The organism is Nocardia colli, from assembly GCF_008704205.1.
Lineage (GTDB): Bacteria > Actinomycetota > Actinomycetes > Mycobacteriales > Mycobacteriaceae > Nocardia > Nocardia colli.
Genome location: NZ_VXLC01000027.1, coordinates 56,744 through 172,086, shown reverse-complemented (window position 1 = coordinate 172,086; position 115,343 = coordinate 56,744). Strand labels below are relative to the sequence as shown.

The following is a 115,343-nucleotide window of genomic DNA, read 5'->3' as shown; positions in this document are numbered from 1 at the left end:
CTGGTCGGGCCTCTACAACCTCGAGGTGCTCGGCAACCAGTTGACCACCGTCGCCGACCGCGCCGAGTTCGCCGCGACCCTGGCCGACGCCCGCCCGACCGTGTTCGGCGCGGTCCCCCAGGTGTGGCAGAAGCTCAAGGGCGGCATCGAGGCAAAGGTCGCCGAGGCGACGGGAGTCAAAGCGGCCCTGGCGAAGTGGGCGCTGACCGTCGGCCGGACCGCGTCCGACGCGCGCCTCGACGGCAGGCCGGTCCCGGCGTTCCTCGCCCTCCAGGAGCGCCTGGCCGACGCGCTGGTCCTGTCGAAGCTGCGCGCCGCGGTCGGCCTCGCCGACGTCCGCCTCGCCCTCTCCGGCGCCGCCCCCATCGCGTCGGACGTGCTGCGCTTCTTCAACGGCGTCGGCATCGCCGCCTCCGACGCCTGGGGCATGTCCGAGCTGTCCGGCATGGCCACCATGAGCCCGCCCGGGCGGGTTCGCCTCGGCACCGTCGGAAAGATCGTGCCCGGCAACGAGATCCGGATCGCCGAGGACGGCGAGGTGCTGGTGCGCGGCCCGATCGTGATGAAGGGCTACCTGAACAAGCCCGAGCAGACCGCCGAGGCGATCGACGCCGACGGCTGGGTGCACAGCGGTGACATCGGCGCCCTCGACGCGGACGGTTTCCTGACGATCGTCGACCGCAAGAAGGAACTCATCATCAACGCGGGCGGAAAGAACATGTCGCCCAGCAACATCGAGAACTGGATCAAGGCGTTCGCGCCGCTGATCGGCCAGGCCGTGGCCATCGGCGACAACCGCAAATACAACGTCGCGCTCATCGCGCTCGACCCCGACGCGGCCGCGGCGTACGCGGACAAGGCGGGGGTCGCGGCCGACGCCGCCGTGCTGGCCAAGGATCCCGGCATCCAGCAGATCGTGGCCGACGCTGTCGCCCAGGCGAATTCGAAGCTGTCCCGGGTCGAGCAGATCAAGAAGTTCACCATCGTGCCGGACTTCTGGCAGCCGGGCAGCGAGGTGCTGACCCCGACCATGAAGCTGCGCCGCAAACCGATCAACGCGCGCTACGCCGCCGACATCGACGACCTCTATTCCTGAACCGTGCCGCCGGCCACATCGTGGCTACTCGTATGCTCTGTGCGCAGTCGCGACGAGGGAGATGGAGGATCCATGGCGGATCGGGAAGTACTGACCTGGGATTTGTTCGGTTCGGCGAGTCGGGAGCTGGCGACCACGATCGCGGACGACGGGTTCGAGCCCGATCTGATCCTGTCGATCGCCCGCGGCGGGTTGTTCGTGGCGGGCGCGCTCGGCTACGCGCTGGACGTGAAGAACCTGCACGTGATGAACGTCGAGTTCTACACCGGCATCGACCAGCGCCTGGACCTGCCGGTCATGTTGCCGCCGGTGCCGCAGGCGGTCGACCTGGCCGGCGCGACCGTGCTGGTCGCCGACGACGTGGCCGACACCGGCGCCACCCTCAAGCTGGTCCGCGACTTCTGCAAGGACCACGTCGCCGAGGTCCGCTGCGCGGTGATCTATCAGAAGCCGCGCTCCGAGGTCGAGTGCGAGTACGTGTGGAAGCACACCGACCGCTGGATCAACTTCCCCTGGTCCACCGAGCCGCCGGTGGTGCAGCGACAGGTCAAGGTGCTCGACGCGTAAGCCGCGCTCAGTGTTCCTTGCGCGCGCAGGAGATCGCGTCGAGGCGCTCGCCGAGCGCGTTGACCTGATCGCGCAACGCGATCAGGTCGTCGAGCGGGTAGCCGACCGAGGCCATCACCGACTCGATCATCTCCTTCGCCTGGCGCTGCAAGGCCAGTCCGGCTTCGGTCGCGCGGAGTTCGACCGAGCGCCGGTCGTGCGCGCTGCGCACGCTCTCCACGAAACCGTGCGACTGTAGTCGCTGGATCAGCGGCGAGACGGTGCCGTAGTCCAGGCTGAGTTGTTCGCCGAGCTCCTTCATCGTCATCCCGGGCCGTTCCCACAGCGCCAGCAAGGCCAGGTACTGCGGGTAGGTGATCTCCATTGCCTCGAGGAACGGCCGATAGGCGGCGGTCATCGAGCGCGAGGTGGAGTACAGGGCGAAACACAACTGGTTCGCCAGCGACAGCAGGTCGTGATCGGAATCCCCGGCGGTTGCGGTGGTGCCCGGCGCTGCGGCCGGTTCGACACGCACCGCGGAACTGGGATGCGCTACTTCGGGCATTCAATCACCTTACGCCAGCAAGTTTGCCGCTGCTCATGTGCTATTCCGGTGTCTGCGAGACGGTTCGAGCGGCGCTGCCGGAGCGGTTGCTCGCCGGACACCGGGGGTGGTCTAGAGCGAGATCGACGCGGCGCTCCCGGCCCGGTGGGGTCGGTGGGCATCCCCGCGCCCGATCCTGGCCACACATCCGTCAGCACTCCCGAAAACCACTGCTAGGCAGCATTTCTGGGCGGTGCTGCCGAGTTAGGATCTCGCTGACGCAATCAGTGGATCACCCCTTACCCCTTGTCTACAGTGACGCAGACATCCGATGAATTGGGGGGTTAGTGCGGTCGCGTTGGTACCGATTCTCGAGCGATCGCTGGAGCATGTTCGGCCTCATCGTGGTCGCGTTCTTCGTCCTGGTCGCGGCTTTCGCGCCGCTGATCAACGGTCTCCTCGACATCGACCCGTACACATTTCACTCCGAGACCCTCGATGCGCAGAGCGTGCCGTCCGGCAGTTTCGGCGGCGCGAGCGCCGCGCATCCGCTGGGGGTCGAGCCGCTGACCGGCCGGGATCTCTTGGCGGTCATCGTCGCCGGAACCCGGACGTCGCTGTTCATCGCGCTCGGCGCGCTGGCGATCTCGACGCTGCTCGGCCTGGTGATCGGCGTTACCGCAGGCTTCATCGGCGGCTGGGTGGATCGGATCCTGTCCGGAGCGATCAATGTGCTCTTCGGATTTCCGTCCCTGCTCTTCATGATCGCGCTCAGCGCGGTCCTGCCCGCGACGTTCCCGCGCCCGGTGCTGGTGGTCTTCATCGTGGGCATCTTCGGGTGGCCCGGCATGGCGAGAGTGATTCGGGCGCAGGCCTTGTCGCTGCGCAACCGGAATTTCGTCCGGGCCGCGCTGGTGATCGGCGTTTCGCCGCTGCATGCCCTGGTCCGCGAGGTGCTGCCGAATCTGCGTGCGCTGGTGGTGGTTTTCGCGACCACGAGCATGCCGGGGCTCATCGCGACCGAGGCTTCGCTGTCGTTTCTCGGCGTGGGTGTCCCCGCACCGACTCCGTCGTGGGGCAGGTCGATCGGCGACGCGGTGGCGTGGGTGCAGACCGACCCGTGGTTCCTGATCTTCCCCGGAATCGCCTTGGTGCTACTGACATTGGGGTTCAACCTCGTGGGTGACGGTCTACGGAATGCGTTCAACGCGACATGAGGTGGACAATCGTGCGCCGTCGGCTGTCGTCGTCGGCGGTGAAGCTGCTGGTCGCGCTCGGCGTGCTGCTCATCGTCGCGTTCCTGACCTATGCGGTGTTCTATCTGCTGCCCGCCGATCCGGCGCAGCTGGCGTGCGGAAAGCCGTGTACGCCGGACAATCTGCTCAAGGCGCAGCTGTACATGGGCCTCGACCATCCGTGGTATCAGCAGTTCTTCGACTTCGTCGCCGGTGTCCTCGTCGGTCGCAGCTATGGGTCGGGTTTGGCGACGATCCAGTGCGCCGCACCGTGTTTCGGCTACTCATTCCAGCAGAACGAATCGGTGGCGTCGCTGATCTTCGAGCGCTTCCCGATCACGTTGTCCATCGCGGTCGGCGCGGGGGTGTTGTGGCTGATCCTCGGTGTCGGCGCCGGATTGGTCGCGGCACGGCGGCAGGGCAAGCTGACCGATCGGGCCGTCACCTCGTTGGCCGCGCTCGGATTGTCCACCCCGACATATCTGCTCGGGCTCCTCGTGGTGCTGCTGTTCGGGTTCACGCTCAATGTCATTCCGGTGAGCGGCTATGTGCCGTTGAGTTCAGGTGTGGTCCAGTGGGCCTGGCATCTGGTCGCGGCGTGGGTCGTGCTCGCCTTGGTGAATGCCGCTATGTACGCACGCATTTCGCGCAATCAGCTGATCGAGATCTTCCGCGAGGACTTCATTCGCACCGCGCGGGCCAACGGCCTGACCGAGCGGCGCATCGTCTTCGGTCACGCGGTACGCAACATCCTCGCGCCGATCCTGACGTTGTTCGCGGTCGACCTCGGCGCCTTGCTGGGCGGAGCGGTGATCACCGAACAGGTCTTCGGCGTGCCCGGCCTCGGCCGGCTCCTCATCGACGCGGTGCACACCGTCGATCTCCCGGTAATCGTCGGAGTCACCATCTTCTCCGCCGCGATCGTTCTGGTCGCCAATTTCCTCATAGACGCGGTTCTCGGACTGCTCGATCCCAGGGTGAAGTGATGAAGAAACAATCCAAGACGGCACTCGCCGCCGCCGCGCTGGCGCTGGCGTTGTCGATGACGTCCTGCAACGCCAATCCCACTGACGGCGGCAAGAACACCACCCAGTCGGTCCCGCCGCAGAAGGGCGGGACGTTGCGAATCCTGTCGTCCAACACCGACTTCAACTTCGATCCGGCCAAGTCGACGAACCTGGCCATCACCTCACTCAGCTTCATCGCGCGCCGGCTCACCACCTGGCAGGCCGAACCGGGCAAAGAGATGACGCCGATCCCGGATCTCGCCACCGATACCGGAACCACCACCGACGGCGGGCGCACCTGGAAGTACACGCTCAAGGACGACCTGAAATTCCAGGACGGTTCGCCGATCACCTCGGCGGACATCAAGTACGGCCTGGAACGTTCGTTCGCGCCGTTGCTGTCGGGCGGCTTCACCTACCACCGCACGCTGCTGCAAGGCGGCGAGGCGTATGACGGCCCGTACAACGGCAAGTCGCTCGACTCCATCGAGACGCCCGATGCGAAGACGGTGATCTTCCACCTCAACAAGCCGTTCGGCGACTTCCCCTGGATCGCCTCGCAACCCGCGTTCACGCCGGTGCCCAAGGCGAAGGACAACCCGGCGACCTACTTCCAGTCCCCCGTCGCGTCCGGGCCCTACCAGGTGGAGAAGTTCGACAAGGCCTCCGAGGTTGTCCTGGTGCGCAATCCGAACTGGGATCCGAAGACCGATACCGCGCGCACGGCCGGTCCTGATCGGGTGATCTTCCAGCTCGGGATGCAGCAGACGACGATCAGCCAGGAGCTGATCGCCGACACCGGTACGGCCAAGGCGGCGTTCTCCGCCTCGTTCGTGCCCGCCTCGCAGCTGCCGCTGGTCCGGTCGAATCCTTCGGCGAAGAACCGGATCGCCGAGGCCGGTGGCGGATCGCTCTATCAGCTGCAACTGAACGTCAGCAAGTCACCGCTCAACGATCCGAAGGTCCGTCAGGCCATCGTCTACGCGACGGACAAGCAGGCGTTTCGCACCTCGCTCGGCGGTGAGTCCCGCGGCGACTACGCGACCACCAACATTCCGCCGGCCATCCCCGGCTACCAGAAGTTCGACGCCTTCCCGACCCAGCCGACCGGTGACGTGGAGAAGGCGAAGCAACTCCTCACCGAATCCGGGCACCCCAACGGCATCGACCTGGTACTGGTGACCAAGAACGACGCGACCAACTCCGCAGGCGGTCAGGCCATCGAGGCCGGGCTGCGCCGCGCGGGGATCCGGGTCACCATCCAGGCCCTCGACAACGCCAGCTATGACGACATCACTCAGCACAAAGACGGCTCCGGCTACGACCTGGCGCTGGCCAGCTGGCAGGCCGACTTCCCGAGTGCGGCGTCGATGCTGCAGCCCAGCTTCGGCAGCTCGGAGATCGGCAACGGCGGCTTCAACATCTCGCGCTACAGCAACCCTCGGGTCGATGACCTGATCGCCAAGGCGACCGCCGAGGTCGACCCGAAGCGGGCCGGTGAACTGTGGCTCGAGGTCGACCGGATCGTCACCGGCGACGCCGCGAACGTTCCCCTGGTCAACTCGGTGAACACGTTCATCTTCGGCAGCGATGTCCGCAACTTCTACGTGCCGCCGTTCCCCGCCTACCCGGTGTACTTCAAAGTCTCCCTGGCGCAATGACCACACCGCCGGTCCTGGCCGTCCACGATCTCGGCATCGCGATCAATGACCAGACCATCGTGCGCGACCTCGGTTTCACCATCGAGCGCGGCAAAACCCTTGCGCTGGTGGGGGAATCCGGGTCCGGCAAATCGCTCACCGCGCTGTCGGTGCTCGGCTTGCTGCCGCCGGGTTCGACCACGACCGGCACCGTGACCCTGTCCGGCAAGAGCCTGTCCGGGATGCGGCCCGAGGCGCTCCGGCAGGTGCGCAGGAGCGATATCGGGGTCGTGTTCCAGGACCCGGCAGCGGCGTTCGATCCGGTGTACCGGATCGGGCGGCAACTGCGCGAGGTGATCCGCACCGATCGCACATACTCGAAGCAGCAGGCCGATTCGCTGGTGCTGGAGCTTTTCGAGCGCGTCAAGATCAACGATCCGGAGCGGGTGGCGGCCAGCTATCCGCACGAGATCTCCGGTGGGCAGTTGCAGCGCGCGATGATCGCCATGGCGATTTCCCGTGCGCCGCAACTGATCATCGCCGACGAACCGACCACCGCCCTCGATGCGAACGTGCAGGCCGAGGTGCTCCAGCTCTTTCGAGAGTTGCAGCAGGACAGCGCCATTGCCATTCTGTTGATCACGCACGACATGGGCGTGGTCGCCGACCTGGCCGATGATGTGGTCGTGTTGCGCAACGGCAGTCCGGTCGAGTCGGGGCCGGCCGAGCAGGTACTGATCGCTCCGCGGCAGGACTATACGAAAACGCTACTCGCGGCCGTGCTGCAACTCGAGCCGCCGACGTCGAGTTCTGTTGCCGAACAAGCCAAGCCGGTTATCGAGGTCGAGAACCTGACCGTCGACTACCGCAAGGCGGGTGCCACATTCACCGCCTTGCGGGAGGCGAATCTCGTTGTCCGCGAGCATCAAATCGTGGCGCTCGTCGGTGAATCCGGTGCCGGGAAGTCGACACTGGGTCGTGCGTTGTGCGGACTGGTCACCCCCGCCGCGGGCCGGGTCACGCTCAACGGCGAGCCGATTGCGGTGTTGCAGAAGCGAAGCCGCCGAGCACTCGGCAAGCAGCTCGGCGTGGTGTTCCAAGACCCGATGTCCTCGCTGAATCCGCAGCACACCGTGTTGCAATCGATCGAACTCCCGCTGCGCGTACACACCGCGCTCGACGGCACGCAACGACGCGAACGAGTCGAGGAACTCCTCGACGAGGTATCGCTCGACCCCGACTTGATCACGCGCTACCCGCGCCAGCTCTCCGGTGGACAGCGCCAGCGGGTGGCCATCGCCCGCGCGCTGGCCGTCCAACCCGATGTCCTGGTGCTGGACGAGCCGACGAGCGCCCTGGACGCGGCCGTCCAGGCGTCGGTGCTGGCGCTGATCCGGCGGCTGCAATCCAAACTCGGATTCGCGGCGGTGTTCATCACTCACGACTTCGCCATCGTCCAGCAACTCGCCGACCACGTGGTCGTCCTGCGCGACGGCGCCATCGTCGAACAGGGTCCCACCGCACAGGTGCTGACCGAACCTCGATCGCCCTACACCCAGCGCCTGCTGCTGGCGGTGCCGGTTGCCGAGCCCGAGGCCCAGCAACGTCGTCGTGCGCTGTGGGCACAGACGCAATCCGCCGTACTGGTCAACTCACTCGATTGATGATTTGCTGTGAGTTGTCTGATGTCGTTATCTCCCGGACTGAGCAGGAAGGGACCACGATGAGCACACAACTTTCCGAGGCCGCGGCGATCTCGCCCCCGTCGGCGCGCGTCCGGGCGATGCCGGCGGTCAGCCGGGACAGCGAGGCCGGTCGCGCGGCCCGAGCGCGTGCGCCCCGGCGATCAGCGGGTGAATGGGATCCGAGCGGTCGTTCGATGTCGGCGCTGGGCAGGTTGCAAGCTCAGGAAGCGGTGCGCGACGCCGAGTTGCTGCCGTTGCGGTACGCGAGGATGGCGTCGTCGGCGTGGGCGTATCTGCGCGGGGCGGCGGCGGTGATGGCCGCGGACCTGGCGGCGCGCGAGCATTCCGGATTGACGGTGCAGATGTGCGGGGACGCGCACATCCTCAATTTCGGGTTATGGGCCTCGCCGGAGCGGCAATTGCTGTTCGACGCGCGCGACTTCGACGAGACCCTGCCCGGGCCGTTCGAGTGGGATATCAAGCGGCTCTGCACGAGCGTGTATGTGCTCGCCGCGACCGAGGGGATCGAGACATCGACGGCGGAAGCGGCGGCCACGGCGGCGATCGACGGTTATCGCTCGGCGATGCGCCGTTATGCCGGAGCAGGCGAACTGGACGTGTGGTATGACCGGATCACCGCGGATGTGCCGTTGCGAAACCTCGACTCGCAGTTCGCCAAACACGCCAAACGGACGATCGGCAAGCAGAGCAAGAAGCGCTCGCAGGAGGGGACGGCGCGCCAGCTGGTCACCGTCGAGGACGGGCGGCGGCGCATCGCCGACGATCCGATCAAACGCCGCCACGTCGACCTCAGCGATCTGGATGAGATCAGGGTGTACGAGCAGATCTTCGACACCTACCTCGCGTCGATTCCGCCGCACCTGGTCCGGCTGGTCGGGCGGTTCTCCCGATTGGACACGGTCCAGCAGGTGGTCGGAGTCGGGAGCGTCGGCATGCGGGTCTACTTGCATCTCATGGAGGGCGACAGCGGCGAGCTGGTGTTCTTCCAGATGAAGCAGGCGACCGCCTCGGTCTACGAGGAGTTCCTCGCCCCGAGCGAGTGCGGCAACCACGGCGAGCGGGTCTGCGTCGGTCAGCGGTTGATGCAATCGGCGAGCGACATCTTTCTCGGTTCGGTGCGCGTGGACGGGATCGACTACTACACAAGGCAATTCCGCGACATGAAGATCATCCCCAGCGGCCGCCAGATCGCCGGCTACCTGCCGCAATTCGCCGAGACGTGCGGCACGGCGCTGGCAAAATCTCACGCCCGCAGCGGCGAACCCGAAGCGATCGACGCGTACATCGGGAAAGGCGCGGCGTTCACCTCGGGAATTCTCGATTTCGCCCGCGGATACGCCGCCCAGACACACACCGATCACGCCGCGCTGGTTGCGGCGATCGAGTCGGGCGAGGTGAAAGCGGCGGACCGCGGCTGGTAATTCAGTCCGTGCCCTGCCACCCGGCCGGGTCGACGCCGCCGGGGATGGGGCCGGCGGGCTCGTAGGGTGCGCGGGTGAATACGTAGCTCACCAGTTCCAGGCGTGTGGCGGTGCCGTCCGGGCCGTGCACGAACGCCATGCGTTCGCCGGCGTAGTAGCCGTCGAGTCCGGTCCAGGAGCCGTCCGGCTCGGGGCGGAACCGGGACTGCCGGCCGCCGTGTGCGAGCGCTTTGAGTTGGAGCAGGCCGTCGGCGCGCAGGTGCAGGGCGATCGAGGCGGTGCCCCAGTACCAAGTTCCGGTGAGCGCCAACAGGTTCGGGTCCACGGCGGGCCCGGGCAGCCATTCCTCGGGCAACGCCGGCTCGTGCTCGGCCAGGATGTCCAGCAGCGCGAGGTCCAGCTTGCCCCGGATGCCGCCGTAGGTGGTGTTGGACAGGAACAGCACGCCGGTGCGATCTTTGGGGTCGGCCCAGACGTTGGCGATGAAGCCGGGCATGGCTCCGCTGTGGCCGGCCAGCCGGCGGCCCTGGTGGCGCCGCAACTGGAAGCCGAGCCCGTACCCCGTGGTCCACTCGTCGCCGTCGTCGACCGTGGCCGGATCACGCATCTCCGCCAGGGTGTCGGCCGCGAGCACATCGCCGGTGTCGCCGCCGACGAACGCCGCCCAGCGGGCGAGATCGCGCACCGTGGACCAGAGCTGGCCGGCCGCACCCATCGCGCCGTGATCGTGTGCGGGCTCGGCGAGGACCACGTCCGCCCAGGGATGCACCGCGCAACCGGTGGCGTGCGGGACCGCGGGCGATACCGTTGTGCGCGTCATGCCCAGCGGGACAAGCACTTCGGCGTGCAGCGCTTCGTGCCAGCTGTGCCCGCGGAGCCGGGCGACCAACTCGCCGAGCGCGGCGAAGCCGACGTTGGAATAGTGGAACCGGCGCCCCGCCCGGTGCAATAGTGCCTGGCTCCCCGCATCACCGTCCAGGCTGTCGGCGAGCGCGGTCCAATCACCGCCCTCGGTGCGCTCCCACCACTGGCCGGGCGACTCCGCGCGCAGGCCGGCGGTGTGCGAGAGCAGCTGGGCAACCGTCCGATCCCCCAGCGGTGCCCCGGGCACATGCTTGGCCACCGGGTCGGCCAGGTCGAGTTTGCCCTCGTCGCGCAGCCGCAGCACCAGGGTGGCCACCATCGACTTGGTGATCGATCCGATGCGGTACTGCGTATCCGTGGTCGGCTGATGCCCGTCGACCCGGCCCCTGGCGCCCGACCACACCAGCTGACCGTCGCGCACCACGGCGGCGATCAGCGACGGCACGCGGTATTCCGCCTGCTCGACGGCGACCCGATGCAGCAACGCCCGCTCGGTCGACGGCAACAGCATTCTGCGACTTCCCTTCGCTCACCCGGCAACACGTACCCGGCACCCGGGTACGTCGCCTCAGGGTAGTGCCGGTCCCGGAGCGCCTGACCGCGGCCGGAATCGGCGGACCGCCCGCCTCCGCCGTCACTCGACGGCGGCGGCGGGTACCGGTCATCGATGGCGGGTGATCACCACCGGCTTGATCTCGGTGGGGACGTTGGCGAAGGCGGAGACCGGGATCCCGAAGGACGCGGCGAGGACCTCCCGGGGCAGGGAGTTGAGCGTGCCGACGATGCCGATGTCGTCGTTGGGTTCCCCCGCGCTGGTGTTGAACATGACGAGCACGTCCAAAGGCGTATCGGCACTGGCATTTTCGAAGTAGTGGAAGTACCCCTGCGGGGCGAAGACCAGATCGCCCTGCCCGGCTTCGAACACGTCGTTGTGGTAGGTCCCGTCCGGGTGCGTGCCCAGAATGGACCACTTCGCCCGGCCCGCGATGATGAAGTTCAGCTCCCAGGCCGAGGGATGCCAGTGCGGCTCACGGATGCCGCCGCCGTCGAGGTGGACGAAGTACACGGATCCCTTCTGCCCCTTCAGGACCGGGAAATTGTCTTCGTTGGCGCCTTGCAGGTAACCGCCGTCGTGGTTGGCGCGCTCCGATGCGGTCAGCTTGAACAGATGCGGCGCATTGTTGAGGTTGCTGTCGAGCGCGCCCTCGTTCCCGAGTCCGTCCGGCGCTGCGGGACTCGCCGCGGCCGCTCCGATCAGGCCGCCGCCCAGTGCCGCCGCTCCCACCGCGACCACCCCGGTGCCGATCAGCGCCCGGCGGCCGATCGCGCCATTATCGTTGTCCTGCTTCACATTCACGTCGTCAGACATGTCGCCATCTCTCCCGAAGCATCAGTAACACACGGATTTAGTTAGCACCTCTAAAGTTCAAGCTAACCCCGTCACGCATACCAAGCCAGGTGACACCCGCCACAGTCGCACACACCGCTGCCAACTGTCCGCCCACACGCCGCGTTTTGCGCAAATCCGTTGCGCTTCAATCACTCCCGCCGTCAGGACAACCCGGCCGCAACGTCAGGGTTAGCGCCATTCCGGTTCACAGCACCCGGAGGAGACCGGTGCCAGCCGGTCCGTCAGTCCGAATCCGTATCGGTACCAGCAGTTTTCGACCGCGTGAGCTTGGTCAGTAGCCGACCGAGCTGGCGCCGCTCCCCCGGATCGAGGTCGGCGACCGACGACCGGGTGAGCATGGCCGCGCCGAGTTGCTGCCGGACTTCGCGGCCACGCTCGGTCAGGGTCACGATCTTGGCCCGCCGGTTCGCCGGATCGATCTCGCGGGTGATCAGCCCCTTCTCCTGGAGACGGTCGGCGAGGAAGGTCACCGTGGACGGGTCACAGCCCAGGGCGGCGGCGAGCTGCCGCATCGACGGGGTCGCGGACGGTTCGATCTGCCACAGCGTCTTGGCCATGACGGCCGTCAGCCCCACGTCGCCGACGGTGTCGGCGAGCAGCGCATTGATCTGCTCGGCCGCGATGAAGATCAGGTCCAATACGTCGTAGACCAGCGCTTCTTCCGTGCTGCGGCGTTCAACCATACCTACACATTACTTGGAAACTCAAACACTTGACAACTCCAAGTATCGACGTGTCAGACTATCGACACTTGGATGCTCCAAGTGTTTGATCCAGGAGACTTCGGATGACCACGGGTACGCGCAATCAGCTGTCCGACAACATCTATTCCGGTGCCGGCCCATCGTCGAGCGCCGGGCGACCACCTGACCGACTGCGCTATCTGTGGCTCGGCGCCGGCACGATCCTGTCGCTGTTCGCGGTCAACGGCCGCTGGGATATCCCGGTGGCGGCATGGCTGTTCTCGATTCTGCTGCTGCGGTTTTCGCGATCCGGTCGCGCGGTTACCGGGATCGGCCTGGTCTGGCTGGCCGGGGTTGTGGCCTCGATGTTCTTCCTGTGGCATGTGGCGGTTCCGCTGACCGGGATGACCGCGCTGGGCGGCATGGCCTTCGGCACCGTGCTCACTCTCCCCTACCTGGTGGACCGCCTGCTCGCGCCACGACTGGGCAGGATCGCGGGCCTGCTGTTGTTTCCGATGGCGTTGGCGGCGTGCGAGTTCCTGCTCGGGGTGTTCGGTCCGTTCGGCACCGCGTACGGTCTGCTCGCCGACACTCAGTACACCAATCCTGGACTGCTGCAAGTGATCTCGATATTCGGACCGTACTCCGTCGGGTTCCTCATCGGTGGACTCGCCACAGTCGTCAACGATCTGTGGGAGCGTCCGCCGTCCTGGCGCGCCGCTCGAGCACTCGGCGTCTACGTCGGCGTGCTCGGCATCGTAATCGTCGGCGGCAGTGCGCGATTGGCGTTCTTCCCGGTATCGACCGCCCAGACCGTGCGGATCGCCGGTATCAACCCGAGCATGGCGGCGATGGATGCGCAGATGAAGGCGCTGGGGCAGCCCGGACTCGACCCGATGGCCATACCGCGGTTCGACCCGGACACGGTCGCGCGGGAATCGAAGGCGGTCATCGACGGACTGTTCGACGACACCCGGCGAGCCGCCGAGGCGGGCGCGAAAATCGTTCTGTGGTCGGAGAACGCGGCCAGAATCTCGGTGCCGGGCGAGCCGGCTTTCCGTACCGCCGCGCAGAACCTGGCCCGGCAGGAGCAGATCTATCTGAACGTCGCGGTGCACGTCTACCTGCCGACCGCACCCTACGGCCGCGATGAGACCCATTTCCTCGCCCCGGACGGCACGCTCCTGTGGACCTACCAGAAGGCCCACCCGATTCCGGGCCTCGAGACCTACACCCCCGGTGATGGAAAGGCGCCCGTGGCAGACACGCCCTACGGTCGAATCGCGAACGTAATCTGTTACGACGCAGACTTTCCCGCCATGATGGACGCCGACGCCGACATCATGCTGGTGCCGGGCGGCGACTGGCCGGAGATCGGCCGCCTGCACACCCAAATGTCCAGCCTGCGCGCGATCGAGAACGGCTACTCGCTGGTCCGGCAGGATTTCAACGGCTGGTCGGCCGCCTTCGACTATCACGGCCGGCCCATCGCCACCCAGGACACCACCGTCGATCACGACCCGTGGATCGTCGACGTACCGATCCACGGCACCACGACGCTCTACCGGCTCACCGGCGACCTCTTCGCCTGGCTGTGCCTGGCCGGCACCTTCGTCCTGATCGCTGCCGGAATCGGACTGCGCCCCAAGCGCTTACGGCCGAAGTCCGATAGCCGGGCGCCGTCCGGAGATCAGGGGGTCCAAGCGTCCGCGTAGGCACGGTAGGTGCCGAACGGGAGGGTCGCCTCGTAGACCAGTTCGCCGGTCGGGGAGAACTCCGAGATGCGGGGCACGACGCCCCAGCCGACCAGCGTGTTCCCGTTCGGCAGACCCTGCGCGTTGCCCATCGCGACCGTGACCAGACCACTCGGATGAGTTTGGTTGCGCACCAGGGTCGCTCGCCGGGTCGCGAGGTCGAGGTGGATCCATTGCACGCTGGACGGACCGAGCGTGCTCGGCCCGCTGGAATTGTTGTTGAACAGTCGCAGCGTAGCCGGATCGGTGAATTCGGCGTCGTGTTGAAATCCGAACTGCACACCCGGCCCGAGTTCGAAGCTGGAGTTCTTGCCGCCCAGCTGCCAGTTGATCTCGCCGGTGTGCGCATCGATGCCGTATACGGCCGAGGTGTTGCGCATAGAGACGACCAGATTGCCCGACGGGTCCAGCGCGATCGAATTCATATGGTACGGGTCATAACTCGTGTTGCCGGGGATCAGACCCGGCACCTGGGTGTCGGTCAGCGGGATGTGCGCCGCGGCGCTCCACCGGAACAGCACCTCGTTCGTCGCGATGTCGACCACCGAGGCGATGCAGTCGAACATCGTGCCGTCCTTCGGGCCACCGATCGCGCTGAGGTCGGCGGGGACCTCCTGGTATGCGGTGATCAGGGCGTGACCGTCCGGGGTGAGCCGGAATTCGTGGACATCGGAGCTGAGCCCCGGACCGGGCGTGACGGTCGCGATGATCCGGTAGTGGTCGTCGGCGAGGTAATCGACGCCGGAACCGTGCCCGCCGACGGTGCTGCCCTGCCACCAGGTCAACACCGGTTTGCCCTGATAGGTCTGGGTGCGGAAATTCGCCACCCCGTGGCCGGGAGGTGGTGTGTAGCGCCAGATCTCGCGGCCGGACCGATCCGCGATCACGTTGGCGGGCGCACCGCCGGGCAGCCCGGACAACGCCGCACCGACCGCGGGGACCAGTGCGGCCGCGCTCACACCGGCGGTATAGAAGATGTACGCCGGAGTGTTGCCCGATCGATCCACCTCGACCGTGTACGACGGCGTTCCGATCGGCAGGCTCGGCAGGAAGGGCGAGGCCGATGCCGCGGGCATCGCCGCACCGACCGACAGCGAAAAGGTGGCCACCACAATAAGAAGGAATCGGCCCGGCCCTGAACGATTCATCTTCCTGGCGCCTCTGTGCGATCGATCAGTTTTAAGCAGAGCAACGGTGACACTGTCCGCGAGCGGCAAATGTCCCGTGAACGTAGTACTTTACCGCGTCACGGCGGCGACCGCGTCGGGTTGCCGTGAAGTCGCCCACGGCCGTCCAGCGCGCCGGTTTCAGGATGCGCCGGGCGGATCCGCGAGCGCGTAGGCGAGCAGGGCTTGTGCTGTGCGGCAGAGGGTTTCGGCGGCCTCGGCGCGGGCCAGTCCGGCGACGTCGACGAGCCAGATGTAGGACTCGATACCGGTCGCCGAGCGGATGGCGACGGCGAGCCGGTGGACATCGATGCCGGGATGGTGGTCACGCAGCGGCGCCAGGGCATGCTCCAGCCAGCCGATGGCGCGTCCGCGGCGCAGCAGTGTGGTGTCGGTGGCGCCGGGTTCGAGCGAGAGTCGCAGTGACGTACGCAGTTCCGGCTCCCACTCCTGGGCGATGCGGACGCACTCGCGCATGACCAGGTCGAGGCGGGCGCACGGGTCGGCGGGCGCGGGGTCGGGCAGCAGATCGTCCCGCTCGATTTCCGGCCGCACCGCGACCAGCAGCGCTCGCTGATTGGCGAAGTATCGGTACGCGGTGGTGCGGGAGATGTCAGCGGCCTGGGCGGCGTCCTCGACGGTCGGGATCGTTCCCTGCGCCAGCAGGGTGCGCGTCGCGGACACCAACGCGGAACGGGTGCGAGCCTTCTGGCTGCGCCGGCCGCCCTCCTCATATGGTACTGACATGCCCATCATGGTACTGTAGTTCCATATCGTCTCGGAGGTGTCGCAATGAACACTGACCCCCGCTGTCGTCAATCCGGCCCTGTACCGGGTGATCTTCGAGAACGAGCGGGTGCGCGTCCTCGAATACCGCGATCGGCCCGGCGACCGGACGCAACCGCACAATCACCCCGACAGCGTGCTGTATCCGTTGAATTCGTTTCGCCGCCGGATCACCGCCAACGGGCAGCAGGTGGAAGTCGCGCTCGCGCAGGGGCAGGTGCGCTGGGTCGGTGCGCAGGAACATTCCGGCGAGAACATCGGCGACACCGAAACGCACGCGCTGTTCATCGAATTGAAGGAATTGCCGCCCACCGGGACCGGCTCGGTGCTGGGTCCGAGTTCCGCCTGACGCTGCCGCCGGACGGCGGTGCCGAGCAGCGGTCAACGCCCCCAGAGGAGTTCGTCGATCGGGCCGGTGCCCAGGTCGGCGACGAAGTCGGTGGCGATCCGGTCGACCAGCGTGCGATCGATTCCGCCGCTGCGATTCACCGAGACGTGGATGCGGTCGTACGCCTCGACGACGTTGAAGGCGAGGAAGTTCGGTCCCGGCGGGGCGATCGAGACCGTGATCTGCGGTGGCGACACGCCTGCGGGTGGTGGAGCGGACGGCCACCTGGTTCCGTAGGACATCATCAGGCGGACGGCGCCACTACCCCGTGCCGGTGGCCGGCCGGAACCGTGAATCATCGAGCGCTGCATGGCTTGACCGAAGATGAGTAGCGGCAGCCCGCTGTCGAGGATGCCGCCGATCCGCGCGCTCAGCTCGGTCGGGGTGTCCGAGTTCAGGATCGGCAAGGACTTCGACCAGCTGAAATTGCCGGCGACCGTCCCCCCGGCGGCGAGATAGCGCCGCAGGTCGACCATGAACACCACGGTGTCGTCGACTTTCAGCCCGTGATGACGGCACAGCAGCAGTGCCCGCAGGGTCATGATCGACATGACCGACGCGGGCGATCCCCGCACCGCGCGAAACCTCCGAGCCCCCTGGACAAACGAGTCGGAACTGGCGACTGTCGTCGTCGCGAAGGACGGCGCACCGGCGACGTGCATCGCCTGCTCGACGCCCTTGGTACGCAGGTGACGTATTTCCCGTTGGATCGAGACCGCCTGCGGCAGCTTGGATTTGGGGCGGCAGAACGTCGTCAGTAATCCGCGGGTAAGCGGGCCGTTGGCGCACCGCTCGGAGCCGAAGCCGGGCCGATTGTCCTGCGCCAGCAGCCATCCCAGGAAATCCCAGCTGGCGGTGCCGTCACCCAGTGCGTGCGAATAGCCGAACCGCGCCCACTCGCTGCCGAGGGTGAGCCGGAACGGTAATCCGCCCAATTCGCGCACGTCCGGAGCCGACGAGCGGTCCGCCGGACAGCCTGCCGCGGCGGTCTCGACCAGTGACCGCAGGAACGCGGCTTCCCAGCCGGGCGCCGGGCGCCCGGTCCGGCCGCGCTCGACATCCAACAGCCGCACTCGGGCGTCGGCAGGGTGGGCGGCGCTCCACTCGGCGAGCCGAGCGCGCACCACCTCGGCCTCGGGCACGACGATCGACCGGACCACCTTGAGCACCGGCACACCGCACCACAGCCGATCGCGCTGCCGGAGCGGACGGATATCCACCGCCGGCCAGCCGGCGATAATTCCGGTGCCGGCGGCTCGCCCGGATCGAAAATCCAAGCGACCGTGCAAATTCACAACTCATAGCATGACGATGCCGACCGGTTCCGGCCGCGAAATCCGCTCTCCGGCAAACTTTTAGCTTATTCTATCGGTTCTTACCGCGCCGCGCTGACGACCGCCGCCGTTGCCGCGGGGTCGCCCACGGTGATCCGGATTCCGGTAGTGCAGTGTTTCACTTGGATACCGTCGCGGGTGAAAACCGTGCGGAGCCGATCCAGTTCGGCGGGGGCGCAGCCGGCGAGGTAGACGAAGTTCGCGGCGCTGGCCGGGACGCGGTAGCCCAGATCGCGCAGACCGGAAGCGAGTCTGGCACATTCCTGGGTGATGGTTTCGGTGCGTAGCGCGAGTTCGTCCTCCGCGGCGTAGCAGGCGCGGACCCCGGCCTCGGCCAGAGCGGTCATGCCGAAAGGCAACTGCCAGCGCCGGATTCGGGTGATTATCGGAGCCGAGCCGAAGGCGTAGCCGACGCGCAGGGCGGCCAGACCGTAGGCCTTGGAGAAGGTGCGCATCACCACCAGATTGGGATGTCGTTCGACCAGCATGGCGGTGTCCACGCGGTCGCCGGGTGGCACGAAATCGATATACGCCTCGTCGAAGACGACGGTGACCGACGGGTCGGTGCGTTCGAGGAACTCGGCGAACGCGCCGTGCCCGACGCAGGTTCCGGTGGGGTTGTGCGGGCTGCACAGCACGACCACCGCCGTGCGCTGGTCGACCGCGGCCGACATCGCCGCCAGATCCTGATGCCCGTCCCGCGTCAACGGCACCTCCACGACCCGGCCGCCCACCGTGTCGGTGAGCAGCGGATAACCGTCGAAGGTCGGCGTCGCCATCACCACCCCGGCGCCGGGCGTGACGAACTCTTGCAGGATGTGCATGATCACGCCGGTCGCGCCCGCGCCGACCACGACGCGCTCCGGCGGGTAACCGAGCCGTTCCGCGATCAGCCCCGGCAGCCGGCGCGGCAGGAACTCCGGATAGCGGTTCGCGGCGACCAGCGCGCCGGTCAACGCGGCGCGCACCGAAGGCAGTGGTCCGTAAGGGTTCTCGTTGAGCGCGAGCTGATGACCGAGTTGCACAGTCGGCACGCCCCTCAGCGTCCGCCCCAGCGCACCGCGGCGGCCGCGGCGAAGTCCCCGGCGTGCGCGAAGCCGGCGAACATGACCAGCGATCCGGCCGGCACCCGGCCCGCCTGCACCGCCTGGTCGAAGGTGACGGGAATGCCTGCGGCGAACAGGTTTCCGCACTCGTCGAAGGTGTCGGGATGCTTCTCCACCGGCAGTTGCAGAGCATCCCGCCAGTTGCGCAGGAACGCGCGGTTCGGCTGATTGGTCACCAGCAGATCCAGTTCGTCCGAGCGCACACCGATGCGGCCGCACACCGCGTGCGCCGCCTCGGGGACGATACGGTTGCCGCGCGCAAGGACTTTCGCGATCTTCGACTCGGTGAAGCCGACGTGAATCTGGCCTTCGCCGGCCTCCCAATACTTACGCGGCGGATCGGCGACCACCGTCATCTGCCCGGCGAATTCCGGGAGGTGCCGGGTCTCGATATCGAGAATCGGCGAGTCGTCCGACTTCACGAGCAGCCCGACGCCCGCGCCGTCGCCCGGAATGGCGGCCTGCGGCTTGCCCCGCACCTGCTCCTGGGTGAATACCTGTCCCGCGGCATTCTGCACGGTCACGATCAGCGCGGAGCGTGCGTCGCTGTTCACCAAGAGCTGACCGGCCAACTTCATGGCGTGGATGAACGCGGCGCATCCGCCGTTGTGCAGATCGATCAGCCACTCCGGGGTGATCCCGAGCCGAGCCGCGATCTCTCCCCCGTTGCCCACGATGAAGGTCTCCGGCATCTGCGTGTGCACGATGAGAATGTCCACCTCGTCCAGCAATTGGTGGCCCCGCCGCTCCAGCATCGGGGCGATGGCCTGCTCGGCCATGTCGGCCGGGGTCTCCCCAGGTGCAAGATGCCTGCGGAACGGCGGCGCCTTGAACATGGCGCTCGAGATGGCGTCGTCGGGATCGGCATAGCGCACGAAATAGTCCGCGGCGACACGATTTTTCGGCAGGTAGCTGGAGACGTCGGCGAGGCTGACGGTGCCGGTGTTCATCAGCTCATCCATTCCGGCTTGATCGGCAGGCTCTTGGCATGACGGTGTTCGCAGATCTTCTTGAGGTTGGCCAGCTCCATCCGATGGCCCGCGTAGAAGATGTTCCAGAAATCGCCGACCCAGACCGGGCGCTCCGGCGGCGCGGTGTCGGGATAGCCGTTCTCGTCGTAGAACGGGTGATGGCAATTGGTCCACAGGACAACCGATCCCGGCTTGTTCAGCACCACCTGCGCGTCGGCGACTCGCATCATGTAGATCATCCAGAGGTGCTCGGGCTGATCCCAGGCGCAGTGGTAATCGACGGTGCGGGCGGCGGCGTTGGCGACGGTACGGGTGTAGATGCGGGTGTTGTCGCCGATCCGGTCATCGGACACCCACAGGTCCGGCTCGCCGGTCCGCTCGAAACCCCGCATGCTGTATGTCCATTCGCACAGACTTCTGGTGTCGGCGAGGTAGTCGAACACCTCGTCCGGCGGCGCCGCGACGTACTCGTGCACCGTGCAGAACTGCCCGTACACGTCGTCGTGCGGGTACACGGCGCGGGTCATGTCGAGGACGATCGGCATGGCTTGTTTCAGCGGAAGGTCCTCGACCCGGTACACGCCGGGCACATCGATGTCCGGAGCCTCGATCGGCTCGGCCTTGATCGCGGTCGGTGCGGTGTCGGTCATGCGGAGAGCTCCTTCAGAAATGGTGCGAACGGAGGTATTTCGTCTGGGTCGCAGAGGATCTCGATGAAGACCGGTCCGGTGGCGCTACGGGTCTCGTCGAGCGCGGCCTCGAAGGAAGCGCGAGTATCGGTGGAGTAGGCCGGGATATGCGGGAACATCGCGGCGACCGCCGCGCCGATGCGCGCGGGGCCGAACCTGTTGTAGGTGTAATCGCCGGAGTAGTAGAGCTGTTCGCGGGTCACGCACATCGCGTGCGCGTTGTTGTTGAAGATCACGAAGGTCACCGGCACGTGATGCTCTACGGCTGTGTGGACTTCGTGACCGTGCATGAAATAGGCGCCGTCCCCGGCGATGACGAAGGTCCGGCGGCGACGGCCGAGCGCACTGCCGATGCCCGCGCCGAACGCGTAGCCCATGCCGCCCATGCCGAGTGCGATGACGAAGCGACTATCGGCAGGCACCGGCAAGTGGTGCACCGCCGCCGCGCCGGTATTGCCCGCGTCGACAACCACATCCGTGCCGGGCGTCAGCCTGGCGTTGATCGCTTCCACCGCGTCGCGGTAGCGCACGCCCGGTCCGGATGAGGGCGGAACCTTCAGCGCGGGTGGAAGATTCAGCCGCGCCGGTTCGAATTCCGAGTCCGACGGCACCGCCGACGCCACCTCCCGCAGTCGAGATCCCAGCGGCCCGCGCAGCCGGGCATGGGTCTGCACGAACGCCGGGTCGGTGCCCATGTGCAGCACTCGCGGGCAATTCGCCAGGGCCGCTTCGAGACCCGCCCGGGCCAGCACCGGCATCGGGGTGCCCACCAGCACGCACAGCGCGGCATCGCCGATCAGCTCGGCCACCCGTGGATGACCCATGCTGCCGGCGATGCCGGCGAACAGCGGATGGTCGTTCGGGAAGGCGTCTTTGGCGTCCGGCGTCACCGTCACCACGGCACGCAACGCCCGTGCCATGACGATCAGTTCGGCTCGGACATCCGCGCGAGCCACCTCCGGTCCCGCGATGATCACCGTGAGACCGCTACTGGCGGCGGAGCGGACGAGGGCGAGCGCCTCGTCATACGCTTCCGGCTGGTCGTATGCCTCGACGTCACCGCGGGCAAGGCCGACATCCAGGCGGCGGCCATCCAGCACAACAGGGTCCGGCAGCGCGTGCGCCTGAATATCCTTCGGCAGCAACAACACCGCGGGTCCGCCGTCCATGGCGACCCGCATCGCCTCCGCGAGGGCGGCGGTGACATCCTCGGCCCTGGTCACCTTGACACAGAATCGCGAGACCGAGCCGAACAGTCGCTCCGCATCGATCCGCCCGACTCCGCCGCTCGTGTCCTGGAACGCCCCGCGCCCTTCGAGTGCGCGCGGCGGCTGACCGATCAAGGCCAGTACCGGAACTCGCGAATCGAACGATTCACCGAGCGCGGCAACCAGATTCAGCGCACCCCCGCCGGACGTAGCAGCGACGACACCGAGCCGGTTGGTGGTGCGCGCATAACCGTCGGCCATGGTCGCGGCACCGAACTCATGCTTGGCCACGATCCCGGTGATCGGCGCGGCACTGCGCTGCAACGCGTCATAGAGGTCTTCGATATTCGCGCCGCCGACGCCGAAGACGTGGTCAGTGCGCTCGGCCAGCAGGTCGACAATGCGGTCTGCGACGGTGATTCGGGATTTGACGGCAGTTTCGCTCGCCGTTCCTAGAATTGATCGCGTGCGATTCATCGCCCACAATGTATCTGGGACAGTTGCGATACGACAATGTGACGTACGTCATAGTTGTCGGGAAAAAGATTGCTGCACAACAACTTTGAACAAGCGACCAGTTGTTGGTCGGATGACCAAACGAATCAGGCGGCCGCACAACCGAACCCGGCTCAACGAGTCCAACTCCGTCGAGCCGGTGACCAAATGCCCTACCGGCTCAGCCGATCACCGAGTTCATGATCGTGCCCGCGCTGGTTGCCACCGCGCCGCCCGCCATCGCGCTGGCGATCATCTTCGGCGACTGCAAACCGCCGCCGTTCCACTTCTCCCACGCGAACCGGCCGCCGCCGTAGGTGATGGCCGTGATGCCGGAGAGTTGGACCAGCCAGGTGAAGTAGCGGCCCATTTGCATCAGTTTATCTGCGAGCGGTGGCGCCTCCGGTGTCGGATTGCCGACCTCCGCAAGAACGGTGTCGTGTAACGCAGCCAGAATCATGCTCACGTTCGTGCTCCTTTTCGCAGGCTGAGGTGGGTCCGGACACGAGGAATCGCGGTGTAGCTCGCAAGACTCGAATATCGAAGAAAAACTCGTGACCTGGGCAATTCAACCTCATCAAGATCACGTATGCCCCGCGACACACCGCATAAACGACATACCGCCCATTCAAGCGACCGACCGGTTTGTCGTCAGCGTACGGCCGCTCCTGCAGCCGGTCCCGGAAATGATCATGGAAACCGGTGGGACGCCCGTAAACCCACCTATAAACCGCTGAAGCACCGCATGCCGGACGTTCGCTGGAATATCCTTGGCGAGCACAATTCGCAGTAGCAGTCGCCAGCCATGGGCGACTCGGCGGCCACCGGAACCGACGCTTCCGGACCGCCCCAGGAGGGAATCACCATGCCGGACAGTCAGTCACCGACCGCCAACGGATTACCGACCAGGATCGACACCAGCGTCGCGCACGAAGCGCGCGTCTACGATTACTGGCTAGGTGGGCGAGACAATTATCCGGCTGATCGCGCGCTGGCCGACACCATCGCCAACCACATCCCCGCCATCCGCACCATGGCTCGCGCCAACCGGGCGTTCCTCGGCCGCGCGGTCGACTACCTGACCCGCGAGGCGGGGATCACCCAGTTCCTCGACATCGGTACCGGCATTCCCACGGCGGGCAACACGCATGAAGTGGCCCAGCGGCTGAACCCGGCCGCCCGCGTGGTCTACGTGGACAACGATCCGATCGTGCTCGCGCACGCCCGCGCCCTGATGTCGAGCAACCCGCAGGGCAAGACCGCGTTCATCCACGCCGACCTGCACGACCCGAACGGCATCCTGCGCGACGAGTCCCTCGGCACCACCCTCGATCTCACCCAACCGGTCGCCATCATGCTGGTCGCGATCATGATGTATTTCCGCGACGAAGACGACCCGCACGGCATCATCGAGAACCTCCTGGACGTGGCACCCTCCGGCAGCTACCTGGTGATCAGCCACCCCACCGCCGATTTCGACGAACACGCCATGTCCCGTGTGGTCGGCTCAGCCGAACAGGCGGGCATCACCTTCTACCCGCGCACCCACGCCGAAACCGAGAGCCTCTTCGCCGGCACCGAACTCGTCGAGCCGGGTGTCGTCCCGGTGGTCACCTGGCACCCGACACCCGGCGACGAGCCTGCCGACCCCGAATCCGCCTGGTACTGGGCGGGCATCGGCCGCAAGCCCTAGTCGGCGACCTTCACCACGACCTTGCCGAAGTTGCGGCCCTCGAGCATGCCGAAGAATGCGTCGGGGGCATTGTCCAGGCCCTCGGTGACGTCCTCGAGGTAGTTGACGCTGCCGTCGGCGATCCAGCCGGCCATATCCCGCAGGAAATCCGGGTAGAGCTCGCGGACGAACTCGGTCTGGATGAAGCCGCGGATGGTGAGGCTCTTGATCAGGATCCGGCCGTAGAAGGCGGGCAGCTGATCCGGGCCGTCGGCGGCGCCGGCGGAGTTGTAGTTGGCGATGAGACCGCAGACCGGGACACGCGCATAGGTATTGAGCAGCGGATACACCGCCTCGGCGACCGGGCCGGAGACGTTTTCGAAGTAGACGTCGATGCCGTCGGGCACCGCGGCCTTCAACTGTTCGGCGAAATCGGGGGCGCGGTGGTCGATCGCGGCGTCGAAGCCGAATTCATCGATCAGGTACGCGCACTTCTTCGGACCACCCGCGATGCCGACCGCGCGGGCGCCCTTGACCTTGGCGATCTGCCCGACCGCCGAACCGACCGGCCCGGTGGCGGCGGCGACCACGACGGTCTCCCCCGCCTTCGGCTGGCCGATCTTCAGCAGACCGGAGTACGCGGTGAACCCGGGCATGCCGAGCACACCGAGCGCGGTCGACACCGGCGCGGTGCCGGGATCGAGCTTGCGCAGATACGACGCGTCCGCCACGTCGTGGGTCTGCCACCCCGAATACCCCAGCACCACATCACCTTTGGCGAAACCCGGGGCGCGCGAATCGACCACCTCGGCGACCGTCCCGCCGACCATCACAGCGCCGATCTCGACCGGCTTCGCATACGACTCGGCCGTACTCATCCGCCCGCGCATGTACGGATCGAGGGACAGATACAACGTTCGCAACAGCACCTGCCCCTCGTCGAGCGGCGGCAGCTCGGCCGTCTCGGTGCGGAAATTCGCCGCGGTGGGAGCACCCTCCGGGCGCGAAGCAAGCACGATTCTCGTCGTCTCGACCATGAACGCGAGCCTAGTCCCGGAGCCGCCGGGCTAACGGTGACGGTGACGCGACCGATAGGCGGGTGTCGGATAGCACGACACAGCTGCATCGCGCCCAAGTAGCTGAACCGACCGTTTCGCCTACGACGACCACTTGCATAGGGAGTTTCTCTTGGCACGCCTAAGTCGCACCCGAGCCGCCTTGACCATGACCACCGCCGGGCTGGCGGTCCTGCTCGCCGCGGGCACCGCGGACGGACGGCCGATCGGCCCCTTCGATGTCGGCGGGGCGATCGAGGTCGAGTACGACCAGGCCGGCGGCGGCGCGCTCTTCGGTGACCCGGTCAACCCGGAGTCGGACGCCGGCCGCGGCGGCAAGTACCAGGCCTTCGAACGCAACGCGTCCATCTACTGGCATCCCGCCACCGGCGCGCACCAGGTCGGCGGCGCGATCCGCGACAAATGGGGCAACCTGGGCTTCGAGAACGGCTTCCTCGGCTACCCCGTCACCCGGGAGCAGTCCACTCCGGCGAAGGCCGGCCGCTACAACCACTTCCAGGGCGGCTCGATCTACTGGTCCCTCGGCACCGCCGCACATCAGGTCGGCGGCGCGATCCGGGAGAAGTGGGGCGCCTACGGCTGGGAGAACAGCCCGCTCGGCTTCCCGATCACCGATGAGGCCGCCGCCAAGAGCAACGGCCGCTACAACCTGTTCGACGACGGCGCCATCTACTGGTCCCCCGCGACCGGCGCGCACGTGATCTGGGGCGCGATCCGCACGACCTGGGAGGCCAGGGCGGGCGTCAACGGCGGCTACGGCTACCCGACCAGCGACGAATACGACTACCAGAACGGCAAGGCCCAGGACTTCCAGGGCGGCCGCATCACCTGGCAACCCTGACCCGCTCGGCGCGTCGGTCGATGGCGCATGCCATCATCGCCTACCAACGCTCCGCCCTGTCTTGTCACCGTGTAAGCCTGACTGAGGAGTCCTCTTGGCCCGCCTTCGTACCCACCGCTCCAGCAACGCGACGCTGGCCACGGCAACCGTCGCCCTCGCGGTGCTGCTCGCCGCGGGCACCGCGACCGCACGCCCGATCGGCCCGTTCGAGGTCGGCGGCGCGATCGAGGCCGAATACGACGCGGCCGGCGGCGGCGCGCTCGGCGACCCGACCGCCCCCGAGGCCGACGCCGCCAATGGCGGCAAGTTCCAGACCTTCGCGAACAACGCCGCGATCTACTGGCACCCCGACACCGGCGCGCACGAGCTCGGCGGCCCGATCCTGGACAAGTGGCGCGGCCTCGGCGCGGAGACCGGCGGCCTGCGCTACCCCGTCACCAGCGAGCAGTCGACTCCGTCGAAGCCCGGCCGGTTCAGCCACTTCCAGGGCGGCTCGATCTACTGGTCCGTCGGCACCGCCGCCCATCAGGTCAGCGGCGTGATCCGGGACAAGTGGTACGCGCTCGGCGCGGAGAACAGCCCGCTCGGCTTCCCGGTCACCGATGAGGCCCCGGCCAAGGGCGGCGGCCGCTACAACCTGTTCAACGACGGCACGATCTACTGGTCGCAGAAGACCGGCGCGCACGCCGTCTGGGGATCCATCCGCACCAGCTGGGAGGCCAGGGCCGGCGCGGACGGCGTCTACGGCTACCCCACCGGCGACGAATACGACTACGAGGGCGGCAAGGCCCAGGACTTCCAGGGCGGCCGAATCACCTGGCGCCCCTGACGGATTCGACGGATCAGACCTTTTTGCCGACCGCCCCGTAGAGCGATATCCGCTTGTCGTAGCTCTGCGGGGGGTCGATGCCCTCGTTGCGCCAGCGGTGGATCACCTCGACGCCGGGCTCTACGAGTTCGAGTCCGTCGAAGAATTGGGCGACTTCGGCGCGGGAGCGTGGGCGCACCGGGATCCCGCGGTTGGCGTAGACCTTCAACAGCCGCGCCATGCCCTGCGGGTCCTTGTCACCTTCGTCGAAATCCGTTGTGACATGCGACATTGCCAGGTAGGAGCCGGGTGCCAGCGGCTCGAGCAACGTCTTGACCATCTGATAGACGTCGCCGGGCACGAAATGCATCACCGCCATGAGGGATACCGCGACCGGCTGCGAAAGATCCAGGGTCGCAGCCAGTTCCGGTGCGCCGAGGATGGCCTCCGGTTCCGCGGCATCGGCCTGGATGTAGGCGGTGCGACCCTCGGGCGAACTCACCAGCAGCGCCCGCGCGTGCACGAGCACCATCGGGTCGTTGTCGACATAGACGACCCGCGACTCCGGCGCCTGCTCCTGGGCGACCTGGTGCAGGTTCGGCGCGGTCGGGATGCCGGTGCCGATGTCGAGGAACTGCCGGATGCCCTGCTCGGTGAGATAGCGAGTGGCGTGCCGCATGAACTCGCGATTGGTGCGAGCGGTCAGCTGGACGTGCGGAAAGTCTTGTAGCGCCTGCTCAGCGGCCACCCGGTCGGCATCGTAGGAGTCCTTGCCGCCGAGGAAATAGTCGTACATCCGAGCCGGATGCGCGATATCGGTATGCAGATCGATCGGGCCATCGGACACGCCGAAGTCTCCTTGCGCGTTGGGGTCTGTACTACGAGGTATACCGCATCCGGGCAAGCGCCCAGCAGAGAAACCCCACTCCCATCCAGATCCGCAACCTCGAACCCACTAGTTGCAAAGCAACTAGTTATCTGGATACTATGACTCCGGACAAGGTCAACGGATCGGGAGCACGAAATGAGCAAGGCAAAAACGGCATTGGTGATCGGCGGCGGGGTCGCCGGGTCGGTGATCGCGCTGGCACTCGGCAAGGCCGGCATCGACGCGACCGTCTACGAGCGCTATCCGGTCGCCGCTGACGGCATCGGCGCAGGCTTGAGCCTCGCGCCCAACGGGCAGCAGGCGTTGCGGGCCATCGGCGCAGGCGCGGCCATCGACTCGATCGGGCTGGACATCCCCGGTTCGATCTTCGGCGACGCCAACGGCAACATCTTCACCGAGTTCGCCGGCTTCCCGGAGCTGCCCGCCACGAAAGTCATGCCCCGCGCCCAGCTTTTCCGGGCCCTGGCCGATTACGCGGCCGCGAACGGAGTGCGGTTCGAGTACGGCAAGCAGCTGGTTTCGGTCGCCGAAACCGCGGACGCGGTCACCGCAACCTTCACCGACGGCAGCATCGCGACCGCCGACATCCTGATCGGCGCGGACGGAATCCGTTCCACCGTACGGAATCTCATCGACGCCGACGCACCGGGACCCGAGTACGGCGGCGTCCTCAGCTTCGGCGGCCTCGCTCGCGGCAGCGGTGTGCCGACCAAGGACGGAATGATGTATTTCGCCTTCGGCCGTGCCTTTCTCGGCTACTACAGCGTCCCGGCCGGTGCGGATGTCGGTGTCGGCCGTGGTGGGCCAGTCGACTCGGACGCCACCGGCAACGACATCGTCTGGTTCGCCGGCCTACCGAGCACCGAACCGCTGACCAGTGCCGAAACCACCGCGACCACCCCGGCCGAGTGGCTGGCCCGCCTGCGCGAGTTGTACGCCGGACATGTCCCCGGCGAAACCTTGCTCGCGCACACCGTGCCCGAGGACGTGACCGTGGTCGGTCCGATGGAATTGATGCCGTCCGTGCCGATTTGGCACCGCGGACGGGTCGTGCTGGTCGGTGATTCCGCGCACGCACCGTCGTCGAGCTCAGGCCAGGGGGCCTCGCTGGCCATCGAAAGCGCCGTCGAACTCGCCCGCTGCCTGCGCGATCTTCCCATCGCCGAGGCCTTCGCCGCCTACGAAGGCCTGCGCCGGCCGCGGGTGGAAGCCATCGCTGACGGTGCCCGCGGTGCGAACAAGGCCAAGGCCCAGGGCAAGCCGGCCGGGCAGCCTGCCCTGCCCGCTCCGGAAGACATGTTCCGCCATACTCATTGCCACACGATCGACTGGGATCAGCCCGTCACCGCGTAGCCCTGCGCCGGAAGATCAAGCGGGCTGGCCCATTTCGCTGGGGTACTCGGGACGGCCGTCGGTGGCGGGCAGGGTCGGGTAGGCGGCGCGGAGCCGTTCGTGGGCGGCGGGAGTCGCGCCGAGGTGATCGAGGCCGAGCAGGGCGGCGCCGAGAACCGGTGGGGCGACGACGATTCGGGGTTCGGCGAGGGGGGCCGCGGCGGCGAGCCTGCGCGTCACGTTGTCGATCAGCAGCGGCTGCCGGGCCGCGAGGACGCCGCCGCCGAGGATGACCGGGGTCGGCTCGTCGAGCATGTCCAGTTTGCGCAGGACGACGAAGGCGAGCCGGGTGATCTCGTCGGCCTGGCGATCGATCAGACGCAGGGCCGTCGGGTCGCCCTCCTCGGCCGTGGTGAACAGGACGCGGACCAGCTCGTGTAGTCGCTTCTCCGGAAGCTCGCCGAGGTGGATCGCCTCGGCCACCGCATTGGCGCCGGCCAGGCCGAAGTACTCGCCGATCGCCGCGGACAACGCGGTCGGCTCGCCCCGCCCGTCCTCGGCGCGCGCGGCGTGCCACATCGCCTCCGCCGCCATCCCGCCGCCGCCACCCCAATCCCCGGTCAGCACACCGAGAGCCGGGAAACGGGCGGTGCGGCCGTCCGGCAGCAGACCGACACAGTTGATCCCCGCGCCGCAGACCACCGCCACGCCGCGCGGGCCGTCGGTGCCGGCGCGGAGCAGACCGAAGGTGTCGTTGACGACGCCCACGGTCAGACCCCACGGCCGGGCCGCGATGGCGGCATGGATCCGCTGCTCCTCGATCGGCAGGTCGACATTGGCCATGCAGGCGCTGACCCGGGTGGTAAGGATCCCGCCGCGGGTCAGCCCGGCCTGCCGGGCAACCGACTCGACCAGCGGGCTGAGTCCCTCGATCGCCTTGCGCGCGCCGGTCCGGTGCGGCTGATAGCCGCCGCCGCGCGCGGTCGCGAGGATCGAACCGTCGCGCCCGACCAGGGTCACATCGGTCTTGCTGTTGCCTGCGTCAATGGCCAGGACGCCCGGAACCTGTTCATTCTGTGGGAGTTTCATCAGACGCTTCCCCCGCCAACAGTGCACGGTGTTTGTCGGCATGATCACACCCAGCTCAGGTAAGCGCGGTTATGGGCGATCAGCCGGTCGGTCAGCTGATCGGCCAGTTCGTTCTGGCCGACCAGCGGGTGAGCTAGTAGCGCGTCGAAAACGCGGTCGCGACTACCGTCGAGCGCGGCCCGCAACGCGAGCTGCTCGTAGGCGGTGACGTGGGCGATCAGGCCCGCGTAAAGGGGTTCGACCGGTGGTTGCGGTAGTGGGCGCACCCCTGCGGCGCCCACCTCCGCCGGCACTTCGACGACCGCGTCGTCGGGCAGGAACGGCAGGGTGCCGTCGTTGCGGGTGTTCACCACCTGGATGCCGGTGTCGCCGGTGCCGAGCAGGGCGGCGAGCAGATGCACGGCGGCCTCGGAATAGAAAGCGCCGCCGCGGGTTCCGAGCAATTCGGGCTTGGTGTCCAAGGTCGGGTCGGCGTACATCGTCAGCAGCTGCTGCTCGATGGCCGCGACCTCGGCGGCGCGCGAGCCCTTCGTCGCGAGTTCCTCGACCACCACGTCGTGCTGATAGAAGTAGCGCAGGTAGTACGACGGGACGACGCCGAGCCGCTGGATCAACGGAAGCGGCAGCCGTACATCGGCGGCGATCTCCTCGCCGAAGCCGGCGAGGAGCTTGGGTAACGCCTCGTGGCCGGTGCCCGCGCCCGGATAGTCGAGCACGGTGACGCCGCGGACCCAGGTGAGGTGATTGAGGCCGACATGGTCGAGCCGGATACACTCCGGATCAACCCCCAAGTGCGCGGCGAACTTTCGCTGGAATCCGATGGCGACGTTGCACAGTCCCACCGCCTTGTGCCCCGCCGCTTGCAGTGCGCGGGTGACGATCCCGACCGGGTTGGTGAAGTCGATAATCCAGGCATCGGGGTTGGCCCGGCGGACCTGCTCGGCGATCTCCAGCACGACCGGAACGGTGCGCAGCGCCTTCGCCAGTCCCCCGGCGCCCGTCGTTTCCTGTCCGACACAACCACATTCGAGCGGCCAGGTCTCGTCCTCGTTGCGCGCGGCCTGCCCGCCGATGCGCAGCTGGAGCAGCACCGCATCGGCCCCGTCGACCCCGTCCGCGACCGAAGCGGCCGTGCTGACTCGCGCAGTGTGTCCTTGTTTCGCGAAGATCCGGCGCGCGAGACCCGCGATCAACTCCAGCCGGTCCGCGGCCGGGTCGACGAGAACCACCTCATCGATCGGCAAACTCGCACGGAGACGGGCGAATCCGTCGATCAATTCCGGCGTATAGGTGGAACCACCACCGACTATGGCTATCTTGAGTGCGCCCATCAGCCTTTGACCCCTGTCAGTGTCACGCCTTCGATGAAGGCTTTCTGTGCGAAGAAGAACAGGATGATCACCGGCGCCATCACCAGCAGGGTGGCGGCCATGGTGAGGTTCCAGTTGGTGTGGTGCGCGCTCTTGAACGACTCCAGGCCGTAGCTCAACGTCCACGCGCCCGGGTTCTCGCTCGCATAGATCTGCGGGCCGAAATAGTCGTTCCAGCAATAGAAGAACTGGAACAGCGCGACCGCCGCGATGGCCGGCTTGGCCATCGGCAGCACGATCCGCAACAGAATGCGCAGCTCGCCGCAGCCGTCGATGCGTGCGGCCTCCAGGTAGTCGTTCGGGATGGTCAGCAGGAACTGGCGCAGCAGGAAGATGGAGAAGGCGTCGCCGAAGGCCAGCGGGATGATCAGCGGCCACAGCGAGCCGGTGAGGTGAAACTGCTTGGCCCAGATCAGATACATCGGGATGACGGTCACCTGCGGCGGCAGCATCATCATCGAAACCACCGCCATCAGCGCCAGGTTACGGCCGCGGAAGCGAAACTTGGCCAGCGCGTAGGCGACCGGAATGCTGGACAGCAACGTCAGCGCGGTGCCGGCCACCGCGTACACCAGCGTGTTGCGCCACCAGGTGAGGAATCCCGGTGTGTCCCAGACCTTTACGTAGTTTCCCCAGTGCCACTCGGCGGGCCACAGGTCGGAGGTGAGCGCCTGCCGGTCCGACATCACCGAGGTGAAGAAGACGAACACGAACGGCATCAGGAACAGCAGCGCCGCGGCGATCGCGAACGCGTGCACGGCGACCCAGTTCAACAGGTCCTTCCGGCGCGCCCCCTTGGCCTCGGCAGTCGGGACAGCGACCGGCGCCGGCAGCGTGGTGGTCATGGTCATCGCGCTGTGCCTACCTCGCATGAGTGGGGGCCCTCCGTGGTTACGCGGGCTGCCGCCTCCGGGCCTGACCCACTCATGCGTCCTCCTGCAAGAAGCCGGATTTGCGCCGCAGCAGCAATGCGGTGAACGCCATCGACAGGGCGAACAGGATCACCGCGACGACACACGCGGACCCGAGATCGAAGCGCTGGAAGCCGAGGTTGTAGACCATCTGCGGCAGCGTCCAGGTCGAGCCGTGCGGGTAGCCGGCCTCGAACGCCTCGCCCGAGTTGCCCGCCTTGCCGCTGGCGACCTTCCCCGCGACCATCGCCTGGGTGTAGTACTGCATCGTCTGGATCACGCCGGTCACCACCGCGAACAGCACGATGGGCGTGATGTTCGGCAGGGTGACATACCGGAATCGCTGCCAGGCGCCCGCGCCGTCCAGCTCGGCCGCCTCGTACTGCTCCCGCGACACATCCAGCAGCGCCGCGGTGAAGATGACCATCAGATCGCCGATGCCCCACAGCGCCAGCATGGTCAGCGCGGGCTTCGACCATTCCGGATCGGTGAACCAACCCGGTTGCGGCAGACCGAGATTGCCGAGCAGGTGGTTGACCGGCCCGGTCCCCGGGTTCAGCAGGAAGGCGAAGGCGATGGTGGCCGCTACCGGCGGCGCGAGGAACGGCAGATAGAACACCGTGCGGAAGAACCCGAGCCCGGTCTTGATCTTGGTGACCAGCAGCCCGATGCCCAGTCCGAAGACCACACGCAGCGTCACCATGATCAGCACCAGCCACAGCGTGTTGCCCAGCCCCTGCCAGAAGAACGGGTACTTGTCCAGGACGTAGTCCCAGTTCTTCAGGCCGGTGAAGGTGGGCGCGGCGAACCCGTCGTACTTCATGAAGGAGAAGTAGAGGGTGGACAGCAGCGGGTAGGCGAAGAAGAAGCCGAACCCGATCAGCCACGGCGACAGGAACGCCAGGGTGCGCAGATTCGCCCGGCGGCGCTTGCGTTTCAGCGCCGCCGGGACGGTCGCGGTCATCGATGCCATCGCTACATCACTTCGCCTGGACGATCGCCTCGTCGATTTCCTTCGCGGTCGCGGCCAGGCCCGCCGCGAGCTCGGTCTTGCCCGCCTCGTAGTCGTAGCCGAAGTTGCGCAGCGAAAGCTGGTACGCGCCACCGTTGATGCTCGACGGCGTGGTGGAGGAATGCGGGTTCTTCGCGATGTCGATGAAGGTCTTGAAGTTCGGATCGGCGGTCAGCTTCGGCGAATTCAGCGCCGCGTTGGTGCTCGGCACGTTGTGGATGGCGTTGGCGAAGCTCACCACCGCGTCGGTGTCGGTGGTCAGGTACTTCACCAATTGCCAAGCGGCGGTCTGCTTTTGGCTGGAGTTGGCGATGCCGATGATGGTGCCGGTCTGGTAGCCGCGGCCATAGGTGGCGGCCTGGTCGTCCGGCACCGGGAACGGCGCGGTGGCCCAGTCGAAGCTCACCGGGTTCTCCGCGATCGAGGCGGTGCGCCACTCGCCGTCCAGGGACATGGCCACCTGGCCAGTGTGGAACGGATTCTTGGCGCTGAACTCCTCCCCGAAGGTGGTGCGGTACTTCTCCAGCTTGTCGTACCCGCCGAGCTTGGCGATCAGGTCCTTCTGCCAGGCGAACATCGCGGCGACCTTGGGATCGGTGGCGATGTTCGACTTCCCGTCCGCGGCGAAGTAGTCGGCGCCGTACTGGGCCAGGTAGCGCGTGGCGGCCGTCTCGTAGCCGTGGTAGTTCGGCAGGAAGCCGAGCTGTTTGAAGCTGTCGCCCTCGGCGATGGTCAGCTTCAGCGCCGCCGCCTCGAACTCACTGAATGTCTTTGGTGGCGAAGCGATTCCGGCCGCCGCGAACGCGGTCTTGTTGTAATACAGGCCATACGAGTCGCCCAGCAGCGGCAGCGCGCACTGATTTCCCTCGAACTGGCTGTACTTCAACATCCCGGCCGGGAATGTCGTGGCCGGGTCGATGCCGTCCTTCTTCAGGAACGGCGCGAGATCCGCCCAGACCTTGGCGGCGCAGAACTTGCCGACATTGTCGGTGGTGAACGAGGACACCACGTCCGGGGCGTCGCGCCCGCCGCCGCGCAGCGCCTGCTCGAGCTTGTCGTCGGCGATATTGCCGACCGGCTTGACGTGGATGTTCGGGTGCAGCTTCTCGAACGCGGCGATGTTGTCCTCGATCGCCTTGACCTCGGTGTCCTGGCTCCAGCCGTGCCAGAAGGTGATGGTGACGTCCTTGCCCTCGGCCGATCCGTCGTCACCGCCGGTGGAACTCTGGCCGGTACAGGCGGTGAGCAACAGCGCGGTAGTCGCGCATGCGGTGAGGGCGGCGAGGGTGCGGCGGGTTGTTCTGCGCATGTGCGGTTCTCCTGGGTACTGCTGTTGTGCGGCGGATCAATGGGTCGAGAACACGGAGTCCCGCGTCGTGGCCAAGGCGCGTTCCAGCGCGCCGTGCAATACCGGCGAGCCCGGCAGGGTGCTCGAACGCACCTCGGGACGCGGAAAGGTGAGTTCGGTCAACGCCTCTTCGACCAGCGCCCGCAGCCGTTCGCCGCCGGCGCTCGGCACGTCGCCGGCCAGGATCAGCAGCTCGGGGTCGACCACCGAGACGATCGAGGCCAGTCCGAGCGCGAGCCGGTCGGCGAACTCGACCAGGAACGCGTCGCCCGAGCCGGGCGTCTCCAATGCCTCGGCCACCACCCGGGCGGCCGTCGGCGCGGACAGACCGTGCTGCTTGGCGAGCGCCAAAACCGCCGGCGCACCGGCCAATTGCTGGAAGCCGCCGGAGTTCTTCCGGCGCACGTCGTGCACGATCGGCGCGCCGGGCAGCGGCATGTAGCCGACTTCGCCTGCGCCGCTGTGGAAACCGCGATGCAAGCGGCCGGCGATCACGATCGCCGCGCCGACCCCGACGCCGGTCCAGAGCAGCACGAAGTCCTCGCACCCTTGCGCCGCCCCGTGCGCCTGTTCGGCGATGGCGGCGAGATTGACGTCGTTCTCGATCGACACCGAGCAGCCGATCGCTGCCTCCAGCTCGGCGATCAGGCGCGGCGAGTGCCAGCCGGGCAAATGCGTCGCATAGCGAAGTTTGCCGGTCGCGGGATCGAGCGCGCCGCCGATGCCGATGACCACCTCGCAGCAGATGCCCTCGGCGAGCCCGGCCAGTTCGACCGCCTCGCCGACCGCCTCGCCCACCCGGGTGATGGTTTCGGCGGCGGGCCAGCCTTTGGTGGACACCTCGTGTTCGGCGAGGGTGCGACCGGTGATGTCCGCGACCGCGATTCGGATCCGGGAGGCCGTCACGTCGAGTCCGGCGACATACCCGGCGGCCGGATTCACTTGGTACAGCTGAGCATTCGGCCCCGGGCCGCCGGCCATGGTGCCGACCGGGACGACCAGGCCGGCGGCCTCCAAGCGACCGAGCAGCTGGGAGGCGGTCGGCTTGGAAAGGCCGGTGAGCGTGCCGATTTGGGTCCGGGACAGCGGTCCGTTGGCGAGCAGCAGCTCCAGCGCGGCGCGATCGTTGATCGCGCGCAGCAGGCTGGGTGTGCCGGCGAGGGTCGGTCGCGTGGTCACGTGACACCCCCTCCTCTCACCCCACATCGGGTGAACTATTAGGAAAGTTTCCAATTACTTTGAGGAGGGACTGTATGTCCGGTTCGACGGCCTGTCAATCGCTGTCCGCATGGCGGATACCCAAACGTCATGCGGCACAACGGGGCGTTTGACCTCAACCGCTGTTGAGGATCTAGCCTCGGAGCCGACCGCAGGAAACCGAAGGGGCCGTCATGAAGATTCACGAAGTAGCCATCAGCACAACGGATCTCGGCACGGCGGCGGATTTCTACCGTGACGTGCTCGAACTACCGGTCGTGGTCGACGGCGATCATGTGACGGTGGAAATCGGCCTCAGCACGCTCGTGTTGACCCGCGGCGAAAGTTTCACGGGCGCGCATCATCTGGCGTTCGGGATTTCCCCAGACGATTTCGGGCTTGCGCGGAAGTGGTTGAGGCGTCGGGTGGCTCTGATCGCGGCGAACGGCTCCGAGGTCATCGAGGGTCCGCCCGGCTGGGATTCGCGCTCGGTCTACTTCCGCGGGCCGGATGGGATCGTGCTGGAGCTCATCGCACGAGCCGCCGACGCCGGGGTTCCGGCCAGTATCGGCGAGACGCCTCGGCTGCTCTCGATCAGCGAGGTCGGCATCGGCGTGCCCGACGTTCAGCAAGCGGTCGGCGAACTCGCCGAGGCGTATGGTCTCGACGCCTTCACGCCGCGGCTGCCCGATTTCACCCCGGTCGGCGATCACGATGGATTGATCATTCTGGTTGACCGGGAACGGATTTGGTTCCCGACCGAGGCCGACCTGCCCGCCCGCGCGTCGGTGGCCGTTCGCATCGATGCGCCCAAGGGCGGCGGAACCCTCGCACTCAGCGAGGTGGCCCGTATCGACGGGTGACGCGGATCAGCTACGCGTGCCGCGTCGTTTGTCGTAGACCGCACGGAGATTCGAGCTGACCTTCTTGGCCGTGTCCTGCGCCTGCTGTCCGCGTTCGGAATTGAGCAACTGCCTGGCCGCCGCGCCGGTGTGGCGGCCGGCGTCCTGCCCGATCCGGCGCAGCTGTGCGGCCTGGTTCGATTCGCGCAGCTGCCGGAGCCGTTCGTCCTCGGCGAGGTGCTGCGCCTTTTCCTGCATGGCGCTGGTGACCGCACGCATCCGTTCGGCGCCCACCTGCGCGCGCTGGGCTCCGCGCTCGACGATGGCCGCGTCTCTGGCTGCCTGCCAAGACTTTTGGTACAGCCCGGCGCGAACGACCGTCGTCCCCGCGAGGCGATCGATCACCGTTCGACCGCCTGCCAACGGGACCGCGTTGAAAACCAGCGCCACCACGGCGGCAACCCAAAGAACAAGAGAGAGCACGAACTTGCCCGCGAGCAGCGCGATGCAGGCAGCGGAATACAGTCCGACATCCACCAGCGTGCTCGCGACCGCCCGCCGGGCCGACTGCCACTTGCTCAGGACGCCCTGCGGATCCGTGAGCGAATGAACCCGAATGTCCAGCAAGAACTTTCCGAGCGTGCGCCCCTTCCAGGCCAGCGCCGCGAACTGGTAGGCGAACACGATCAAGACCAGGGCGACGAACGCCTCGGCGACGAGGAGCAGGATCTCACCGAAGACGTCCCACCCGAACGCTTTTCCCGCGCCGCCCCAATCCCCGTTCGCGCGGAAGAGATTCCAGCCGCCCTCCTCCGCGAGCCCGGGCCAGTTGGAGAGGTAGTCGGCGATCCGGTAATGGGTCACCGAGCCGAGCAGCACCGCCACACAGAGGATGAGACCGAAATCGACCGCCCATGCGGCGATTCGCCGATTCGCCGGAGCCCGGTCGGGCGGCGGAATGTGCTCGGCCATCGTGTGCACCTCTTCGCAGTGCCGGAACCCGGCGCTCTGTCTTTGCTCTAACAGAGTCCTCGCTGCGACGAGGCCGCACCATCGGCCGAACAACCGACACGACAGCGGGGAGAGAAGAGGTTTCGCGGCTCGAGGCGAGCCGGACGGACTAGGCGGATACGCGCGGGGAGTTCGCGGCGTGCACGTCCACGGCGACGGCCCGCCGACGCGGGGCCGGCCGGCGCTGCGCGAGATGCGCGGCGACCACCACACCATGCGTCGCGATCACGACGGCTGACGCAGTACCGATTCCCACCAGTAGCAAACCCACGACAGATACCGATCCTTCCAAAGCACAGTTTTCGCCGGCGCGCTGTGCGCCGTCGGGCGGTATGCCCCGGCCCCGGATCCTCAAACAGTATGTGACCCAGAACACAGCAGCGCGCTGACCGGCCACCGTCACGGCCGTAGGCTGACCTGGTGATCACCTGTGTTGTGGAGTACGTGATCGATCCCGCCAAGATCGAGGCATTCGAACAGTTCGGCCGCCGGTGGATGGAGCTGGTGCAGCGGCACGGCGGCGTCCATCACGGCTACTTCCTGCCCGGCGAAGGGGCCAGCGACAAGGCCATGGCGCTGTTCAGTTTCGACAGTCTCAGCGCCTACGAACAGTATCGAAAGCTGTTCGGCGTCGATCCCGATTTCATCGCGGCGGATCGCATCCGGGACGAGAGCGGGTGCGTGCTGCGCTACGACCGCACATTCATGCGGCCCATGCTTCCGGACCAGGACTAGCTCAGTCGCGGACGTGCACCGGCACGTCGTCGGCCCACGGCTGGCGGGTCACCATGTCCGCGACGTAGACGAATCCGCGTTCGAACTCGCCCGTGGCGGCATCGACCAGTCGATATTCCTGCGTGTCCTGATGGATCGGCTGGGCGTCGAGCAGCACGATGCGCACCTCGCCGGGTTCGAACCGGCAGCGCTCCTGCAGCGCGGCGATCAGTTGCTCGTTGTGCATGTGGCCGTCGCCGAAGTTCCAGCCGACGGCGGTACTACAGATGCGTTCGCCGTCGGTGATGGTGTATTCGTCCTCGCGACCGGCGGGCATGGCGCGATGGACGAGGGTGAACAGGGCGCGGCCGTGGGTGTTCATGGCGCGGAAGGCGTAGCCCATGAACATCGGGATCACCGCGCGGTCCTTGCCGTAGAACCGCTCCAGCTGCGCCTGCGGCATGCTGGCGATCGCGACGATCCCCTGCCCGATCTTGGCCGCCGCCGACGGCTTCACGCACCACATCGTGGTATCCCAGTTGCCCGCGTAGTAGCGCATGCCGGGCAGGAAGGAGATCTTGCGCGGGAACAGGTTTCCGGCGATCACGATGCCCGCGATCACCGCGAACAACACCGCCACCAGCGCCGGGTTGTGCAGGTCACGCAGTCCGAGGTCGGCGTGCGCGACGAACAGCACCAGCACGCCGAAGATCATGAAGACGTTCCACTCCAGCGGCACGCCCATCGGCACGGCGGTCAGGATGCCCAGGTGGAAGCCGACCATCACGATCGCGGCGATCGCGGTCACCGGACCGCCGTGCGAGAAGAACAACACCAGCGGAACCAGCATTTCGACGGCCGTCGCACTGTGCGCGAAGATTCGGGACAGCCGACCGGGGCGCAGATCATCGGGGAAGTTCTCGAAGAACTTGCGTTTCAATGACTTTCGCCGGAAGACCGGACTGTTGGACATCATGGTGGACACCACGAACGGGAAGTGCTTGTTCAACTTGGAGGTCGCCGCGCCCATCCAGATCACCAGGAAGACCACCTTGGCGGCGACGATCATGTCGGTGCCGGTGAACAGGAAGGTGACCGCGAGGGTGGCGTACACCTCGCCGCGGGCGGCCAGGAAGATCACCTTGTCGCGCAACCCGATCAGTGCGAGCAGGCCGAGCACCGCCACGATCTGCCACATCGGCAGCAGCCCCACCGTCGTATCCAGCTCGCTCACCGGGCCGGTTCCGTCGGACAGCAACGCGACCACCGTCATCACCAGCAACGCCCCGTACAGCGCGACATCCACCGCCGTGCGAGTGTCGCCCTTGGTCAACGGAATTCGCCCCGGCCATGGCGGCAGCCGAATGGTCTTGGGCCGCAACCAATACAGGATCGAGCCGAACGGCGGAAAGAACCGGTTGTTCAGGGGGCCGAACCCGCAGCCGAGCCCGACCACCTCGAACAGCAGCGTGTACAGCACCGCCTTCTGGAAGACGATCGGCTCCGACCACCAGTCACCCACGTCGGTGAACCCATCGATGCCCTTGGTGGCCAACACGATCAGCCAGCCGCCGAGCACGTAGAGGCAGATCTTGCCGACGTAGAACAGGTGGAGCACGACCGGCGTCCCGAATCCCACCTCGGCCCAGTGCCGGGCCATCGGCCGGATTCGCTCGCCGCGGGTGCCCTTGCTCCACTCCGCCATATCGACCACCGGCAGTTCGGGTTGCAGAAAGCCCATAGCGCACGCTCCGACTCGACGACACCGAGGCGCCCAGCCGAATCCGGAACCTCGCGGTCCCTCGAACATTCGCAGGAACTGCAACGTGTGTCAATTCTGACCGACGGATTCGCCGGACGCGGACCTGGGTCGTCGGGATAATCGAGTGGGGGTGCCCGATGCGGCACGCCGGTCGAGAGGAGACCACTGTGTCGGACTCGCACAATTCCCGGTCGTTCGCGGTGGGCACCATGGCCGGTGTCAATCCGCCGCTGAGCGCCTCCCGCTTCCTGGTGCGGCTGGCCAAGCTCGGACGGCTGGATTCCATTCTGGCGCCGGATCATTTGATCAGCGTGTTCCCCCGGGCCATCTGGGATGCCGACTTCACCCCGCAGGCGAAGGTGGTCCGCAGCCCGGACGAACAGTTCGATTACGCTCCGCTGCTGGCGAATCTGGCCGCCGGGGCCGGACGGGTGCAGCTGGGCGTCGGGGTCACCGATCCGATCCGCAGGCATCCGGTGCTGCTCGCGCAGACGTTTCTCACGCTGGCGCACATGACGAAGTCGCCGCCGATCCTCGGGCTCGGTTGCGGCGAGCGGGAGAACCTCGATCCGTATGGATTCACCTGGGATCGCCCGGTCTCCAGGCTGGAGGAGGCCCTCCAGGTGGTGCGCACGGCACTGACCTCGACGGAATCGTTCGACTTCGCCGGCAAGTACTACCGGATCGACAGCGCGCCAATGGATTTGACCGCCCCGGCGGATCGGATGCCGCAGATCTGGCTCGGCGCGCACGGGCCGCGCATGCTGGAACTGACCGGGCGCTACGCCGACGGCTGGTATCCGTGGGAGGCCATGTCGCCCGACGAGTACGGGCGGCGACTGAACGTGGTGCACAACGCCGCTCGCGCCGCAGGCCGCGATCCCGAGGCGATCGTCCCCGCCACCATGATCTCGATGCTCACCGCGCGCACCCCCGCGGGCATCCGGCAACTGATGCGGCACCCCGGCATCCGCTACATGGCGCTGCTCGCGCCGGACGCGGTGTGGGCGCGTTGCGGTGCGAAACATCCGTTCGGCGAGGGATTCCGGGGGCTGATCGATCTCATGCCGCATCGGTTGACCAAAGCCGAAGTGCAGGAGGCCATTGCGGAGGTGCCGGACGAGGTGCTGCACGAGTGGCTCATGATCGGCACTCCCCCAGAGGTTCTCGCCCGGATTCGCGCGCTGGCCGACGCGGGCCTGCGGCATGCCGTCGTGTTCCCGACGGCCGCGCTGGTATCGAGCGCCGACGCGGCATTCGGTTACGGAGTCGTGCTCTGGCTGGCCGCGCGGTTGCGGCGACAGGCAGGCACTCCTGCCGCGTAGGTAGGGAACGAGCCACAGAAAGGCTTCGACGGATACCGCCGCCACTCCCCGTATGTCGCGGTTCGACTACCAACCCGCTGACATTACTGCTGTTCAGCGGTCATTTTTCGCGATGCTATTGAGGTAGACCGATCATGCTACTACTGTGCATATAACTGTTACCCACAGTTATATGCAGCTGATCGACCACCACCGTCCGCGGGCAGCGGATTCTCGGAGCGGAGATGACATGACCTCTGGTGTGCACGGTTCTTCCTGGGACGCGATTGTGATCGGGGCAGGGCTCGGCGGCCTGTCCGCGGCTTCCTATCTGGCCGCATCGGGGCTGAAAGTGACACTGCTGGAGCAGTATTCGGTGCTGGGCGGTTCGTCCCACGTCTTCCGCCGGAAACGCAAGTGGGAGTTCGATGTCGGCGTGCACTACATCGGTGACTGCGGGCCGAACGGAAACGTGCCGACCCTGCTGCGCGGTATCGGTCTCGACGATCGAGTGCAGTGGCTGCCGCTGGATACCGATGGCTTCGACACGATCATCGCCCCCGATTTCGAGTTGCGGATCCCGGTCGGCTGGGACAACTACCTGGAGAACCTGATCCAGGCATTCCCGGGCGAGGAGCGCGGGCTGCGCCGATATGTCTCGATCGTGCGCGCCATCGGCGAATCACTCGATCGCACAGCGACTTCCGCGAACGATCTGCGGCGGGCCGTCATGCGGGCGGGCACCGCCGCGGCATGGGCGCCGGTGCCGCACGCCGCGCTCCTCGCCGCTTGCCGGTTGAAGCCGCGGACCATGCTGGCGTTGTCGGTCCAAGACGGTGCGGCCGCGACGCCACCCCACCGAGCGCCCGTCGCCGTCGCCGCGGCGTTCCTGGAGAACTTCGTCGGCCGCGGCGCCTGGTTCCCGCGCGGCGGCGGCCAGGTGCTGGCGGCCGGCTTCGCCGAGGTGATCCGCGGGCACGGCGGGCAGATCCGCACCCGCACCGAGGTCGACCGCATTCTCGTGGAGTCGGGACGGGTCACCGGGGTGCGGCTGCGCGACGGCGAGATCCTGACCGCGCCGGTGGTGGTGTCCGCCGCCGATATCAAGCGCACCTATCGCGATCTGATCGGCTACGAGCAGCTGCCGAGGTGGGCGGTCATGCGCAACGAGCACTACAAGATGGCCCTGCCGCTGATCAACGGCTACTTCGGCATCGAGATCGACCTTGCCGGGACACCGAATACCAACTACTACACGATCCCGGCCACGACCTGGAAAGCGGCCGATTCGCTGTGGTCGCTGTCGCGGATGTCGTCGCAACTACTGACCGGAGCCGGTCGCCGGGATCCCCGGCAGTGGGCCGAGGACTTCGCGCTCCGGCAGCCGACCTACGTGCAGTCCTCCACCCGCCGCGATCCGGCGAATCACTTCAGCGCCCCGCCCGGGCACGCCGCCATCGAGGCGCAGACCTTGGCGCCGTGGAATCCGGCGCTGTGGGGCGTGAGCGCGGATGAGGTTGCCACGCAGAGCTATCGGAGCAACAGCGCCTATCGCGACATCAAGGAGATCATCGCCGGCGGGCTGCTGGCTCGGGTGGATCAAGCGTTCCCCGGCGCCGCCGCGAAGGTCCAGTGGAGCGAGCTGGCCACACCGGCCACGCAGGAGCGCTACACCCGGACCACCAACGGCACCTCCTACGGTCTCGAACCGCGGATCACTCAGCTCGGGCCGTTGCGTCCCGGCGCGCGGACGCCGATCCGGGGGTTGTTCCTCGCCGGCACCAGCACCTCGACGGGGCCCGCTACCGAAGGCGCGATGCTCAGCGGGGTGCAGGCGGCGTCGGCGATCGTCGGCCGCGATCTGCTGGCGGAGGTCCGCGCCGGGGCGGTGCTCGCCGATCCGACTCGAATTGCACCGTGGGGAGCCGATTTCGACCCGCTCGCCGCATGCCGCGGAGGGCGTGCGGCAACCGATGACGATGCGGCACCGCTCATTCGGATCTGAACGGCCGAACCCATGGCGTTCGAGTCGAATCCGCAGCGCATCGCGATGGGCGCAGAGCCAGGACGAGTCCTGCGTCTGCGCCGGGCTGTGTTCTTCGCGCGCGGTTTCGAGGTGTGGGCCGCTGACCTTCTGCCACTGGACCTTATCCGCGGAGATTTCCACGGCGACTCGACAGCCGACGAAGGGCCGACGGGGTCGGCAACTGGGTGAGGTTCTGGGACAGCGGCGGGCGGGTCGGGAATGATGGGGTCTTATGGTGGATTACGCGACGATATTCGAGCGGGTTCGGGGATCCCTGCTGGGTGGGGCGGTCGGCGACGCACTGGGGTGGCCTATCGAGTTCTTGAAGTTGGAGCAGATTCGGGGGCGGCACGGGGAAAGGGGGGTGACCGGATTTGTGCCGCAGGCGAATCAGGGTGCGCCGCAGGAGATTACCGACGATACGCAGATGACTCTGTTTACCGCGGAAGGTTTGTTGCGATCCGCTGCGGGCGCGGATCCGACGCCGGCGTTGCGACGGGCTTATCTGCGCTGGTTACAGACTCAGCAAGGGAGCGGGCCCGCGGACCACAGCGATGGATGGTTGGCGAGTTTGCCGTTTTTGTATGCGGCGCGGGCGCCGGGTAACGCGTGTATGTCCGGGCTCGCCCGGCAGTCGCGCGAATATCAGCCGCCGGGGCCGTTCGGCGAGCAAGGAGCGGTGAATCCGCATTCGAAAGGGTGCGGGACCGTGATGCGTTCCGCGCCTTTCGGATTGGCGGGAATGGGTGCTGAGCAGGCGTTTGTCACGGCCGCACGGGCCGCGCAGCTGACGCACGGACATCCGACGGGATATATCGCGGCGGGTGCGTTCGCGGCGATTCTCGATCGGGTGGTCAGCGGGGTCGAGTTACCGATCGCGGTACAGGAGACAATCGTTCAGCTCGGGCAGATTCCGTCGAGCGAGGAGACGGTGACGGCGTTGACCCGCGCCGTCGAGCTGGCCGAGGAGCCGCCCACCGCCGAACAGGTGGAGCACGTCGGCGCGGGCTGGATCGCCGAGGAATGCCTGGCCATCGCGGTGTATTGTGCGCTGCACTCGGCGAAGGGCGGGGACACGCGGGCAGCATTGCTGCTCTCGGTGAACCACTCCGGCGATTCCGACTCGACCGGCGCGGTCGCGGGCAACCTGATCGGCGCCGTCCACGGCGTCTCCGCGCTACCGATGGACCTGGTGTCCACGGTCGAGGGACGCGATGTCCTGATTCAGGTCGCCGACGACCTGGTCATGCACTTCGGCGTCGGCGACCGATCCGGGCTCGACGCGCGCTACCCGGTCGACGCGTAGCCGGCACCACGAAAACGGCTGTCGCACCGCAGGCTTTCAGCAGCCCAATGCTTCGGCCAGCTCGACGAAGCTAGTGACGGACAGATCGCTGACCGTGTCCTCGGCACGGTCGGCTTTCTGTTGCGGCCCTTTCTCGCCCGGCCGTTCGAGAAACGCGGTGCGCAACCCTGCGGCACTCGCGCCATCGATATCCCAGCTGTGTGCCGCGACCATCAGCACCTGCTCCGGTTCGACGTCGAGCAGCCCGGCGGCGGTTCGATAGACCTGTGCCGCAGGCTTGTACGTCTGCGCGAGCTCGGCGGACAGGATGCAGTCGAAGGGCAGATCAGCGGCCTTCACCAGCCGGGTGAGCAGCGCGAAACCACCATTGGACAACGCGGCCAAGGTGTATCGATTCCGCAGGCGCGCAAGACCTTCCACGGCGTCCGGCCAGGCGGGCAGCAGATGCCAAGCGCGGACCAGCCGCCGACGGGCCGTCTCGTCGAGCGCCGCGCCGATCCCGTGCCGCTGCAGGAGCTCGTCGAGCGACTCCCGATGCAGGGTGTCGAGGTACACCCAGGCTCGCTCACCGTCCCGGACCCGTTGCATGGCAGGCAGATACATGTCGCGCCATTCGTCGGCGAAGACCTCGGCGTCGAGATCGACACCGGCCGTGCGGAAGACGTCGGCGGCCTGCTCGGACACCCCGGTGTACCAGTCCACGGTGGTGCCGAAGATGTCGCAAGTCAGCACCCGGATATCCGCTGGATCGAACCCGGACATCGGTTCTCCCTTCCTCTGGTCACCCCACACCAACATGGCACACATCGAAAGGCGGCGCGACGCCCTCCGCACCTACCAGTCGACGACGCCGAGCTCGTGCAGCTTGCGGAAGACCAGCATCGAGCCGGGCGCGACGTGATCCATCGCGGCGTACTCGCTCACCGTGAAGTAGCGCAGCTCGGCGATCTCACTGGTCGGCTGCGGTTCGCCGTCCAGTTCGGCGGTGAAACAGGTCATGTGCAGCTGGGTGCCGGGTGCGTACCCGACCGCTTGGGCGGTGAAAACGCCCAGTTCATCGTAGGAAACGACGCCGACGCCGAGTTCCTCGCGGACCTCGCGATGCAGTGCTCCCGCGGGCGTCTCGCCGGGGTCGATCTTCCCGCCCGCCATGTAGAAGATGTCCTTGCCGATCGATCGCGTCTGCAGCAGACGACGATCCCTGATGTGGGCCAACGCGGCTGTGCGAATCACCGGCCCACCCTACTTTTCCGGTTCGGGCCGGGGTCAAGGGAGTATTCGCCGCCGCCCGACCCGGCGGTACTGGACGTGTACTCGACCCGGTCAGCGTCACCAAACCGGTTCGGCAACCACTATCGTGACGGAGCGAAACTGTTGAATTGGCGAGAGGCACGGGGGAATACACGTGAACACCACGCAGGGTGACTGGTCCACCCTCCCATCGGAGCCGGAGCGCGAGGCGCACAATCGCAAGGTGCTGGCCGCCCTGATCGCGGGCGGCGTGCTCTTCGCCCTCGTCGCGGCGGTCTGCGTCGGGATCGTCGCGCGCGACCTCACCAAGGACGTCATCGGCACGCCGAAACCGGTCCAGAGCGCCAGCCCGCTGCCGATGGCCGAGCAGTTGCCCGCCACCCCTGCGGGCGTGACCGACAACGGCGCGGTCCGGATCGGCGACCCGGCCGCGAAGGTCGTCGTCCGCGTCGTCGCCGACCTGCAATGCCCGGCCTGCCAGATGTTCGAGAAGGCCAACGCCAAGGTGCTCGAAGACGCCGTGACCAGCGGTTCGGCCATCGTCGAATACAACGTCATCTCGTTCCTGGACCGTGCGTCGACCACCCAGTACTCGTCGCGAGCAGGCAACGCCTCCTACTGCGTCGCCGAAGCGGACCCGTCGAAGTACCAGAGCTGGCTGGCCGCGATGTTCCAGAACCAGCCCGCCGAGGGCGGTGACGGCCTGCCCGACGACCGGCTGCTGGAGATCGCCAGGGACGCCGGCTACCCGGATCCGGCAGTGGCCCAATGCATTACCGACCGCAAGTACGACTCCTACCTGCGCACGAAGACCAAGGAACTGCTCGCCGGCGGCATCAAGTCCACCCCCTCGGTCTTCGTCAACGGCCAACAGGTCACCGAGGCCAAGCCCCTCTTCGGCCCCGAAGGCCTCACCCCACTGATCACCGCTGCGCGATAGTGAGCGGATTGCCGCTTTAGTGAACTTGATTCGGCATTATCGGCTAGTTTGCACGCTATGAATTCACGCTGGGGCGCTGCGCTCGCCATCTCCGTCCTATCGTTGTCCGGCCTGGTCGCGGGCACCGTCCCGGCCTCGGCCGGACCGCCCGTCGTGCCGTGCAGCTTCACGCCGACCGCGCCGGACAACGCCGCGGCCCGTCCGGTGGTGTCGCCGCCGCCGGTCGCGCTGGCCGTCGGCACCATGGACGTGACCTTCCAGTTCAACTACGGGCCGGTGACCGTGCGACTGAACCGGGCCGGTGCCGCACCGTGCGCCGCGCAGAACATGGCAAGCCTGGTGCTGCAACGCTTTTACGATCAGAGCCAGTGCTGGCGGCTGACCGACAGCGCACGCCTCGGCGTCTTGCAGTGCGGCGACATCTACGAGGTGGAGAAGGGCGGCCCCGGCTACCAGTTCCCCGATGAGGTCGACGGCACCGAGACCTACGAGCGCGGCACCGTGGCGATGGGCAATCAGGGGCCCGGCACCAACGGCAGCGAATTCTTCATCGTGCACTCGTTCGCGCATATCCCGGCGAACTATTCGGTGCTCGGCCAGGTCGTGAGCGGAATGGACGTGCTCGATCGGATGGTCGCCGCAGGCATCACGCCGACCGAACGCGGTGAACGCGACGGGCTGCCGGCCCAGCCGGTCGTGATCAATAACGCCCGATTGGGTTAGTCGCACCGATCGGCGAATTCCGCGAGACCCCAGAGTTGGGGTGTACTGCGGGACAAACGGTTTCACTGCACGGTGCGGTAGCTTCGTACGAATGAGTACATCCAATGACAGCGTGCAGTGGAAACGTGGAATCAGCAGTGTCCTGGTAGCCGGTGGCGTGGTCGCCGGTGTACTGGCCGGATCGGCGACGGCGTCGGCGGAGAGCGGGCAGCTCGCCGGCCGTGAAATCGGGACGTCCGCGGTGGCGGATGACGGGTGCACCTTCTCCTCGGTCGGTGGTTCGTGCTCCGATCCGGGGCCGGTCGGTAATGCGTTGATCAACTTTCGTAATTGGCTGAAGAGCATGGGCTACGGGACCGGAAGTTCTTCGGGCACCGCGTACTTCTTCTGATCGTCGAGAATTCGTCGAACTGATGCCGGAGATTCCCGAGTGGTCGAAGCAACTTCCGTGGGGAGTGCGAATCGACTGGGGTTTGGCGGGTGCGCGGGCGTTAGGGCCCGATAGCGCGGCGGTCGTCGTGGTCGACGTGCTGTCCTTCACGACATCGGTGTCGGTCGCGGTCGACGCGGGCACGCGGGTATTTCCCTATCCGTGGCGAAACGAGAGCGCCGCGGCGTTCGCGGCCGACCAGGACGCCCGGCTGGCCGTCGGGCGCAAGGCGGTGTCCGAGCAGCAGCCGTGGTCGCTATCGCCCGCGGCGCTGCGCCGGGCGCCTGCCCCGGCCCGCCTGGTGTTGCCGTCGCCGAACGGATCGGCGATTTCGGCCGCGGTCACCGGAGTGCCGGTGATCGCGGCCTGCCTGCGGAACGCGTCCGCGGTCGCCCGCTGGATCGTCCGGCAAGGCTGGGGCACGGTCGAGCGGCCGATCGCGGTGATCGCCGCGGGGGAACATTGGCCAGGTCAGGACGTATTGCGTCCCGCGATCGAGGACTGGTTCGGGGCGGCCGCGGTCATCTCGGCGCTCGCCGCGAACGGCGCCGGACCACTGTCGCCGGAAGCCTCGGCCGCACAAACCGTTCATGACGCGACCGCCGACGTGCCGTCGCTGATCTCCCACTGCGCCTCCGGCCGCGAGCTGGCCGCTATCGGATTCGCCGATGATGTCGCCGTCGCGATCGAAATCGACGCGAGCCGGACCGTTCCGCTGCTGGTAGACGGGGCATTCATCGACGCGGCACACTGAGTGGCGGACAATGATGACCGAAGTGTGACGTCCGGCCACGCGGGGACTTTCCCACCTGGAGCCCGGGTTATACGTGGGGCCGATATGAGGAGGTCATGTGGCACCGGAATACAACAGGAATCCCGCGGCCGTCGCCGCCCTGTCCCCTGAGCAGTACCACGTCACCCAGGAGAACGGGACCGAGCGCGCATTCACGGGCGAATACTGGGACAATCACGAGCCTGGCATCTACGTCGATGTGGTGTCGGGTGAGCCGTTGTTCGCCTCGGTCGACAAGTTCGAGAGCGGATCGGGCTGGCCGAGTTTCACCAAGCCGATCGACGCCGCGAATGTGGTCGAGAAGCGAGACTTCAGCCATCTGATGATTCGCACCGAGGCGCGTTCGGCGCACGGCGGCAGCCATCTCGGGCACGTTTTCACCGACGGGCCGAAGGCCGAAGGCGGCCTGCGGTACTGCATCAATTCGGCGGCACTGCGTTTCGTCCACCTCGACGACCTCGAGGCGGAAGGGTATGCGCAGTACCGGACTCTGTTCACGAAGGAGGACGCGTGACCGACACGCGCAAGGCGATTTTGGCCGGCGGATGTTTCTGGGGCATGGAGGACTTGATCCGTAAGCAGCCGGGGGTGTTGTCGACGCGAGTCGGTTACACCGGCGGCAGCAACGATCACCCCACCTACCGCAACCACCCGGGTCACGCGGAGGCCGTGGAGATCATCTACGACCCCGCGCAGACCGACTACCGTGCGCTGCTGGAGTTCCTGTTCCAGATCCACGATCCGACCACCAAGGATCGTCAGGGCAACGACATCGGCAGCAGCTACCGTTCGGCCATCTTCTACCTCGACGAGGATCAGAAGCAGGTCGCGCTGGACACCATCGCCGACGTGGACGCCTCCGGCCTGTGGCCGGGCAAGGTGGTCACCGAGGTGACGCCGGCGAGTGAGTTCTGGCAGGCCGAGGCCGAGCACCAGGACTATTTGCTGAAGTACCCGGACGGCTACACCTGCCACTTCCCGCGACCGGGCTGGAAGCTGCCCAAGCGGGAGAACGCCGCGCAGTAATGCGTTGAAAACCAACTGCGTCACCTGATTTCAGGTGGCGCAGTTGTCGTTTGCGGGCTCACGATCACCGTTGAACCGCCACGCGTGTAACCACGTGCTCTACCTAGTAGAGAGCGTGGTCACTCCGGCTCAGAAGGTGAGCATCGTGGGACGAACGGGAGCCGGGCCGGCGCGGGAGCAACCCGGGGCCGACCGGGAGTTGCGGCTGGTCTCCGACGACGGCTATCCCGATTGGGAGGCCGTGTACCGGGACAACGTCTCCTGGGTGTTCGCGCTGATGTTCGCCAAGGTCGGGAATCGGCCGGACGCCGAGGATCTGACCGCGGAGGTGTTCATGGCCGCGCTGCGGCCGCTGCGGGTGTCGGCGAGCGTGGCCGAGGTGCGCGCCTATCTGCGCGCGACCGCACGCACCGTGCTGGCGGGATACTGGCGGACGCGGATGGGGCGGGAGATCACCACGATCGAGGACGACATCGTCGACGATCGGCCCGATCCGGAACCGCCGGACCCGGTTTCCGCGGCCCGAGCGCGGGCCGTGCTGGATCGGCTGCCGGATCGCTATCGCCGGATTCTGGAACTACGGTTCCTGCAAGGGTTGTCGGTGCGGGATGCGGCGCACGCGTTGGGCGTCAGTGTCGCGAACGCGAAAGTGTTGCAGCATCGAGCATTACAGATGGCGGCGCAGAAGAGTGCGGGAGGTGTGCAGTGAGCGGGCGGGACGTGCGGCGATACGTCGAGCAACTGCTGGCCGGGCGCCGACCCCGATCGTTTCGGCCCGACGCGGAGGAGGCCGGGCAGATGCGGACCGCCATCGACCTGCGGGCCGCGCGACTCGGCAGTCAGGCGCCCAGCGAGGAATTCCTGGCCGATCTGCATCGGCGACTGGCCACCGAAATCGACGGCGCCACAGCGCAATCCCGCCCGGACGGAGCGACCGCGCGGCGGAATGTGATCATCGGCACCTCGGCGGCCGCGGTAGCGGCGGCCGCCGGTGCGGCGATCGACCACGCCGTCGTCGGTCGCCCGGCGAATGAGCCTGCGGCACAGGAGACTTTGACGCCGAACAACGGCACGTGGCACGCGATCGCGGCCAGCTCCGACCTGCCCGAGGTCGGCATCATTCATTTCGATGTCGGCACGTTGAGCGGATTCGTGCGGCGGGTCAACGGTATTGCGACGGCGGTGTCCGGTGTGTGCACGCATCAGGGCTGCAAGTTGTGGCTCGACGCGCCCGTCGCCCGGCTCCGTTGCCCGTGCCACACCACCTCGTTCGCCGCCGACGGCCAGGTGCTCGAGCATCAGCTGCCGATCGCGCCCGCACCGTTGCCGCGCGTCGAGGTGCGGGAAAACAACGGCACGATCGAAGTATTCGCGCCCACCCAGCCCGGGTGAAATCGCCGCCGGTGTAACCCCGGTCGCTATCTGTCGGTGAGAGGCCCGCGCCCGCGGGCCATCCCGGATGGAGGACCGGATCGATGAGACACATCCCTGGCGGCCGGCGAATGACAGTCGCCGTCGCAGCGGCCGCACTGATGGCGACGGTGAGTGCCTGCGGTGGCGCGAGCCCGAACAACTCCGCGCCGACCCCCGTATTCGCTTCCGGCACCGAAACTCCCGGCTTCCCGCCGGGCGGCGCAACACCCGACGCCATGCCCGGAATGTCGATGCCGCCACCGACGCAGGCCGCCGCACCGGCCGGGCCGAACGCCGTGAACATCGACGGCTTCGCCTTCACGCCCGCGACCCTCACCGTCAAGGCGGGCACGACGGTCATCTGGGTCAACCACGACGAGGAACCGCACACCGTCGCCGCCACCGACGGCGGATTCCATTCGCCCGGAATGGGTGCCGGGGCAACGTACACGTTCACCTTCACCAAGGCAGGCACGTTCGCCTACATCTGCTCGATCCATCCGTTCATGAAGGCGACGGTGGTGGTCACCCCATGACCGAACAGCAGGAACACCGCGACCCGCACGGCATGACCCGGCGGCAGTTGATCCGGCACAGTGCCTGGTTCGGTGCCGCGGTCGGGCTGACCGTCGTCGGCGGCGAGGTCATTTCCCACGTCGCGGGCAGCGCGCCGAGCGCGGCGGCGGACGACCGGCCGACGTTGCGCTTCGCCCAGCTCAGCGACAGCCACATCGGCTTCCAGGGCACCGCCAACGGCGATGTCACCGCCACCTTCACCGAGGCGATCGGTCAGGTCAATTCGCTCGGCTATCGGCCCGATTTCGTCATCCACACGGGCGATCTCACCCATCTGGCCACGCCGGAACAGTTCGACCAGGTCACGCAGATGATGCAGGGGCTGAACACCCCGCATGTGTTCACCGTTCCGGGAGAACATGATTCGACCGACGATGCCGGGCAGCGGTACCTGTCGGCGTTCGGCAAGGGCACGCGCGGCGACGGCTGGTACAGCTTCGACATCGCGGGCGTGCACCTGATCGCGCTGGTGAATACGCTGAACCTGCAAAATCTCGGACATCTGGGGCAGGACCAGCTGGAGTTCGTCCGCAAGGACGTGGCCGGGTTGTCCAGTGACACACCGATCGTGGTGTTCAGTCACATTCCGCTGTTCGCCATGTACCCCCAATGGGGTTGGGGCACAGACGATGCCACCCAGGCGCTGAGCTACCTGAAGCGGTTCTCCTCGGTCACCTGCCTCAACGGGCATGTGCACCAGCTGTTCACGAAGACCGAGGGCAACATCACCTTCTACAGCGGTACCACCACGGCCTATCCCCTGCCGAAACCCGGCGACGGGCCGGTACCGAAACCGGTGACCCTGCCCGCGGGAAAACTGCACGACGCCTTGGGCATTCGCGAGGTGACCTATCAAAAAGGGCAGCAGATGCTGGCGATCAAGGAGCAGACGCTCAAATGAGGAAACAGTTCTCAGCAGCCGATCTGCTTGTGCGCGTGGGAATCAGCATTAGCCTCGCGGTCAGCGGTTACCTCCACGCCGACCTCTACGACCACGGCTACCGCTACATCCACATCATCGGCCCATCATTCATGCTCCAAGCCGCCGCATCCTTCGCACTCGCCCTGGTCGTCCTCGTCGGACCGTGGACACTGCGAGCAGCCGCCGGCCTGCTTGCGGTCGGAGCGCTGACGGCATTCGTATTATCCCGCACAACAGGCCTTTTCGGCTTCACCGAGATCGGCTGGCAACCCGCCCCACAGGCAGCCCTGAGCGTGATCGCGGAAACAATCACCGCCATCCTGTGCGTGATCTCGCTACTGGTGTTGCGGAGGCGCATATCTGAACCGGCCGAGGTCATGGAGCAAAGTCTGGCCTGACGTAAGCCGCGTCACCGGTATCGGCGTCCGCCGCGGGGTCGGACGCCGATACTGTTTCCGGACATCGCCTAGACGGGCGGGAGGAAGACGTGCCCGAGTCGTTCGCGCAGGGTGTGGGAGTTGCGCAGGTCGCGCAGAATGTCGCGATAGCCGCTGACGCCGATGGTCAGTGGGTTCGTGCTGTCGATGTTGCGAACGAGTCCGAAAGTGGCGGGGTGGGTTTCGGGAACGAAAGTGCCGAACATGCGGTCCCAGATGATCAGGAAGGCACCGTAATTGCGGTCGAGGTAGTCGGGGTCGCTGCCGTGGTGGACGCGGTGGTGCGACGGGGTGTTGCAGACGAACTCGAACCAGCGGGGTAGTCGGCCGATGGTTTCCGTGTGCAGGAAGAATTGGTAGGTCAGATCGACGGTGATGACAACGCCGATCATCGTCGGGGAGAAGCCGAGTAGCGCCAGCGGAATGTTGAAGGCCAATTGCCATGGCGGCGCCCATTTCCGGCGCAGCGCGACCGCGAGATTGAAATACTGACTCGAGTGGTGCACCTGATGCCCGGCCCACATCAAACGGACCCGATGACTGGCCCGATGTCGCAGGTAGTAGAGCAGGTCGTAGCCGATCAGCAGGAGCACCCAACTCCACCATTGCGACGCAGGCATCTTCACGGGTGTCAGGACGTAGAGCGCCGAAATGCCCCCGACCAGTGGGCCGATTTGCGTGATGCCGTGAATGATCACCGAACCGAGGCCGAGTGCGAAGCTGTCGATGGTGTCGGCGAGGCAATACCCTTTGACTCGCCGACCGCTCGAGCTCGAATCGAGCAGGCGGATCGCGATCACCTCGATCGCGATGAAGGCCACATAGATCGGCACGGCACCGACCGCGGCCGTGGTCGCGTGCTGCAGGAATTCGGCCGGCATGGCCGACCTCCTCGAACTCGCCCCGATGTACGCGGTAGCGGGCCTACCTGCGACTGCTCGATTCTATCTCCGGATCGCCGGTGCTCCCGGGGACTAGGTCCGGCGGGCTTCGAGTGCGTCCAGGATCAGGTCGAGGCCGTAGTCGAATTCGGCGGTGTGGTCGTAGCCGGGTTGCAGGGCGTGGTCGGTGATCATTTCGCGGAGGTACGGAAACTGTTCGGGCGGTAGGTGTTCGAGGATTTCGGCGGCTACTTCTTCGACGTCGGTGGGGGTGGTCATCGGGAGGCTTGCCTCCTGGAGGACATAGCCGCCGATGTAGCTGTCGATGAGCGAGATGGCGTGGGCTGCGGCGGGGAGCGTGAAGCCTGCTTCTCTGAGGACGCCGAGGACGGCGTTGTGGTGGCGTAGCGTGGCCGGGCCCGGGTTGCGGCGGGAGTCCATGAGGCCGAGGGCCCAGCGGTGTTGGGACAGGACCTTGCGCGCGGAGCAGGCGCGGGTACGGATCGCGGCGCGCCAATCCGGGGCGGGCGGGGTCGGTAGGTCGATCGCCGCGAAGACCACGTCGACCACTCCGTCGAGGATCGCGTCCTTGTTCGGTACGTGGTGGTAGAGCGACATCGCCTCGACGCCCAGTTCCTGCGCGACGCGGCGCATCGTGATCGCTTCCACGCCGCCGCGATCCGCGACTCGGATCGCGGCGTCGAGGACGCGCTCTCGGTTGAGCGGTCGGGGTGGTCGTGCCAAGGCGGCTCCCGGATATCGATGTGTTGACAGCCTTACGTATGTACGTCAATCTTACAAGTGTAAGTCTGCCTTACGGACGTAAGGCGGCCCGGGATGGTTCGACTCCTGGGCGAGCGAAGGAGATTTCTATGCCGATGCCGAAATGGTGGGGGCACGTCAACAAGCGGGTGTTCAATCCGCGCGCGGTCGCGGGCGGGAAATGGCCGGTGCTGACGCACGTCGGGCGTAGCTCGGGCACGACCTTTCACACACCCCTGGATGCCCATCCAGTCGAGGGCGGCTACCTGTTCATCCTGGTCTACGGGTCACGTTCGGACTGGGTGCAGAATATTTTGACGGCAGGTAAAGCGCGGCTCCGGGTCGACGGGCAGGAGTTCGAGCTCGCCGCGCCACGGGTGATCGGGCAGGACGAAGCGTTCCAGGCGCTTTCCCCGGAGGTCACGCGGCCGCCGAAGGTGCTGCGTATCCGGGAGTTCCTTCGGATGGATCTGGCGGACGCCTGAACGCTCGGGTTCGCTTGACGCCTAGCTCAATTCGACCTCGTCGTAGCCGACGGTCAAGCTGTGCCGCCGTTCCCGCAGCACGTTGCCTTCCCGATGGACCAGTCCCTCACCGAATTCGACGCGCAGCTTCGCCCGGCGCGCGTAGACCTCCCGCACGACTCCGCAGATCCCACTGAACGGACCCTCCGGGAAATGGACGACGTCGCCTGGCGCATATTCGGTAAACCCCACGCTGCCACAGTAATCCAAGTCGGTGTGGGCGGGCCGTGGTGAACGACCCGTCGATTGCACGCAGATGGTGCGGCCCGCCGACGCGCACAGGGTCAGCTCACGATGTGCCGGACAACCATCGTCGAAGAGCGCTCTTGCGGCGCCGGGGGCGGCGTAGCGGATTGAACCAGTCCGGCAGCGGTTCTCGCGCGGCGAGCCAGTTCGGCGGGACGCCGATGGCCTTACCGGAGTCAGCGGTGCCGGTGTAGGCGGCGACTATGCCGCCGACGATAGCGCTGGTCGTATCGATATCACCATCTGCCGCAATACATGTCGTGATCGCGGACGGATAGTCGGCCAGATGCGTTGCCGCGACCCACATCGTGAACGGCACCGTGTTCTGCGCAGTCACCTGAGATCCGTTGCCGAGTTCAGCCGCTGCCTGTTCGACAGATGCCCCGAGCAGGGTGCGGGCGTGGCGAATCAGCCGGCTCGTCTCACCGTCGCCTAGATGGTCGAGCACTGTCGTGATGAATTCCGTTGGCGTGGGCCGAGTTCCAGTCAATCGCGCATGCGCCGCTTGACCGGCCGCGAGCGCCACCGCGACCGCCCCCGCCACCCCCTCCGGATGCATGTGCGTCACCTGCGCCGATCGAACCGCCTCGGCAACAACCTTTTCCGGATCGTCAGCGAAATAGGCACCTAACGGAGCGACCCGCATAGCAGCACCATTGCCACAAGACCCCTGCCCGTCATACGCCGCCCCCGCCACCTCCCGCCAATCCGCGCCACCCTGAATCCGCCGCAACGTACTGACCGCGATGAACCCATAGTCCCGCCCCGCATCGAACCGCCGCGCAAAAGCAGCAGCCAGCCGATCCTGATCAATCCCACCACGAACACAAAGCTCAGCAACCACCGTGCAAGCCATCTCGGTATCGTCCGTCCACCCCCACGGCCCCTCCGCCAGATTCCCCACCCGAATATCCCGAACAGACCGCCGCATAACCGGGAACTGCTGCCCCAACGAGTCCCCCACCGACAACCCATCCAGCGAATCAAGCATCAAGTCGATATGCATCGCCCCCGATCGTAGTCACCACTCCCCTGCCTGCCGCCTCGGCATGGCGACTCCACCGACCCGACGCGGTAGTCCTCGACGCCCTGCACGGTGTGCAATACTGAGCCTCGGCGGCATCGGAGTCCGATGCCTGACCATCTCCGGCTGCGGCGTGAATCTCCCCGCATAGCCACCCTCAGTACGCATTTCGCGGCGAGCACATCGAACGCTCCTCCGGCTCGTCTCCGTCACTGGACGCGACACCCCGGCCTCGAGATCCGTAGCTGAAACCTTCCCCGATCACTCATGCCCCGCCGAAACAGCCGGCCGGGGTCCTCAACCAGCGCAATTGGAGCGAAAACCCATGACTACCAACAGAATCACCACCGGCACCGAGCGACAGCTCATCGAGAACACCCTCGACCACAACCGCGCGGCACTCATCGCAACCGTCCGCGGCCTCTCCGACACCGACGCCCGCCGCCGACTCGTCACCTCCCTGACCACCCCGATCTCCCTGATCAAACACGCCGCCGCAGCGGAACGCATCTGGTTCCAACGCTTCTGGGCAGAACTCGACGAATCCGCCTGCGACGGATATTCGAAACGAGACGAAGGCACCTTCACCGTCACCCCCGACGAATCACTGACCGACGTAATCGCCGAATTCGAACGCGCCAGCCAACGATCCCGCGAAATCGCCGCCCACTACGACCTAGACACCACCAAAACCAACCCCCGCGAAGGCACCGTCAGCATGCGCTGGACCCTCCTCCTCATGATCGAAGAATTCGCCCGCCACGCCGGCCACGCCGACATCCTCCGCGAACAGATCGAGAGCCCCGTGCCTCGATAACCGAGGAGATCCACTGCGCGACGGCCGCTAGGCAGGATGTGGTCCCAGGCCGTCGCGCAGGAGGTCGAAGGCGTGGTTGGTGGCTTGGACGGCTTTGGGGTAGCGGGATTCGGCGGATTCGCCTTCGACGAGGGCGTTGTGGTTCATGAGGGTGAGTTCGCGGTGGATCACGATGATTTGGGCGGCGAGGAGGCGGGCGGTGAGAGGGTCGAAGCCGTTGTCGTGCAACGCCTCGGCCAAGGTGGCGACGCCGCGGGCGCCGTAGCGCATCAGCCTTGCGGCGAGAGACTCTGTGCCGTAGGCCAATTGGAGGAAGGCCATGATTTCGGGGGTGTCGTTGAGGCCGGTGTTCGGGTCGCGGCGGCGCAGTGCGTCCAGGTGCGCTTCGCGTAGTGCGTCCAGGGGCGGTTGATCGGGGCGGCGCGCTCGGACCGTTCTGGCCGCCTCGTCTTCGTGGTCGGCGAACCGTTGTAGGACCAGGTCTTCCTTCGTGGCGAAGTAGGCGAACAGGGTGCGGCGGGAGACGTCGGCGGCGCGGGCGATGTCGGTGATGGAGACCTGGTCGAAGCCTGATTCGAGGAACATGCGGATCGCTGTGGCCGCGATCTGTTCACGGATGCGGATCTTCTTACGTTCGCGCAGGCCCGTCGGTTCGGTCATGTTTGCACTCTAGCGCATTGGTAGATCGAGTGTATTGTTGCATCGAGTCTACTTTTGGAGGATGACGTGGAAACTGAAGTGATCGTGGTCGGGGCGGGTCCGACGGGGTTGATGCTGGCCAACGAGCTGGCACTGGCCGGGGTACCGGTCGTGGTGCTGGAGAAGCGGTTGACGCGTAGCGCGCAGTCCCGGGCCGGCGGGCTGCAACCGCGCACCGCGGAGGTGCTCGACCTGCGTGGAATCCTCGATCCGCTGCTCGACCGTTCGCTGCCGCGCGGCGAGTTCGGCGGGCATTTCGCGGGTCTGCCGGTCGAGTTGGATTGCCGGCCGTGGCGGACCCGGTATCCGTATCCGGTGTCCATCCCGCAGACTCGGTTGGAGGAGTTCCTCGAACAGCGCCTCCTCGATCAGGGTGTGCCGGTGCTGCGCGGTGTCGAAGTGTCTGCCATCGAACGGGATTCCGCCGGAGTCACGGTCGGGAATGTTCGTGGTAGTTATCTGGTCGCGTGCGACGGTGGGCACAGTGCGGTTCGAAAGCTGCTCGGGGCTTCTTTCCCCGGAACCGCGGGCACGATGTCCTCGGCGGTCGCGGATCTCACGCTCGCGTCCCGATCCGACAGTGTGCCAACAACTTCCGAGCATTTCAGTCAGTACATCAAGTCCGCCAACGGGTTCTTCACTACCCTGCATCCCATCGAGGGGGATCTGTACCGGTTCATCTTCGGCAAGACCTCCGGTGTGCGACCTGATCGCGAAACGCCCATCACCGCAGCGGAAGTCAACGAGGCGTTAGCGGCGGTCTATGGAGCGGAGACGCGGTTGGGTGAGCTGCGCGAGGCGTCCCGGTTCAGCAATGCCACCCGGCAGGTCGAACACTATCGCGACGGCAGGGTGATCTTCGCCGGGGACGCGGCCCACATCCACCTGCCGATCGGCGGCCAGGGGGTGAACCTCGGCGTCCAGGACGCCGTCAACCTGGGTTGGAAACTCGCTGCGACAGTGCAGGGTTGGGCGCCCGAGGGGTTGCTCGACACCTATCACGACGAGCGTCACCCGGTCGCCGCACGAGTACTGCGCACCACTCGCGCGCAGGGCATGATCATGAACCCCACCGGGGACGAGAACATCGCCGCGGTCCGCGATATGTTCACCGACCTGCTCCGGCTACCGGATGCCAATTACTTTGTCTCCGGCATGATGTCGGGCCTCGACACCCAGTACGCCGGGCTCGGCCCACGCATGATCGACCTCGATCTGACCACTCCGGACGGTCCGACCCGGGTGAGCCGGCTGATGCATTCCGGTCGCGGTCTGCTGCTCTCGCTCGATGACACGCCCCGATCGATCGACCGCTGGTCCGACCATGTCGACCACATCACCGCCAAGGCCGACGACGACACTCCCACCGTCCTGATCCGCCCCGACGGATACATCGCTTGGTCCGCCACCGACGAACAATCACTCGAAGCGGCCCTCACCCGCTGGTTCGGCTGAACACCCGATAGCAGACCCGCCGGTCGCCAATTACGTGCGCTCACAAACCAATTCGAGATAGCGACGCTTGAAACAAAGGAAATAACTGCGACGATTAGATGATTGAAATGCCCCGGGTGGCCGAAGGAGACGGGCATGATCGATGGAATGGTAATCGCCGCGTATTTAGCCGCGACGATAGGGGGAGCCGGAAGCAGATGGGCCGACCGCTCGCTGGATCAGGGCCTGAACGCCCTGTCCGCGACGGTGACCCGCAGACTGGGCCGCGGCCCGGTCGCCGACCTCACCGAGAACCCGGACAGCATCCGCGCACGCGAGCGGGTCGCGGCGGCGATCGAGCGCGCCGCCGCGGCCGACGAGCGTTTCGCACGCGAACTGGCCGACCTGCGCGATCAACTCGACCGAGCCCAAGGCCAATACACCGCGACGAGTCGCGACGGCTGGTCGGTGGCCCGCGGCCCCGGCGACGGCCACATCGCGGGCAGAGACGTCCACACCTACGACTACTACGCCCCGCAACCCGACGACCTCTCCGGAGCCCCCGGCTGGACCAAGGCCTGCCTGTGGATCGGCGGCGCGATCGCCGCCCTCGGCTGGGCCATCATGATGATCGGCATCAGCCAGCACACCTCCCAAAGCACCCCCGGCACCGGTTTCGCCATCTTCGCCATCGGCGGATTGATCATGGCCGCAGGCGAACTCGGCGCCCGCACCTCCCCACCCCGCCGCCGGTGACTTCACGCACCCGTCACCTTTGCGGCTTGAACTGCGGCTGGGACCTGCTGGAGATAGAGCCGGAAGCCCTCTGCTTCCGGCTCGAATCCCAGCGACGTATAGAGCCGATGCGCCCCGTCGGTGGCATGACGCTTATGGGACAGCAGCTGGATCTTGTTGCACCCAGCTGCTCGCGCATCACCGAGGAGACGTCGCATCATCGCACTGGCGATTCCCTGACGGCGATAACCGGGTTCGACCACGACGGCCTCGATGAACGCGGTCGGCGCACAGTCGTAGGTGATGTGCGGCAACAGCAATCGGGTTGCCGTCCCGACCGGCTTTCCGTCAGCCTCGGCGAGATAGACCGTCAGATCGTCGGACCGCTCCATCATCCGCGCCCAGGTTCGCTGCTGGAGATCTGTTGCGGCGCTGAGCGATCCATCGACAGCCTCGAGCTGGTCGTGAATTGCCAAGACAGCCAATAGATCTCCAGGACCTGCGGTCCGGATGACCACGTTTCCCATGTGGGCAGTATTCCCCTCGGTGACTACAGGGTGGGTGGGCCCTGGTTGATTCGGCGCATTACGGGGGCGAGGCGGTGTAGGGCGTCGGTGGTGAATAGTTGGCGTTCGTCCCACCAGGTGGCGCCGGCTTCGGCGTAGGGGGCGATGAGGTCGCGGGCCTTGGCGGGGTCGCCGGGGGTGAGGCCGCCTACTACTACCTCGAAGTGGTTGGGCCGGGGGTCTTTTCGGTGTTCTTTGAGGTAGGTGAGGAGGTCTCGGAGTTCGTCGAGGGGTGGGGGGTTGCCGTGGCCGTTGCTGAACAGGGGGACGACGCCGTCCCAGCGGGCGGCGCGGCGGATGGGGCGGCGGTGGGGCCAGAAGCCGGCGATCCAGACCGGTGGGCGGGGGCGCTGGGTGGCTGCGGGGAGCAGGGTGACGTCGCGGACTCGGTAGTGCTTGCCGTCGTGCTCGACCGGGTTGCCGGACCAGTAGCGCTGCAACAGGTCCAGGCCCTCGTCGAGGCGTTCGGCGAGCAGGACGGGGTCGGTCGGTTCGCCGAAGCTGCCGAATTCGTCCTCGATCGGTCCGCCCAGGCCGGCGCCGAAGATGACTCGGCCGCCGCTCAGCGCATCGAGAGTGGCGACCTGGCGGGCGAGCTGTTCGGGGCGGCGACGGGCCACCGGGGTCACGAGGGTGCCGAGTTTCAGGCGCGAGGTTGCCAACGCGGCCGCGGTGAGCAGCATCCAGGGGTCGCCGAACGGTTGACCTCGACGTTCTTTCTTGTCGAGGACCACGTGATCCCAGATGAAGAGCGCGTCCCAGCCTGCTTCCTCCGCCGCCTGGGCGGCCATGGCCACCGTTCGGGCGTCGGCGAAGTCCCCGAAGTTCGGAATGTTGATCGAGAATCGCATACCGGAATACTGCGGGGTCGGATCGCCGCAGGCAAGCGGATCGGATTCTGCGGCAACGGTACTCATTGTCCGGACCCGAGCCTGTCGGTGGTCCATGACAGGGTGAGCTGGTGATGACCAGCGGCGAGCACTCGACCGGCCTTCGGTACGCGAACCCGGCGTGGGCCGCCTGCGACGACCTGCTCGACGCGAAAACGCTCGTCTACGACCCCTGCGGGTTCGCCTGTTCGGTGCCGGTTCCCGAGGCCGAGAGCGCCGCGTACGCCGCGCACTCGTTCACCGTCGATGGCCGCGCGATCCGGTTTCGCGCGGCCAAGACGACTCCGACCAAGGCCGGTCAGTTCGTCACGGTGTGGAAGAGGACTGCGGTCGGGCCGATCCAGCCGTTCGATGTCGCCGACCTCGTCGATCTTTTCGTCATCAGCACGCGCGACCGGGATCGCTTGGGCCAGTTCGTTTTTCCCGCTGACGTGCTTCGCGAGCGCGGGGTCCTGTCGGTGGATGGTCGCGGCGGGAAGCGAGGGTTCCGCGTGTATCCACCGTGGGCGCAGACCACGAACCGTCAGGCCACCAATTCGCAAGCCTGGCAGCTGGATCACTTCCTGCACCTCCAGCCGACAGAACTCGATCGTGCCCGAATGCTCTACCGCCAGTAACGAATTCGCTGGCCTACCAGGGCAACGTTCCGGAGGCATCGAAGTAACCTCCGGTCGGCCCGTCGGGTTGCACCTGCGCCATCCGGACGATGATCTCGGCACCCTCCTGAACGGTCTGAGTTCCCTTGTGCCCGTTCAGGTCTGTCGCGGTATATCCGGGCTCCACCGCGTTGATCCGCATATCCGGAAACGACTTGGCGTACTGCACGGTGACCATGTTGACCGCGGCCTTCGACGCGGGATACGCGACACCCGGATAGAAGTAGGCGGGCGCACCCGGAGTGGCGACGTTCGCCAGCGACGCCAAACCGCTGCTCACGTTGACCACGACCGGCGCGGCAGATCGTTGCAGCAGCGGCAGGAACGCGTGCGTCACCCGGACCACACCGAAGACGTTCGTCTCGAACACCGTCCGCATCATGTCGGCGGTCACCACCCCGGCACCGATCTCCGCGCTGTCCCGCGACTGCGCTTCGATGCCGGAAATGCCCGCGTTGTTGATCAGTACATCCAGCCCGCCGTCGGCGTCGATCGTCTTCACGGCCGCCGCGACGGACGCGTCGTCGGTGACGTCGATGGCGACCGCCCGCGCACCCAGTTCCTCTGCGGCCCGGCGTCTGCGTTCGGCATCCCTGCTGCCGAGGTAGACGGTGTGCCCTGCCGCGATGAGCCGGCGGGCGGTCTCGAAGCCGAGTCCCTTGTTCGCTCCGGTGATCAATGTCGTTGTCATGAATCCAGACTCGCCCCGAACCGCCCGGTCAACCAGTCGTCTGATCTTCCTGGGACTGCTGATACCAGGCACGCCCGCCGCCGCGCGGGCAGACTGGAAACATGGCGACAGCGGAATTCGGGAAGGCGGTGCGGCGCTGGCGCGACCGGGTCGCACCCGAGGCCGCCGGGCTGTCCACCGGCGGGCAACGACGCGCACCCGGCCTGCGCCGCGAAGAGCTGGCGATGTTGGCGGGCATCTCCGTCGACTACGTCACGCGGCTCGAGCAAGGTCGCGCATCCAACCCGTCGACGCAGGTGGTCGAAGCGCTGGCCAGGGCTTTGCGCTTGTCCTCGGTCGAACGCACGCATCTTTTCCGGCTCGCGGGTTTGGCCCTACCGGACCCGGACACCGTTCCCACCTACGTCACCGCGAGCGTGCAGCGCGTACTCGACCGGCTGACCGGAACCCCCGTCGCGGTCTACGACGCCGCCTGGACGTTGCTGCAATTCAACCAACCGTATGCGGCATTGATGGGCGAGCCACCCGCACGCAACGACCCCAACCGCAACGGTGCGTGGCGGCATTTCGCCGGCCCCGGCATCCCCACCCGCCGCACGCCCGAGGCCACCCTCGCCCACGAAATCTCCCTGGTCTCCGACCTACGCACCGCAGCGGCCCAATATCCAGCCGACCAGCGCCTGCGCAAACTCATCACCGACCTCCGCGCCAATAGCCCCCGATTCACCGAACTATGGGACTCCGGCGCAGTCGGCCGCCGCGAAGCCGCGCAGAAAACGATCGACCATCCGCGAGTCGGCCCACTCACGATGGACTGCGACGTACTCACCGTGGCAGGCAGCGATCTCCGCATCATGATCTACACCGCCGAACCGGGCACCGAGGACGCCGAACGCCTCGCACTACTCACCGTTCTCGGCACCCAATCCCTGACCGGATAGCGAAAACTATCGTCACGCCCGCACACCCCCGTGACCACCTCACATTCGGGAAACCCGGCAGGTGATCACTCGAGCAAACCTGTCGGTGGCCTCTGGCAGGGTGAGGGTGAAGTCGGAGAACCTACCTGCTGGTCGTCGGGGTGGCCGTGGGGGAAGCTCGAGGTGGACGATGACTCCTACGACTACGCCCGATGAGGCGGAGATCCGGGGATTGATCGATAGATGGGTGGAGGCGTTTCGGCAGCGCGACGTGGATGCCGCGATGGCGATCCATGCGGTGGATACGGTGTCGTTCGATATCGCTCCGCCGCTGCGATACGTCGGCACGGAGACGTATCGGAAGCCGTGGGAGGAGACGTTCGCGAACTTCTCCGGTCCGATCTATTTCGAGATCCGCGAACTGGACATCACCCTCGGCACGGATATCGCGTTCAGTCGCAGCCTCAATCACATGATGGGCACGATGGTCGACGGGCAGGACGCCGACATCTGGCTGCGCTGGACGGCGTGCTTCCAGAAACGCGACGGGCAATGGCTGATCGTCCACGACCACACGTCGGTGCCGACCGACTTCGCCGACGGCACGGCCGTGCTGGATCTGACGCCGTAACCGGGCTCAGGCGCGCGGCCGCGCGGCACGCAAACGAATGCCGCTGAAACCCAGGGAGCTACCGGTTGCGGCATCCCAGAAGTCCCACAGATTCGGCAGGATTCGCAGCTGAATCCCCGCTTGCTCATGCAGTTTCAACAGGTCGCCGACCTTGTGCAGCGGCTCGACCGGCAGCAGTCGGCGCGACATGCGGCACGAAACGATCGATGGTCGGATCCTCGGAGAAGTGCAGAACTTCCCCCGGCTCGGGGTACATGACCAAACTCGCTACCACAATCCGGACCGCCCGGTGTGGAAAACCAAACCGGACAACGCGTTCCGGCGTCGGCGTGGCGACACGAAACAATTGCCGGGCGTGGCGCGATTGGGACATTATGCGTACCGACCTCACATGCGGTGAGCGGCGGCAAGCCGTACGACGGCTGGTTGCCGTGTGTCATCTGATGAATCAGCTCGTCGACCTGGCCGAAGACGGCGCGTCGGAGCCGTTGATCGAGCAGGCGCACGCGACCCGCCGACTACTCCAGGATCTCGTCCTGGACATGGTCGCGTCGACTTACAGCCGCCCCTGACCCACCTGTCCCGATATTGCTTCGGCGTGCCGACAATCCGGAGGGGGCAGCAAACCGAACTTAGATGTGACGGCATCGACGTTTCGGAATGAGGTCACGATGGGCACGTATCAACCCGCCAGTGCGTCCCGCCAGCACCAGGTGTCCGTGTACTGGTGCAACGCGCTGAGTTTTCCGTCGGAAACCCGCCAGACGTGGGCGAATTCGGCCTGCACCGGCTTGCCCGTCGCCCGCGCGGTGCCGCGATAGTGCCCGGTGACGATGACCGCGCCGTCCTGCGCGTCGAACCAGGTCTCCGCATAGGGCGCGATCCGGAAGTCCCGGAACACCGGTCCCCATACTCCCGCCAGCGCCGCTGCCGGACCATCCGGCGCGGTATCGGTGACGCTGGGCATCCCGGGCGCGACCCGGGCCGCGAAGCGCGGGTGCAGCAGCTCGACGATCGCCTCGCCGTCGCCGGCCTGGGTTGCCAGATAGAACTTCTCCACCACATCTCGATTGCTCATAGCGCCATATTAGAGCGATCCTTCTAATTCGGACAGAGGGGGCGATGGTTCGATGTTCAACCACGGTTCGGCGGCGAGATCGGTTGCGCAGCAATCCATGCGCGCGCGATTCGCGCGGCGTTTGCGGTGCCGCGATGACACCGTGCGGCTATCATTTAGTTAATCGTTCGGGGTACCGGGGGTCGGGTGGTAGCCGAGAGCGGCTCGGCGAGTCATGACAAGGCAGGGGTTGAGTGGCCACGATCGCGCAACTGAGGGCAATTCTCGCGGTGCTGCATATCGACCCGGGCGACGCCGATGCCCCCGCGCACCACGACACCGCGGTCGAACGCGCCAAGCTGGCGGCGTTGTTGCAGCGGGTGTTCAGCAGCGAACTGCGCAGCGCGGTAACCAACGCGCCGGATCAGAACGAGCTGGCCCGCCGCTGGACCGCGGCCAGCACCCAGCCCGCGCTGGACGGCGAAAACGCCACCGAACAGGCCCATTTCGACGCGCACTGGCTACACAACCGGATCGACGCGCTGGCCCCGCGCGACACCTCGGACCAGGCCCCGGTGCTGCTCGACGCCGCAGCCCGCGCCGCCGAGGCCGCGCAGGTGCTGCTCTCACTGAGCAGCGGCAACCCGCACGGCGACGGCACCGAGTCACTCTGGCAGACCGCGCTCGACGACTTGGCGTCCGCGTTCCATCTGATCAACGACGAGCACAACGCGATCACCCAGCCGATCGAGTAACCCCGTCAGCTCCGCCCGATCTTGGTGTGATTGAGCCGGAACTTGAACAGCGCGACCAGTCCGCCCGCCACACCGACGGCGATCAGGATCAGGCACGGCTTGACGATGTCGCCGAACCCGGCGCCGTGCAGGATGACGTCCTGATATCCCTTCAACGCCCAGTACTGCGGCGTGTACGGCGACAACGCGCGCGCCCAGGCGGGCAGCGTGTCGCGCGGGGTGATGGTGCCCGCGAGTCCGCCGATGGCCAGCGACCCCACCTGCGCCATGATCGCCAACTGATCGATGCTGCGGCACAACGAGACCAGCGCGATGCCGAATCCCCAGGTGGCGACGGCGAGCGACGCGGTCAGCGGAACCAGCAGCCAGGTCGATCCCTTGCTGTGCAGATCCCACAGCGTGAACGCGACCAACCACAGAAAGGTCAGCTGGAACACCGAGAACAGCACCGACGGGAACGACTTCCCGATGATGACCTCGACCGCCCGCACCGGCGCGGCGCGCAGCCGATCCCAGGTCCCCCACTCGTGTTCGCGGAAGAACGAGGCACCGAGCAGGGTCGTGATGAAGAACGCGAACAACACGATGGTGCCCGGCCCGGACTGTTCGATGCCGGTCGCGTTGAAATACCCGGTCAGCCGCAACTGCGCCCGGTTGGCCGGCGTCAGGAACGCCATCATGCCGATCGGCAGCACCATCATCACGATGAGCTGAGCCGGATCGGAACGGATGCGGCGCAGGTCCGCCCAGGACAACGCGCGTACTCGATCGACAGCGGAGTCATGCAACAGCATCTCGGATCCCTTCCACAGGCTCGTCCGCGTCCTGCGCCGCGCGCATGATCGCCAGGTACGCGTTCTCCAGGTTCGGGTGATGGATCTCCGCGGCCAGCAGCTGGCCGGTATCGGTGTCCAAAGTGGCGAACAGTTGCGCGAGCAGCTGTCCCGGCGTGTTGGTCGGGATGTTCAACCGCTTCGACTCCAGCACCACCGCGCCCGGTGCGGCGAGGAAACCGCCGAGGCTCGTGGGGATGGCTGCGGAGAACTCCAGGCTCACCGCGGATTGCGCGTACTGCTCGACCAGATCCGTGGCACTCCCCTGTGCCAGGATCCGGCCTTGATGCAGGACGACCACGCGGGCGTCGAGCACTTCGAGTTCGGGCAGGTAGTGCGTCGCATAGACGACGGCGGCACCTTGATCGGCCAGGTTGCGCACCTCGACGAGCAGGTCCTGCCGCGCCGAGACATCGGCGCCGACGGTCGGCTCGTCGAGCCAGAGCACGTCCGGCTCGTGCAGCAACGCCATCGCGGTGTGCAGCCTGCGCTGCTGACCACCGGAAAGCTGATGCGCCCGGGTCTTCAGGAACGGCGTGACCCCGAGCCGCTCGCCGACCTCGGCGATGCGCGCGGTCAGGTCCTTGCGCCCGACGCCCATGAGCCGGCCGAAGAAGATCAGGTTCTCCTCCGCGGTGAGCGTCGGATACACGCCGAGTTCCTGCGGCGCGAGACCGAGCTTGCGCCGCGCCTGACGGGGATTGCTGCGGATGTCGATGCCGTCGATACGCACCGTGCCGGAATCGGCGGCGGTGAGGCCGGACACGATCGACGCGGTGGTGGTCTTGCCCGCGCCGTTGGGGCCGAGCAGCCCGACGATCTCGCCCGGCTGCACGATCAGATCGATCCCGGTGAGTACCTGTTTCTTACCGTACGACTTGTTCAGGTCGGCGATCTCCAGCATCCCGCACCTCCTCACTCAGAATTGGCCATGGTGCGCCCCAACCGGCTGTGCCGAGCACCGAAACTTCCCCGGCGACAACGTCTTGCGTGGAGAACGCGTTGACGATGTCGGCGGCGACCGGCGCGATGGGGTTGCTCACGGCACGTCCGCCCGGCGTGTTCGTCAGGTCGGTCCAGAGTCGCGGTGGCCGGACCACCACGACGTTCCAGGGATGGTGTCGCGCAACGTATTCCGCGAGTCCTTCGACGGCCGCCTTGGCCGCCGCGTAATGCGGCCACCAGCGGGGCGGCGCGAGTACCGCCTCCGAGGAAATCAGCACGACCGTCGCGCCTTTGCGCAGCCGCGGCACGCACACCGACAGCGGGGCGAACACCAGGCGGGTGCTCGCCGCCATGAACTGCGCGGCGGTCTCGACCGCGTCCGGCGCCAGCGGCAGCGTCGGAATCGCCGGTGCGGCAAGCAGAACCACGCCATCCAGGGGGCCTTCCGGCAGAGCCGCGCCCAGTGCCCAGCCGTCGCTGGCATCGGCGAGTACCGGCCACAATCGATCCCGGTAAGCGTGCGAGGCCGCCGCCAGCACCTCGGGTGCGCGAGTGCAGCTCACCAGCACGCGGGCACCCTGACTGGCCAAACCCAGTGAGACCGCGGCACCTAACCCACGACTGCCGCCGACGACCAGAATGGTGCGTCCGGCCAGCGACTCCGAGGGCGGCAGGATCGCCGCCAGTTCCGCCGGATCCGGTCCAGGCACCGACTCTCTGATCAGACTCTGCACTGTGACGTCCGCACTTGCGCCGCAACGCATTCCCGCGCGCAAGGTGACCAGCCCGGATCGCCGATCGACCTCGGGCTCGTTCGTCTCGAATTCGACCGCGCCGGAACCGGATCCGTGCAACACGACGGTGCACGCGACGAGCAACGCGTCCCGGCCGGGCGTGCACATCCCGGTCCAGTAGCTCGCCCAACCCAGCACGGCCGCAACATGTTCGGGGACACGTCCGCCGATGACCCGCGACACCAGACCCGCGATCAACGGATAGTCGACCGAGTACGACCCCTTCTCCTGGCCGGGCGCCTGCGCGGAATCCCCGGCCACGTCGGCCAATCCGAGCACCCGGGGCGCATCCCGCCGCGGCTGGTCCTCGGCGGCGGGACCGCACCACGGCAGCACCGAGCCGAGCCGGCAACGGATGCCGACCACCTCGATCCCGCCGAAGCTGACCCGCCCGCGGGCCTCGCTCTCCGACACGGTCCAGTCGACCTCGTAGCGGCGGCCCGGAATCGTGGGCTGCCGGAACGTCGCTCGGATGTCGCGCACCGCCATCGGGTCGGTCGTCTCGGCCAGCGCGGCCAATGCGAGGGTGACCACCAGCGCGCCGTGCGCGACCGGCCGGCCGTAGGGCGATCGGTGCCCGAAGTCGTTGTCCACGTGCAGCGGATTGCGGTCGCCGACCGCGGCGGCGTAGGTCGCCACGTCGGTATCGGTGACCCGGAAGACCCGGGAGTTCATGAGACCCGCTCTTGCTGTGCGGCCGAGACGGAGTCGGCGATCTCGGCGAGCGAGGGTTCGCCGGTGAGCGTGCTCTCCGGAAGTTCCACCGCGAAGGCGCGTTCCACCGCGTAGACCAGGCGCACCTGGGCGAGCGAGTCCCAGGTGTCCATGTCGCCGCGGACGGTGTCGGGGCCGTGCGCGGCCGGCTCACCGACCACCTCGGCGAACAGCTCGAGCAGCTGCTCCATCAGATCAGTAGCCATGTTGCATCTGCGCCTCTCGCACATGCGGGCTGCGCGCGAGTGCGCCGCCCGAAAGGTCGTAACCGAATACCGACCCCTGTTCGGACTCCGCTTCGAGCGCGAAGCCGTGCCCGGGGTACAGGTCGCGCACCAGCGCGTTGCGGGCGGTCGGGAGATACCGGCCCACCAATCGCGAACTGCCCTGTGCCAGCGCCCATTCGGCGGCGGCGGCCAGGAGATTGTTTTCCGCGTTCCGGCCGATGACCCGGCAGCTGAGCAGCAGGGTGTCGATCTCGACGGCGCCATCGCCGCCGGCCTCGGCCAGCAGCACGCCGACGATGCCGTGGTCGGCGAAGCGGTCCCGCAGGCGCAGGGTGGCGGCGAACCATTGCGGGTCCTCGGCCATCTTCCGGACCTGGGTCTGGGTGTGCCTGCGGGTGGTCAGGTTGAACTGGTTGGTCTTGGCGATCAGCTGCGCGGCCCGGTCGAGAGTGGTGCTGTTGATCGGTTCGATCGTCGCCACCATCTCCAGGCCGGCCAGGAAGTCGTCGAGGTTGTCCGTCACGGTGCGCTCGGCGGCGGCCAGCGCCTGGTAGGAACGCTGCCTGGTGAAGTCCTCGCTGGACAGCGAGCCGGGATGCAGCCAGGGCAGCGCCGCGAGTTCGGTGGCGAACTTCGCCGGCGCGGCAGGCAGGCACAGCGCGCGCACCTCGGGATGCACGGCGAGGACCTGGGCGCATTCGGCCGGATTGTCGTCGACGAAGGCGAAACTGTGCAGGCCGAGCCGGATCTTGTCCGAGATCTCCTGGAGCTGTTCGGATTTGGGCCGCCAGTCGGCGACGATATGGGTAAAGTCCTCGACCCGCAACACCATGCCCGGCGCCTCGGCGATGGCGCGCAGGGCGAGGTCGCGATCGTTCTTGCTGGCCACGGCGAGCAGCACGCCGCGCTCGGTCAGGGCGCGCAGGTAGCGCTGGAAGTCGGCGAACGCCTCGCCGTCGGGGCCGGTGCCGACGCGGATGCCGTCGACGCCGTCGTCGCCGAGGACGCCGCCCCACAGGGTGCCGTCGAGATCCACGACGACGCAGCGCGCGGAGCGGCCGCGGTCGGCGGCGATCGTGTCGGCGATGGCAGCGGCCAGCCACGGCAGGCTGTCCGGCGCGTACGGCTGCCGCACGCGGTACCAGCTGCGCGGGTCTTCCCACTGACGCAGGCCGACCTGGGCGGCGAGCTGCTCGACGTCGACGAAAAGCACTCGCCCGGCGGCTTGTTCGGCCAGGCGGGCATTGACCTCGCGCACCCGATGCGAGAGTGATTGCGGCGCGCGCCAAGCCGCCGGTCCGTAGGCGTCGACTGCGGGCGGCGCGAAACCGAGCTGCACGACCCGGACACCGGAACGCGCGGCCGCGTCCCAGAGCCCGACCCAGCGGTTTACGGTCTCGTCGACCGTGCCGGTGACGTCGTGGTGGGTACCGGCCAGCACCACGTAATCGCCTTCGCGGAACGGTGTTTGGGGCGCGAGCAGCACCTGCTCGACCTGACCGAACGGAAACTCCAGGAGTTCCGGTGTCAGGCCGGCGCGGGCGCCCGCCAGCGGTAGCAATTCGGCGAGGAAGTCGGTGGTGTAGGTGGCCAGCAGCGCCATCCGCACCGCGATCCCGGGCCCGCCGGGTTCGCGCGCCAGCGCTTTCGCGCGCTGTGTCCACGCCACGTAGCCGTCGGCGGGGGAAAGTTCTACTGCCACATCGGTTGTCATGGCTACTCCCGCTCCGTGCGAGGGTGGTGCGCGAAAGCCAAGTGCTTGCCCTCGAATTCGGCGAGCGACAGCAGGGTCTCGGCGATGTGCGCGGTCTGCACGGTGCCGCCCGCGGCGGCCCGCATCCTGGCGTGCATCAGCAGCGGCGGCAGCTTGCGCCACTGGGTGACCGCGCGCTCCCAGTGATCACGTCCGGCCGCGTCCAGCAGGTCGGCGTCGAGGTCGGACGCCCACAGCAGCAACTCGCGTTGCCGCAGCGCCTGCCACAGATCGTCGAGCTGGGTGAAATCGTCCGGCGTCGAGGCGAACTGATAGCGGCTGGCCAGCGCGATGAGCGCGTCGGCACCCACCAGGCGGTCCGCTCGGGGTGAGAGAGGCGCGACCGGATGGGATTCGAGCCACCGGAAGGTCTTACCGGTGTGGATCGCGGCCGAGCCGGCCATCGCGCGTTCGCGCAGCAGCGCGACCGTGTTGTCCGGGCCGAGACCGACCGACCACTCGCGCAGCTCGGCGGCGGAGAGCACCGGAATCCGTTGCCCGGTCTGCTTTCCCAGCTCGGTGGTCATGGTCAGCGGGTCCTCGATCACCCAGCCCTCGATGGTCTCCACGACGGCCAGCCAGTGCGGGGCATGCCAGCGCTGATGTCCGTGCTGCCAGGGCAGGTGGAAGATGTCGGCGAGCAGCACCACCGAACCGTGTTCCGCCACTTGCTCTTCCAGGGCGTGGTAGGCGGTGGCCCAGTCGTCGTCGCCGTTCACCCGCAGGCCAAGGGCGGGCAGCGGCGGGGTCGCGTCGTGCTCGAACAGCAGCAGGTCGTCCTCGGCGGGGCTGACGGACAGGGTCGGCCCGCCCGCGAGTAGCGGCCGCCACCACCGGGTTTCACCACGGGCCACCAGCGCGCTCGCCAACGCCGCGGTGAAGCAGGTCAGCTTGTCGCCGTGGGTCGCGAGGGCCGTGGTCATTTCGTGCCCCGCAGCGTGCCGTCGAGGTAGGCGGTGCGCGAGGCCGAGCGCTGGATCTTGCCGCTGGAGGTGCGCGGAATCGCGCCGGGGCCGAGCAGCACCACCTCGTGCACACCGACGTCGTGGATGCTGAAGATGGCTTGGCGCACCGCGTTCCGCAGTTCCTGGGCGATCGTCTCGTCGCCCGAGGGGATGCGGGCCTCGATCAGCACCACGATCTTCTCCTGCACGCCGACCTCGACGGAGAAGGCCGAGCACCGGCCGGGCAGCACCAGCGAATGCGACTGCTCGGCGGCGTCTTCGAGGTCCGGCGGGTAATAGTTGCGGCCGTCGATGATGATCAGGTCCTTGAGCCGGGTGGTCGGATAGACCTCGCCGTCGTGCAGGAAGCCGATGTCGCCGGTGCGCAGGTAGTACTTGCCGTCACGCGGCGAGAGTTCGCCGCGGAAGGTGTATTCCGTCTCCTCGGGGCGGTTGTAGTAGCCGGTGCAGACGGCCGGGCCGGACACCCAGATCTCACCGAGCCGGTCCTCTGGCAGGGCCAGCCTGGTCTCCGGATCGACGATCTGGATGGTGGTGCCCGGCGCCGCCGCGCCCCCGCTGACGATGTCCGCGCCGTTCTTCGCCACGACCACCCGACCGGCGGCGAGCGCGTCGCGGTCCACCGTGAGGGTCTGCACCCCGGACAGCGTGCGCCAGTTCACCGACACGATCAGCGTCGACTCGGCCAGCCCGTACCCGGCGATCAGGCTCGACCGGGCCAGGCCGTGCTCGGCGAAGGCCGCGTGGAACTTCTCGATCGTGCTGACCCGCACCGGTTCCGCGCCGGACAGGGCGTAGCGCCATCGGCTCAGGTCGATGCCTTCGAGTTCCTTCGGGCCGATGCGTTCGGCGCAGAGCTCGTAGCCGACGTTCGGTGACGCGGCGAAGATCTGCGCGGGGTTGTCGCTGATCGCCTGGAGCCAGCGTTCGGGCCGGCGCAGGAACGACGTCGGCGACATCTGCACCACGCCGTGGCCGCTGATGATCGGCATGATCACGCCGACCATCAGGCCCATGTCGTGGAACAGCGGCAGCCAGCTGACGAAGCCGACCTCGTCCTCGGCGGAAATGCCGACGTGGTACATCATTTCGTAGACCTGCCGGGCATTGTCCAGCAAGCCACGATGCGGCACCATCACGCCGGCGGGGGTGCGGGTGGAGCCGGAGGTGTACTGCAACAACGCGATCTGCTCGCGGTCCACCAGGACGGGTTCCCAGTCGATGGCGAGCTTCTCGTCGACCTCGCCGGTGGTCACGATGAGCCGGGTCGTGTCGGTCGGCGAATTGTCCAGCCAGGCGGTGACATTGGCGAGCGAGCTGTCGGTGGTGACAATGCAGGCGGGATCGGAGTCGACGCAGACCGCGTCGATGCGACCGTTGGAGTTGTGCGCGCTCGGCGGGTACAGCGGCACCGCGATGATCCCGGCGTAGAGGCAACCGAAGAACGCCTTCACGTACTCCAGGCCCGGCGGCAGGAGCAGCACGGCCCGGTCGCCGGGATGCGCGACCTGGAGCAGCGTGGCCGCGTATGCCCTTGCCGCACGGTCGATCTCGGCGTAGGTCAGCGACTCGGTCTCGCCGTGCTTGGAGGTCGAGTCCGGGTAGCTGAGAAAGCTGTAGGCGACCTTGTCGGGCCGTTGCGCGGCCTGGTTGGTCAGCGCACGCACCAACGTGTCGTACTCGAGCGCGCCCCCGGTGAGCAGTGTTGTGGTCATACTCCGACCTCCTGTGGTGACGGCGCGGCGAAGAAGCCGACCTTGCGGAAGTAATCCAGGTAGCGGATGAACAGGTCCCGGGAAACCGGCGGGCAACCCACGCCGATCTCGTCCAGCGCGGTGACGGCTTGGTCCACGTCGAACTGGATGAGCGGGGTGAGGCCGTCGTTGGCGCTCAGCAGGCTCAGCACGCTGAACGAGGCCGAACCCGGTCCCGCGCTCGCGGCGTGCGCGGCGATCGCGTCGCGCCACCGGTCCAGGGCCACCAGGTCTACCGGATGGCCACTCTCCCGCAGCCAGCCGACGGCGTCGGTGAAAGCGCACGGCTGCGGGTTGCGCAGGTGGTAGATGTGCGTGCCCGGCCGCGGGTCGCGGGCCAGCTCGACCATGGCCGCGCCGGTGAAGTCGGCAGGCGCGAGGTCCACCGCGAAGTCCACCTCGGGCGCGAGCCCGACCTCCTGGCTGGCCTTGACCAGCAGCCAGAAGAAGTCGCTGGTCTGGCAGGCGCCGGTGCGGCTGTCGCCGCCGATGCGACCGAGCCGGAACACACTCACCGGCAGGCCGCGTTCGCCCGCCTCGGTGACCAGGCGCTCGGCCACCCACTTGCTGCGCAGGTAGCCGAGGGACAGCTGCGAAGGATCCTGCGCGGCAAGGGGTTCGGTGACCCGTCCGTCGACCGCGTCGCCGGGGCCGAGCACGTACAGCGAGGACACGAAATGCAGTGGCGCGCCGCTGGTTCGGGCCAGCGTGATCAGCTCCTGGGTGCCCTGGACGTTAGCCGCCTCCAGCACCCGGTACGGCAGCGCGAAGTTCACCTGCGCGCCGTTGTGGTAGATCGCGTCGATCGTGCGGCCCAGCAGCAGGAACTGCTTCTCGGACAAGCCGAGTCGCGGTGCGGCCAGGTCGCCGAGGACGGGCACGACCCGGTCGAACGAATCGCGGGGCAGCTCATAGCTGTCGAAGGTGGCGGCCAGGCGCGCGAGCCCCTCTTCCCGGCTGTCCGCCCGCACCAGGCAGTGCACGCGGGAGTCGGTGCGCGCCAGCAGTTCGTGCAGCAGGAACGCGCCGACGAAGCCGGTAGCGCCGGTGAGCAGCACCTCGCCGGTGCTCGGCGGGGTCACGGTCCACGGTGCGGCAGGCCAGGATTCGATCGCGGCAGCAACCTCGGCCTCGAGATCGATCGCCTCCTCCGTGGCGGCCTCCCCGGCCAGCAGCGCCACCACGCCGGCCACGGTGGGCCGGGCGAACAGCGAGCCGAGCGGAATGTCCTCGCCGAAGGTCTGTTTCAGCCGCAGGATCAGCTGAGCGGCCAGCAGCGAATGGCCGCCGAGGTCGAAGAAGTTGTCCTCGCGGCCGACCCGCGGAATGCCGAGCACGTGCGCGAAGACGCCGGCGACGCGCTGTTCGAGTGGGGTGCGCGGCGGCTCGTACTCCAAGGTGTTGCGGCGCAGGACCGGCGCGGGCAGGGCGCGGCGATCCAGTTTTCCGTTGGTGGTCAACGGGAATTCGTCCAGCACGAGGACGGCGGCGGGGACCATGTGCTGCGGTAGTCGCCGCGCCAGGTGGGCACGCACATCGACGACCAGGTCGTCACGGCCCTTGACCCGCAACGGATCCGAGATGACCAGGTCGTCCGGCCATTCGGCGTCGCGCGCCACCGGGATGGACGGCAACGCGACGTCCCACCCGGTCACCACGACGTCGTAACGGCCGCCGGGGCGGCGCAGCGCCTCGATCCGATATGGCACTCGATCGGCAAGGGCGAGATAGTCTTCCGGGCTGACGCCGCCGGAGTCGGCGAGGGCGGCGCGGATCTGAGCGGCACTCGCCCGGCCACGCTGCAGCTCGGCGACCACCGCGAGCGGACCGGCCACCCGGGCGTCGAGCACGTCGGCGATCAGCACCGCCGCCGGACGATCCCGCTCGAGCAGTTCGGCCAGCGACTGCGGTGTGGTCGTCGCGTCGAGCAGCTTCGGCCGCACCGGCAGTCCACGCTGACCCGCGAACAGCACGGCGTCATAGCGGAATCGGGACATCTCGTTGAGGTACTCGCCGCGCTTGAGCAGGATCCTGGACCCGGTCAGCGTGGGCTGCGCGGCGACGAACTCCTCGAAATACCTTGGCGAGATCACCAATTCGGCGTCCCGATCGAGCGCGGCGCGCACGGCCGGCGCGAGTTCGGCGGCGCCGGCGGACGGCGCGTTGGTCGCCTCGACGGTCGCGTGGAACGACTCGCTCAGGGTGAGATCGCGAACGTCGCCGACGAACAGCACGCCCTCGGGGGCGAGCAGGCCGACCACCGAATCCAGCACCCGGGTCAGGTAATCCGCGCTCGGGAAGTACTGCACCACCGAGTTGATCAGAATGACGTCGTACGGTCCGGCGACGTCGTAGGGCAGCTGGTCGGCGGCGCACTGGTCGAGCCGGACGTGCTGGAGGTCCGGATTGCCGTCGATGATCTTCGTGCGCACGTTCTCGATGGCCGATGCGGAGACGTCCGTGGCGTCGTACACCGCGCACTGCGAAGCCAGCCGGGACAGCAAGAGGCCGGTACCGCAACCGATTTCGAGAACACGCCCGCACTTACCCACCCCACCGGCTCCGCCGGATATCGTCCCCCAGGGGGCCAGCGTGCGCACTGCGGCGACGGTCGCCTCGACCCATTCCCGCATGTGCTCCTCGGGGATGGCGGCGTTGGTGTAGGAGTCGTTCCAGCCGGAGATGTCGAAATCGGCGTCGCCCTCGTGGCCTTGGCGATAGGTACTGTTGAACACGATCTGCCAGTTGGCGACCTGGTCCTGCTCCGCGTCGGCGGCGTTCGCGGACGCGTCGCCGGGCGTGAAATAGGCGACCAGGGAGAGGCTTCCGCCGGTGTCCTTGCGGGCCAGCACGACCGACTGGTCGACGCCGGGGTGCGCGGTGATCGCGGCCTCGATCTCGCCGAGTTCGATGCGGAAGCCGCGCACCTTGACCTGCTGGTCGATCCGGCCGAGGTATTCGAGATCGCCGTCGGCGCGGCGGCGGGCGAGGTCGCCGGTCCGGTAGACCCGGCGACCGTCGAGGACCGGGCTGTCCACGAAGCGTTCGGCGGTGAGCTCGTCGCGATTCAGATAGCCGCGCCCGACACCGGGACCGGAGACCAGCATCTCCCCCGCCACCCCGTCGGGCACCGGGCGGCCCGCCGGATCTACGATGAGCACGCCGAGATCGGGCAGCGGGACACCGATAAGGCTGCCCGCCGCCGACACCACATCGGCGCGGGTGAGTTCGCGATAGGTGACGTGCACGGTCGTTTCGGTGATGCCGTACATGTTCACCAGGCGCGCGGCGTCGCCGAAACGGTCGAACCACGGTGTGAGCGTGGACAAGTCGAGCGCCTCGCCGCCGAAGACGATCCAGCGCACCGCGAGTTCGGCGCCGTTGTCCAGCGCGCGCAGCAGCTGGGTGAACGCCGACGGGGTCTGGTTCAGCACCGTGACCTGTTCGCGGGCAAGCAGTTCCGCGAACTCGGCGGTGGAGCGGCTGACCGAGCCGGGGACCACGACGAGGCGGCCGCCGTAGAGCAGCGCGCCCCACATCTCCCAGACGGCGAAGTCGAAGGAGTAGGAGTGGAACATCGTCCACACGTCCTGCGCGCCGAAGTCGTACCAGCGGCGGGTCGTCGAGAACAGGCGAATCACGTTGGCGTGCTCGATGACCACGCCCTTCGGGACGCCGGTGGAGCCCGAGGTGTAGATGACGTAGCAGGGGTCGTGCGGCGCGGCCTTCTCCAGCGGGAGGTCGGGCAACGTCTCGGCGACGGGTTCGTCGATGAGCAGCAGCTCCGGACCCGATTCCGACGCCGAGACCAGCGAGCTGTGGCTGATCACCAGGCGCGCGCCCGAGTCGGCGATCATGAATTCGATGCGGTCCGCCGGGTACATCGGGTCGAGCGGAACGTAGGCGGCGCCGGCCCGCAGCACCGCGAGAATCGCGACGACCACGTCGGCGGAACGCTCGAGGTGGATGCCGACGAACGAACCCCGGCCGACGCCGCGGGCGCGCAGGCGCTGGGCCAGCTCGTCGGCGGCGGCCGCGAGTCCGGCGTAGGTGCGGGCGCTGTCGCCGAACGTGAGCGCGACCGCGTCGGGTGTCTGGATGGCCTGCGCGGCGAAGAGTTCGTGCAGCGTCAGGGCGGGTTCGGCGGACGTTTCGGTGGGCAGTGCCGCGGCGACCGCGCGTGCGCGCTCGTCCGGCTCGAGGAAGTCGAGTTCCGGCAGCGCGGTGTCCGGGTCGGCGACGACCGCGGTGAGCAGGGCGACGAAGTGCCGTGCGATGGCCGCGACGGTCGGCTCGTCGTACAGGTCGACGTCGTATTCGAACGCGCCGACGAGTTCCGCGCCGACCTGTCGCAGCGTGACCAGCACGTCGAATTTGGTCGTGCCCGAATGTACTTCGACGTATTCGGCGCTCAGGCCGGGGATGGCGAGTTCGGGCAGCGCGGTGTTCTGGAGCACCACGGCGGTGCGGAACAGCGGTGAGTGGCTCAGTTCGCGATCGGGGCGCACGTGCTCGACGACGAGGTCGAACGGCGCTTCCTGGTGGTCGAACGCGTCGAAGACGACGCGCTGTTCCCGGGCGAGCAGCTCACGGAAGGTCGGCGCACCGGACAGGTCCGTGCGCAGCGCGAGCGCGTTCACGAAGAACCCGATCAGCGGCTCGATCTCGGGCCTGGTCCGGCCCGCGATCGGCGTGCCGACGGTGATGTCCTCCGCGCCGGTGTAATAGCGAAGCAGCGCTTTGAATCCCGCCATCAACGCAATGAACAATGTTGCGGGGCGGTCGTTCACCCTGACCTCGTCGGCCAGCTGCCGCAGACCGGACAGCACCGGCGCGGGAATCGTGAACAGCACTCGCGCACCACGGTTTTCCGGCTCCAGCGCGCGCGGGCGATCGGGGTGGAAGGTGACCAGCGGCGGCTCGTCGCCGAGCACGCCGCGCCAGTAGTCGAGGTCCGCGCCGAACTTGTCCTGCTGCGCGAGATCCTGCAACCAGGTCGCGTAGTCGGGGTACTGCAACGGCAATGCCGGCAGTTCGGGCAGGTGCTTGCCGGCCGTGAGATCGGCGTAGGCGGACATCAATTCGGTGGCGAACACCCCGAGCGACCAGCCGTCGGAGATGATGTGGTGCATGGCGACCGCGAAGATCGAATCGTCCTCGCTCAGCCGCACCAGCAGCACCTCGACCAGCTGACCGGACAGGTCGAACACGGTCCGGCTGAACTGCTCGACCTGCGCGGTGGCGTCCGCCAGCGGGCGCTGCGGATCCAACTGTGACGGCGAAACCATGGTCATAGGCAGCGGCGTCACCGGCCCGACCACCTGCACCGGAACACCTTCGCGCACTTCGATGCTGGTACGCAGCGACTCGTGCCGGGCGACCACGAACGACAGCGCGCCTTGCAGGGCCGCGATGTCGAGGTGGCCGCGCAGGCGCAGCGCCAGCGGCATGGTGTAGGTCGCCCGGTCCGGGAACAGCTGCTCCAGGAACCAGATTCGCTGCTGCGCGGCCGAAAGCGGCGCGGCCGCAGTCGGATCGGTGCGGCGCGGGATACCGGCCCGCGGGGTGCCACCGGCGGCCCAGCGCCGCAGCAACGCGCGGCGCGATGCGCCGGTATCGACGAGTTCAGGCATTGTTGCTCCGTTCTTCGGCCGCCCCCGGCTGGTTGAGCAGCAGCTCGACCTCGCTGTCGGACAGTTCGTCCAACCGCTGCATCAGATGCGCGGCGATGGTGTCGGCCATCCCCGCGGCCGTCGGACCGGCGAACAGCTCGCCGAGGGCTAGGTCCAACGGGAAGATGGACCGCAGCTGCGTGGCCACGTGCACGGCGAGCAGCGAATCGCCGCCCAGCTCGAAGAAGTTGGCGTCGGTGCCGACCTCCTCGACGCCGAGCGCCGCGCACCACACCGCGACGACCTGGTTGCGCACCGCGACGACGAAATCGTCCTCGTCGGCATCGCTTTCGACCGGCGCCGCCGGTGCGGCGGGCTGGACGGTTTCGAGGCGCCGCGGCGGCATCGGTGCGGCCTCCGGTGCGTCGACCCAATAGCGTTTCAGCGCAAAGGGATACGTCGGAAGGCTGACCGTCGCCGGTGCCTCGCCGCCGTAGATCGCGTCGAAGTCGACCGCGACACCGGACAACCAGAGCCGTCCGGCCGCGTCCACGATCGCGTTTTCCGGTGCGCCCGCCCCGAGCCCGACGCCCAATGTACCGACCGTGGCCGAGGCGCGATCGGCGGTGCGCAGGAACGAGACCAGGGACTTGCCCGGGCCGACCTCCAGCGCGACGATCCCCGGGTTCCGGCCGACCAGGCCGAGCGCGGCCTCCCGGAAACGCACGGTGCTGGTCATCTGCCGCGACCAGTAGGCGGGATCGACCGCCTGCTCGGCGGTGATCGGCGCGCCGGTCACGTTCGACCAGAACGGGACCTGCGGGGCCTGCCGGGGCAGGCCGCGGACGAGTTCGGCGAAGCGTGCCGCGGCCTCGTCCATCAGCGGGGTGTGGAACGCATGCCCGACGGGCAGCAGCGAGCTGGGCACGCCTTCCTCGGACAGCTCACCGGCCAGGCGGAACAGCGCCGCCGGAGCGCCGGCGACGACGCAGCGGCTGGCCGAGTTGTCGGCGGCGAGCCAGACATCCTCCGGCAGGCGCTCGGCGATGATGTCGGCCCCTTTGGAGATGGCGAGCATGCCGCCAGGTGGAGCCGCGGCCATGATGCGGCCGCGTTCGACCACCAGTTCCAGCGCGTCGCCGAGGTCGAAGACGCCCGCGATCGTGGCGCAGACCAGTTCGCCGAGGCTGTGGCCGAGCAGTTCCGTGGGTTCGGCGCCGAATTCGCGCCACATGCCGGCCAACGCGTATTCGACGGCGAACAGGGCGGCCTGGGTCTGTTCGGTGCCTTCGGCGTTGCGTACCGCGGCGTCCAGGTCGAATCCGCTGCGTTCGCGCAGGAGGTCGGCGCAGGCGCGGTAGCGGTCACCGAACGGGCGGACCGTCTGGGCGAGTTCGAGGACCGCGGCACCGAGCGCGACGCCCTGGCCGGGGAACAGCCAGGCGAGCGTGGGAGCGGGTGCGGCCTCACCCGCCGTCGGCTTGCGCAGGGCAGCCACGGCCTCCTGCGCAGTGCTGGCTACGACCATGCGGCGGTGCGGGAAACGTCGGCGGCCGTGCGCCAAAGTGTGTGCCACGGCGGCGAGTTCCGCGTCGGTGCTGCCCAGGTGCTCGGCGAGCCGGGCAGCCGCGCGATCCGCGTCCGGTGCGGTGCGGCCGGAAATCAGCAGCGCGCGCGGGCCGGGCTGTACAGCGGCGGCAACCTGGGCCGGCGGCTGTTCGACGATCACGTGGGCGTTGGTCCCGCCGATGCCGAAGGCGCTCACCGCTGCCCGGCGCACCTCGCCGGACCAGGTCCGCAGTTCGGTGTTGACGAAGAACGGCGTTGCGGCGAAATCGATTTCGGGGTTCGGCCGGGTGTAGTTCAGGCTCGCCGGGATGCGCCCTTCGCGCACCGCCAGCACCGCCTTGATGAATCCCGCAACACCACCCGCGGAGTTCAGATGGCCGACATTGGATTTCACCGAGCCGAGCGCACAGTACTGAGCCACCTCGGTGTGCTCGCGGTAGGCCGCGCTCAACGCCGCGACCTCGATCGGATCACCGAGTTTCGTTCCGGTGCCGTGCGCTTCGACGTAACCGATCGTCTCGGCGCCGATTCCGGCCGCCGACAACGCTTCCCGGATGACCGCCCGCTGCCCCGCGATACCGGGAGCGGTGAAGCCGATCTTGTTGCCGCCGTCGTTGTTCACCGCGGAACCGAGGATCACCGCATGGATGTGGTCGCGGTCGGCGATCGCGTCGGCGAGCCGCTTGAGCACGACAACCCCGACACCCGAACCGAATACGGTGCCGCCGGCGTCGGCGTCGAACGCCCGGCAGTGCCCGTCCGGGGAGAGGATCGAGCCTTCCTCGTAGATGTATCCGGCCTCCTGCGGCACCTGCACGCTGGCACCGCCGGCCAGCGCGACATCGCACTGGAAGTCGAGCAGTGCCTGCGCGGCCTGGTGCACGGCGACCAGCGAGGTGGAGCACGCGGTCTGCACCGCGACGCTCGGCCCGGTCAGGTTCAGCTTGTACGAGATTCTGGTAGCCAGGTAGTCGGAGGCGTTGCCGTGCAGAGCATGCAACTGCGAGCTGGGCGTCTGGAACAGGCTCGCGTGCCCGACCAGGTTCCGCAGCAGGTAGGTGCTGATGCCCGCGCCCGCGAAAACACCGACCGGCGTGGGGTTTTCGGCCGCGATGTGACCGGCGTCCTCCAGTGCCTCGTACGCGCACAGCGTGAACAGGCGATGCTGCGGGTCGGTGAGTTGCACTTCGCGCGGCGGCATTTCGAAGAACTCCGCGTCGAACTTGTCCGCGTCCGCGAGCAGCGCGCCCGCGTGCACATACCCGGCGGGCGGGTCGGCGGGCATGGACTCCGGCGCGAGCGGGCGCACCGACTCGCGCCCCTCGCACAGGTTGCGCCAGTAATCGGCGACCGTGTCCGCGTCGGGGAAGCGGCAGGCCATGCCGATCACGGCCACGCGGAACTCGGTGTCGTCCTGGGTCATCGCTGGCTCCCAACGCTGTCGGGCAGGGTCTCGGTCGCTTGGCGGTGCGCGCGGCGGCGGGCGGCGGCCGCGCGGCGGTCCTGGCCGCGGTCCGCGTCCTCCTGCGGGGCGGTGCGGCCGGCCAGCGACTTGGCCAGCCCGTCCACGGTCGGCGCGGCGAACAGGTCGGTCATCGCCAAGGTGACGCCGAGCCGGCGCTCGAGCAGGCCGCGGACCCGGGCCAGCGCGAGCGAGTGGCCGCCGAGGTCGAAGAAGTTCTGTCCGAGACCGATTTCGCGGTCGAGCACCTCGGCCCAGACCTCGGCGACGATCCGTTCGAGCTCGGTGCCCGGCGGGGTGTACACCGGCGGCGCGGCCGGGGCGATCTTCGGCAGCTTGGCCCGGTCGAGCTTGCCGGTGAGGCCGCGCGGCAAGGAGTCCAGCACCATGTAGGCCGACGGAATCATATAGTCCGGCAACCGAGTACGCAGGTACGCCGAGAGCTCCAGGTAGTCGGGTTCCAGTGGGCCGTCCTGGGTCAGGTAGGCGACCAGGCGGGGCACGTCGGCCTCGGCGTCGAGGACCACGGCGGCCTCGGCGACCGTCGGGTGCGACCGCAGGAACGTCTCGGCCTCACCGGGTTCCACGCGGTGGCCGCGAATCTTGACCTGACGGTCCTTGCGGCCGACGAAGACCAGGCGGCCGTCGGGCAGCCGCCGGGCCAGGTCACCGGTGCGGTAGTACGGGACGCCGTCGCGGCCGGTGCCGAACACCTTGCCGGTGAGTTCCGGCCGATGCCAGTAGCCGAGCGCGACGTACTGGCTGCGCAGCGCGATCTCGCCGTAAACCTCGGTGGGACGGCCGCTTCCGTCGACCAGGTCGACCTCGACGCCCTCGACCGGGTGGCCGATCGGCACTCCGGCCCGGTCCGCGTCTTCCGGAGTGACGATGTGCTGCAAGGCGACCGAGCATTCGGACGGGCCGTACAGGCTCACCAGGCGGCAGGTCGGGGCGAAGTGCTTGCCGAAGTCGACGACGTCGCCGCGGACCACTTCCTCGCCGCCGAGCGCGACCAGGCGCAGTGCGTGCGGCACCCACGGTCCGTCGGTGTCGCTGAGCAGGTAGCGGAAAAGCGTTGGAGTGCAATGCAGCACGGTGATTCCGGCGCGTTCGATCTCCTCGCGCAGACCCGCGGGAGCGAACAGGTGCGGGTCGATCACGTACAGCTCAGCTCCGGCCACCGCCGCGCCGAACGAGTTCAGCACGCCCGCGTCGAAGGTGTAGCGGGCGGGCGCGGCCACGACGTCGTCGGGTCCGATGCGCAGTCGCCGCGCGTAGGTGACGGCGTGCGCCAAGGCGTTGCCGCGGCTCTGCGCCACGCCTTTCGGCCGACCGGTCGAACCGGACGTGTGCAGGACGTAAGCGAAATCGTCAGCGCTGATATGCGATTTCGCCCAGGTCGACAGGTCGTTGGTCGGCACCGTGTTCAATGCCGGGTCCGGCTGATCGGTGCGGCCGGACACGGTGAAGACGTGCGCCCCGCCGGCCACCGAGCGGGCCAGTTCGGCCAGCGCCGGATCGCACAGCAGCGCGGAAACGTCGGCCTCTTCGAGGATTTCGATCAGCCGGGCCTGCGGGGCCCGCGGATCGAGTGGCACATACGCCACACCCGCGCGCAGGGCCGCCCAGACCGCGACGAAGCTCTCCGGCGTGTGGTCGTAGAGCAGCGCGACGCGGCTGCCGTCGAGTCCGGCGCCGATGAGTTCCTTGGCGATGACGGCCGTGATCGCGTCGAGTTCGGCGAAGCTGGTCGTGCGGTCGTCCACGCGCAGCGCCGGTGCGCTGCCGCGCAGGTCGATCACGGCGTCGAGCCGATCGATCAGCCGCTCGTCCGGCTCCGGCTCGGGCACCATCGGCGAACCGGGCAGCGTCCACACCGCCTCGGCGACAGCCTGATCCGCGGTTTCCAGGCCGACCGCGCCGACGAGCTGTTCCGGGTTCGCGACGATGCTCGCGAGCGCGGTCGCGTAATGCCGCAGGGTCCGAACGGCAGTCGGAGCGTCGTAGAGGTCGGCGCTGTATTCCAGGACCAGCTTGGTCGGGCCGTCGGTCTCGTCGACGGTGAGGTCGAAGTCCAGCTTCGCCGTCGTCCGCGGCGCGTCCACCAGTTCGACGTCGAGGCCGGGCATGCCGAGCGACGGTGGGGGCGTGTTCAAGTAGTTGAACATGATCTGGGCCAACGGGGTTCGGCTCATGTCCCGGGTCGGCACCATCGCCTCGATGACCTTCTCGAACGGCAGATCCTGGTTGGCGTGCGCCGAGAGGACCGTCTTGCCGACGCGGGCGACCAGCGCGGTGAACGTCTCCTCGGGGTCGACCTCGGTGCGCAGGGCGAGGGTGTTCAGGAAGCAGCCGACCAGCGGCTCGACGGCCGAGCGGGTACGCCCGGCGATCGGCGAGGCGACGATCAGATCCGGTTGGCGGGTATAGCGATTCAGCAGGGTGTAGAACGCGGCGAGCAGCACCGCGAAGGTGGTGACGCCGCTGCGCGCGGCGAGCGCGCGCACCTCGGCCATCACCTGCGGGTCGAGGCTGAGCCGCTCGACCGCGCCGCGGGAGGTGCGGCGCGCGGGACGTGGCCGGTCGCCGGGGATTTCGGTGACCGTCGGGTCGGCCAGCTCGGTCCGCCAGAACTCCAGCTGACCGTCGAGCCGGTCCGCGTTGCCGCGCTGCCAGCCCGCGTAATCCGCGTACTGCACCGCCAGCGGCGGCAACGGCGTCTCGACGCCGGCCAGCTGCGCCTGGTAGTGCGCCGAAACCTCTTGGCTCAGTACGGCAATCGACCAGCCGTCGCACACGATGTGGTGCAGCGCGATGGCGAGCAGATACTCCCCCGGGCTCGATTTGATGAGGTGGTATCGCCAGACCGGCCCCTCGGCCAGGTCGAACGGCGCGCGGTAGACGCTCGCCGCGAGTTCGGCCTCGGCGGTGCCGCGCTGCTCGGGCGCCAGATCGCTGAAGTCGGTGATCTCCAGTGGCCGTGGCGAATACGGGCGGATCACCTGACGCAGCTGCCCGTCCTCGGTGGTCCGGTAGACGCTGCGCAGCACCTCGTGCCGCTGTTCGACCAGGGCCAGGGCGTTCTCTACCGCGGCGACGTCGAGGTCGCCGCGCAGCCGCAGGCCGCCGGGCATGATGTAGGTGGCGTTGCCGGGATCGAGGGTCTCCAGGAACCAGAGGCGTTCCTGGGCATAGGAGACCGGCAGCAGTGCGCCATCCGTACGCGGCACGGCCTGTAGCGGTGGCAGCGAATCCTGTTCCGCGGAAGCGGCTTCGATCAAGCGCGCGGCCGTCACGATGGTCGGGCTCTCGAACAGTTCGCGCAGCGAGATGCTGACGCCGAACTCGTCGAGGATCTGCGAGATCACCCGGGTCGCGGCCAGGGAGGTGCCGCCGAGCAGGAAGAAGTCGTCGTGGCGGCCGATTTCGGTGCGCTCCAAAGCCTGCGACCAGAGGGCCGCGAGGCGGACCTCCCGCTCGCCGATCGGGGCCTCGAAGGCTGTCTCGGCCGAATCCGGTTCGGCCGCTCCGTCGGTCACCGCGTACTCACGCACGGGCAGCGCGGCGAGCAGCGCGTCCACCGGCGTGGTCGGCGCGGCCGCGGCGGCGGCCGCGAGAGTGAAGAAGTCCTGCGCCAGGTCGGCGGCGGCGGTCGCGTCGAGCAGCTTCGAGTTATAGGTCAGGTGACAGACCAGCTCGGAACCGGTCTCGGCGACATGCATGACCAGGTCGTAGAGCGTCGCGCCGGTGTCGATGGTCTGCCACTCGACCGTCAGGCCCCACGCGCTCAGATCGGGTCGCTCCAGCATCTGCTGCACGAACAACGTCTGGAACACCGGGCTGAAGGCCGGATCCCACGGCCCGCCGATCGCCTCGACGACCCGCTCGAACGGGACGGTCTCGTCGTCGTAGGCGGCCAGCGCGGTGTCGCGGGTGCGGTGCAGCAGGTCGAGGAAGGTCTGTCCGCCGGTGAGGTCGGCGCGGACCGGGACCGTATTGACGAAGTGCCCGATGGTTTTCGCGAGCTCGGCATACGGGCGGGCGGCCATCGGGATGCCGACGCAGAAGTCGCGCTGGCCCGTGCGCTGCGCCAAAGTCAGTTCGTAGCAGGCCAACAGGAAGACGAACGGCGGAATGCCGTTGGCCGCCGCCGCGGAACGCACCGCGTCGGCCACCGCGGGCGGGAACGAATTCTCCACGCGGGCACCGCTGTTGCCCACCCGGCGCGGGCGGCGGCCGATGGACAGATCCAGTGCCGGTGCGCCGCGCAGCAACGCGGCCCGCTTCTCCACCGCGGCCGCTCGGGTTGCGGGCGTGCCGTGTTCGGCGCTCCACACCGCGTAGTCGGCGTACTGCCGCGGCGGCACGTGCAGGATGATCTCCTCGCCGCGTACCACAGCGCCGTACGCCGCCCAGAGCTGATCGATCAGCAGCGCGATCGACAAACCGTCCAGCACAAGGTGATGCGCGACGACCGCGAGGATCCACTCCTGCTCGGCGAGCCGGATCAGCGCCCACCGCACCGGCGGCCGGTCCGCCAGATCGAACGGCTCGGACGCGAGGGTGTGCAGCAGCTGATCGACCGCCGACTCCCGCGCCTTCGCGGGCACCAGCCGCAGATCCGGCGTCTGCCAGTCCGCGCCCGCGACCTCGACGACCTCGGCCCGCAAGCCCTCCGGGGTCTCCTTGAAAACCGTGCGAAAGGCGTGCTGCTGCTGGGTCACCGCGTCGGCGGCCGTGTGCAGCGCCGCCACCTCGAGCGGGCCGTTGATCCGAATGCCCAGCGGCACATGGTAGATCGCGGCGTGCCCGGCGAGCTGCTCGTGCAGCCAGATGCCGCGCTGCGCCGGCGTCGCCGGGAACGGACCCGCGCCCTCGCGCAGCGGGACGGTGGTGGTGGAGATGCCTGCGGCGCGGCGCTCCCGCAGGCGCGCCAGGGCCAGGCTGCTAGCCGGTGAGTTCATGATCGTTCTCCAAAAGGGCTGCATCGGCTTGCTCGACCATGAGCTCCTCCAGCGCGGCCGCCACCTGGGCGACGGTCGGCTCCTGCAACATGCGCCGGAGGGCGAACTCGATCTCGAAGAGTTCGCGGAGCCTGCGGACGAACTGGGTGGCGGCCAGGGAGTGCCCGCCGATGCGGAAGAAGTTCTCGAAGACGCCGACCTGCTCGAGCCCGAGCAGCTCGGCCCACATCTCGGCCACGACCTGCTCGTATTCAGTGCGCGGCGCGACATAGTCGGCGTCGGCGGTGAACAGATCGGTCGACGCCCGCGATACCGGGGCGGCCTCGACGCTCGGCACGCCGCCGACGATCCGGTACGACTTGCGGTCGAACGGATACAGCGGCAACCGGGCCAGCGGCCGCGTCGCCGCGTCTACCCCGGCCCAGCGCACCTCGTGCCCGCGGACATGCAGCTCGCCGAGGGCAGCCAGCATCACCGAGAGGTCATCGACGTCGCGAACCAGCGACGGCACCGCGACCCCCGCCCGATCGTGATGGCGGAGCAGGCTTTTCAGCATTCCGTTCAGCGCCGGGTGCGGGCCGAGCTCGATGAAGGTGCCGATATTGGCGTCGATCATCGCGCCCACCGCCTCGGCGAACTGCACCGGGCGCACCACCTGATCGGTCCAGTAGAGGCCGTTCAGGTGCGCGCCGTCGATCCGCGCGCCGGTGACGGTGGAGAAAAACGGGATGCTGCCCTCACGAGGCTGGATGCAGGGCATGTCCGCCGCGAACTCGGGCAGGCAGTCGAGCATCAGCGGCGAGTGGAAGGCATAGCGGCCGGGCAGGCGGCGGGTCATGATCTGCTCGCCGTCGAGCCGGGCCAGATAGCCGTCGACCGCGCCGGTGCTGCCCGAGATCAACGTCCACTTCGGGCCGTTGGTGCCGGCCAGGTGCACCCGCGGCGGGAGTTCGAGTTCGGTCGCGGGCCGGTTGACCACGGCCATGCAGCCGTTGTCGCGCAGGCGTGCGGTCGCCTTGGCCCGGGCCGCGATGATCTGCGCGGCGGTGCGCAGGTCGATAGCGCCGCAGACGTGCGCGGCGGCGACCTCGCCGACGCTGTGCCCGACCACGGCGGACGGGGTGATCCCCCACGACCGCCACAGTGCTGCCAGCGCGACCTGCAAGGCGAACAGCACCGGCTGTGCGGTGCCGGTGTCGGCGAGGGCCTCCTCGTCGCGACCGCGGTCGAGGACGGCGAAGGTGGACCAGCCGAGTTCGATGCGCAACTCGCGGTCGACCGCGAGCAAGGCATCGCGGAACACCGGCTGATGACGAATCAGCTTGCGTCCCATGCCGACCCACTGGTTGCCCTGCCCGGTGAAGACGAACGCCACCTTGCCGGGACCACTGCGCGGCACCCGACCGGCGGCGGCGCCCAGCGGCAGCGAACCGCCGGAGATCGAGGTGAGCTGCTCTGCCAGGTCGTCGTGGCCGCGTGCGGCGACGGCGACCCGGAACGGGTGCTGGGCCCGGCGCGCGGTCGAGGTCTGCGCGAGTTCGGCGATCGGCGGGGCCGTGCCGTCGCGGAGCATGTCGATCCAGTGGTCGACCAGGTCGAGCGTGGACTGCTCGCTGCGGCCGGAAATGCTGACCAGATACGGCTTTTCGACCGCGGCCGGAGTGTGGGCCGTCTCCGTCGATACGCCGGTGAGGACGGCGTGTGCGTTGGTGCCGCCGAACCCGAACGAACTGACGCCCGCGAGGGCGCGGCCACGGCGCTGCGGCCACACCTGGTTCTCGGCAGGCACATTGAACGGCAGATCGTCGAAAGCGATGTGCTTGCTGGGCGATTCGAAGTTCAGGTTGGCGGGCACCTGTCCGTGGTGCAGGGCGAGCGCGGTCTTCACCAGTCCGGTGATGCCCGCGGCGGCCTCGAGGTGACCGACCACAGTCTTGGCCGAACCGACCAGGAACTTCTCGTCGCGGTTATCGGCGAACACGGTGCCGAGCGCGCGTGCCTCGATGGCGTCGCCGAGGATGGTCCCCGTGCCGTGCGCCTCGATGTACTGCACGTCGCCCGGGTTCACCCCGGCGCGCCGGTAGGCGCGACGCAGCACGTCGACCTGCGACTGATAACTGGGCGCGGTCAGTCCATTGGTACGACCGTCCTGGTTTATCGCCGAACCGAGCAGCACGGCGTACACGCGGTCGCCGTCCTGTTCGGCCTGCGCCAGCGGCTTCAGCACGACCGCGGCGCTGCCCTCGCCCCGCACGTAGCCGTCGGCGCGATCGTCGAAGGTCTTGCATCGACCGTCGGCGGCCATCATGCCCGCGCCGGCCAGCGACTCGGTGACCCGCGGGTCGAGGGTCATGTTCACGCCGCCGACCACGGCGACATCGCAGTCCCCGTCGTGCAGGCTGCGCAGCGCCATGTGCAGCGCGACCAGCGACGACGAGCAGGCGGTATCCACGCTGACGCTTGGGCCACGCAGGTCGTAGAGGTACGAAAGCCGGTTTGCCGCAATGCTGCTGGCATTGCCGGTGACGGCCGCGATCGGCATCCCGGCCGCCGCGGATTCGCCCATACCGCGCGAATAGTCACCCGCGGTGATGCCGACGAAGGTGCCGGTCGAGGTGCCGGCCAGCCGCTCCACCGGCACCCCCGCGTCCTCGAAGGCGTCCGCGACGGTCTCCGCGAGCAGCCGATGCTGCGGATCCATCGCCGCGGCCTCGGCGTCACCGATGCCGAAGTAGTTGGCGTCGAAGGCATACGGGTCGTCGAGGAACGAGCCGAACCAGGATCGGCGCCGCTCATCGCCGCGCGCGGCGCCGGTCGACGGCCAGTCGTGCCGGGCGTCGGGCGCCTGCCCGACCAATTCCCGGCCGTGCCACAGGGTTTCCCACAGCTGCTCGGGTCCGCGCAGGCCGGGGAACGAGCAGCCGATGCCGATGATCGCCACCGGTTCCTGTGCGGCGCCGGACCGAGCCGGGCGCCCCCCGACTTCGGGCTCCCGATCCGCGGTGTCCGGCGACGCCGGTTCGAGGCGGTCCTGTGCGGCGGCCAGCCCCTCGGCCAGCGCGTGCACGGTCGGATACTCCCAGGGAAGATCCGGCGGAAGTGGTTTTCCCATCCAGGTGGAAATCTTGCCGACGAATACCAGCGCCACCGCCGAGGTGAGCCCGAAACTCGAGAAAGGCTCACTCAGTGCGACATCATCCGTGGCAATGTCCAATAAATCTCCGAGCGTTTCGGTGAGAAACAAACTGATCTCGTCGGCCGTCCGACGGGCCATTTCTGCAGACATCTAGCACTATCCCTACTACGTAGAAACAGAAGTACGTGGCTCGACTGAATTTTCAGTGTTGTCCGCGACGGCGGGGACATTGTGGTCGGTCAGGGTTTTCCCGGGTATTTCGGACAATCCTCGCGCGGCCAGGTTCTGCCGCGCCTGGGCCAGCGGGAAGGCCAGCACGCGCAGATCATGGAAGAGCTTCACCGCAATGGTCGGCCAGATCGCGCCGGTCAATTTATAGGTCAGCGCGAGGGCGACGCCGCCGAATATCACCTGGGCGGAGACGGCGGGGCGGAATCCGTGCCGCAGGCCATCGATGACGCCACCGGCAACGATGATCAGGATCCAGAACGGCATATCCGGCCAGAGCAGCGCGACCGCGTAGATGGTGAAGCCGCGGTAGACGACCTCCTCGGCGGGCGTGCTGAACGAGTTGGCCAGCCACCAGAAGCGCTCGATCGAGGTCTCCGGGGTGATGAAGACGACGTACTCGATCTGCTGCGCGATCCAGTCCTTGCCGCGGCGGCCGCCGACCAGCGGAATCAGCACGGGCCCAAGGAGATACGAGACGTACACGGCGACGATGGCCAGGCTGACGATCTTCTCCGCGAGGGAGAAGCCGCGGAAGATCGAGAAGTCGAAGTGGGTCAGGCCGAGCTCGTGCACCGAGGTGCCGCTGATCGCGAAGGCGACCAGGATGACGGCGAGGGTGGCCCAGGTCCGGAAGACGCCGCCCTGATACAGGCGAACACGCGCGTCGGACCGTTCGCCGAATTCCTTCGTGAAGACGCGGACCGAGAATATCTCGAAGAATGGCTCGGCGAACACGAGATAGACAAGCAGAATTATGCAGAAGATTTCCATCGGGAGGCCCCGTTCACTTCCGGTCGGGTCGGTCTGTACATATCGGTGGAGTGGGGTCGTCCGCGCCTTTACACCACCTACCTACGGCGTCGTCCTGAACACATCGGCAGACAGTACAACTGTACTGAGATGACTGTCTACAGCTTCCACCTGGAAGCTCCTGTGAGCTGGACCACCGGTTTTATACGGAGTAAGGACCTCCGCATGCACGAGGGGTAATACGTCCGATTCGCGCCGTTTTTTCGTCCGATTTCACCTGGTCGGACAAACGTCGCCAACCATTCGCCCTATCGCATTCAACTGCCGGAAACATTCGAGTCCGTTCGATGGAACATCGCGTCACGCCAATTTGATTGCTAATTGTTTGCCGGAGATGTGCGGTCGTACAACTCCTTATGTACGCCCGTCCAACACCGAACCAAGGCAGCCCCACGCGAGACGGGCTCGATCGGTGCCGACTCCGGTCGGCCGAAGCCCCGCCGCGGGCCTCCCCGACCACCGGGCCGCGAAAATATTCCGAGCGGGAATAGCTGGGCCAGGACTACGTTCGTTGAAGGTGATTAGTCGGACAAACGAAAGGGGCCGCACGCGTGGCAACCGAGACAGTGGCATCGGGCGTCGGCTTCCGATCGGAGCGCGGGGCCATCCTCGGCGCGCTGATGCTGGCGACCGGTCTGGTTGCGCTGGATTCCACCATCATCGCCACCGCGGTGCTGACCATCACCGACACGCTCGGCGGGTTCGCCCAGTTCCCTTGGTTGTTCTCCATATATCTCTTGGCGCAGGCGGTGACCGTCCCGATCTACGGCAAGCTCGCCGACACGGTCGGGCGCAAGCCGGTGCTGATGTTCGGCATCGCGGTGTTCGCGCTCGGCTCGCTGCTGTGCGGGCTGGCGACCAGCATGCTCGGGCTGATCATCTTCCGCGCGGTGCAGGGCATCGGCGCGGGCGCGATCCAGCCGATGACCATGACCATCGCGAGTGACCTCTATACCCTCACCGAGCGAGCCAAGGTGCAGGGTTATCTGGCCAGCGTGTGGGCGATGTCCTCGGTGGCGGGCCCGCTGCTCGGCGGCGTCTTCGCCGACTACGTCAGCTGGCGGTGGATCTTCCTGATCAACCTGCCGCTCTCGGCCGTCGCGGCCTGGATGCTGCTGCGCAAGTTCTCCGAGAGCGCGCCGCGGCGCAAGCAGCAGGTGGACTATCTCGGTGCTGCGCTGTTGACCGTGGGTGCGGGCGCCTTGATCCTCGGCCTGCTCGAAGGCGGGCAAGCCTGGGCGTGGAACTCCCCCGCCGGCATCGGCATCTTCGTCGGTGGCGCGGTGCTGCTGGTGCTGTTCGGACTGGTCGAGCGGCGGGCGGCGAATCCGATTCTGCCGCTGTGGGTGTTCACCCGGCGGGTGGTCATCGCGAGCAGTCTGGTGTCGGTTCTCGTCGGCGCGATCCTGGTCGGCCTGACCTCGTATGTTCCGACGTTCACGCAGGGCGTGCTCGGCACCGGCGCGCTCGTCGCCGGGCTCACCGTCGGCGCGCTCACCCTCGGCTGGCCGATCGCCGCGTCCCAGGCCGGAAAGGTGTACCTGCGCATCGGTTTCCGCGCGACCGCGCTGATCGGCAGCGGGCTGGCCACGGTCGGCGCCGTGACCACCCTGCTGATCGCCGAGGATTCGACGCTGTGGCAGATCGCCGGCTCGTGTTTCGTGATCGGCATCGGCATGGGCCTGGTCGCGACGCCCACCCTCATCGCCGCGCAGACGAGCGCGGACTGGTCCGAGCGCGGCGTGGTGACCTCGGCGAATATGTTCGCCCGCTCGATCGGCAGCGCGGTCGGCGTCGCGGTGTTCGGCGCGATCGTGAACTCGCGCATCGGCGACACCGATCATCCGCTGCCCGCGACGTTGTCCTCGGCGGTGCACCTGGTCTTCATCACGGTCGCGGTGATGGCCGCCGTGATGGTGCTGGCCTCGGCCTGCATGCCGAGCCGCAAGACCGTGATCAGCTAGGCGAATTCGAAGGTCGCGACCACCGGCGCGTGATCGGACTCGGGGAACTTCCGGTCGGTGGCGAAGTCGGCGGACTCGTCGTGCAGCAGCTCGTTGTGGATCTCGGTGCCGCGGTAGTTGGCCAGCAGGTTCCGGGTGACCAGCAGGTGATCGAGCATCTGCCCCTTGCCGTGATGGAACAGCGAATAGCGCGAGGACTCGGGAACCGTGTTCTCCAGCGGAACCAGGACCCGGCCGGCCAGCGCGCCGTTGCCGGTGTCCTCGACATCGCCGCGGATCGCGACCAGCGGCACCTCGTCGGCGGTGGAGTTGAAATCGCCGGCCACCACGATGCGCGCGGCCGGGTCCTGGTCGAAGATCTGATCGACCAGCCGCCGGACCTCGACGGCCTGGCTCATCCGTTTCATCGCGGACAGGAACGAGCCCTCGGCGGCCGCGCCCGCGTCGCGCCAGGTGAAGCGATCCAGCTTCTGCCCGGCGATGTCGGTGGGCAGCTTCGACTTGAGGTGCACGACGATGACGTGCAGCGGGGAGCCGAGCAGGTCGAGTTCGACGTGCAGGATCGGGCGTTCGATGGCGATCGACTGTGGTTGCGCCGCAGGCGGATTCGCGGTCAGCACCTGGTAGACCGGGGCCGCGACCAGGTCGTTGAGCAGCTGGGCGCGCGCGGTGACCGGCAGCGAGGTGACCACCGCGAGGTTGCGTTCGTCGAACACCTCGCCGTTGGCCTTCTCGGTCGAGACGATGTTCCAGCCGGCCAGGGCGGTGCCCTGCAACAGGTCGGTCAGCGCGATCAGTGAGCGCGGCTGGCCGGGGCGCTCCTGGCCGTTGACCTCCTGCAAGCACAGGATGTCGGCGCGCAGGCGATTGATCTGCGGTCGCATCACCGCGATGCGGTCTTCGAGGGTCGGCTCGTTGGGGGTGGGATTCGGCGTCTCATCGAAATTTTCGAGATTGAACGTCGCGATACGCAGGGTGACCATTGCACACATCCTCATCAAGGCCCCGACCGTTCATACCCTTCAATTGTCGTCCTGCCGGGGCGTTCGCAGGCGCGTACTCGACTACCCGAAAATGTCTGTTCATCCCCCGGCTACGTGCCGGGTACGCCGTCGGGCATCAGGGTGATCCCCGATGTTCAGGGCCCTTGTGCTGCGGCATGCTCGGCCGTGTGACGAATCGCGGATGGTCATGATGACGGGGGCGGCAGCGGTTTTCGTGATCGCCGGGTGGGGGCTGATGGTCTGGCTCATCGCGACGGTCGCCCGGCGGGTGATCGGATCGCCGGTCGGGTGGCCGCGCACGATCGTGCTCTCGGCGGTGTTCCCGGTGACCGGGTCCGCGGCGGCGACCGGGTTGGCGCGCAAGCTCGGGCTGGTCGACGCGATGGACCGGATTCAGGATCCGTGGGGCGCGTTCACCGTGGTAGTCCTGTTGTGGGCGTGGATCTTCGTGCTGCTGCTCGCGGTGCTGTATGTAGCGGAGATCGTGCTGCCGAGCGGGTCGATACCCGGGCCGATCGCGCTGTTCCGGGCGGCGCGGCGGTCGCGGCAGGAGGCGATTCGCTACTGGCAGTTGCTCGGGGTGCTGATCCGGCACGGGCTCGGCGGGTTCCTGTTGCGGGGGTCGCGGGCGCATCCGGATCGGACCAGTGCGGCGGCGGCGAATCTGCGGGACGCGTTGAACGATGCGGGGGTCACGTTCGTCAAACTCGGCCAAATGCTTTCCACGCGAAGGGATGTCATTCCGGCGACGCTCGCCGATCAGCTGGCGACGTTGCAGACCGAGGCGACGCCGTTGCCCTGGGCGCAGGTGGAGTTGATCATCGCGGCGCAGCTCGGCCGTCCCGCCGACGAGGTGTTCGAGTCGATCGAGCAGGAGCCCCTGGCGGCCGCGTCGGTCGGGCAGGCGCACGCGGCGGTGCTGGTGGATGGTCGCCAGGTGGTGGTGAAGGTGCAGCGGCCAGGGGCGCGGGTCCAGGTCGGGCGGGATTTGCAGATCATGCGGCGGTTCGCCGGACGGCTGGAGCGGGAAGCGCAGTGGGCGCGGGAGATGGGTGTCGCCGATCTGGTCGAGGGATTCGCCGCGTCGTTGACCGAGGAGCTCGACTACACGATCGAACTCGACAACATGCGCAATCTTGCTGCGGCACTCAGGGATTCCACGACCGGCGAGTGCGCGATCACGATTCCGGTGGCGTATCCGGAGTATTCGTCGTCGACCATGCTGGTGATGCAGCGGCTCGACGGCACGCCGGTCGGGTCGGCGCGGCGGGTGCTCGACAAACTAGACTCGGAGACAAGGGCTTTCGCCGCGTCGACCTTGCTGGCCGAGACGCTGCGGCAGATCCTGGTGGCCGGGGTCTTCCACGCCGATCTGCATCCGGGCAATGTACTGGTCGATGAGGCGGGCCGGCTCGGGCTGCTCGATTTCGGTGCGGTGGGCCGGCTCGACGAGACCGAGCGGCTGGCGTTGGCGGCGTTCCTGGTCTCGATCGAGGGTGATGATTCGGTCGGTGCGACCGAGGCGATGTTGCGGCTGCTCGGTGTGCCCGCGGAGTTCGAGCGGCGGGCGTTCGAGCGGCGGATCGGGCAGGTCATCGTGCGGTTCCGGGGCGGGTTCGGGGCTGGCGGCAGCAAGGCGTTGTTCACCGAGATGATCGGGCTGATCACCTCGGCCGGGTTCGCGATTCCCGGCCAGATCGCCGGCGTGTTCCGGACGCTGGCGTCAGTGGAGGGGACGTTGCTGTTGCTCGACCCGGGTTTCGAATTGCTGGTCGCCGCACGGCAAGTGGGTGACGAGGTGCTCGCGCCGATGCTGGCGCCGGATCGGCTCGCGATTCGGGCCAAGGGGCAGGCGTTGGCGATTCTGCCGGTGCTGCAACGGCTTCCGGGGCGGATCGACAAGCTCAGCGCTGATCTGGAGGCGGGGCGATTCAGCGTCGGGGTGCGGGTGTTCGAGCATCCCGGTGATCGCGCGTTCGTCTCGGGGCTCGTGCAGCGGTTGATCACGGCGTTGTTCGCGGCGGCGTGTGTGGTGGCCGCGGCGGTGTTACTGGTGGCCGGGAGCGACGCCGAATTGATCGACGGGGTGGCGGTTTCCGCGGTGCTCGCGGCCGCGCTGGGGTTGATCGGGGCGGTGCTCGGGATTCGGACGTTGTTGCGGACCTGAGCGTTACGAGGCGGGGCGGCGGTCGGCGATTTCGGCGAGGGCGCGGTCGCGGTGTTCGGCCGGCAGTTGGTCGACCGCGGCGCGGACGGCCGCGAGGGATGAGTCGGAGAGACCGCCGAGGGTGCTGCGGTATTCGTCCCACAGGTCGTGTTCGGCTGCGGCCCTGAGCATTTCGGCGAGCTTCTGCTCGGGGACCAGGCCGACCAGGCGTTCCAGGTGCTCGATGTCGTCGATGAGGAATGCCGAGTGCAGGAGCGCGGTGCCGTCGAGGGCGGCCTGCGCGGCGCGGACGGCCTCGTCGGAGACGGCGGCCATCAGATCGCCCAGGGTAATCCAATCCTCCTGCCGGGCAAGCAGTTTGCCGACCGCGACAATGGTGTCCGTCGGTACGCCGGCGATGAGGTAGGCCGAGCGGCGCGGGTCGAGCAGCGGGGCGACCTCGGCGAGGAAGTCGACCGGGAGACGCTTGGCGACGTCGACCGCGTGCGCCGGTTCGAGGACGCCGGCCATGCGCGCGGCGAGCAGAGCGTTGCGGCTGCGGGCAACCAGCTTGGCAATGACCGGGGCCGGGATCACCTTGGCGGCCGCAGCGACCTTGCGCAGGCCGCCGGACTGACTGTCGAACAGGAGGTCGGCGACCTGGTAACGGAAGTCCCTGAGATCGGTGGCCGGGACGTCGGTGAGGTAAGCGAGCTGATCGACCGGGACGCCCAAGGTACGGGCGAGTTTGATGATCTGGGCGCTGGTCGCGTCGGTCACAGGCCGGCCGCCTTCTTGACCGCGCCACGCAGGAAGCGGGGAACGAAATCGAGCAGCGAGTAAGCGGCGGTCTCGAGATCCTTCGCCTGCTTGCGCCGAGCCTCCGCGACCACCGTCGCCAGCTGAGCCTGGACCTCCGGTGTCAACGCGGCGATCCCGGCCGGCAGCTCACCCGGCACCAGGTCGTTCAACGTCTTCGCCGTCATGTCACTGCCTCCGCTCAACTCACCACCGAATCGGCCCCACACGGTCCCCCGGTCTTGTCCAGGGCAACGCTACTGTGCCATCGGCCGAGGTGCTGCATGCGTCGACATGATCACAACGGAGTTCGTGTCGGATTGGTACAGATCCACAGCGTGAGAGTGGGGCTGAGCGGCAGATCGGGGTCCGGCTACAGATCCAAGACCAGGTGAGTGAGCTTGCCGGGCGCGGTGATACAGAGGCGGACAGGCCGGGGGTAGCGATCGACGGGGGGCCCGGTCCTGGGATGCGGCACACTCGGCAAGCCCGGCTCGGTCGCGGGCGCAATCTCAGAACGCGATCCGCTCACGCGAGGCGACGCGCTCGGCGAGCCCGCCTCGGTCACGCAACCCTGCGCACCCACCGAACCCGGCTCTAACACGCGACCCAGCACACTCGCCGAACTCGATTCACTCACACGAGGCGACATGCTGGGCGAGCCCGGCTCGCTCACGGGACGCGACGCATTCGGCCGGCCCGGTTCGAGCACGCGTGGCGACATACTCGCCGAACCCGGTTGGGACACGCGACTCGGTGGACCTAGCTCGGTCGCGGGACGCGGCGGGCTTGCGGAGCGCAGTTCGGCTGCGGTGAGAGCTAGTGTTTCGCAGGTTCCGCAGATGCCGGCGCGGCACATCGAGTTGATGGGGACGCCCTCGTTCTCTAGGGCCTCTAGGACGGTCAGGGTGGGTGGTACGAGGATCGTGCGGCCTGATCTGCGTAGTTCGACGGCTAGGGGTCGGATTGGGGTCATCGGACCGGGCAGCGGGCTAGGCCGGTGGCCGAGTCGTCGTGGTGGTCGTAGGGGGTGCCGTAGATGCCGATTCGGGCGGCGAGGAGTTTTGCGATCTTCGTGTTGCGGCGCCAGACCGGGTCGTCGGCGGAGGCTCGGCGGATCATGCGGCGGTGTGCGCCGGGTAAGGCGTCGTCGAGGGCACGGAGGCGGACGTCGAGGGCGGCCGCCACACCGGTCAGGGTCGACCATGGTTGGACCGGTACGTCGCGTAATGGTGTGCTGCGGACCAGTTCTCGGACGAGGGGTTCGCTGCTGAAGTAGGCCAGCAGGCCGAGCAACGGTGCTGTCGCTTGGACTTTCAGTCGATCGGTGATGCTGGTGGAGTTCGCCAGGCGGTGGGTGGCGGCGCCGGCCATGTTCGCGGTCCATTCCGGGGCGACGCCGGCGGTGGCGACCATGTAGTCCGACATTTCCATGCCTTCGACGGCGGTGCGCGGGATCAGTTCGTCGGCGACGCCGAAGACGTGGGCGATGTAGGCCCAGTAGTGCATCACCGCATCTCGTTGCCGCTCAGTGGATTTGCGGCCGTGGGTGTGGTCGAAGCACATGGGCGAGATGCCGAACGTCACGGCCGCGCCCATCATCGTGCTGTTGGAGATCGGGTTGCCGTGGACGGCGAAATGGTCGGGGCCCCAGGCGCGGCGGAGTCCGGCGCGGACCTGGGAGTGCATGAGCCGCACGCGGACAGTGTCTTTGAAGACCGGGGACCAGCGGTCCATACCGCCGCGGACGGTCACATTGCGGAACCAGGTGGAGGTCTCCAGGTTTCGCCGGTACGGGTCGTTGACGAAGCGGCCGGTGGCCCCGGTCGCGGAGGCCACCTCGGCGCCGACGAAGGTGCCCATGAAGTCCTGCACGCCCATCGCGAGTTTGCCGGAGGTGGAGACGTTGATCCACAGTTGGCGGCCGCGTTCCCAGAGGTCGGGGTCGTACCAGTCCGGCGGGTTGTCGAGCACGGCGAACAGATTCACGAGTTCCGGCGGCGGATCGTCGAGGGAATGGATGCCGTGGTCGAGGGCTTGATTGAGGAGGCGTCTGCCTTCGGCGGTGCCGATGCGCTGGAATGCGGCGACCAACTGATCCATCGGCTCGTCGCCCTGCCAGAGGTGGTCGGCCATCAGGCGGGTGCGTGGCGTTTCGGCGGGCACCTGTCGTACGTCGATCCACGGCGCGAGGATCGATTTCCTTGGCTCGTACCACAATTCGGAGGCGACGGCACGCGGCGGCGGTGGGCGCAGCGGCATGCCCGGGCGGTAGTAGTAATCGTAGGGATGCGCGTCGGCGTGCACGTCCAGCATCGGTCAAAATCCTGTCAGTTGCCGGAATTTCGTGGTGGGGGTCGTGCCGTGGTCGGCGTGGACCGGGCAGTAGTGCTTGGGGTCGGCGCGGTGCTCGGTTGCGGGCCAGAGCAATTCGGGCGCCTCCGGTGGGGGCAGCGTTGCGGGGCGTAGGCCGCGTTCGCGGCGGCGGCCGGCGCGGATGCGGGGGAAGAAGTAGCGGATCTCGTCGGGTGTCACCCGGTTCATCGCGGTGAACAGGGCGCACCAGCGGTCGAACCAGAACTGGTCGCGGCGGGTCCAGGTGAAGCCCATCGTGCGGCGGATCGACGGGTCGCACAGGCCGATGGTGACGAACTGATAGAACCTCGCACCGAACGGCCGAAGCAGTTTCTCCCACAGGGGTTTCGGCAGCAGGTCCAGCACCGGGAACGGTGGCACCGGAGCGTTCTCGGCCAGCCGGTAGACATCCCATGCGGCCTGCGTCGGCTCTAACACGTTCTCGCACATGTCATTCCAGTAGTTCTGGAACTCCGCCCAGCTCTTCGGGACGACCCGCATGCTCATGCCGTACATCTCGTACCACTGGTACTGCTCGCGCCAAAGCTGTTCGCGTTGCACGGGTGTCAGCCCGCCCATGAGCAGTTCGCCTGCACGCAGCGTCTGCACGAAGAACACCGCGTGCGCCCAATAGAACGTGCCGGGGTCCAGCGCGTGGTATCGCCGCCCCTGCTCATCGGTGCCTTTGATCGTGCGGTGGTAATTCACGATCTCGCGGGCGGTCTGCTCGGCCCGCGGTCCGTCGAAGACCACGCCGACGATCGGGTACGCCGAGCGCAGCACCCGCTGATAGAACTCGTCCTTGATCTGCGAGTGGTACTCGACGCCCGCGCCGAGGCCGGGATGCATGTTCTGCACCATGCCGAGGAACAGCCCGGTCGGCGCGAAGTAGAGCGAACCGAAGATCTGCCAGGTCAACGAGTCCGGACCGAGCGGCACGGGTGCACTGTGGCTCTCGTGCACCACGTCATTGTGTGCAACCATGAAACGATGCTGACACGAATAAATACTCGCGTTCAATTCGTCTTCTGATGCCGCCGAAGACGCGGAAAACGCCGCAGCAGCAGCGCTCCCGGGAGATGGTGCAACGCATCGTCGACGCCGGTCAGCGGGTGCTCATCGAGCACGGTTACGACGGCGCGTCCACCAATCGGATCGCCGACGCCGCCGGCATCAGCCCCGGCTCGCTCTACCAATACTTCCCGGGCAAGGACGCCATCGTCACCGCGGTGATCGAGCGCTACAACAGCGAGGTCGCGTCCCGAGTGCACAGCAGCGTGCTCGCCCACCTGCATCAGCCGCCCGAAATCGCCGTTCCGGCAACAATTTCCGCACTCCTCGACGCACTGGGCAGTCATCCCGCACTGCTGCGCGCCGTCATCGAGCAGACACCGCGGCTGAGTGGCGACAACACCGTGCTCGCGTTCGAGCAACAGATCGGCGAGATGGCCCGCGTCGCACTGACCATGCACCGCCACTCGCTACCCGACGACGTCGACTTCGAAGCAGCCTCATGGATGCTGGTCCGCGCAGTCGAACACCTCGCCATCCGCTACATCCTCGACCAGCCCCCCGTCTCCCGCGACCGCTTCCTAACCGACATCACCCGCCTAGTCCTGAACTACTTCCGCCCCACCCCCTCACCAGCCAAAACCACCCCCCGCCCCCGTTCACGAGCAGAACGCGAGTAGGCAAACACCCGCAACAAAACTCGCCGCACCCCTTCTGATCTCCCGCACCGAAATTTGCATGCAATTCTCGGTGCGGAGTATCAAAAAGCGTGCGGCGACGTCCAGCGCCCGACTGCTTCCCGGTGGAGCGCGGCCGCACGCAGACCTACATCCGCCCGGCGGACGCTCGAGCAGCAATCGCCAGCCGCCGCATTCGCCCCGCGGTGAGAACAGCCGCACTCGCGACTGCTTCCCAGCCGAGCGCAGTTACAGACGAACCCCCGCGTCTACCTTCACCCGGCCGACTCGCAACGACCATCACATCAAGAGCCAACCACTGCGTCCCCGCACACGACGACAACAGCCGCACGCCTTCTGATCTCCCGCACCGAAATTCGCATGCAAATCTCGGTGCGAGAAATCAAGAAGCGTGCGGCGACCACGCCCAATGCCCGTCTGCATCCCGGCCGAGCGCAGGCGCATGCGGACCTCGCGTCTGCCGTCGCCCGGCGGACTTGTAAGCGACCATCGCATCAGGGCCAACGACTGCGTTCCGCACACGACGACAACAGCCGCACGCCTTCTGATCTCCCGCACCGAAATTTGCATGCAATTCTCGGTGCGGGAAATCAAGAGGCGTGCGGCTGTTGCGCCGGACGATCAGCGGCGTCGCGGGTGATGTGCGCACCCGGGGGTTCAGTTAGCGTCGCCGCACACCTGCTGATTTCCCGCATACGGAATCGCATGCGATTCGGTGTGCGGGAAATCGAGAGGTGTGCGGGTCGTGGGGCTAGCGGCCGGCGGTGTTGCGGGTGGGGTTTGGTGTGGTGGTGGAGGTTCCGAGGCGGGTGAGGGCTAGGTAGCCGGCGGAGACCAGGATGGTCCAGACGACGCCTACGATCACTGCGGTGCGGCCGCTTTCGGTGAAGAACAGCAGGACGACCACCAGCGCGAGGAAGGCCAACGCCAGCACGCTCGTGTATGGCGCGCCGGGAAGGCGGTAGTCGGCGGCGGGAAGTTCGCCGCGGGCGACCCGGGCCCGGTAGATCAGGTGGCAGACGAGGATCATGCCCCAGACGAAGATGATGCCGATGGTGCTCACCGAGGTGATGTAGGCGAACGCCTTGTCCGGGGAGATGATGTTGACGATCACGCCGATGACCATCGCGGCCGCCGACGCCGAGATGCCGACGTACGGCACGTGGCGCGAGCTCAGCTTGTTCAGCGCCGACGGTGCTTCCCCGTGCAGCGACAGCGTGCGCAGCATGCGGCCGGTCGAGTAGATGCCGGAGTTGCAGGACGACAGCGCGGCGGTGAGCAGCACGAAGTTGATGATGCCCGCGGCGCCGGGGATGCCGATCTGCTGGAACACCTCGACGAACGGGCTCTTGCCCGCATGGAACGTGCGCCAGCTGGACACCGACATGATCACGATGAGCGCGCCGACATAGAACAGGCCGATCCGGAACGGCAGCGTGTTGATCGCCTTGCGCAGGGTCTTGCGCGGATCGCGCGCCTCACCGGCGGTGACGCCGACCAGTTCGACGCCGACGTAGGCGAACAGCACGATCTGCAACACCAGCAACGACTGCCCGAATCCGTTCGGGAACACGCCGCCGTCGGCCCACAGGTTGGTCACGGTCGGGTTGGCGGCGTGGCCGAAGCCGATGGTCAGCACGCCGATGCCGAGCAGGATCATGCCGATGATCGCGGTGACCTTGATGGTGGAGAACCAGAACTCGCCCTCACCGAACAGGCGCACCGAGATCAGGTTCGCGGCGAACATCACCGCGAGCACCACCAGCGCGGTGATCCATGGCTGGATGTCGAACCAGTACTGCACGTACTTGCCCGCCACGGTGATCTCGGCCATGCAGGTCGCGACCCACACCGCCCAGTACGACCACCCGGTCACGAAACCCGCGTAGCGCCCGAGGAATTCGTGCGCGTACTCGGCGAAGCTGCCCGAGACCGGACGGTAGGTGAGCAACTCCCCCAGCGCGCGCATGATCACGAAGATCGCCACGCCCGCCGCGAGGTAGGCCAGGATCAGCGCGGGGCCGGCCTGCTCGATCGCGCCGCCCGCACCGTAGAACAGGCCGGTGCCGATCGCGCCGCCGATGGCGATCATCTGAATGGTCCGCGGACTCAGGCCGCGAGAGTAACCCTCCGAGTCGCCGGTCGAATCCTGGGTTCCAGCGTCCGATAGATGACTGTCGGCGGCTGTCATAGTGCGGTCCTTCTCTCTTGCGGCAACGACGCGACGGCCGGGGTCATCGGTCGGTGACCCCGGACACATGACATGGGATCATCGCATGTTCCGGAGTCGATCAGCACGTCACGCTACCGGTCCGGTGTTATCGGCAGCGTAAGGCGGAGCGAACATCGCAGGTCAGCGCCCTGGTCGCGGGCTGAGCGCGGCCCTCGGATCGTGTGGGGAGCCACGCACCGCGACGGCGAAGCTCGGGCCCGCTTGCCGCGGCGGGCCCGAGTACGTCGATCAAGGAGAAGGTCGTGTCACTTCAGGTGGAAGCCGTGGTTCTCCAGCGAGGTGCGCAGGCGGTGGCGGCCGTTGAGGCTGGCGGCAGACGCCAGGCGGGCCAGTACGCGTTCGGTCCAGGAGTGCGAGAGTTGTTGTTCGGCATAGAATTCGGCAATGCGGGACTCGTAGGCCGTGACGTGTTCGCGTTGCGCGGTCAGGTCGTAGGTTTCGTGGTGCAGGACGGCGGCCTGGGGCAGACGCGGTTTGACTCGGGCGTCCTCGGTCGGGTCCGGGTGGCCGACCAGAAGGCCGAAGACAGCGAATACCTGCGGGGGTAAATTCAGTTCTGCCGCAACGTCTTCCGGATGGTTGCGCAGCGCGCCGAGGTAGACCGTGCCGAGGCCGAGGGATTCCGCGGCGACGACCGCGTTCTGCGCGGCGAGGGCGGCGTCGATGAACCCGACGTAGCTGGATTCGAGATAGTCGGCGCCGTCGAGCGGCGCCTCCTGATCGTCCGCGAGCTGGCGCAGTCGCGCGAAATCGGCTGTCCAGACCAGCAATACGGGCGCTTGCAGGATGTGTGCCTGATTGCCGGCCAGGGCTGCGAGCCGCTCCTTGCGTTCCGTATCGCGCACCGCGATGACGCTCCACACCTGCAGGTTCGAGGAGGTGGGCGCGGACTGGGCGGCCGAGATCAGCAGGCGCAGCGTGTCATCCGAGACCGGGTCGGGCAGATAGCGGCGGACCGAACGATGCTCGTGCAGCACCTGCAATACCGGGTTCCAGTCGGCGGGCTCGGTAGGCTGGGGGTCGCGGTAGCGCTGCTGCACCAGGTGGGTCGGCGTCGGCACGGTCTGGGTCATGTCCGCCATCCTGGACGGCGGCGGCGCGTTCGTCAGCGGTTGCTCGCACGGTGAGCCGAACACCGCCTGGATTTCCTTGGAGATCAACTCGGAGTAGGGTCGGTAAGGTAACCCTAATTAGTAGTGGGAGGAACACCTATGGCCCGACCCCGTACCACCCTGACCGTGCAGCACACCGAGTGGCTGAGCCCGCACCTGATCCGGGTCCACCTCGGCGGCCCCGGCTTCGCCACGTTCCAGGCCGGTGAGTTCACCGATTCCTACGTCAAATTCATCTTCGAGCGCGACGGCATCGAGGTGCTGCGCACCTACACCGTCCGCTCGATCGACCAGGAGGCCGGCCAGCTCGCAGCCGATTTCGTGTACCACGGCGCCGAGGGCATCGCGGGACCGTGGGCGGCCGCGGCACAGCCCGGCGAGACCATCGACCTGTTCGGTCCCGGCGGCGCGTACTCGCCCCGCGCGGACGCCGACTGGCACCTGCTGGCCGGTGACGAAGCGGCGCTGCCCGCCATCGCCGCCGCCCTCGAAGCCATGGAGCCGACCGCAGTCGGCTACGCGTTCATCGAGGTCTCCGGACCCGATGACGAGCTGCCCCTGCGCGTGCCCGAAGGCATCGAGCTGACCTGGTTGCACCGCGGCACCCAGGCGCCGGGCGAATTGCTCGCCGAAAGCGTGCGCAACGCACCGTGGAAGGACGGACAGGTCCAGGTCTTCATCCACGGCGAGGCGCAGGCCGTCATGCACGACATGCGTCGCTACGTGCGCCGGGAGCGCGGCGTGTCCGCCGAGTGGGCGAACTCGATCTCCGGGTACTGGCGTCGCGGACGCACCGAAGAGGGCTTCCGTGAGTGGAAGGCCGAGCTCAAGCAGCAGGAAACCGCGCCGGCGACCAGCTGAGTCGGGAGCCACGCACCCGCCGCGCTGAGCGCCGCCGCATCGCTCAGCCCGCATTACCTGCCGCGCACAAAATCGCCGCTCGCACACAAATCGCCGACCAATTCATGCGCGGGCAGACAATTCGCGCGCGGCAGGCGGGACCAACGGAGACGTGGGCCGCAGCGGAGCCCGGCAACACTCGCCCGCAACAGTCTCGGCCGCCGAACAGACTGAGCGCACCCGCCGCCTCGCTTGGCCGCGCATATCTTCTGCGGCCGCGCATGTCCTCTACACCCGCGCACGAAATCGCTGCACATTTCGTGCGCGGGCAGACGACCCGTGCGCGACAAATGGGACCAACGCAGCGGAGCCCGGCAGCACTCGCCCGCAACAGTCTCGATCGCCGAACAGACTGAGCGCACGCCTCCCCGCTTGCCGCGCACGTCCTCTACACCCGCGCACGAAATCGCTGCACATTTCGTGCGCGGGCAGACGACCCGTGCGCGACAAATGGGACCAACGCAGCGGAGCCCGGCAGCACTCGCCCGCAACAGTCTCGATCGCCGAACAGACTGAGCGCACGCCTCCCCGCTTGCCGCGCACGTCCTCTACACCCGCGCACGAAATCGCTGCACATTTCGTGCGCGGGCAGACGACCCGTGCGCGACAAATGGGACCAACGCAGCGGAGCCCGGCAGCACTCGCCCGCAACAGTCTCGATCGCCGAACAGACTGAGCGCACGCCTCCCCGCTTGCCGCGCACGTCCTCTACACCCGCGCACGAAATCGCTGCACATTTCGTGCGCGGGCAGACGACCCGTGCGCGACAAATGGGACCAACGCAGCGGAGCCCGGCAGCACTCGCCCGCAACAGTCTCGATCGCCGAACAGACTGAGCGCACGCCGCCTCGCTTGCCGCGCACGTCCTCTACACCAGCGCACGAGATTGCTGACCAACTCGTGCGCGGGCGGACAACTCGTGCGCGGCGAGGGTTACTGCGACGCGCAGCAGCGATCGGTCTCGATCGGTGACCGGGCTTAGCGCACGACGTCCGCTCGTTGCGCACGTTTTCTGCGCCCGCGTACGAAAACGCTGAACAACTCTTGCGCGGGCGGACAGCTCGTGCGCGGGCAGAAGATTCATGCGCGACAGGTGGGGGTGGTGTCGGCTGTGACGGAGGTTAGTGGTTGAGCACGGCTTCTAGTGCGGAACGGGTTGCCGCTATGTACTTTGCGGGGTCGGTGAGGAAAACGTCATGTGCGGCGACCAGCTCGATTACCGTCGCATTCAGCAGTGCGGCCAATGTGCGCTGATCCCTGGGCGGGACCGCCCCGTCTCGCGTGGTGACGACGACGGCAGCGGGCAATCCAGCGACTTCCGCCGCATACGGCCGGAAATCGAACACGTACTCGGCCAGAATCACGTCGACGATCACCCGCGGATGACAGTGCCCGAGCTCGGCCCGCAACCACGGCCACAGCCGCGCGACCTCCTCGGACTTGAGCCGGGCCTTCCAGAAATAGGACAGCGGCACCGACCGCCCGATCCCGCCACTGCGATGCGCGAACGGCCGCAACCCCCGGAAGAACACCCGCCCGACCTTGTCCTCCGTACTGTCGAACGCCATCGCGGTCGCCTCGAACACCAGCCCGCGCACCCGATCCCGGTGTCGCCGAGCGAATTCCAGCCCCACCGGTCCACCGAGCGAATACCCGCACACCACCACCTGATCGATGCCGAGCGCGTCCAGCACGGCCGCCGCGTCATCGGCACACTGCGCGATATCGAACCGCTCCCCCGCCGCCAACGGCAGACCGCGGCCATGCCCCCGCATGTCCATCGCGACCAGGCCGTAACTGTCTGCGACCGGTTGCATGAGGTGGCAGAAGTTCACATCCGCCGTGAGCGCCCAACCATGCAGCAGCAGAACAGGATTGACTCCGGGCGCGACCCGGACGTCGACGCTCGAACCGTCGGCCAGTTCGACGGCTCGCCGCGGCGGCAACGCGACCGGAGCGGCGACCACGTCACCGCCGCGGCGCTCCCTCGTTCGTGGCAGACCCGTCATCTGCTCGACGGTAGCCGATCAGTCCCGCCACCCGCTCGCGGCGAGGATGTCGTCCCAGCTCGGCCGGGGTACCTCGGGATGGCGCAGCCGGATGATCTCCCCGGCCAGGCTGGTCGTCGGCGCCTTCCGCGGATTCGCCAGACCCTGCGCTTCGATGGCGTCGGTGAGTGCGCGGCTGCCGCCGAGGCGGGGATAGGCGGCATGCACCTGGTCGGCGTAGCCGGGCGGCAGATCGGCGGGGCCGCCCGCGACATCGATGCCGATGCCCTCGACGGCGATCCAGATCTCGGGCGGGCGGCGACGGCGGTAGACCGGAGACCCGGTAAACCCGATGGTGTGCGCGGCGATGGCATCCCAGATGAGGTCGACCCGGGCATCGGTGACGCCGTTGTCTTCGAGGAATCGAGCGGCGTCGTCCGCGCCGTCGATCTCGAATCGCTGGTCGCCGCCGGCCTTTTCGGCGAGGCCGAGGTCGTGCAGCGCACAGATGAGGTACATGACCTCCTCGTCGTAATCGGCCCCGGGCCCCAGGCCCTCCCGGGCGGCGACGGCACCGCCGAACAGGAATCCGCGCACGCTGTGGTTGCGCACCGCGAGCGACAAAGCACCTTCGATCAACTCACTTGCCTTGTCCGCCAACGGTGTTGACGGCGGCGTGAGCGTAAGGGATGAAGACATGACTGAACTCCTCAGTGACTCAAGTGATTCGGGTGATTCAGAGCGCCGAGGCGCGGAATCGCTCGCGATAGTCGCTCGGCGAGGTGCCGAGCACCTCGGCGAAGGTGCGGCGCATGGTCTCCTCGGACCCGAAACCGCTGCGCCGGGCGATCGCGGCGACCAGGTCGTCGCTGGTTTCGAGCAGGACCCGCGCGGCCTCCACCCGCGCCTGCTTGACGTACTGCGCCGGAGTCAGCCCCGTCTCCTGACGAAACAACCTGCTCAGGTGGCGCTCGCTGAGCGCGGCGCGGGCCGCCATCGCGGCCAGGCTGTGGTCAGCCGCCAGATCCTCGGCGACCGAATCGACCGCCTTACGCAAACCGCTGCTGCGCGGCTGCCCGAGGCCCGCGCGCATGCTGAACTGGGCTTGACCACCGGGACGCCGCAGATACACCACGAGATACTTGGCGAGCGAGCGCGCCAACTCGACCCCGTGGTCTTCTTCCACCAGCGCGAGCGCCAGATCGATACCCGCCGTGACCCCCGCCGAGGTGTATATTGGCCCGTCCCGCACACAGATGGCATCCGGCTCGACCTGCACCCGCGGAAACTGTCGCGCCAGTTGCGCACAGGCCAGCCAATGCGTCGTCGCCCGCCGCTCGTCCAGCAGGCCCGCTTCGGCCAGGACCAACGCGCCGGTGCACACCGAAGCCACGCGCCGCGCTCTCGCGCCCGCGGCCCGGACCGACCGGACCAGATCGGCCGGAACCGGCCCCTCCGGCGCGTATCCCGGCACGAGCAACGTATCGATCGGCCCGGCCAGTTCGCCGAGCGCTTCCGAAACCCCCAGCGGCACACCTACATCGGTGCACACATCCCGCCCGTCCGGTGACGCGAACCGAACCCGATGCCCGGCCCAGTGCAACACCTGAACCGGCCCGGCGACGTCGAGCAGCAACACACCCTCGGATACCGCGACCACCACGTCACCGTTCGACTCCATGTCCCCAGTCTCGAACACCCCGGATATGTCCACAAGGACGCGCAGCCCACAGATCCGGCCATCCGAGCGTGCGCGGAACAAGCTCCCGCGCACGCAAATGCGCCGCCCAGGACCCCTGGACGGCGCATCGCCTGAACGCGCTACTGCTTGGGCGCGCGCAACGCCTCCTCTACGAATTGGGTGGTGTAGGTCTTGGACAGATCGATGCGGTCTTTCATCGGTGCCACGTTGCGCGAATACTTGCCGAGGATGTTCAGAACGTTCTGGGCGCCTTCGGGTTTCATCAGGCCATCGCCGTTGAACATGCCGATCGAGTCGCGGATGGACTGGATGTAGAGGTCCTTGCCCGCGCTCGCGTACTGCGAGGGCATCTTGGCCGCGATCTCTTCCGGCGTATGGGTTTTGATCCACTTCAGCGTCTGCACGAAGGCCGCCGCGAGCTTGCGCACGATGTCCGGGTGGGCATCGATGGTCGCGCAGTTCATGTACAGCGAGGTGGCCGGGTACAGGCCGCCGAGGGCGGCCCGGGTGCCGGCTTCGGTGCGCATGTCGACCAGGATTTCGGCCTCACCGGAGTTGATCATCTGCGCGACGGTCGGGTCGGTGGTCATGCCGGCGTCGATGCCGTTGTGGTTCATGCCGGCGATGAACGTCTGTCCCGCACCGACTTTCACCCGGGTGTAGTCCTTGGTGGTCATGCCCTGCTGGCCGGTGAGCGCCTGGGTGAGGAAGTCGGTCGAGGAACCGAGCGAGGTGACGCCCAGGTTCTTGCCGCGCAGGTCCGCGGTCGACTTGATGGTCGCCGCGTCCTGCTTGGAGACCAGCTCCACCTCGCCGGGCACGTCGGAGAACTGCACCACCGAGCGGATGCACTGCTCCTTGGCCTGAAGGTCGATGGTGTGGTCGTAGAACCCGACCACGCCCTGCACATCGCCGGTGAGCAGCGCGGTTTCGGCATTCGCGCCGGACTGCTCGCCGAGCAGCTTCACGTCGATGTCGTTGCTGTCGAAGAAGCCGAGCTGCTTGGTGAGCATCGCGGGCAGATAGATCACCTTCTCCAGCCCGCCGACCATGATGGTGATCTGCGGGCGCCCGTTCGCCATCGGAATGTGCCGGGAATCCCGGCATCCCGTGGCCAGCAGCAGCGCCGCGATGGCGACGAGGACGACCGACACATGTTTGCGGTACCTCATGCTCAGATCCCGTGGCCCGAAGTCGCCTGCGAAGGACGCCATTTCAGCAGCTTGCCCTCGGCGAAGCCGATCGCCCATTCGGCGAGCAGCGCGATCACCGTGATGATGATCATGCCCGCGTAGATGCCTGCCGAGTCGAAGGTGCCCTGGGCGTTGCTGATCAGCAGGCCCAAACCCTTACTGGCACCGGCATATTCACCGACCACCGCGCCGATCAGCGCGAAGCCGAAGGCGGTGTGCAGGCTGGACAGGATCCAGGTGGTCGCGCTGGGCAGCACGATCGCGGTGAGCACCTGCCGCTTGCCCGCGCCGAGGATGCGGGCGTTGTTGATGACGTTGCCGTCCACTTCACGAGCACCGGTGAAGGCGTTGAAGAACACCGCGAAGAACACCAGCACGACCACCGTCGCGACCTTCGAGCTGAGCCCGAGACCGAACCAGATGATGAACAGCGCCGCGAGCACGATGCGCGGAACCGCGTTGAGCGCCTTGATGAACGGCGCGAGCACGTCGGCCCAGTACCGGCTGCGGCCGAGCAGCGTGCCGAGCACTACGCCGGCGACCGCGCCGATCAGGAAGCCGAGCACGGCCTCCTGGACCGTGGTGAAGATCTGCAACCAGATCGAGCCGAATTGGGTTCCTTCGGTGAACCATTCGACCAGGCGGTCCCAGATCAGCGACGGCTTGGAGTAGAAGAACGGATCGATCCACAGCGAGGCGGTCAGCTCCCAGGAGCCGAGCCACAGTGCGACCAAAGCCAATCGGAGACCCCAGGTGCGCACACGCACCCGCCGGGCGTTGGTGCGGACCCGGTTGAGGATCTGCTCTTCGGTCTCGTTCTCCGGCACCGCCGTTGCGGCCGAGCCCTTTTCGATGACGTTATGCGACACGGGAGGCACCTTCCTTACCCGCCCCGCTGGCTCCGCCAGCTACCGTCCCCCTGGTGGCTCGAGCCGCCTCGACCTCGTCGCGCAGCGTTTCCCAGATTTCCTTGTAGATATCCCGGAATTCGGTGGTGAGCCGGATCTCTTCGACATCGCGTGGCCGGTCGAGCGGGACGGCGAAGTTGCCGCACACCGTCGCCGGGCTCGCCGTCATGACGACCACCCGGTCGGCGAGCACGATCGCCTCCTCCAGGTCGTGGGTGACGAAGATGACCGCCGCGCCGGTGCCCGCCCACACGCGCAGCAGTTCGTCCTGCATGAGCTGGCGGGTCTGCACGTCGAGCGCGCTGAACGGCTCGTCCATCAGCAGGATTTCCGGATCGTTGACCAGCGTCTGCGCCAGCGCGACGCGCTTGCGCATGCCGCCGGAGAGCTGATGCGGGTAGTAGGTCTCGAACCCGGCCAGGCCGACCTTGTGCACCCAGACCGAAGCCTTCTCCCGCGCTTCGGCTTTCGACGCGCCACGCAGGCGCGGGCCGAGGGCGACGTTGTCCAGCACGGACTTCCACGGCAGCACCGCGTCCTGCTGGAACATGTAGCCGATGCCGTCCGGGATGCCGTCGACGTCCTTGCCGCGCACCAGCGTCCGGCCGGCCGAGGCGGGTTCGAGGCCGGAGACCAGGGACAGGGTGGTCGACTTGCCGCAGCCGGTCGGGCCGACCACGGAGACGAATTCGCCGGGACGGACCTCCAGGTCGAGGTTCCGGACGGCGGTGTGGATGCCGCCCCCGGTGCCGGGGAAACGCTTCGTCGCGCTCCGCAGCTCGATGAGTGGGTGGTTCATGGTTCTAGCTCCTGCGAGATCGAGGTAGAGCGAACGTACGTGGCCCCGGTCACACCGCGGAGCTTGTGCGCACAAGCCGTGCAAAGTGCCGATTCGGTGGTTCTGCGCATTCTGCTCACCCCCGGTGGGTGGTCTATGCTGCGCCAATGGCCAATGAGGGCGCGCCGGCCGTGCGATTGAGGACTCAAGTTCTGCTGTTGCAGATCGTGGTGGTCACCCTGACCCTCGGCGTCGCCTTCGCCGTCTTCGGCTACCTCAGCGACGGGCGCCTGCGCGACGGATACGGCCAGCGCGCCCTCGCGATCGCGCGCACGGTCGCCGCCGAGCCCGTGGTTCGCGAGGAGGTGACCAAGTACGCGCCCGGGGCGATCAGCACCGACCCGCAGGTGCGCGAACAGCTGGCCGCCGGACCGCTGGAACGGATCGCGATCGACACCACGCAGCGCACGGACGCACTGTTCGTGGTGATCACCGACGACTCGGGCATCCGGCTGGCGCATCCGGACGCGGCGCGGATCGCCGAGCACGTGAGTACCGATCCGTCCGGCGCGCTGGCCGGGCGGGAGGTGATCGCCGAGGAGCGCGGCACGCTCGGGGATTCGGTGCGGGCGAAAGTTCCTGTGCTGGAACCTGGTTCGGACCGTATCGTGGGCGCGGTGAGTGTGGGCATCTCCACCGACGCGGTGCGCGATCAGCTGCTCGACGACCTGCGGACCGCCGGGTTGCTGATCGGCGCCGCGCTGCTGGTCGGAATCGCGGGATCCATGCTGCTGGCCCGACGCTGGCGCGGGCTGACGCTCGGATTGGAGCCGGCCGAACTCGCCGAGCTGGTGCGTGGCCAGGCCGCGGTGCTGCACGGCATCGGCCGCGGCGTGCTGGCGGTCGATTCCGCTTGGCGCACAACGTTTGTCAACGACGAGGCGCGCAGGCTGCTCGGCATCGGCGCGGACATCGGGCGGCCGGTGGACGAGATCGGGCTGACCCCACGGGTACTCGAGGTTTTCCGCGGGCTCGACGAGCAGCCCGCGTCGGCCACCGTCGGTTCGCACATCGTCGTCGTCGCGGCGCGGCCGGTGCACCGGGACCGGCGCGATCTGGGCGCGGTGCTGACCGTGCGCGACCGCACCGACGTGGAGGCGCTGACCCGCCAGCTCGACGCCGTGCAGTCGATGAGCACGGTGTTGCGCGCGCAGCGCCACGAGTTCTCCAACAAAATGCACCTGATCAGCGGCTTGCTACATGGCGGACGCACCGAGGAAGCCTCGCGGTCGATCGATGAGATGATCGGCGCCGGCCCGCTCGGGGCGGCCGCACCCGGCATCGACGCGATCCACGACGCCTACCTCCAGGCGTTCCTCGCGGCAAAGGCGGCGCACGCGCGCGAAGGCGGCGTCGAGCTGGTGCTCGGCCCGAACACCTGGGTGGACGGCAGCCTAGCCGATCCCGTCGACGTGACCACCGTGCTCGGCAACCTGCTCGACAACGCGATCGAGGCGGTGCGCGCCTCCGACAATCCGGTCAAACAGGTGGAAGTCGAACTGGTGCAGGAGGATTCGACGCTGCACATCGTCGTCGCGGACAGCGGTGACGGCGTCGCGCCGGAGTTGATCGACGTCCTGTTCACCGAGGGCACCTCGACCCGCGACAGCGGCGACGTGCCCGGCGGCCGCGGCGTCGGCCTGGCGCTCATCCGGCAGATCGCCCGCAATCACGGCGGCGATGTCCGGCTGGCCAGTCCGCGCGGGGGTACTCCCCCGTTGACCGGTGCCGAATTCAATGCCCGCATACCCGAAGTGCTCGTAGACAGTAAGGCGTCATGGCTCCATCAGATCTGACCGTTCTCGTCGTCGACGATGATTTCCGCGTGGCGAACCTGCATGCCGGAATCGTCGACTCCATCGCGGGTTTCACCGTTGCCGGGACCGCCAACACCCTGGGCACGGCGCGCGAGATCCTGGCCGCCGAACCGGTCGACCTGGCCCTCGTCGACGTCTACCTGCCCGACGGCTCCGGCATCGACTTCGTCCGCGAATTACGCTGCGACGCCATGGTTCTGACCGCTTCCACGGACAGCGGCGCGGTGCGGGCCGCGCTGTCCGCCGGCGCGCTCGCCTTCCTCGTCAAACCCTTCCCGCACACCGAACTCGCCGCCCGCCTGGCCGCGTACGCCCGCTACCGGCGCATCCTCACCGCCCCGCAGGTGGACAACGCGCGCGTCGACGCCGCCCTTCAAGCCCTCCGCCCCACCACGACCACCCACGCTCCCACCACCGTCGCCTCCCCCACCAAAGACCTTGTCCTGCACTCGATTCTCGAAGCGGGCACCCCGCTCTCGGCCGGCGAGGTGGCCACCGCCATCGGCATCTCCCGCGCCACCGCCCAGCGCTACCTCGCCAACCTCGTC

Annotated in this window: 105 protein-coding genes (2 of these 105 running past the window's edge); 44 read left to right on the top strand and 61 right to left on the bottom strand. The window is 67.5% G+C overall.

Features of this window, described 5'->3' with window-relative positions; translation table 11 throughout:
• Positions 1-1,096: the 3' portion of an AMP-dependent synthetase/ligase gene (locus F3087_RS38420; protein WP_150407059.1), read on the top strand. It extends 677 nt beyond the left edge of the window; only the last 1,096 of its 1,773 coding nucleotides appear in the window; its start codon lies off the left edge, out of view; it ends in the stop codon at positions 1,094-1,096.
• A gap of 72 nt (positions 1,097-1,168) precedes the next feature.
• Positions 1,169-1,663, top strand: coding sequence for a phosphoribosyltransferase (locus tag F3087_RS38415; protein WP_150407058.1), 495 nt, complete (start codon positions 1,169-1,171; stop codon positions 1,661-1,663).
• Between the two features lie 7 nt (positions 1,664-1,670).
• Here the strand turns inward: F3087_RS38415 and F3087_RS38410 are convergent, their stop codons facing one another.
• Entirely contained in the window at positions 1,671-2,207 is a 537-nt protein-coding gene (locus F3087_RS38410) for a MarR family winged helix-turn-helix transcriptional regulator (RefSeq protein ID WP_150407057.1), read from the bottom strand.
• 326 nt (positions 2,208-2,533) lie between these two features.
• Between F3087_RS38410 and F3087_RS38405 the strand changes: the two genes are divergently transcribed.
• Genes F3087_RS38405 through F3087_RS38385 form a run of 5 tightly spaced genes read left to right on the top strand, consistent with a single transcriptional unit; the run spans position 2,534 to position 9,195 of the window.
• Positions 2,534-3,403 (top strand): ABC transporter permease, encoded by an 870-nt coding sequence (locus F3087_RS38405; protein ID WP_223885671.1) that lies wholly within the window; start codon positions 2,534-2,536, stop codon positions 3,401-3,403.
• Between the two features lie 11 nt (positions 3,404-3,414).
• A complete protein-coding gene (locus tag F3087_RS38400; protein ID WP_223885670.1) occupies positions 3,415-4,407 on the top strand; it encodes an ABC transporter permease in 993 nt (330 codons plus the stop codon).
• Entirely contained in the window at positions 4,407-6,089 is a 1,683-nt protein-coding gene (locus F3087_RS38395; protein WP_150407054.1) for an ABC transporter substrate-binding protein, read from the top strand. The genes F3087_RS38400 and F3087_RS38395 overlap by 1 nt, the downstream gene beginning before the upstream one ends.
• On the top strand, positions 6,086-7,732 hold the full coding sequence (locus F3087_RS38390) for a dipeptide ABC transporter ATP-binding protein (RefSeq protein WP_150407053.1): 1,647 nt from the start codon (positions 6,086-6,088) through the stop codon (positions 7,730-7,732). Before F3087_RS38395 ends, F3087_RS38390 begins: the two co-directional genes overlap by 4 nt.
• A 59-nt stretch (positions 7,733-7,791) precedes the next feature.
• Complete coding sequence (locus tag F3087_RS38385; protein ID WP_223885669.1) at positions 7,792-9,195, top strand: DUF2252 domain-containing protein; 1,404 nt, start codon at positions 7,792-7,794, stop codon at positions 9,193-9,195.
• 1 nt (position 9,196) lies between these two features.
• Here F3087_RS38385 and F3087_RS38380 read toward each other — a convergent pair whose 3' ends face one another.
• From F3087_RS38380 to F3087_RS38370, 3 genes are all read right to left on the bottom strand, one after another.
• Positions 9,197-10,570 (bottom strand): serine hydrolase domain-containing protein, encoded by a 1,374-nt coding sequence (locus F3087_RS38380; RefSeq protein WP_150407052.1) that lies wholly within the window; start codon positions 10,568-10,570, stop codon positions 9,197-9,199.
• Between the two features lie 150 nt (positions 10,571-10,720).
• Positions 10,721-11,428 (bottom strand): cupin domain-containing protein, encoded by a 708-nt coding sequence (locus F3087_RS38375; protein ID WP_150407051.1) that lies wholly within the window; start codon positions 11,426-11,428, stop codon positions 10,721-10,723.
• Between the two features lie 263 nt (positions 11,429-11,691).
• Positions 11,692-12,153: a MarR family winged helix-turn-helix transcriptional regulator gene (locus tag F3087_RS38370; RefSeq protein ID WP_150407050.1), complete on the bottom strand. Its 462-nt coding sequence runs from the start codon at positions 12,151-12,153 to the stop codon at positions 11,692-11,694.
• Between the two features lie 104 nt (positions 12,154-12,257).
• Here F3087_RS38370 and F3087_RS38365 point away from each other — a divergent pair, with 104 nt between their 5' ends.
• Positions 12,258-13,868: a nitrilase-related carbon-nitrogen hydrolase gene (locus tag F3087_RS38365; protein WP_223885668.1), complete on the top strand. Its 1,611-nt coding sequence runs from the start codon at positions 12,258-12,260 to the stop codon at positions 13,866-13,868.
• Here F3087_RS38365 and F3087_RS38360 read toward each other — a convergent pair.
• Together F3087_RS38360 and F3087_RS38355 are read right to left on the bottom strand one after the other, a co-directional pair.
• Positions 13,844-15,019: an arylsulfotransferase family protein gene (locus F3087_RS38360; protein ID WP_223885667.1), complete on the bottom strand. Its 1,176-nt coding sequence runs from the start codon at positions 15,017-15,019 to the stop codon at positions 13,844-13,846. The two genes, F3087_RS38365 and F3087_RS38360, sit on opposite strands and share 25 nt — an antisense overlap.
• A gap of 195 nt (positions 15,020-15,214) precedes the next feature.
• Positions 15,215-15,820, bottom strand: coding sequence for a TetR/AcrR family transcriptional regulator (locus F3087_RS38355; RefSeq protein WP_150407048.1), 606 nt, complete (start codon positions 15,818-15,820; stop codon positions 15,215-15,217).
• Between the two features lie 88 nt (positions 15,821-15,908).
• On the opposite strand from F3087_RS38355, the gene F3087_RS38350 reads away from it, so the two are divergent.
• Positions 15,909-16,208: a cupin domain-containing protein gene (locus F3087_RS38350; protein WP_223885666.1), complete on the top strand. Its 300-nt coding sequence runs from the start codon at positions 15,909-15,911 to the stop codon at positions 16,206-16,208.
• Between the two features lie 32 nt (positions 16,209-16,240).
• Here the strand turns inward: F3087_RS38350 and F3087_RS38345 are convergent, their stop codons facing one another.
• The 6 genes from F3087_RS38345 to F3087_RS38320 all read right to left on the bottom strand — a co-directional run bounded on the left by F3087_RS38345 (position 16,241) and on the right by F3087_RS38320 (position 22,510).
• Positions 16,241-17,542 (bottom strand): hypothetical protein, encoded by a 1,302-nt coding sequence (locus F3087_RS38345; protein ID WP_150407046.1) that lies wholly within the window; start codon positions 17,540-17,542, stop codon positions 16,241-16,243.
• Positions 17,543-17,622: 80 nt separating this feature from the next.
• Positions 17,623-18,615 (bottom strand): pyridoxal phosphate-dependent aminotransferase, encoded by a 993-nt coding sequence (locus F3087_RS38340; RefSeq protein ID WP_150407045.1) that lies wholly within the window; start codon positions 18,613-18,615, stop codon positions 17,623-17,625.
• A gap of 5 nt (positions 18,616-18,620) precedes the next feature.
• Positions 18,621-19,637, bottom strand: coding sequence for a 3-oxoacyl-ACP synthase III family protein (locus tag F3087_RS38335; RefSeq protein WP_396897608.1), 1,017 nt, complete (start codon positions 19,635-19,637; stop codon positions 18,621-18,623).
• Entirely contained in the window at positions 19,637-20,308 is a 672-nt protein-coding gene (locus F3087_RS38330; RefSeq protein ID WP_150407043.1) for an SRPBCC family protein, read from the bottom strand. Before F3087_RS38330 ends, F3087_RS38335 begins: the two co-directional genes overlap by 1 nt.
• Positions 20,305-22,032: a thiamine pyrophosphate-binding protein gene (locus F3087_RS38325; RefSeq protein WP_150407042.1), complete on the bottom strand. Its 1,728-nt coding sequence runs from the start codon at positions 22,030-22,032 to the stop codon at positions 20,305-20,307. Before F3087_RS38325 ends, F3087_RS38330 begins: the two co-directional genes overlap by 4 nt.
• Before the next feature lie 199 nt (positions 22,033-22,231).
• Positions 22,232-22,510, bottom strand: coding sequence for a hypothetical protein (locus F3087_RS38320; RefSeq protein WP_150407093.1), 279 nt, complete (start codon positions 22,508-22,510; stop codon positions 22,232-22,234).
• Between the two features lie 405 nt (positions 22,511-22,915).
• On the opposite strand from F3087_RS38320, the gene F3087_RS38315 reads away from it, so the two are divergent.
• Positions 22,916-23,743, top strand: coding sequence for an SAM-dependent methyltransferase (locus F3087_RS38315; protein ID WP_150407041.1), 828 nt, complete (start codon positions 22,916-22,918; stop codon positions 23,741-23,743).
• Here the strand turns inward: F3087_RS38315 and F3087_RS38310 are convergent.
• Positions 23,740-24,759, bottom strand: a complete 1,020-nt coding sequence (locus F3087_RS38310) for an NADP-dependent oxidoreductase (protein ID WP_150407040.1) — start codon at positions 24,757-24,759, stop codon at positions 23,740-23,742. The two genes, F3087_RS38315 and F3087_RS38310, sit on opposite strands and share 4 nt — an antisense overlap.
• 151 nt (positions 24,760-24,910) lie before the next feature.
• Between F3087_RS38310 and F3087_RS38305 the strand changes: the two genes are divergently transcribed.
• Positions 24,911-25,639 carry an LGFP repeat-containing protein gene (locus F3087_RS38305; protein ID WP_223885665.1) on the top strand — a complete coding sequence of 243 codons (729 nt, stop codon included), beginning with the start codon at positions 24,911-24,913 and terminating at the stop codon, positions 25,637-25,639.
• 94 nt (positions 25,640-25,733) lie between these two features.
• A complete protein-coding gene (locus tag F3087_RS38300; RefSeq protein ID WP_150407039.1) occupies positions 25,734-26,468 on the top strand; it encodes an LGFP repeat-containing protein in 735 nt (244 codons plus the stop codon).
• A gap of 13 nt (positions 26,469-26,481) precedes the next feature.
• Here F3087_RS38300 and F3087_RS38295 read toward each other — a convergent pair whose 3' ends face one another.
• Entirely contained in the window at positions 26,482-27,294 is an 813-nt protein-coding gene (locus tag F3087_RS38295) for an SAM-dependent methyltransferase (protein ID WP_223885664.1), read from the bottom strand.
• Between the two features lie 177 nt (positions 27,295-27,471).
• Between F3087_RS38295 and F3087_RS38290 the strand changes: the two genes are divergently transcribed.
• Positions 27,472-28,689, top strand: a complete 1,218-nt coding sequence (locus tag F3087_RS38290; protein WP_150407038.1) for an FAD-dependent oxidoreductase — start codon at positions 27,472-27,474, stop codon at positions 28,687-28,689.
• A gap of 15 nt (positions 28,690-28,704) precedes the next feature.
• On the opposite strand, the gene F3087_RS38285 is transcribed toward F3087_RS38290, so the two are convergent.
• The 6 genes from F3087_RS38285 to F3087_RS38260 all read right to left on the bottom strand — a co-directional run bounded on the left by F3087_RS38285 (position 28,705) and on the right by F3087_RS38260 (position 35,577).
• Positions 28,705-29,757 (bottom strand): N-acetylglucosamine kinase, encoded by a 1,053-nt coding sequence (locus F3087_RS38285; RefSeq protein WP_150407037.1) that lies wholly within the window; start codon positions 29,755-29,757, stop codon positions 28,705-28,707.
• Positions 29,758-29,801: 44 nt separating this feature from the next.
• Positions 29,802-31,088 (bottom strand): 6-phospho-beta-glucosidase, encoded by a 1,287-nt coding sequence (locus F3087_RS38280; RefSeq protein WP_150407036.1) that lies wholly within the window; start codon positions 31,086-31,088, stop codon positions 29,802-29,804.
• The gene (locus F3087_RS38275) at positions 31,088-31,978 is read right to left on the bottom strand and encodes a carbohydrate ABC transporter permease (protein ID WP_150407035.1); all 891 of its coding nucleotides are present in this window, start codon (positions 31,976-31,978) and stop codon (positions 31,088-31,090) included. The genes F3087_RS38280 and F3087_RS38275 overlap by 1 nt, the downstream gene beginning before the upstream one ends.
• Before the next feature lie 73 nt (positions 31,979-32,051).
• Positions 32,052-33,011 (bottom strand): carbohydrate ABC transporter permease, encoded by a 960-nt coding sequence (locus F3087_RS38270; RefSeq protein ID WP_150407034.1) that lies wholly within the window; start codon positions 33,009-33,011, stop codon positions 32,052-32,054.
• Positions 33,012-33,018: 7 nt separating this feature from the next.
• The gene (locus F3087_RS38265; RefSeq protein ID WP_150407033.1) at positions 33,019-34,359 is read right to left on the bottom strand and encodes an ABC transporter substrate-binding protein; all 1,341 of its coding nucleotides are present in this window, start codon (positions 34,357-34,359) and stop codon (positions 33,019-33,021) included.
• A 36-nt stretch (positions 34,360-34,395) separates the two neighbouring features.
• Positions 34,396-35,577, bottom strand: coding sequence for an ROK family transcriptional regulator (locus F3087_RS38260; protein ID WP_223885663.1), 1,182 nt, complete (start codon positions 35,575-35,577; stop codon positions 34,396-34,398).
• Between the two features lie 212 nt (positions 35,578-35,789).
• On the opposite strand from F3087_RS38260, the gene F3087_RS38255 reads away from it, so the two are divergent.
• Positions 35,790-36,458: a VOC family protein gene (locus tag F3087_RS38255; RefSeq protein ID WP_150407031.1), complete on the top strand. Its 669-nt coding sequence runs from the start codon at positions 35,790-35,792 to the stop codon at positions 36,456-36,458.
• Positions 36,459-36,464: 6 nt separating this feature from the next.
• On the opposite strand, the gene F3087_RS38250 is transcribed toward F3087_RS38255, so the two are convergent.
• Entirely contained in the window at positions 36,465-37,409 is a 945-nt protein-coding gene (locus tag F3087_RS38250) for an RDD family protein (protein WP_191094347.1), read from the bottom strand.
• A 148-nt stretch (positions 37,410-37,557) separates the two neighbouring features.
• Positions 37,558-37,719, bottom strand: a complete 162-nt coding sequence (locus F3087_RS46235; protein WP_191094346.1) for a hypothetical protein — start codon at positions 37,717-37,719, stop codon at positions 37,558-37,560.
• Between the two features lie 149 nt (positions 37,720-37,868).
• Between F3087_RS46235 and F3087_RS38245 the strand changes: the two genes are divergently transcribed.
• Positions 37,869-38,183, top strand: a complete 315-nt coding sequence (locus tag F3087_RS38245) for an NIPSNAP family protein (RefSeq protein WP_150407029.1) — start codon at positions 37,869-37,871, stop codon at positions 38,181-38,183.
• 1 nt (position 38,184) lies between these two features.
• Here the strand turns inward: F3087_RS38245 and F3087_RS38240 are convergent, their stop codons facing one another.
• Complete coding sequence (locus F3087_RS38240; RefSeq protein WP_150407028.1) at positions 38,185-39,903, bottom strand: DUF3556 domain-containing protein; 1,719 nt, start codon at positions 39,901-39,903, stop codon at positions 38,185-38,187.
• A gap of 188 nt (positions 39,904-40,091) precedes the next feature.
• Here F3087_RS38240 and F3087_RS38235 point away from each other — a divergent pair, with 188 nt between their 5' ends.
• From F3087_RS38235 to F3087_RS38225, 3 genes are all read left to right on the top strand, one after another.
• Positions 40,092-41,249 (top strand): LLM class flavin-dependent oxidoreductase, encoded by a 1,158-nt coding sequence (locus tag F3087_RS38235; RefSeq protein ID WP_191094345.1) that lies wholly within the window; start codon positions 40,092-40,094, stop codon positions 41,247-41,249.
• Positions 41,250-41,478: 229 nt separating this feature from the next.
• A complete protein-coding gene (locus F3087_RS38230; protein WP_150407026.1) occupies positions 41,479-43,233 on the top strand; it encodes a phytoene desaturase family protein in 1,755 nt (584 codons plus the stop codon).
• 253 nt (positions 43,234-43,486) lie between these two features.
• Complete coding sequence (locus tag F3087_RS38225) at positions 43,487-44,560, top strand: ADP-ribosylglycohydrolase family protein (RefSeq protein WP_150407025.1); 1,074 nt, start codon at positions 43,487-43,489, stop codon at positions 44,558-44,560.
• A 36-nt stretch (positions 44,561-44,596) separates the two neighbouring features.
• On the opposite strand, the gene F3087_RS38220 is transcribed toward F3087_RS38225, so the two are convergent.
• Both F3087_RS38220 and F3087_RS38215 read right to left on the bottom strand, forming a co-directional pair.
• A complete protein-coding gene (locus F3087_RS38220) occupies positions 44,597-45,322 on the bottom strand; it encodes a haloacid dehalogenase type II (protein WP_150407024.1) in 726 nt (241 codons plus the stop codon).
• Between the two features lie 72 nt (positions 45,323-45,394).
• A complete protein-coding gene (locus tag F3087_RS38215; protein ID WP_150407023.1) occupies positions 45,395-45,793 on the bottom strand; it encodes an NUDIX hydrolase in 399 nt (132 codons plus the stop codon).
• A 172-nt stretch (positions 45,794-45,965) separates the two neighbouring features.
• Here F3087_RS38215 and F3087_RS38210 point away from each other — a divergent pair, with 172 nt between their 5' ends.
• The 11 genes from F3087_RS38210 to F3087_RS38160 all read left to right on the top strand — a co-directional run bounded on the left by F3087_RS38210 (position 45,966) and on the right by F3087_RS38160 (position 53,032).
• Positions 45,966-46,751, top strand: coding sequence for a DsbA family protein (locus tag F3087_RS38210; protein WP_223885662.1), 786 nt, complete (start codon positions 45,966-45,968; stop codon positions 46,749-46,751).
• Between the two features lie 57 nt (positions 46,752-46,808).
• Positions 46,809-47,474 (top strand): peptidylprolyl isomerase, encoded by a 666-nt coding sequence (locus F3087_RS38205; RefSeq protein WP_150407022.1) that lies wholly within the window; start codon positions 46,809-46,811, stop codon positions 47,472-47,474.
• A gap of 91 nt (positions 47,475-47,565) precedes the next feature.
• Positions 47,566-47,865, top strand: coding sequence for a hypothetical protein (locus F3087_RS38200; protein ID WP_150407021.1), 300 nt, complete (start codon positions 47,566-47,568; stop codon positions 47,863-47,865).
• Between the two features lie 22 nt (positions 47,866-47,887).
• Positions 47,888-48,658 carry a 2-phosphosulfolactate phosphatase gene (locus F3087_RS38195; RefSeq protein ID WP_150407020.1) on the top strand — a complete coding sequence of 257 codons (771 nt, stop codon included), beginning with the start codon at positions 47,888-47,890 and terminating at the stop codon, positions 48,656-48,658.
• A gap of 97 nt (positions 48,659-48,755) precedes the next feature.
• The gene (gene msrB, locus F3087_RS38190; protein WP_150407019.1) at positions 48,756-49,211 is read left to right on the top strand and encodes a peptide-methionine (R)-S-oxide reductase MsrB; all 456 of its coding nucleotides are present in this window, start codon (positions 48,756-48,758) and stop codon (positions 49,209-49,211) included.
• Complete coding sequence (gene msrA / locus F3087_RS38185; protein ID WP_191094344.1) at positions 49,208-49,723, top strand: peptide-methionine (S)-S-oxide reductase MsrA; 516 nt, start codon at positions 49,208-49,210, stop codon at positions 49,721-49,723. The genes msrB and msrA overlap by 4 nt, the downstream gene beginning before the upstream one ends.
• A gap of 142 nt (positions 49,724-49,865) precedes the next feature.
• Positions 49,866-50,432 carry an RNA polymerase sigma factor gene (locus F3087_RS38180; RefSeq protein WP_150407088.1) on the top strand — a complete coding sequence of 189 codons (567 nt, stop codon included), beginning with the start codon at positions 49,866-49,868 and terminating at the stop codon, positions 50,430-50,432.
• The gene (locus F3087_RS38175) at positions 50,429-51,115 is read left to right on the top strand and encodes a QcrA and Rieske domain-containing protein (protein WP_150407018.1); all 687 of its coding nucleotides are present in this window, start codon (positions 50,429-50,431) and stop codon (positions 51,113-51,115) included. Before F3087_RS38180 ends, F3087_RS38175 begins: the two co-directional genes overlap by 4 nt.
• A gap of 110 nt (positions 51,116-51,225) precedes the next feature.
• Positions 51,226-51,672, top strand: a complete 447-nt coding sequence (locus F3087_RS38170) for a cupredoxin domain-containing protein (protein WP_150407017.1) — start codon at positions 51,226-51,228, stop codon at positions 51,670-51,672.
• Positions 51,669-52,613, top strand: a complete 945-nt coding sequence (locus F3087_RS38165; protein ID WP_150407016.1) for a metallophosphoesterase family protein — start codon at positions 51,669-51,671, stop codon at positions 52,611-52,613. Before F3087_RS38170 ends, F3087_RS38165 begins: the two co-directional genes overlap by 4 nt.
• On the top strand, positions 52,610-53,032 hold the full coding sequence (locus F3087_RS38160; RefSeq protein ID WP_150407015.1) for a hypothetical protein: 423 nt from the start codon (positions 52,610-52,612) through the stop codon (positions 53,030-53,032). Before F3087_RS38165 ends, F3087_RS38160 begins: the two co-directional genes overlap by 4 nt.
• Positions 53,033-53,100: 68 nt before the next feature.
• On the opposite strand, the gene F3087_RS38155 is transcribed toward F3087_RS38160, so the two are convergent.
• Positions 53,101-53,952 (bottom strand): sterol desaturase family protein, encoded by an 852-nt coding sequence (locus F3087_RS38155; RefSeq protein WP_150407014.1) that lies wholly within the window; start codon positions 53,950-53,952, stop codon positions 53,101-53,103.
• Between the two features lie 93 nt (positions 53,953-54,045).
• Entirely contained in the window at positions 54,046-54,696 is a 651-nt protein-coding gene (locus tag F3087_RS38150; protein ID WP_150407013.1) for a TetR/AcrR family transcriptional regulator, read from the bottom strand.
• Between the two features lie 128 nt (positions 54,697-54,824).
• Between F3087_RS38150 and F3087_RS38145 the strand changes: the two genes are divergently transcribed.
• Positions 54,825-55,199, top strand: a complete 375-nt coding sequence (locus F3087_RS38145) for a nitroreductase family deazaflavin-dependent oxidoreductase (protein ID WP_150407012.1) — start codon at positions 54,825-54,827, stop codon at positions 55,197-55,199.
• A 21-nt stretch (positions 55,200-55,220) separates the two neighbouring features.
• Here F3087_RS38145 and F3087_RS38140 read toward each other — a convergent pair whose 3' ends face one another.
• Positions 55,221-55,430: a KOW domain-containing RNA-binding protein gene (locus F3087_RS38140; protein WP_150407011.1), complete on the bottom strand. Its 210-nt coding sequence runs from the start codon at positions 55,428-55,430 to the stop codon at positions 55,221-55,223.
• Between the two features lie 97 nt (positions 55,431-55,527).
• Positions 55,528-56,490, bottom strand: a complete 963-nt coding sequence (locus tag F3087_RS38135; RefSeq protein ID WP_223885661.1) for an ADP-ribosylglycohydrolase family protein — start codon at positions 56,488-56,490, stop codon at positions 55,528-55,530.
• 343 nt (positions 56,491-56,833) lie between these two features.
• Between F3087_RS38135 and F3087_RS38130 the strand changes: the two genes are divergently transcribed.
• A complete protein-coding gene (locus tag F3087_RS38130; RefSeq protein ID WP_150407010.1) occupies positions 56,834-57,325 on the top strand; it encodes a DinB family protein in 492 nt (163 codons plus the stop codon).
• Between the two features lie 27 nt (positions 57,326-57,352).
• Here the strand turns inward: F3087_RS38130 and F3087_RS38125 are convergent, their stop codons facing one another.
• Entirely contained in the window at positions 57,353-57,985 is a 633-nt protein-coding gene (locus F3087_RS38125) for a TetR family transcriptional regulator (protein ID WP_150407009.1), read from the bottom strand.
• A 66-nt stretch (positions 57,986-58,051) separates the two neighbouring features.
• Here F3087_RS38125 and F3087_RS38120 point away from each other — a divergent pair, with 66 nt between their 5' ends.
• Together F3087_RS38120 and F3087_RS38115 are read left to right on the top strand one after the other, a co-directional pair.
• Complete coding sequence (locus F3087_RS38120) at positions 58,052-59,479, top strand: FAD-dependent monooxygenase (protein WP_150407008.1); 1,428 nt, start codon at positions 58,052-58,054, stop codon at positions 59,477-59,479.
• Positions 59,480-59,614: 135 nt separating this feature from the next.
• Positions 59,615-60,214 (top strand): hypothetical protein, encoded by a 600-nt coding sequence (locus F3087_RS38115; RefSeq protein ID WP_150407007.1) that lies wholly within the window; start codon positions 59,615-59,617, stop codon positions 60,212-60,214.
• Between the two features lie 2 nt (positions 60,215-60,216).
• Here the strand turns inward: F3087_RS38115 and F3087_RS38110 are convergent, their stop codons facing one another.
• Positions 60,217-60,720 carry a GNAT family N-acetyltransferase gene (locus F3087_RS38110; RefSeq protein WP_150407006.1) on the bottom strand — a complete coding sequence of 168 codons (504 nt, stop codon included), beginning with the start codon at positions 60,718-60,720 and terminating at the stop codon, positions 60,217-60,219.
• A 23-nt stretch (positions 60,721-60,743) separates the two neighbouring features.
• The gene (locus tag F3087_RS38105; protein ID WP_223885660.1) at positions 60,744-61,676 is read right to left on the bottom strand and encodes an LLM class flavin-dependent oxidoreductase; all 933 of its coding nucleotides are present in this window, start codon (positions 61,674-61,676) and stop codon (positions 60,744-60,746) included.
• Positions 61,677-61,723: 47 nt separating this feature from the next.
• On the opposite strand from F3087_RS38105, the gene F3087_RS38100 reads away from it, so the two are divergent.
• Positions 61,724-62,266, top strand: coding sequence for a MepB family protein (locus F3087_RS38100; RefSeq protein ID WP_150407005.1), 543 nt, complete (start codon positions 61,724-61,726; stop codon positions 62,264-62,266).
• A gap of 13 nt (positions 62,267-62,279) precedes the next feature.
• On the opposite strand, the gene F3087_RS38095 is transcribed toward F3087_RS38100, so the two are convergent.
• Entirely contained in the window at positions 62,280-62,996 is a 717-nt protein-coding gene (locus F3087_RS38095; protein WP_150407004.1) for an SDR family NAD(P)-dependent oxidoreductase, read from the bottom strand.
• A 101-nt stretch (positions 62,997-63,097) separates the two neighbouring features.
• Here F3087_RS38095 and F3087_RS38090 point away from each other — a divergent pair, with 101 nt between their 5' ends.
• On the top strand, positions 63,098-63,937 hold the full coding sequence (locus F3087_RS38090) for a helix-turn-helix transcriptional regulator (RefSeq protein ID WP_150407003.1): 840 nt from the start codon (positions 63,098-63,100) through the stop codon (positions 63,935-63,937).
• Between the two features lie 169 nt (positions 63,938-64,106).
• Positions 64,107-64,547 carry a YybH family protein gene (locus F3087_RS38085; protein WP_150407002.1) on the top strand — a complete coding sequence of 147 codons (441 nt, stop codon included), beginning with the start codon at positions 64,107-64,109 and terminating at the stop codon, positions 64,545-64,547.
• A gap of 6 nt (positions 64,548-64,553) precedes the next feature.
• Here F3087_RS38085 and F3087_RS38080 read toward each other — a convergent pair whose 3' ends face one another.
• Complete coding sequence (locus tag F3087_RS38080; protein WP_223885659.1) at positions 64,554-64,736, bottom strand: DUF6886 family protein; 183 nt, start codon at positions 64,734-64,736, stop codon at positions 64,554-64,556.
• Between the two features lie 254 nt (positions 64,737-64,990).
• Here F3087_RS38080 and F3087_RS47235 point away from each other — a divergent pair, with 254 nt between their 5' ends.
• Positions 64,991-65,119, top strand: coding sequence for a hypothetical protein (locus F3087_RS47235; protein WP_263407270.1), 129 nt, complete (start codon positions 64,991-64,993; stop codon positions 65,117-65,119).
• 110 nt (positions 65,120-65,229) lie between these two features.
• Here F3087_RS47235 and F3087_RS38075 read toward each other — a convergent pair whose 3' ends face one another.
• Positions 65,230-65,625 carry a nuclear transport factor 2 family protein gene (locus F3087_RS38075; RefSeq protein ID WP_150407001.1) on the bottom strand — a complete coding sequence of 132 codons (396 nt, stop codon included), beginning with the start codon at positions 65,623-65,625 and terminating at the stop codon, positions 65,230-65,232.
• Positions 65,626-65,858: 233 nt separating this feature from the next.
• On the opposite strand from F3087_RS38075, the gene F3087_RS38070 reads away from it, so the two are divergent.
• The gene (locus F3087_RS38070; protein ID WP_150407000.1) at positions 65,859-66,359 is read left to right on the top strand and encodes a hypothetical protein; all 501 of its coding nucleotides are present in this window, start codon (positions 65,859-65,861) and stop codon (positions 66,357-66,359) included.
• Positions 66,360-66,364: 5 nt separating this feature from the next.
• On the opposite strand, the gene F3087_RS38065 is transcribed toward F3087_RS38070, so the two are convergent.
• From F3087_RS38065 to F3087_RS38010, 12 genes are read right to left on the bottom strand one after another with little or no spacing between them, the layout of a single operon-like run.
• A complete protein-coding gene (locus F3087_RS38065; RefSeq protein WP_150406999.1) occupies positions 66,365-67,153 on the bottom strand; it encodes an ABC transporter permease in 789 nt (262 codons plus the stop codon).
• A complete protein-coding gene (locus F3087_RS38060) occupies positions 67,140-68,096 on the bottom strand; it encodes an ABC transporter ATP-binding protein (RefSeq protein ID WP_150406998.1) in 957 nt (318 codons plus the stop codon). Before F3087_RS38060 ends, F3087_RS38065 begins: the two co-directional genes overlap by 14 nt.
• Positions 68,059-69,606 carry an SDR family NAD(P)-dependent oxidoreductase gene (locus tag F3087_RS38055; protein ID WP_150406997.1) on the bottom strand — a complete coding sequence of 516 codons (1,548 nt, stop codon included), beginning with the start codon at positions 69,604-69,606 and terminating at the stop codon, positions 68,059-68,061. The genes F3087_RS38060 and F3087_RS38055 overlap by 38 nt, the downstream gene beginning before the upstream one ends.
• Positions 69,603-69,851 (bottom strand): acyl carrier protein, encoded by a 249-nt coding sequence (locus F3087_RS38050; protein ID WP_191094343.1) that lies wholly within the window; start codon positions 69,849-69,851, stop codon positions 69,603-69,605. The genes F3087_RS38055 and F3087_RS38050 overlap by 4 nt, the downstream gene beginning before the upstream one ends.
• Entirely contained in the window at positions 69,841-71,586 is a 1,746-nt protein-coding gene (locus F3087_RS38045; RefSeq protein ID WP_150406995.1) for an HAD-IIIC family phosphatase, read from the bottom strand. The genes F3087_RS38050 and F3087_RS38045 overlap by 11 nt, the downstream gene beginning before the upstream one ends.
• 2 nt (positions 71,587-71,588) lie before the next feature.
• Positions 71,589-72,548 carry a hypothetical protein gene (locus F3087_RS38040; protein WP_150406994.1) on the bottom strand — a complete coding sequence of 320 codons (960 nt, stop codon included), beginning with the start codon at positions 72,546-72,548 and terminating at the stop codon, positions 71,589-71,591.
• Positions 72,545-74,305, bottom strand: coding sequence for a fatty acyl-AMP ligase (locus tag F3087_RS38035; protein ID WP_150406993.1), 1,761 nt, complete (start codon positions 74,303-74,305; stop codon positions 72,545-72,547). The genes F3087_RS38040 and F3087_RS38035 overlap by 4 nt, the downstream gene beginning before the upstream one ends.
• Complete coding sequence (locus F3087_RS38030; protein WP_150406992.1) at positions 74,302-79,977, bottom strand: non-ribosomal peptide synthetase; 5,676 nt, start codon at positions 79,975-79,977, stop codon at positions 74,302-74,304. The genes F3087_RS38035 and F3087_RS38030 overlap by 4 nt, the downstream gene beginning before the upstream one ends.
• A complete protein-coding gene (locus F3087_RS38025; RefSeq protein WP_150406991.1) occupies positions 79,970-82,948 on the bottom strand; it encodes a type I polyketide synthase in 2,979 nt (992 codons plus the stop codon). Before F3087_RS38025 ends, F3087_RS38030 begins: the two co-directional genes overlap by 8 nt.
• Entirely contained in the window at positions 82,945-87,951 is a 5,007-nt protein-coding gene (locus tag F3087_RS38020; protein ID WP_191094342.1) for a non-ribosomal peptide synthetase, read from the bottom strand. Before F3087_RS38020 ends, F3087_RS38025 begins: the two co-directional genes overlap by 4 nt.
• Positions 87,935-91,237 carry a type I polyketide synthase gene (locus F3087_RS38015; RefSeq protein WP_150406989.1) on the bottom strand — a complete coding sequence of 1,101 codons (3,303 nt, stop codon included), beginning with the start codon at positions 91,235-91,237 and terminating at the stop codon, positions 87,935-87,937. The genes F3087_RS38020 and F3087_RS38015 overlap by 17 nt, the downstream gene beginning before the upstream one ends.
• 15 nt (positions 91,238-91,252) lie before the next feature.
• Complete coding sequence (locus F3087_RS38010; protein ID WP_150406988.1) at positions 91,253-92,089, bottom strand: CPBP family glutamic-type intramembrane protease; 837 nt, start codon at positions 92,087-92,089, stop codon at positions 91,253-91,255.
• 590 nt (positions 92,090-92,679) lie between these two features.
• On the opposite strand from F3087_RS38010, the gene F3087_RS38005 reads away from it, so the two are divergent.
• The gene (locus F3087_RS38005; protein WP_150406987.1) at positions 92,680-94,092 is read left to right on the top strand and encodes an MDR family MFS transporter; all 1,413 of its coding nucleotides are present in this window, start codon (positions 92,680-92,682) and stop codon (positions 94,090-94,092) included.
• Here the strand turns inward: F3087_RS38005 and F3087_RS38000 are convergent.
• Positions 94,089-95,075, bottom strand: coding sequence for an endonuclease/exonuclease/phosphatase family protein (locus F3087_RS38000; RefSeq protein ID WP_150406986.1), 987 nt, complete (start codon positions 95,073-95,075; stop codon positions 94,089-94,091). The two genes, F3087_RS38005 and F3087_RS38000, sit on opposite strands and share 4 nt — an antisense overlap.
• Positions 95,076-95,226: 151 nt before the next feature.
• Here F3087_RS38000 and F3087_RS37995 point away from each other — a divergent pair, with 151 nt between their 5' ends.
• On the top strand, positions 95,227-97,263 hold the full coding sequence (locus F3087_RS37995; protein WP_150406985.1) for an ABC1 kinase family protein: 2,037 nt from the start codon (positions 95,227-95,229) through the stop codon (positions 97,261-97,263).
• Positions 97,264-97,266: 3 nt separating this feature from the next.
• Here F3087_RS37995 and F3087_RS37990 read toward each other — a convergent pair whose 3' ends face one another.
• The 5 genes from F3087_RS37990 to F3087_RS37970 all read right to left on the bottom strand — a co-directional run bounded on the left by F3087_RS37990 (position 97,267) and on the right by F3087_RS37970 (position 101,379).
• Complete coding sequence (locus tag F3087_RS37990) at positions 97,267-98,022, bottom strand: hypothetical protein (protein ID WP_150406984.1); 756 nt, start codon at positions 98,020-98,022, stop codon at positions 97,267-97,269.
• A complete protein-coding gene (locus F3087_RS37985) occupies positions 98,019-98,228 on the bottom strand; it encodes a hypothetical protein (RefSeq protein ID WP_150406983.1) in 210 nt (69 codons plus the stop codon). The genes F3087_RS37990 and F3087_RS37985 overlap by 4 nt, the downstream gene beginning before the upstream one ends.
• A gap of 185 nt (positions 98,229-98,413) precedes the next feature.
• Positions 98,414-99,016: a 2Fe-2S iron-sulfur cluster-binding protein gene (locus tag F3087_RS37980; RefSeq protein ID WP_150406982.1), complete on the bottom strand. Its 603-nt coding sequence runs from the start codon at positions 99,014-99,016 to the stop codon at positions 98,414-98,416.
• Positions 99,013-100,356, bottom strand: coding sequence for an oxygenase MpaB family protein (locus F3087_RS37975; RefSeq protein ID WP_150406981.1), 1,344 nt, complete (start codon positions 100,354-100,356; stop codon positions 99,013-99,015). The genes F3087_RS37980 and F3087_RS37975 overlap by 4 nt, the downstream gene beginning before the upstream one ends.
• Positions 100,357-100,359: 3 nt before the next feature.
• Positions 100,360-101,379: an oxygenase MpaB family protein gene (locus tag F3087_RS37970; RefSeq protein WP_150406980.1), complete on the bottom strand. Its 1,020-nt coding sequence runs from the start codon at positions 101,377-101,379 to the stop codon at positions 100,360-100,362.
• A gap of 47 nt (positions 101,380-101,426) precedes the next feature.
• Here F3087_RS37970 and F3087_RS37965 point away from each other — a divergent pair, with 47 nt between their 5' ends.
• On the top strand, positions 101,427-102,086 hold the full coding sequence (locus tag F3087_RS37965) for a TetR/AcrR family transcriptional regulator (RefSeq protein WP_223885658.1): 660 nt from the start codon (positions 101,427-101,429) through the stop codon (positions 102,084-102,086).
• 769 nt (positions 102,087-102,855) lie between these two features.
• Here the strand turns inward: F3087_RS37965 and F3087_RS37960 are convergent.
• Complete coding sequence (locus tag F3087_RS37960; protein ID WP_150406979.1) at positions 102,856-104,295, bottom strand: amino acid permease; 1,440 nt, start codon at positions 104,293-104,295, stop codon at positions 102,856-102,858.
• A gap of 287 nt (positions 104,296-104,582) precedes the next feature.
• Positions 104,583-105,410, bottom strand: a complete 828-nt coding sequence (locus tag F3087_RS37955; protein WP_223885657.1) for an NADPH-dependent oxidoreductase — start codon at positions 105,408-105,410, stop codon at positions 104,583-104,585.
• A 138-nt stretch (positions 105,411-105,548) separates the two neighbouring features.
• Between F3087_RS37955 and F3087_RS37950 the strand changes: the two genes are divergently transcribed.
• Entirely contained in the window at positions 105,549-106,310 is a 762-nt protein-coding gene (locus F3087_RS37950) for a siderophore-interacting protein (protein WP_150406978.1), read from the top strand.
• A gap of 1,160 nt (positions 106,311-107,470) precedes the next feature.
• Here F3087_RS37950 and F3087_RS37945 read toward each other — a convergent pair.
• The 6 genes from F3087_RS37945 to F3087_RS37920 all read right to left on the bottom strand — a co-directional run bounded on the left by F3087_RS37945 (position 107,471) and on the right by F3087_RS37920 (position 112,939).
• Positions 107,471-108,358 carry an alpha/beta fold hydrolase gene (locus F3087_RS37945; protein WP_150406977.1) on the bottom strand — a complete coding sequence of 296 codons (888 nt, stop codon included), beginning with the start codon at positions 108,356-108,358 and terminating at the stop codon, positions 107,471-107,473.
• 18 nt (positions 108,359-108,376) lie between these two features.
• The gene (locus tag F3087_RS37940) at positions 108,377-109,036 is read right to left on the bottom strand and encodes an HD domain-containing protein (protein ID WP_150406976.1); all 660 of its coding nucleotides are present in this window, start codon (positions 109,034-109,036) and stop codon (positions 108,377-108,379) included.
• A 37-nt stretch (positions 109,037-109,073) separates the two neighbouring features.
• Positions 109,074-110,018, bottom strand: coding sequence for a GlxA family transcriptional regulator (locus F3087_RS37935; RefSeq protein ID WP_150406975.1), 945 nt, complete (start codon positions 110,016-110,018; stop codon positions 109,074-109,076).
• 140 nt (positions 110,019-110,158) lie between these two features.
• A complete protein-coding gene (locus F3087_RS37930; protein ID WP_191094341.1) occupies positions 110,159-111,211 on the bottom strand; it encodes an ABC transporter substrate-binding protein in 1,053 nt (350 codons plus the stop codon).
• Positions 111,212-111,213: 2 nt separating this feature from the next.
• A complete protein-coding gene (locus F3087_RS37925) occupies positions 111,214-112,101 on the bottom strand; it encodes an ABC transporter permease (protein WP_150406974.1) in 888 nt (295 codons plus the stop codon).
• Positions 112,091-112,939, bottom strand: coding sequence for an ABC transporter ATP-binding protein (locus F3087_RS37920; protein WP_150406973.1), 849 nt, complete (start codon positions 112,937-112,939; stop codon positions 112,091-112,093). Before F3087_RS37920 ends, F3087_RS37925 begins: the two co-directional genes overlap by 11 nt.
• Positions 112,940-113,085: 146 nt before the next feature.
• On the opposite strand from F3087_RS37920, the gene F3087_RS37915 reads away from it, so the two are divergent.
• Complete coding sequence (locus F3087_RS37915; protein WP_191094340.1) at positions 113,086-114,774, top strand: ATP-binding protein; 1,689 nt, start codon at positions 113,086-113,088, stop codon at positions 114,772-114,774.
• Positions 114,756-115,343, top strand: the 5' portion of a protein-coding gene (locus F3087_RS37910; RefSeq protein WP_150406972.1) for a response regulator transcription factor. 99 nt of this gene lie beyond the right edge of the window; the window shows 588 of its 687 coding nt (coding positions 1-588); the start codon lies at positions 114,756-114,758; its stop codon lies off the right edge, out of view. The genes F3087_RS37915 and F3087_RS37910 overlap by 19 nt, the downstream gene beginning before the upstream one ends.

Bases quoted from the DNA above. Each gene is read 5' to 3' on its own strand.
- F3087_RS37980 (WP_150406982.1), bottom strand. From the start codon at position 99,016: ATGACCCCAATCCGACCCCTAGCCGTCGAACTACGCAGATCAGGCCGC.
- F3087_RS38415 (WP_150407058.1), top strand. From the start codon at position 1,169: ATGGCGGATCGGGAAGTACTGACCTGGGATTTGTTCGGTTCGGCGAGT.
- F3087_RS38050 (WP_191094343.1), bottom strand. From the start codon at position 69,851: ATGGCTACTGATCTGATGGAGCAGCTGCTCGAGCTGTTCGCCGAGGTG.
- F3087_RS37995 (WP_150406985.1), top strand. From the start codon at position 95,227: ATGTTCAGGGCCCTTGTGCTGCGGCATGCTCGGCCGTGTGACGAATCG.
- F3087_RS38355 (WP_150407048.1), bottom strand. From the start codon at position 15,820: ATGTCAGTACCATATGAGGAGGGCGGCCGGCGCAGCCAGAAGGCTCGC.
- F3087_RS38240 (WP_150407028.1), bottom strand. From the start codon at position 39,903: ATGGGCTTTCTGCAACCCGAACTGCCGGTGGTCGATATGGCGGAGTGG.
- F3087_RS38310 (WP_150407040.1), bottom strand. From the start codon at position 24,759: ATGGTCGAGACGACGAGAATCGTGCTTGCTTCGCGCCCGGAGGGTGCT.
- F3087_RS38090 (WP_150407003.1), top strand. From the start codon at position 63,098: ATGGCGACAGCGGAATTCGGGAAGGCGGTGCGGCGCTGGCGCGACCGG.
- F3087_RS37955 (WP_223885657.1), bottom strand. From the start codon at position 105,410: ATGACCCAGACCGTGCCGACGCCGACCCACCTGGTGCAGCAGCGCTAC.
- F3087_RS38020 (WP_191094342.1), bottom strand. From the start codon at position 87,951: ATGAACTCACCGGCTAGCAGCCTGGCCCTGGCGCGCCTGCGGGAGCGC.
- F3087_RS38045 (WP_150406995.1), bottom strand. From the start codon at position 71,586: ATGACAACCGATGTGGCAGTAGAACTTTCCCCCGCCGACGGCTACGTG.
- F3087_RS38290 (WP_150407038.1), top strand. From the start codon at position 27,472: ATGAGCAAGGCAAAAACGGCATTGGTGATCGGCGGCGGGGTCGCCGGG.
- F3087_RS38095 (WP_150407004.1), bottom strand. From the start codon at position 62,996: ATGACAACGACATTGATCACCGGAGCGAACAAGGGACTCGGCTTCGAG.
- F3087_RS38335 (WP_396897608.1), bottom strand. From the start codon at position 19,637: ATGAACACCGGCACCGTCAGCCTCGCCGACGTCTCCAGCTACCTGCCG.
- F3087_RS38165 (WP_150407016.1), top strand. From the start codon at position 51,669: ATGACCGAACAGCAGGAACACCGCGACCCGCACGGCATGACCCGGCGG.
- F3087_RS38130 (WP_150407010.1), top strand. From the start codon at position 56,834: ATGACTACCAACAGAATCACCACCGGCACCGAGCGACAGCTCATCGAG.
- F3087_RS38220 (WP_150407024.1), bottom strand. From the start codon at position 45,322: ATGTCCGGGTTCGATCCAGCGGATATCCGGGTGCTGACTTGCGACATC.
- F3087_RS37960 (WP_150406979.1), bottom strand. From the start codon at position 104,295: ATGACAGCCGCCGACAGTCATCTATCGGACGCTGGAACCCAGGATTCG.
- F3087_RS37985 (WP_150406983.1), bottom strand. From the start codon at position 98,228: ATGACGGCGAAGACGTTGAACGACCTGGTGCCGGGTGAGCTGCCGGCC.
- F3087_RS37970 (WP_150406980.1), bottom strand. From the start codon at position 101,379: ATGGTTGCACACAATGACGTGGTGCACGAGAGCCACAGTGCACCCGTG.
- F3087_RS38125 (WP_150407009.1), bottom strand. From the start codon at position 57,985: ATGACCGAACCGACGGGCCTGCGCGAACGTAAGAAGATCCGCATCCGT.
- F3087_RS38265 (WP_150407033.1), bottom strand. From the start codon at position 34,359: ATGCGCAGAACAACCCGCCGCACCCTCGCCGCCCTCACCGCATGCGCG.
- F3087_RS38410 (WP_150407057.1), bottom strand. From the start codon at position 2,207: ATGCCCGAAGTAGCGCATCCCAGTTCCGCGGTGCGTGTCGAACCGGCC.
- F3087_RS38255 (WP_150407031.1), top strand. From the start codon at position 35,790: ATGAAGATTCACGAAGTAGCCATCAGCACAACGGATCTCGGCACGGCG.
- F3087_RS38015 (WP_150406989.1), bottom strand. From the start codon at position 91,237: ATGTCTGCAGAAATGGCCCGTCGGACGGCCGACGAGATCAGTTTGTTT.
- F3087_RS38270 (WP_150407034.1), bottom strand. From the start codon at position 33,011: ATGGCATCGATGACCGCGACCGTCCCGGCGGCGCTGAAACGCAAGCGC.
- F3087_RS38250 (WP_191094347.1), bottom strand. From the start codon at position 37,409: ATGGCCGAGCACATTCCGCCGCCCGACCGGGCTCCGGCGAATCGGCGA.
- F3087_RS38315 (WP_150407041.1), top strand. From the start codon at position 22,916: ATGCCGGACAGTCAGTCACCGACCGCCAACGGATTACCGACCAGGATC.
- F3087_RS38320 (WP_150407093.1), bottom strand. From the start codon at position 22,510: ATGATTCTGGCTGCGTTACACGACACCGTTCTTGCGGAGGTCGGCAAT.
- F3087_RS37935 (WP_150406975.1), bottom strand. From the start codon at position 110,018: ATGGAGTCGAACGGTGACGTGGTGGTCGCGGTATCCGAGGGTGTGTTG.
- F3087_RS37945 (WP_150406977.1), bottom strand. From the start codon at position 108,358: ATGACGGGTCTGCCACGAACGAGGGAGCGCCGCGGCGGTGACGTGGTC.
- F3087_RS38330 (WP_150407043.1), bottom strand. From the start codon at position 20,308: ATGACCGACACCGCACCGACCGCGATCAAGGCCGAGCCGATCGAGGCT.
- F3087_RS38375 (WP_150407051.1), bottom strand. From the start codon at position 11,428: ATGTCTGACGACGTGAATGTGAAGCAGGACAACGATAATGGCGCGATC.
- F3087_RS38365 (WP_223885668.1), top strand. From the start codon at position 12,258: ATGACCACGGGTACGCGCAATCAGCTGTCCGACAACATCTATTCCGGT.
- F3087_RS38390 (WP_150407053.1), top strand. From the start codon at position 6,086: ATGACCACACCGCCGGTCCTGGCCGTCCACGATCTCGGCATCGCGATC.
- F3087_RS38200 (WP_150407021.1), top strand. From the start codon at position 47,566: ATGAGTACATCCAATGACAGCGTGCAGTGGAAACGTGGAATCAGCAGT.
- F3087_RS38135 (WP_223885661.1), bottom strand. From the start codon at position 56,490: ATGCATATCGACTTGATGCTTGATTCGCTGGATGGGTTGTCGGTGGGG.
- F3087_RS38385 (WP_223885669.1), top strand. From the start codon at position 7,792: ATGAGCACACAACTTTCCGAGGCCGCGGCGATCTCGCCCCCGTCGGCG.
- F3087_RS37950 (WP_150406978.1), top strand. From the start codon at position 105,549: ATGGCCCGACCCCGTACCACCCTGACCGTGCAGCACACCGAGTGGCTG.
- F3087_RS38380 (WP_150407052.1), bottom strand. From the start codon at position 10,570: ATGCTGTTGCCGTCGACCGAGCGGGCGTTGCTGCATCGGGTCGCCGTC.
- F3087_RS38325 (WP_150407042.1), bottom strand. From the start codon at position 22,032: ATGAATCGCACGCGATCAATTCTAGGAACGGCGAGCGAAACTGCCGTC.
- F3087_RS38230 (WP_150407026.1), top strand. From the start codon at position 41,479: ATGACCTCTGGTGTGCACGGTTCTTCCTGGGACGCGATTGTGATCGGG.
- F3087_RS38145 (WP_150407012.1), top strand. From the start codon at position 54,825: ATGCCGATGCCGAAATGGTGGGGGCACGTCAACAAGCGGGTGTTCAAT.
- F3087_RS38065 (WP_150406999.1), bottom strand. From the start codon at position 67,153: ATGCTGTTGCATGACTCCGCTGTCGATCGAGTACGCGCGTTGTCCTGG.
- F3087_RS37920 (WP_150406973.1), bottom strand. From the start codon at position 112,939: ATGAACCACCCACTCATCGAGCTGCGGAGCGCGACGAAGCGTTTCCCC.
- F3087_RS38285 (WP_150407037.1), bottom strand. From the start codon at position 29,757: ATGAAACTCCCACAGAATGAACAGGTTCCGGGCGTCCTGGCCATTGAC.
- F3087_RS38105 (WP_223885660.1), bottom strand. From the start codon at position 61,676: ATGAGTACCGTTGCCGCAGAATCCGATCCGCTTGCCTGCGGCGATCCG.
- F3087_RS38395 (WP_150407054.1), top strand. From the start codon at position 4,407: ATGAAGAAACAATCCAAGACGGCACTCGCCGCCGCCGCGCTGGCGCTG.
- F3087_RS38010 (WP_150406988.1), bottom strand. From the start codon at position 92,089: ATGGAAATCTTCTGCATAATTCTGCTTGTCTATCTCGTGTTCGCCGAG.
- F3087_RS38035 (WP_150406993.1), bottom strand. From the start codon at position 74,305: ATGACCACAACACTGCTCACCGGGGGCGCGCTCGAGTACGACACGTTG.
- F3087_RS38080 (WP_223885659.1), bottom strand. From the start codon at position 64,736: ATGTCGCGCCGACTGCTGCCGGTCGAGCCGCTGCACAAGGTCGGCGAC.
- F3087_RS38205 (WP_150407022.1), top strand. From the start codon at position 46,809: ATGAATTCACGCTGGGGCGCTGCGCTCGCCATCTCCGTCCTATCGTTG.
- F3087_RS38000 (WP_150406986.1), bottom strand. From the start codon at position 95,075: ATGGTCACCCTGCGTATCGCGACGTTCAATCTCGAAAATTTCGATGAG.
- F3087_RS38115 (WP_150407007.1), top strand. From the start codon at position 59,615: ATGATCGATGGAATGGTAATCGCCGCGTATTTAGCCGCGACGATAGGG.
- F3087_RS38030 (WP_150406992.1), bottom strand. From the start codon at position 79,977: ATGCCTGAACTCGTCGATACCGGCGCATCGCGCCGCGCGTTGCTGCGG.
- F3087_RS38225 (WP_150407025.1), top strand. From the start codon at position 43,487: ATGGTGGATTACGCGACGATATTCGAGCGGGTTCGGGGATCCCTGCTG.
- F3087_RS38085 (WP_150407002.1), top strand. From the start codon at position 64,107: ATGACTCCTACGACTACGCCCGATGAGGCGGAGATCCGGGGATTGATC.
- F3087_RS37915 (WP_191094340.1), top strand. From the start codon at position 113,086: ATGGCCAATGAGGGCGCGCCGGCCGTGCGATTGAGGACTCAAGTTCTG.
- F3087_RS38170 (WP_150407017.1), top strand. From the start codon at position 51,226: ATGACAGTCGCCGTCGCAGCGGCCGCACTGATGGCGACGGTGAGTGCC.
- F3087_RS38025 (WP_150406991.1), bottom strand. From the start codon at position 82,948: ATGACCCAGGACGACACCGAGTTCCGCGTGGCCGTGATCGGCATGGCC.
- F3087_RS47235 (WP_263407270.1), top strand. From the start codon at position 64,991: ATGAATCAGCTCGTCGACCTGGCCGAAGACGGCGCGTCGGAGCCGTTG.
- F3087_RS38195 (WP_150407020.1), top strand. From the start codon at position 47,888: ATGCCGGAGATTCCCGAGTGGTCGAAGCAACTTCCGTGGGGAGTGCGA.
- F3087_RS38370 (WP_150407050.1), bottom strand. From the start codon at position 12,153: ATGGTTGAACGCCGCAGCACGGAAGAAGCGCTGGTCTACGACGTATTG.
- F3087_RS38280 (WP_150407036.1), bottom strand. From the start codon at position 31,088: ATGGGCGCACTCAAGATAGCCATAGTCGGTGGTGGTTCCACCTATACG.
- F3087_RS38055 (WP_150406997.1), bottom strand. From the start codon at position 69,606: ATGAACTCCCGGGTCTTCCGGGTCACCGATACCGACGTGGCGACCTAC.
- F3087_RS37975 (WP_150406981.1), bottom strand. From the start codon at position 100,356: ATGCTGGACGTGCACGCCGACGCGCATCCCTACGATTACTACTACCGC.
- F3087_RS38110 (WP_150407006.1), bottom strand. From the start codon at position 60,720: ATGGGAAACGTGGTCATCCGGACCGCAGGTCCTGGAGATCTATTGGCT.
- F3087_RS38155 (WP_150407014.1), bottom strand. From the start codon at position 53,952: ATGCCGGCCGAATTCCTGCAGCACGCGACCACGGCCGCGGTCGGTGCC.
- F3087_RS38100 (WP_150407005.1), top strand. From the start codon at position 61,724: ATGACCAGCGGCGAGCACTCGACCGGCCTTCGGTACGCGAACCCGGCG.
- F3087_RS38040 (WP_150406994.1), bottom strand. From the start codon at position 72,548: ATGACCACGGCCCTCGCGACCCACGGCGACAAGCTGACCTGCTTCACC.
- F3087_RS38275 (WP_150407035.1), bottom strand. From the start codon at position 31,978: ATGACCATGACCACCACGCTGCCGGCGCCGGTCGCTGTCCCGACTGCC.
- F3087_RS38060 (WP_150406998.1), bottom strand. From the start codon at position 68,096: ATGCTGGAGATCGCCGACCTGAACAAGTCGTACGGTAAGAAACAGGTA.
- F3087_RS37965 (WP_223885658.1), top strand. From the start codon at position 101,427: ATGCCGCCGAAGACGCGGAAAACGCCGCAGCAGCAGCGCTCCCGGGAG.
- F3087_RS37930 (WP_191094341.1), bottom strand. From the start codon at position 111,211: ATGAGGTACCGCAAACATGTGTCGGTCGTCCTCGTCGCCATCGCGGCG.
- F3087_RS38075 (WP_150407001.1), bottom strand. From the start codon at position 65,625: ATGAGCAATCGAGATGTGGTGGAGAAGTTCTATCTGGCAACCCAGGCC.
- F3087_RS38160 (WP_150407015.1), top strand. From the start codon at position 52,610: ATGAGGAAACAGTTCTCAGCAGCCGATCTGCTTGTGCGCGTGGGAATC.
- F3087_RS37940 (WP_150406976.1), bottom strand. From the start codon at position 109,036: ATGTCTTCATCCCTTACGCTCACGCCGCCGTCAACACCGTTGGCGGAC.